This is a genomic window from Arthrobacter sp. Y3224198, from assembly GCF_059090025.1.
Map to the genome: position 1 here is coordinate 170,001 of NZ_JBNHFG010000001.1, position 81,036 is coordinate 251,036.

An 81,036-nucleotide genomic window follows, 5' to 3' on the forward strand; every position below is an offset into this window, starting at 1 on the left:
CTCCAACACCCTGCCCGGTTCCCTGGGCGAGGGGCGCTTTGCCGCCGTCGACTTCCAGCGCGAAATCCAGGTCCTGGCCGACCAGTTCGACGTGGTCCGCATCGACGGCGAGGATTACCGCCACCGCGGCCTGCCCGAGTCCCCGGCACCGCTGGACGACGCCGAGCTCGAGCAGCGGATGGAAGCCGAATTCAGCGGCAAGACAGTGGCGGCCGACGACTTCTCCGAACTGATCTCCCACCTGTCCAATGTCCACCCGAGCCGGTACCGGCAGCTGATCGACGGCGTGGACGCCGTCGTCTGGCACAACGTAAAGACCATCACCGAACAGTCGGTGGCGCTGCGGTTTGTGGTGCTGGCAGACCGGCTCTATGACAAGGACGTCCCGATCCTGGCCAGCGGCGTGCCGTTCGACCAGCTGTTCACCAAGGAAATGATGGGTGGCGGTTACATGAAGAAGTACTTCCGTGCCGTCTCCCGCCTGACCGCCCTCGCCCGCGAAGGCCAGACCGGCGAGGAATCCTAGGACCGGACTTCAAACGGAGCAGGCCTTAAACGGCGGAAGCGCCGGCGCCGCCTCTCGGCGGGACCGGCGCTTCTTGCCGTGCTCCTAAGACCTAGTGGGTCGGAGGGGTTTGCCCGGGACCGTTGCCGGTTCCCGGTTCCTTGCCGCGGTTGGTCTTATCCACCGCTTCGGAAACCTTGTTCTGGAGGCCGTCAATCTTGCTGGAGTACTTGTGGCCCGTCTTCTGGTCCACAAAGTTTCCGGCCTGATCGATGCCGCCCTTGATCTTGTCGGCGTTCTCGCCCACAAATCCGGCGGCTTTGTCCTTCAGCTCTCCGGCCCTGCCCTTGAGCTCGTCAAATACAGACACGGATCACCTCCTTTCACAGGGGAAACCCGCTCGTTTCCCGTTCCCGTCCATCGTAGATCCCGCAAGGGGGCAGAGGAAAGGTTTTTTCTCTGCCGGCATATCTTCCGTATGGACCTCTCCGTTAGTCGTCAGGTCCCTCGTCGCTGAGGCCGTGCCCCGAATGCCCGCCGTGGCGGTATCCGCCGCAGTGGTCGTCGAGCTCGATCCGGACAATGCTGCTGGCCGTCGCCGGATCCGGTTCGGCCGGCGGTTCCGCAGCCGGCGGTGCTTCCGTGCCGGGCTCGGGCGGTGTGCCGCCGGCCAGGACGTCAATGGAGGCGTACAGTGACGAACCGCGCAATTCCAGGTCGGCCGGCTGGTTGACCTCCAGGAACAGCTCGGGGGTGTCCGAGCCGGACGGCACCACGGAGATCCGGTTCCCGAACAATTCGGCCACCAAGATATCCCCGTTGTCGTTGACCGCCAACCCGGTGGCACCCGCGAAGCCCGTGGCCGCGAGCTCCACTGTTCCGTTGGCACGGTCCACCCGGTAAACGGATCCGGGAGCTCCGCCTTCGAACCCCCCGGGCAGCGAGGTCACGTAGAGGGCACCGTCGGGGCCGCGTTCGACGTCGGTGGGCACTGGCTCCACGTTGTAGGTGAGTCCAACGGTGCAGGCGGGCAGGCCGAAGGCCGTGGCGACCTCCGCGGTGATCTCGAATGGAACCGGAGGCAGCACCGCCACAGTGGAGACGGTGCCGTCGTATCCGGCCAGTACTAGGGCGTTCATCCCGGCGTCAGCCACAACAATGCCGTCCCTGCCCGGCAGCGACGCAACCGGGTTGGAGTCGGGCAGGCCCGTATAGGGGGCCGGCTGAATGCCTTCCGGCAGCTGCGCCGCGCATTCAGCCGGCAGTGCTTGCTCGAAACCGTAGGTATTGATGCCGTCGGGGTTCGCGGCGTATTCATAGCCGGCTATGTCGGCGACGGTTTCAACGTTGCCGTATCGGTCTACCGACTGGAGCAGCCCGATGTTGGTCGCCGGATCCCGCGTGTCCTGCCCGGTACTCACCGAGTAGTAGGTGGTTCCGCGCACCCGGGACACGGATGCGGTGCCGTAGCCTTGCGGAGCCGCCGCGAGGACCTCGGCGTCGCCGTCGTTGGTGACACGCGTCAGGAGTCCGATAAAGGATTGGGCGACGTCGAGTGTGCCGCCCCGGCCCGCGGCGAAGCTCAGGGGGCCAACCAGGCCGTCCGCGACCGTAGTCACCTCCCCGGCAACGGGAACGGGTGACGGGGGCGGTGGATGATGCCGGCCGCCGGCGGTCGCAGGGGAGGCAGCCAGTCCAAGCGCAGCGGTTGCGGCCAGGACGGCGAGGGCGGGTGATGATTTGTTCACGGTGATTCTCCTCAGCATTGGTGCGGATCAATGCGAGACTCGCCTCTCGGCCTCCCGTGGTTCCCGGCCACGCCCCCGGCCAAGGCAGTCAAAGAGTATGGGGCGGAGCGCTAGGCGACCACGTAGTTTTTGCACATGCACCGGTGCAGCATCCAGAAAAACCACGTAGTCGGTTCCGGGGCGATGCGAGTATCTTTTGAGGCCAACGTTCGGGGACGGCCGATAGGTGACAGGACTTACCAGCCATGAGCACGCTGATCGTGACCGCACATCCGGATCCCGGGTCGCTGACGTATGCGGCTGCAGCCAACCTCCACAATCTGCTGGGGGCGGATACCGCCCGCGTTGTCCACCTGGAGCAGGAGGGTTTCGACCCCCGGTTTACGCCCAATGACCGCGCGGTCTATGCCGGCGGCGGGACCTCGGATCCCGACGTCGTCGCCGAACAGCAGCGACTGGAGGGGGTTGCCCACCTTGTCCTGGTGTTTCCGGTGTATTGGTGGTCCCTCCCGGCGCTCCTCAAGGGGTGGATCGACCGCGTGTTCGTGGCCGGCTGGGCCTTTGACTACGACGACGGCGGGCATGTGGTTCCCTTGCTCGGCCGGCTGACCATGCACCTGTTGCCGTTGTCCGGCACTAGCTCGGAGTCTTTTGCCCGGCACGGATATACGCAGTCCTTCAGCACGTCCGTGGAGCACGGCATCATCGACTTCTGCGGAATGCGCCGCGGTAGAACCGCCTTTATCCATGAGTCCGAGAATGCGGACAAGGCAGCCGTCACTGCTCGGATGGAAGCTGCCACCGCGGCGGTCGCCGCAGCAATCACCGCCGCTGGTGCGGGTACATAGATCGGCCGGACCACCGGGGCGGAGTTCGCCCGGACCGGTGCGCACCTGCCCTTTACTGAGCAGATAACGGGGTTATCGCGACCGGAAAGCCCCGTTATCTGCTCAATAGACCGGCCAAACCCCGTTATCTGCTCATTAGAGCGGCGGCCGCACGTTCGGAGTGCAGTAAATGCTGCCTGATGGTTGGTGAGGGGACATCTACTGCACTCTGAATGAGGCCGTGCGGGCTGCCAGCCCAAGTTAACCGACCCAGGAGCGGAGATCAGTGGCTCCGTCGGCCGGGAGGTTGTCCGAAAGCCTGGTTAAACAAAAGAAGGAACAGGCTGAAAACCTGTTCCTTCTTATTCGGCCGCATGGACCGGGGGAGAGCGGACGACGGGATTCGAACCCGCGACATCCACCTTGGCAAGGTGGTGCTCTAGCCAGCTGAGCTACGTCCGCAAATGAAAACAGTCGAAACTGTCCGTGCGCGATACTGGGATCGAACCAGTGACCTCTTCCGTGTCAGGGAAGCGCGCTACCGCTGCGCCAATCGCGCCCTATACTGCTCGGCCCGTTCAGGATCACTCCTGGAAAACCATAAGCAGCAGGGAGAGCGGACGACGGGATTCGAACCCGCGACATCCACCTTGGCAAGGTGGTGCTCTAGCCAGCTGAGCTACGTCCGCAAGAAAGCACTGAAAACAGTACTGTCGTGCGCGATACTGGGATCGAACCAGTGACCTCTTCCGTGTCAGGGAAGCGCGCTACCGCTGCGCCAATCGCGCCCATAAATGGGTCAAGTCTTACAATCCACTGTGGAGGTGGGGACGGGATTCGAACCCGCGTATACGGCTTTGCAGGCCGCTGCCTCGCCTCTCGGCCACCCCACCGTAACCGCCGCATAAAGCTTTGGCTGACCGACTCATGGTAAAACCAGGAGCGGCTTGTACAGTGACTTGCGAGCGGACGACGGGATTCGAACCCGCGACATCCACCTTGGCAAGGTGGTGCTCTAGCCAGCTGAGCTACGTCCGCATGTTGGAAGAAGTTAGGGGCTATCTGCCTCGGACCGCTTGCGCTTTCCGCGGCGAACCCCCGCTTTCCAACGAAGAAAAACTCTATAGGACGTTTGCGGGTTCGTCCAATCGGCGCAGGTGGGTCCCCGGTTCCGGTGCCGATTCACCGCTGGTTCAGGATCCTGCACGGGTCGGCCGGGCGGTGGGCCGGGTCGGTCCGGAGCCCGGTCCGGAGCCAGGTTTGGAGTCCGGTTTGGAGTCCCGCCGGATCTGGGCTAGCATCTTTACTCGTTGGAGTGCTTACGGGCACACCAACAAGCTGGGGCGATTGGCGCAGTGGTAGCGCGCTTCGTTCACACCGAAGAGGTCACTGGTTCGAACCCAGTATCGCCCACCAGCAAAGGCCGTCACCGCAAGGTGGCGGCCTTTTTTGTGTTCATCCATGGTTTCCTACCGGCGTTTCCTGCTGGTGCGGGCTCTTTCAGAGGCGTAAGCAGGTCCTGCATGCCGGATTCCCGCCCCGTTGATTGGATCGGGCCATGACCACCAGCCCGTTGGAGATGCCAGTAGAAGGACTGCTCGCCACTGGCTCCGTCCGCCTGCCCTACCAGCACAACGTCCTGCTCCGGTCCTTTGTGCTGCAGGGAGGGCAGGGCAACACCATCATCTACAACTCGCTCGGTATCGGCAGCTCAGCCGCGGCCATCCGGGAGTTGGGAGGAGCGGAGCGGCTGCTGATCAACCACGCCCACGAGGCCATGTACGGTACCCCCGGAATCGACGTCCCCGTCTATGTCCACCAGGATGACCGGACGGAGGTATCCGCATCCCTCGACGTGGCCGGTGTGTTCGACCAACGCCAAATGCTGGCCCAGGACCTGGAAATCATTCCGACGCCGGGCCACACCGCCGGCACCACCAGCTTCCTGTGGGACAGCGGTTCCGGCCGGTTCCTGTTTACGGGGGACTTCATCTGGATTGAGCATGGTGAATGGAAAGCGGTTGTCCTGGACCCGCAGCTCCGGCAGGCCTATCTCGAAAGCCTGGAACTGGTCCGGGACCTCGATTTCGATGTGCTCGTCCCGTGGGGGACCACCGACGACGGGCCGGCTTACGGGCTGGCCGGTTCCCGAAACGGCATCCGCAACGGGTGGATGCCATCATTGACCGGGTACGGACCGGCGGCAGCCGCTAGACTCCGGCACCCCGCAGCCCTGCGCCCCGACTGTCAGTGCCGGGTGGCAGACTGGAAGCATGACTGAACCAGCATTGGCACACGCTACCGAATACGGTCGGATGTACTCGCGGTCGCTCTCCGAGCCGCCCACGGTCCCGTCCATCACTACGGTTATCGCCCAGGGATCCACCTCCCTGGACGGCTGGCACAGCTACATGGCCGCCTCCGCCGTCGTCAAGGATCCCAAGCTCACCGCGGCCCTGGGCAACCCGTCCCAGCTGCGCAGCGTGATCAAGGAAGCGTCCTCCGCCTCGGAGCGCTACCGCGACGCCGCCGCTGAGCGGGGCACGCGCGTCCACTTCTACTGTGAGCAGGTGGCACTGCGGGCCCTGGACCGCCCGCATGAGCTCGAACGGGCGCGCGAGGACCTGGCGTCCCGGGGCGAGCACCAGTTCGCAGACCGGTTCGATGAATGGTGGAAGCTCTACGACGTCCAGCCCCTCGCACCCGAAATCACCGTCTGGAACGCCGAGGTGGGCTACGCCGGCACCCTGGACCTGGTGGCGCGCATCGGCGGCCGGCTGTGCCTGATCGACTACAAAACCAAAAAGACGGACCGGGACGGCCAGGTCAAACCGCTCGACGACAAGGTGGTCATGCAGCTGGTGGCCGGGATGAAGGCCCAGGAATCCCTGGTCGACGCCGGTGCCGGCACCTGGGAGCCGTGGGCTTACGGGCAGGACCCGCTGCTTCTCGGTGTGGCCGTGGGACAGACGGAGGTGCGGCCCATGCGCGCCAATCCGGCCGTGCTGCCGCAGCACTGGTTCAAGTTCTGCGCCCTGCGCCGGGTGTGGCAGACCAGCATGGATGCCATCGGTGCAGGCCGAGCCCTGCTTCCCGTGCCACCGCCCCCGGTGGGCGCGCATGCCGCTCCGGCCCCCGAGGTGGACGCCCAGGCGCCCATCCAGCCGCCGGCCGTCCCGGTGAGCGGCGGAGCCAACTAGACTGGATTCGATCCCAAGCAGCAACAGTAAGGAACGAACACCCGATGGCCATCCTCACTATCCGCACCCTCGGTGACCCGGTCCTGCGGACCCGGGCCGAAGACGTCACCGACTTCGGGCCTGAACTGGCGAAGCTGGTAGCGGACATGGAGGAGACCATGGAGGACGTGGAAGGGGCCGGACTGGCCGCGCCGCAGGTGGGCGTCAGCCTGCGCGTCTTCACCTACAGCGTGGACGGCCAGTCGGGCCATGTGGTCAATCCGGTGTTGGAACTCAGCGAAGACCTCCAGCCGGACCACTTGGAAGGCTGCCTCTCCATCCCAGGCCTTGGCTACCAGACCCCGCGCTTCCGTTGGGCGCGCGTCACCGGACAGGACCTGCACGGCAACCCGATCAGCATCGAGGGTGAGGGCATGCTGGCCCGCTGCTTCCAGCACGAGACGGACCACCTGAACGGTTCGCTTTATATCGACCGGCTGGAGGGGGAGGACCGCAAGGCCGCCCTCCGTGCCATTCGCCAGCGCGAATACGACGCCATGGCCGCTCGCACCGTCAGCGAACGCGCGCAGAGCGTCGGCTCGTCCTTCGGTGGCAGCTCCTTCGGCGGCAGCTCCTTCGGTACCAAGGCAGGGGCCTAGTCCGCGTGGCGCTTCGAGTATTGTTTGCCGGCACCCCTGCGGTGGCCGTTCCGTCCCTGGATGCACTGATCGACGCCGGGTTCGACGTCGTTGGCGTCCTCACCCGTCCCGACGCCTCTCTGGGCCGGAAGAAGGTGCTGACCCCGTCACCGGTGGCCGCCCGCGCCCAGGAACTGGGCCTGCCGGTCATCCGCGCAGCCAAGGTGGATGACGAGGCCATTGCCGCCATCGCCGCCCTGGAGCCCGACGTCGCCGCGATTGTTGCCTACGGCGCGCTGGTTCCGGCCCGTGCCCTGACTGTTCCCAAGCACGGCTGGATCAACCTGCACTTCTCGCTGCTGCCGGCCTGGCGAGGCGCAGCCCCGGTGCAGCACGCCGTGATTGCCGGCGACGACGTCACCGGTGCGTCCACGTTCCTGCTCGAAACCGGGCTGGACACCGGCCCGGTCTACGGCACGCTCACCGAGACCGTAAAGCCCGACGACACCAGCGGGGACCTGCTGGAACGGCTTTCGCACTCCGGTGCCGTGCTGCTCGCCCAGACGCTCAGCGCCGTTGACTCCGGTGCGGCCGTCGCCGTGCCGCAGCAGGGGGACATCACCCTGGCGCCGAAGCTGAGCATTAACGATGCCCGCGTGGACTGGCAGCAGCCGGCGCTGGCCATCCGTCGGCGCATCAACGGCGTGACGCCCGAGCCCGGCGCCTGGACCCTGTGGGATGGTGCCCGGTTCAAGATCGGTGCCGCAGCCCTGCGTCCGGACGTCACCGACCTGAGTCCCGGCCAGGTCCGCTTCAGCGGAGGTGGCACCGCTGCTGCACTGGTAGGCACCGGCTCGCACGCCCTGGAACTGCTGCGTGTGCAGCCCGCCGGCAAGAAAATGATGCCGGGGGCCGACTGGGCCCGCGGCCTCGCCAACCGTGAGGACGTGGTCTTCGAATGACCTCCCAGCCCGAAAAGAAACGCAACGACAAGGGACACGAACGCCGCCGCGCCGCGGTGAAGACCCGCACCGCCGCCGCTCCCGGCCAGCGCACCCGCGCCGCCGACCCGGCCCGGCTCGTCGCCTTTGAAGTGCTCCGCGCCGTCTCCGGCGAGGATGCCTACGCCAACCTGGTGCTCCCCAAGAGCATCCGAAAGCACCGGCTGGACAAGCGTGACGCCGGCTTTGCCACCGAGCTGGCCTACGGCGCGCTGCGCGGCCAGGGCACCTATGACGCCATCCTGGCCAAATGCGTGGACCGGCCGCTGGAACGGCTGGATCCCGCGGTGCTCGATGCCCTGCGCATCGGCGCGCACCAGCTGCTCGCGATGCGGGTCCCCGCCCACGCTGCCCTGGACCAGACCGTGGGCCTGGCCCGTGCCGTCATCGGCGCCGGCCCGTCCGCCCTGATCAACGCCGTGCTGCGCAAGGTCTCGGCCCGCAGCCTGGATGACTGGGTGCAGCTTCTCACCGAAGGTGAGCCGGACGCCGTGAAGCGTTCCGCCATTGAGTACAGCCACCCGGAATGGATTGTCCGCGCCCTGCGCCAGTCCCTGGTGGCCCACGGCCGCAGCGTAGAGGAAATCACGGACCTGCTGCGTGCCGACAACGACGCCCCCGTAGTCAACCTGGTGGCCCTGCCCGGGCTCGGCAACCTCGACGAAGCCCGCAAAGCCGGGGCCGTGGACGGGGAACTGGTGAAGGACTCGGCCCTGTTTGCTGCCGGCGACGTCGGCCGGCTGGATTCGGTCCGCGCCGGCACCACCCGCGTGCAGGACGCCGGCTCACAGCTGGTGGCCCGGGCACTGGCTGAGCTGAAGCTCGACGGCACCTCCCTTGACGAGGACGGCGTGGAGAAGTGGCTGGACATGTGCGCCGGTCCCGGCGGCAAGGCCACACTGCTCGCCGCCCTGGCCCATGAGCAGGGCGCCGTGCTGCTGGCCAACGAACCGGCACCGCACCGCGCGCAGCTGGTCCGGCAGGCCCTGGATGCCGTCCCGGGGGAGACCTGGAACGTACGGACCGGGGACGGCCGTACCATTGCCGAGGACTACCCCGAAACCTTCGACCGGATCCTCGTGGACGCACCCTGCACCGGCCTGGGCGCGCTGCGCCGCCGGCCGGAGTCGCGCTGGCGCCGCCAGCCCGGCGACGTCGGCGAACTGGGCATCCTGCAGCGCGAACTGCTGACCACCGCCGTCGACGCCGTGAAGCCCGGCGGAGTAGTGGCCTACGTAACCTGCTCCCCGCACCCGGCCGAGACCACCGCCGTCGTCTCCGACGTGATGCGCAAGCGCAATGACCTGGAGCTGCTCGACGCCGGCGCCGCCCTGGACGCGGTCAGCCTGCCGGGCTCGCTGGAGGCCGGACACGAATCCACCGCCCAGCTGTGGCCGCACATCCACTCCACCGACGCCATGTTCCTGGCGCTCATCCGCCGCAAGATCTAACCCATCAGGGAGAACCACGTGAGCAAGTGCTGCATCAATCCGAGCATCCTCTCGGCCGATTTCGTCAACCTTGAAGCCGAGCTGGAGCGGATCAGCGCTGCCGACGCCGTGCACGTGGACGTGATGGACAACCACTTCGTGCCGAACCTGACCATCGGCCTGCCCGTGGTGGAGCGGATCCAGCAGGTGTCCAAGCTGCCGCTGGATGCGCACCTGATGATTTCCGATGCCGACCGCTGGGCCCCGCTGTACGCCGAGGCGGGTCTGGCCTCGGTTACTTTCCATGTGGAAGCGGCGACGGCGCCCATCAAGCTGGCCCGGGACCTGCGGGACCGCGGCGCGAAGGCCGGGATGGCCCTGCGCCCGGCCACACCGGTGGAACCGTACCTGGACATGCTGTCCGAGCTGGACATGCTGCTGATCATGACCGTGGAACCGGGCTTCGGCGGACAGAAATTCCTGGACGTCACGCTGCCCAAGATCCGCCGTGCCGCTGAAGCGGTGCGCGGATCCGGGCTGCCCTTGGCCATCCAGGTGGACGGCGGGATTTCCGCGGACACCATCGAACGGGCTGCCGAAGCGGGCGCCAACGTCTTTGTGGCCGGCTCCGCCGTCTACGGAACGGGTGATCCCAATGACGCTATCCGTAAACTGCGCGCTTCCGCCCAGGCGGCTGTGCAAGAATAGTTAGCAACAAACGTGCTCCGGGGTCGGTGTAATTCCGAACCGGCGGTTATAGTCCGCGACCCGCACTGCTGATCCGAGAACCTCGGGGAAGCGGTTCGGTTGAATCGGTGAAATTCCGATACCGACAGTTAAAGTCTGGATGGGAGAAGCACGTGCAGTTTGTTGTTCCGCCGGTTATGCCAACCTTGCAACCGGTCCCTTAACCGGGGCTGGGTGCGGGCTTTCCGGGCTCTGTAGGAGTCCGGTACTTTGCCGGCGATGCACCCACTGCCGTACGCCTGTCGTACCCCCGGAGCACCAGCTTAGGGATAAAGGACGACATGGATTTTCTGCGGTGGCTTTTCGACGCACAGATACCGGTGGGCTCAAGCTCGCTGCTGGTGCGGGAACTTCTCGGCAACATCTTCGGGCTGCTCAGCGCCCTGGGCGGCATGCGCCGCAAGGTGTGGGCCTGGCCGGTGGGCATCCTGGGCAACCTGCTCCTGCTGACCGTCTTCCTCGGCTCGATCTTCGGTGCGGCCGACACCGCTACCCTGTTGGGCCAGGCCGGCCGGCAGATCATGTTCATTGCGGTCTCCGTGTACGGCTGGCGGCGTTGGCAGCAAAGCAAGACCAACGGCGACGCCGCCGTGACCCCGCAGTGGGCCTCCGGCCGGGAACGCATCGGGCTGGTGACCGTGATGCTGCTGGGCACCGTGGCCCTGACTCCGGTCTTCGCCCGGCTGGGCTCCTACGAACCGGTCTGGGCCGACGCCTGGACGTTTGTCGGCTCGCTGCTGGCCACGTACGGCATGGCCAAGGGCTGGGTCGAGTTCTGGCTGATCTGGGTTGCCGTGGACATTGTGGGTGTGCCGCTGCTGTTCAGCGCCGGCTACTACGCCACCGCCTTTATGTACCTCTTCTACGGCGGCTTCACCCTGGCCGGATTCTTTGTCTGGTGGAAGGCCAAAAAGAACGAAAAGCCGCAGGTTGAAGTCCTGATGCCCGATCCCCGGACCTGCTGACCATGCCGGGCGATCAGTTCACCGCAGGTGAAATCGCCGCCATGGACGTGGCCCTGGACCTGGCCGCGAAGGGCGTGCGGGGCGCCAACCCGCTGGTGGGCGCCGTGATCCTGGACGCCGACGGCGAGATGCTTGCCAGCGGCTACCACCGGGGCGCGGGCACGCCGCATGCCGAAGCCGATGCCCTGGCCAACGCCCGTGCCGGCGGTGCGGATGTCACCGGCGCCACCATGGTGGTGACCCTGGAACCGTGCAACCACACCGGACGCACCGGCCCCTGCACCCGCGCCGTCATTGACGCCGGCCTGGCGCGCGTGGTCTTCGCCGTTCCGGACACCGCCGGTGCGGCTGCCGGGGGAGCAGCCACACTGCGGGCGGCCGGAATCGAGGTGGCGCCCGGGCTGGCAGCCGGTCCTTCCGCGGCGCTTAACGCCCGCTGGGCGGCGGCCATGGCGGGGGAACGGCCGTTCACTACGGTCAAGATTGCGCAGAGCCTGGACGGCCGGATTGCCGCGGCAGACGGCACCAGCCAGTGGATCACCGGCCCCGAAGCCCGGCGGGACGGGCATGCACTGCGCGCCCGGGCGGATGCCGTCGTGGCGGGTACCGGTACGGTCCTGGCCGATGATCCCCGGCTGACCGCCCGTGGCGCTGACGGGGCCGAAGCGGAGCGGCAGCCGCTGCGCGTCGTGGTCGGCCACCGTGCCGTTCCCGCCGACGCCGCGGTGCGCGGCACTGACGGGCGCTTCCTGCAACTGGACACGCACGACCCGGGGGAGGTCGCGGCACAGCTGTACGTGCGCGGCGTGCGGCATGTGCTGGTGGAGGGTGGAGCCACTCTGGCAAGTGCTTTTCTGCGCGCGGGTTTGGTAGATGAACTCGTGGTCTACATCGCTCCGCTGCTGCTGGGCGCGGGCACCGGCGCGCTCTCCGCCATCGGTGTGCAGACACTCTCCGAAGCTCCCCGCTGGCGCTGGGACCACGCCGCCGGCGGTGCCGTAACCGCCCTCGGCCGTGACCTCCGGCTGCGGCTTGAACCGGAACCACCCAACCTCGATCCAAAGGATGCGTAGATGTTTACCGGCATAGTTGCTGAGCAGGGCAGCGTCGTCTCCCTGGCACCCAACCCTGACGGAGACGGTGCCGTCCTGGTAATCACCGCGCCCGCCACGGGCGCCGGCCTGGAACCCGGCGGCTCCATCGCCGTCAACGGTGTGTGCCTCACCGCCACGGACGTCCGCGACGGCGCCGTCAGCGTGGACGTGATGGGCGAAACCCTCACCCGCACCACCACCGGGGAACTCGTGCCCGGTGCGAGAGTGAACCTGGAACGCTGCGTACCCGCCGGCGGACGGCTGGACGGGCACGTGGTCCAAGGGCATGTGGACGGTGTGGGCCGGCTGACCGAACGCGAACACTTGGGCAGCTGGGACCGGCTGCGCTTTGCCGTACCCGGGCCCCTGGCCAAGTACATTGCGGAAAAGGGGTCCATCGCCGTGGACGGGGTCTCGCTGACCGTCACCGCCGTCAGCCCTGCCGAGGCCGGGGAACAGTGGTTTGACGTGGGCCTGATCCCCACCACATTGGCCGAAACGGGTCTGGGCGCACTCCAGGCCGGGGATCGGGCGAACCTGGAAGTGGATGTGCTGGCCAAGTATGCCGAACGGCTGCTTGCCTTTACCCGTCCCGGCACGCCCGCGCACTCTGCCGCCCGGAAGGAGGCCTGAGTGGCCACCGCTGCACACATCATCCTGAACCCCGTGACGGAGGCGGTCGAGGCGATCGCGGCTGGCCGCGCCGTCGTGGTGGTGGACGACGCCGACCGCGAGAACGAGGGCGACATCATCTTCGCCGCGCAGCATGCCACCCCTGAGCTGATGGGCTGGACCATCCGCTACAGTTCCGGCGTCGTCTGCGTTCCTCTCCCCGCCGGCTACGCCGACCGGTTGGAGCTGCCACCCATGACGGCGGTGAACCAGGACGCCAAGGGCACCGCCTACACCGTTTCCTGCGATGCGGCCGAGGGAACCAGCACCGGCATCAGCGCCTCGGACCGGGCTCTGACCGCCCGGGTGCTGGGCGATCCCGGATCCGGTCCGGACCGGCTGCACCGTCCCGGACATGTGTTTCCGCTGCGCGCGGCCGACGGCGGGGTGCGGGAGCGCCGCGGCCACACCGAGGCCGCCGTGGAACTGGCGCAGCTGGCCGGCTGCGCTCCCGTGGGTGTGATTGCCGAACTGGTGCACGACGACGGCGAGATGATGCGCCTGCCCGCGCTGCGGACCTTTGCCGATTCCCACGGGATTCCGCTGGTCTCCATCGAAGACCTGGTCCGCTACCTGGATGCACGCGAAGGAGACGGCGCATGAGTGAAGCAGCAGCCGACCTGCCTGTCCTGCCCGGCCCCGAGGTGCACCTGCCGACGGCGTTCGGAGACTTCACCGCAACCGCCTGGACGGATACCCGCACCGGTGTCGAACACCTGACCCTTTCCGCACCCGGCACCGCGGAAGCCGGGACGCAGGGCGAGGGCGCACCGCTGGTGCGCTTGCACTCGGAATGCCTCACCGGCGACGTCTTCGGGTCCTTCCGCTGCGACTGCGGGGAACAACTGGAGCAGGCCATGGAATTGGTTGCCCTGCACGGCGGGACCATCGTCTATCTGCGCGGGCAGGAAGGCCGGGGGATAGGGCTGGCCAACAAGCTGCGCGCCTATGCGCTGCAGGAAGCCGGTGCGGACACGGTGGAAGCCAACGAGCAGCTCGGCCTGCCCGTTGATGCCCGGGATTACCAGGCTGCCGCGGACATCCTGCACCAGTTGGGCCTGCACCGGATCCGCCTGCTGACCAATAATCCTGCGAAGCGGGACCGGATGCGCCATTACGGTGTGGACGTGGAGGCGATGGTGCCGTCCGAGGTGCCTATCCGCGCCGAAAACGAGCGGTACCTGCAGACCAAGCGGGACCGGATGGACCACCACCTGACCCTGCTGCGCACCAAACCGGTCCAGCAAAGCTGACCCTTTCCCGGGTTTCCCCAACTTAAGGAGCAAAATCCCATGAGTGGACACGGCGCACCCGCCACCGACCTCAGCGGCATCCGCCTCGCCGGCGTTCCCGTGAAGCTGGCCATTGTGGCCGCCAGCTGGCACACGCAGATCATGGACGGACTGATTGCCGGAGCCCTGCGCGCTGCGGAGGATGCCGGTCTGGGGCCGAAGCTGATCCGGGTTCCCGGCAGCTTCGAACTTCCCGTTGCCGCCGCCCGGCTGGCTCCGCACTTTGACGCGGTGGTGGCCCTCGGCGTCGTAATCCGCGGCGGAACCCCGCACTTCGATTACGTCTGTTCGGCGGCGACCAGCGGGCTCACCGATGTGAGCGTTTCCACCGGCACGCCGGTGGGCTTCGGCGTGCTGACCTGCGATACCGAGCAGCAGGGCCTGGATCGTGCCGGGCTTCCCGGCTCGTCCGAGGACAAGGGATACGAAGCCACTGCCGCTGCCGTGCTGACCGTCGCGGAGCTGCGCGGCGCCGGGGTCTAGGGTCCGTCGAACCCTGGAATGCGGTACCGCCGCAACGGGCGTTAACCAACTATGGCGTGCCATCCGGTAAGGATGGCACGCCATAGTTGGTGCAGCTCCTGGCAGGAGCCGAAACGTTGGTTAGACGTGGTCGTGGTTGCGGCGGTTGCCGGACTTGGCCAGGCCGCGGGCCACCATGAAGCCAACGGTGAGCCAGGTGATGTACTGCATCGCCTGGCTGGCGTTGAATGCGTCGACGCCGTTTTCGCTGGCGTTGTCGCCCACAACTGCTGCGGTGATGATCGTGGCGATGACGGCCAGGACGTAGAGGACGAATTCGAGGGTCCGGACCGAAACCTTGATGTCGTTCTCGTTGGTGTGGTGGACCGTGTTCGTGTTGTTACGGGTTTCCGTAGCCATGTGTGTCTCCTGAAGTATTGGTGAGAGCGGCCGTGGTGGCCATGTGAACTGTGATTCCTCTTCCGGAACCATGTCGACAACTTCTCTACGCTGTAGACACTAGCTGTAGACTTACGAATAAGCAAGCTTGCTGATTATCAGTAGCCTGACCATGAGGAGGGCGGATGCTGTATGGCGACTCCACCGAAGCCGCACACCGGCTCGCATAAAGCGCGCCTGAATCGTGAGCTGGTGCTGAAGACGGCGTTGGAATTGGTCGATGCCGAGGGCCTCGAGGCCCTCACAATGCGCAGTCTCGCCCAAAAACTCGGCTGTGATCCAATGAGCATTTACCGATACGCAGAGAACCGCGCGGCGTTGTTGGACGGGGTCGCCGAAACAGTTATGAACGAGCTGGACGTCGTCCCTGATGATCCCGACTGGCAGGCACAGCTGCGCCGCAACGCGCATAATGTACGGTGTTTGGCCCTGAAACATCCCCATACCGTGCCGCTGCTGGTCACCCGGCCACTGTCCATTCCTTTGGGGCTGCGTCCGCTGGGGACGCTTCGCCCATTGGAAGACATTCTGGCGCTGCTGACCAGGGCCGGCTTCACGCATGCGGACGCGCTGCACGTCTACCGGGCGTACTACGGATTCGTTTACGGACACATCCTGAATGAGCTGCAGGAGCTCGTAGTGGACCCGGAGGAAAAAGAAGCAGTCCTGCGCCTCGGCTTGTACCGGCTGCCTGCCAAGGACTTTCCGAACCTTAGAACGCTGGCACCGGTTCTGGCCGATTACGACGGGGAGGCGGAGCTGGACCAGGGGCTGGACATCCTGCTTACCGGGCTCACCGCACAATTGCTGGGTGACGCCCGGGATTAGGACTGAGGGTCGGGACAGGGGGAAGGACCAGTGAGTTCGCCATCCGGCGGCTTCTGCAGGCCCGTCCGGACCGGGCGCTGGCATCATCCGGGCATCCGGATACTCATCTGCGCCGGCTGGCCAGTGAAGGAGCCCGCCCGTATCTGCCCTAGGCGGTCCGGGGGTCCGGGTGCCTCAGCTGATTAAGGAGCCGTTGCGTGGTTATTCCGATCCGGCCACGGTGCTTCGCCGCTCCAGAAACAGCGTGTCCCGCCACTGTCCGGCCTGTGGGCCATGGGTCATTTTGGCGATGCGCTCCCGCCTGCCCACTACGCGGAATCCCACCGCCCGGTGCAATGCGAGGCTGACCGTGTTCTCGGGAAAAATGCTGCTTTGGATAGTCCAGATCCCTGCGGTTTCGGCTGCCGCCACCAGCCCGCGGAGGAGCAGTCTTCCGATCCCCTGGCCTCGGGCCGCCGCGGCGATGTACACCGAATGCTCAACCACGCCGGCATAGACCTCCCGTCCGGAGACAGGGGAAGCGGCGGCCCACCCCTGGATTCCGGGTCCGCCTTCTGCAACAATGCGAAGCTCTTCCGGGTGTGAGGCATCGAAGGCATCCCAGCGGGGAACCCGGCTCTCGAAGGTCGCCTGGCCTGTGGCGATTCCCTCCGCATAGATGCGGCTGACTGCGGGCCAGTCCGCTTGCAGCATGGGACGCAGGAGGAGGGGCTGCGTTGAACCCGGCGTGGTGTTCATTCTGCAACCGCCTGGTCATTGACCGCGGCCGTGGCCTCGATCTCGACCAGCTGATGGTCATAACCCAGCACAGTAACTCCCAGCAGGGTGCTGGGGACATCGTGGCTGCCAAGGGCATCCCGGACTACTTCCCAAGCCGTCACCAGATCCGACTGTGACTGCGTGGCCACCAGGACCCGGGTGGCGATCAGATCCTGCAGGGACGCGCCGGCGGCGTCCAAGGCTGCGTGCAGATTCTCGATGCATTTGCGGGCCTGCCCGGCGTAGTCACCAACAGCCGCCGTCGATCCGTCCCTCTCCAACGGGCAGGATCCGGCGAGGAAGATCAGGCGTGTGCCGGCCGGTGCGGTGGCTGCGTAGGCATACTCTGCGGTAGCGGAGAGCCGGTCGCTGCGGATCAGGTTCACTGCCGTGTTGGGGGTGGTGCCAGGCATACGCATTCTCCTAGGGTCGGGCCACACAATACCCGGAGCGGCATACTGTCCGCGCACACCCCGCCCTGAATATCGGCACCGGCCGCAACAGGGAAGGCGGATAGGGCATTACGCACAGACACCGAGGACCTTGAGTTCATGGACCGCACCAGCTTGCCGAAGCCTTCCTGAGGACCCTCGCCGGTCCGGCACGCTTATTCGGCGCAGACAAACCGCATGCCGGGGAGTAGCGTGCAGCCATGACTTCTCCGTCCGCGCCGATTCCCCGGCTGTGTGTTCTTATATTCCGGCCGGGATCACCAAGGGGTGTTGTCTGCTCCGGGATACACAGCCGTCTACTGCCGCCTGCTGTCTCTATATGGAAACCCCGATGAGGAAGGGAGCTCTGCCAGCTCACCTGTTGGTAACCGGTTCGCCTGGTGGAACGTGGGGGAGTCCATGGTTGAGCTGTACGCCCATGTGGAGCTTGCCCCGGTGCTGCAGCTCGGTTTGAGCCACCGGGAACTCACCGGGCTGCACGATGAGCTCTATCGGTGCGCGGGCGGGACCACAGGGGGCTGAAGGCCATCCTTCGCGACTGGCGTGCCGCGCCTTAGGGTGACGGTCGTTCCGGAACCACCAGCAGCGGCAGCGTGCGGTTGACCATGGGGCCGATCAGCAGGGCAAAGGCCACCGTGCCGAGGCCGACCGTGCCGCCGAGGATCCAGCCCACCGCCAGGACGGATACTTCGATACCGCTGCGCACCACCCAGACCGGCCACCCGAGGCGGTGGTGCAGCCCGGTCATCAAGCCGTCACGGGGCCCGGGCCCCATCCGGGCTCCAATGTAGAGACCGGTGGCAAGGGCCAGCAATACCAGCCCGCCGGCGAACAACAGGATCTGGCCGGGCAGGGCGGTCTGCGGGGATATGAGCAGCAGGCCAACCTCGGCGCTGGGACCCACAGCCAATGCGTTCACCACGGTCCCGATGCCGGGTCGCTGGCGCAACGGGATCCACAACAGCAGCACGCCTATGCCGATGAGGTTGCTCGCCAAGCCGAAGGAGAGCCCGGACTGCAACGAGGTGCCCTGGCCCAGGACATCCCACGGGGAAACCCCCAGGCCTGCGCGGATCATCATGCTGATCGAAAAGCCGTAGCAGAACACACCTACCAGCAGCTGCAGCACGCGGCGCAGAAAGTTCCAGGACATATAGGACAGCGAACCCGAAAAACCTTTCCGGACCAAACCGGGCGCAACGGTGGGCCGCAGGGATCTACACTTCGACCACTGCGCGCGGCCCGCCGGGAATCGACCGGGAACGGAGCAGGATCAGGCCCACCGCAGCACCCCAGAGCGTGAGCGTGTCAAAGGAAATCCGTTCGGCAAGCCCCAGGCCGACCGCCGCAGACGGCCCGCCGCCAACGGCGTCAACGAACATTACGAAACCGGCGACGGAGATGACTACGCAGGCGATGGTCAGTCCGGCCGTCCAGCGCGCACCGCTGCCCCGAAGGGCGAACACGAGAACGATCATCCCGGCCCACTGCAGCGGCGCCTGGAGAAGCGCGGTAATACCGTGCGCTTCGGGCTGAACATCCCAGGGAAGCAAACCGACCGCCACCAGCAACACACCGCTGACGGCGAGCAGCGCCATGGCAACCTGCCCAGCCCGCCGGCGGGGCCACGCGGACCACAGCAGGAGGGCTCCGGCCGTCAGCAGGACGCCGTTGGCTACGGTCCCGGCATTGGCCAGCAGGTACGCGGGCGAGCAGACATAACGTTCCACCCGTGTGCCGGGGTCCAAGGTTCCGCAGCTGGTGACGCCCAGGTCGCTGATGGTGTTGGCGGCCCACAGGTACGGCTCGGGCCAGCGGGCGGCCGCTATGAATTGGGCGGGATAGGTGATGAGGCACAGGACCCACAGCAGTGCACCCCATCGATAACGTGTCATGGCAGCAAAGCCTACAAGTTCCCGGCGCTGCCCACGGCACCTGCAGGCTGTGGGTTCCGGATTCCCAGGACAGCGATCACTGCGGCCGCAAAAAACAGCCCGGCGGTTGCCAGCGCGGTCTGCCGGAAACCGGCATAGCCCAGGGCGCCTCCGGAAATAGTCCCTACCAGCGCGACGGCGACAAGCCCGGCCACGCGGGAGACGGCATTGTTCACAGCAGAGCCGATCCCGGCTTCCGCCGCGCGCAGCGCTCCGAGCACGGCAGCAGTCAGGGGTGCCACCATAACGCTCAGCCCAATCCCGAACAGCAGGAGCCCGGGCAGCAGCTCCGTCAGCAGGTCCACCGGCGGCTGCACGGTCAGCAGCAGCAGGAACCCGGCCCCGCAGATCGACGGGCCGGCCGCCATAAACAACCGCGGACCGTATCTGCCGGACAGCTTCCCGAAATAGGTGGAAAGCAGCAACATTGCCACCGGCAGGGGCAGTGAGATGAACCCCGCCTCGATGGCACTGTAGCCGGCGGCCTCCTGGACAAACACGGTCACGGCAAAGGACCCGAGCGAAATCGCTCCGTAGGCTGCGGCAGTTACCAGGTTGCCGTAGCGGAAGTTCCGGGCGCGGAACAGGGACAGCGGCATCATGGGGGCGGCAGTGCGCGCCTCGCGCAGGAAAAAGAGCACCAGCGCTGCAATACCCAGGACCAGGGGCACGACGACGGCGGGATCGGCCCAGCCGAGCCGCTCCTGTTCGATCAATGCGTAGACAGGACCGGCGAGACCGGCCACGGCCAGCAGCGCACCCGGCAGGTCAAGGGAGTTGCGGCGCCGCCCGGCGTCGTCGTGCAGGCCGGAAGTCAGCAGGAGAGTCACCGTCACGGGCAGGACGTTGACCGCGAAAACCCAGCGCCAGCTGGCCCAGTCCACCAGGACCCCGCCCAGCAGCGGACCGATGATGGCGGCCGTCCCGGTCCAGGCTGTCCACTGCCCGATGGCGCGGGCACGAGCCTCGTCCCGGTACGCCGTCGTAATCAGCGCCAGGGAGCTGGGCACGAGCAACGCAGCGGCGATTCCCTGGATGGCCCGGGCGAGGACCAGGACCTCCGGTGTCCAGGCGAGGGCGCAGGCCAGCGATGCAGCGCCGAAGCCGGTGATGCCGATCCGCAGGATGCGCAGCCGGCCAAAGGAATCTGAAAGTGCGCCGGCCAGCAGGATCAGTGCGCCCAGAGTCAGGAGGTAGGCATTGATGGTCCATTGCTGGGTGGCTAGTCCGCCTCCGAGGTCCGCACCGATGGCGGGCAGGGCCACGGTAACGATGGAACCGTCGAGGAAGGCCACGAAGGAAGCCAGGACCGCGACGGCGAGGATCCGGGTGCGCCCGGTGCTGTTCGGACCGGCCATTCGGCCTCCGTTCGACGTGGTTCCGCCGGCTGGCATCCCGCTGCCAGCCTAGTCCCGGACACGATTGAATGGCCACGGATAAGGGCGACGGGATGCTGTTATGGTTATGTGCGCTCCCGGGGATCAACCGGGCGAAATGGGGGAAAGGTTAATAAATCATGTCTGAAAGCGGAAAGATTGTTGCTGCGGAGCCCCGCGAAAACCTGATTCCGAAAGTGATGAATCCCAATTGGCTGGTCGCTCTCCTGCTCGCTCCGATCGCGGGCCTGTTGGGCTCCGGCGTTGCCATGGATAACTCTTCCGGCGATGCCGCTACCGGGTGGGCGCTGCTGATGATGGCCCTGACGCTCGCTTTTGTGGTGGGGCTGATCGTCTTCATTGTGAAGGTGGCCGGCCTCAGGGGAAAGATCTCCGCCGCCAGTTTCCGGATCGGGGAAGCGCTGAACCGGGAGTACGGCTTGACCGTCACCGATCCCAAGATCCTCATCCTGCACGACAAGGCGAAACCCCGGTTGAACCCGTACGAAATACCTGCGACGGACCCCTACGGGCGCCCCATCACCATCACCATCAGCACCGACTCCACGGGGACCAGGGTTGTTCCGGCCGTGGTGTCCCTGAACGGAAAGCCGGTCTAGGCCGGTTCCCGCCTGGGAACCGGGTAGCCGGTCAGCCCTGCGGTGCGCGTGCTGGTGCACGCAGCCACCGTTGCGATCGCCGGGGAAGTCCCGTTGGACCCGCTCTGGCATGCCGTGCCCGCGTACCCCACAATAAGCGAAATCCGGCTCCGATTGCTGGAGGCAGGCGACGCTAGGCACCCTTGCCCATCCGTTGTCCCGATCTCACGAAAAGAGAGAGAACAACCATGTCCACCAAAATCACGTTCGTCATCTACAACCCCGCCGACCCCGAAGCCTTTGAGGCGGCCTACAAAGGCATCGCGGACAGCGCCAAGCAGCTCGCCAAGCTGCAGCGGTACGAGGGAGGAAAGGTCTGGCCGAAGGAGGACGGTTCACCCACCCCGGCCCACCGGACACTCGACCTGTACTTCGACAGCTATGAGGACGCCTCCGCTGCCGTGGCAACACCTGCCGCTGCGGAGCTCTTCGGTCAGCTGAAAGCTACCGGTGCTGCCTTCATCGCCTTGTTCTCGGAGGTGGAAGACAGCTAGACGGGCGCACTTCGACCGCGTTGACCCTCATCCGGCCAGGCACCGATGTCCGTGGTGTGGAACGCGGACATCGGTTTTCCACCCCCCGTGGCTACCCCTCCAGGTCGTACACCAGCTTCGGTTCGCGTTCGAGGATCCGGTCGCGCATTTCTTGTTTGAGGACTTCCAAGTGCTCCAGCTCGGACGTGGTCTTCTGCGGCTTAGCCGTCAGCTCGATGAACTCATCGGTGACAATGCCGTCGTCGCGGATGACCGCGGTCACCCGCACGTCTCCAACGCTGATCTCGAAGACATAGCGGGCCAGGGTGTTGCCACGCTCGGGCCGGGCGAGTTCCGGCAGTACCGCATAACGGTCGCCGGTGACGGCACGTGTCACCAGTTCGAAGGCATCCCTGGCGCCGGGACCGCCGAAGGGGGTGCGTACCCGGATGTCCCTGCGCTGGACACGGCCGCCGGGGATGCGGGCAGCCAGTTCCGGAAGCGCCCGCCCGAGCGCTGCGAAGGCGTGCGCGACACCGCCGGGGAAACCCGGGCCGTGGTACTTCATGCAGTCGGCGAAGGTAAAGTCCAGACGCACGCCGTCCTCCCACACCGTAAGCGTGCGGTCCGGGTTCGGGATTGGACTCGGTTCGGGACGGTTGGCTGCCGCCGGCGTATTGGTGCTCATGATGGGGTCCTCCAGCTCGTTGCCGGGGATATCCGGCAGCCGTCAATTCTACCCGGGCGCTGAGGCGGGCGGTCTGATTTGCCGGCCAGTGACCCGTCGGCCCGCGGGCCCTGCCCTCCGGCAACACCGCCATTGTGGCGGTGTCACTTCGGGGACGGAACAGGGGAGGGAATTTCGACATGGGCCGGAAATCCACTGCTTCCGTTACGCGGCGGTGTCCTTGATGACGGTGTAGGACGCGACGGTGTTGGGTGCCTGCATGCCCGGCGCCTGCTCATCTGAATGCGAAGCCTTGAACGAATCCGACTTCAGCCAGGCGAAGAAACTTTCCTTGGAATCGAACTCCATGGTGGACAGGTAGGTGTTGCTCTTGCCTTCGGGACGCATCAACGTGCTTCGGCCCAATCCCGGGACACCTTCCAGGTGCAACATGCTGTCGATGAAGGCCTTTTCGAAAGCCTCGGCCGTGTCCGGACCGACCTCCAGGGTGTTGACCACTACGTACATTTGCGTCCTTTCAACGGTCTGCGCGGGCAGCTCTGCCCGGCGGCATTATTATACCGACATACTGTCGGGAACCCGTTCAACAGGCCTGCCGGGCCGCACCCATGTCCAGCGGTTTGATCATGGACGACAGTCCCATCCGTGCGGACCCGGCACAGAAATCCAGGGTGCCCTCGTATTCCACATGCAGGACGGCTTTTCCGGCCGCGGTGAAAGGCGCATAGCGGTCGCATTCCATGTACCGGACGCATTCTTCGTTCACGGCAAAGTCGAAGCTGTGCACCAGCTCGGGAATCTGGTCGAGATCGTTTTTCAGTCCGACGGACAGCCCGCGCTGATGGGCCAGCCCGGCTACGGCCCGGTTGTACGCCAACTGGTCCTCAGCGGTGAGCGGAAACCCTGAGTCGTTGCGGTAGCCGTCCACGTTGTCCGGCTCGACGGCGTCAAACCTCTTGGCAACGCACGCATCCATCCGTGCAGCCATTATCGGCAGGAGCAGGTCCAGCCGGCGGATGTCCAGCCACCGTTCATCCGGCCAGCCGGACATCTCCTTGCCCAGAACCGCTTCGGGGAACGCATCGGCATCGCCGCGGAAGTCCTCCCAGGATCCGGCGGACAAGTAGCAGATAACGTTGCGGCCCTTCTGCTTCAGGGCGGCGATGTCGGCGGCGGCGGTGGTCTCGAAGTCGACGTCGTAGACCGGGACGTCGACGTTGAGGTCAAGGCTGCCGGTCAATTGCCACTGCCAGGCGGTGCCGGGGACAGGAACCCACAGCGGTTCGGAGCGGACGGGGTGCTGCGCCGGGACTGCCGGCACGCCGTCGGACGGAACCGGGACAGCGGGAGCACCGGACGTATCCGGAGCAGCGGGCGTCCCGTCGTCGCCGGCCGGGGTGCACCCGGCCAGGACCAGGACGAAGACAAGGAGGAAGCCCAGTGCTGCAACCATCGCTGCCCCGGCGGCCCGCCTCCTAACGCCACGCCTCACGGTGCCGGATGGTCCGCTGACAGGCCGGCGGCAGCCAGGCCCGCGGACACCGCAGCCGGGGGACCGAGCCACGGGTTGGGCATGGACCGGTCGGTGACGTAAGCGTGTCCGGCGCCGCGGTGACCGGCGGCCAGCCGGAGTCCGGTGAGCTGGGCGGGGTCGCCGCTATGCACCAAATGCCAGAGCCGCGCCGGCGGGACGTTCTGCGCCCAGGCCGGGTGTCGGAAGCCGGCATAATCCACGGCGGTTCCCTCAAAAACGCAGGTGACATCGAACAGCCGCACGTGCCCGGCCGTCGGAAAGACCCCGGGATTCGCGGCAAGGAAGCGGATGCCGGCGACCCGCGCCGCCGCCGCATACTCGCTGCACAGGCCCAGGCTGCCTTCGCCGGAGGGAAGTTCGTCCAACATGATGCCGTCCAGCCCGTACATCCGCTGCCAGGCCTGCACGTCCCGGGCCACCGCCTCGGGGGACCGCTGGCCGTAGTGGACCGGGACGTACCCGAGCAACCGGGTCTGCCCCAGACCGGCAACCGCGTCCGGGTAGTAGGGATCGTCCTCCGCGCCGGGGCCGTTGTGCACGTTGAGAACGGCGAAGGAGACGTGTTGTCCGGCCAGCCATGCCCATTCCCGCGGCCCTTCCGCGGGGTGGATGTACCAGGGCAGGGCCAGCCGGGGTGCCCTCACGCGTAGGTCCGCGGATCGGCCACCAGTGCCAGCAGCACTACGAGTCCCGCTACCAGGCACCCTGCTGCCACCAGGATGCCGGTCAGGGGACCGACCAGGAGCCACGCCGCCGCTGCCAGGCAGGCCGCCGCGGCGAACATCACGCCGCGGTGCGGCAGTCCGAAGGCGCTGAGCGCCGTGGAGATGGTGGCCAGGGCGCTGAAGGCGGCGGCAACCAGCACCGTGTCGGCCACCTTGCTGTCCTCCACCAGGAAGATGACCACCAGCGAGGAGACCGATGCGGAGATCACCACAATGGTGGAGGAGATGGAGATGGTCAGCAGCCAGGCGTTCCAGGCGGCGTGCCGGAGCAGCGGCGTGCGCTGGGAGGACCATTGCAGCCGCTGCCGCATCAGCATCAGCGCCGGGTCGGTGGCTGCGGCGGCAACCACGGTGGCGGCTACCAAGGCGGTGCCTTCCCAGGCGGGCAACCGGGTCAGGGCCAGGGTGAGGGCTGCGGCAAGGAAGACCGCCTGCGCCGCCGGAGCGACGGCTGCGCGGGCGTCTTCCCGCCGCGGCCGGCGGCTTTCCTTGATGGGGCGGAGCTGGATGGCGAAGAGCACGGTGACTGCGGCGACCACCAGCAGCGCGGTGCCGGGCACGATGACCCCCGCCGCGCTGTCCCTGAGGGCAAGGGTGAGGGTCACAATGGACACCCCGCAGGCCAGGACCGTCAACAGGAACCAGGACCGGCCGAGGATCACCAGCATGGACACCACGCAGGAGTACCAGCACCAGACCATCAGGAGGCCGGCCATGGTGGCGTCGTGCCCGGGAAGGATCAGGGACGCCCCCACGTAACAGGCCAGGGCCGCCATGACCAGCAGCGTGGCGCCGGTGCCGCGGGCTATGCCGCGTTTCAGCTGCCCGGCCCCCGCGTAGGTCCAGACAATGCCGGAGATGGACTGGCCGATGATCCAGGCGCCGATACCGGCAACGAGGACCTCCCGGGTATTGGCGGCCATGACCGTGGCGGTGAGTCCGCCCAGCACTGCGCCGAGGATCAGCACAATGCCGCGCCGGACCGATTCGAGCAGGGCACCGCGGCCAAGCCATCCCTGCAGCTCGGTGCCGGCCTGGGTTTCGCCGCGCACCTGCTCCAGGGAGGAGGCGTAGGCGAACACGTCCGTGGCGCCGTGGCGCTGGCGGACGGTGCGGTCGCTGAGCCCGGATGCCTCCAGCCGTGCGGTGATTTCAAAGGTGTCTACGGCGTCGTAGGCCACCTGGTTGCTTTTCAGTTTCGGGACGGCGGAGCCCGCAGCGGGCACCGTCACACTATCGGCGCTCATGCGGACAACCTCAGGGATTCATTGGAGTGGACATCGGGGATTTGCGGTGCGGCGTCGGTATCGCCGGAACCGGCCACGGGCCGGAGGCCGGGTGCGGGCGGGTGTTCAAACAGCCGCCCGTCCCGGGCGGCGGCATAGGCCTCCCGGTACCGGCCGAGGCAACGTTCCAGCGTGAACTCGGCGAGGGCCCGACGTCGTGCTGCCGCTCCCATCTCCGCCCGCAGGTGGTCATCGGAGAGCAGCGTGATGCAGGCTTCGGCAAATGCTTCGGGGTCCCGGGCGGGCACCAGCATGCCGGTGGTCCGCTCCTCGTCCAGGCATTCGGCGACGCCGCCGACGTCGGTGTTGACGGTGGCGCGCCCGCACATCATGGATTCGATGAGGGTGAAGGGCAGTCCTTCGGACACGCTGGACAGGGCCACCACGTGGCCGGCCTCGATGGCCGGGCGGCTGCCCTTGCTGGGGCCTTCCCAATGCACCGCGTCGGTGACGCCCAGATCCGCTGCCAGTTGCACGAGGTCCGCCTTGTAGCCGTGGTTTTCAGCCGGAGTGGGCCCGAACAGCCGCAGCTGGGCGTTGGGTATCCGCCGGCGTACCAGTGCGAAGGCGGAGATCAGGGTTTCCAGGTCTTTCAGCGGATCGATCCGCCCCACAAAGCTGATGGTGGGCAGGTCGGGTTCTGTCGTGACCGGCAGGAACCTGCCCGGATCCACGCCGTTGGAGATGGTGTGGATGCGCTCCGGCGGGGCGCCCAGCCGGCGTTCCCAGCGGGCGTTGAACTGGTTGACCGGCAGGACCATGTGGGCCTGGGCAACCACCACCTGGCAGAGCCGGCGCAGGAACGCCGTGACGGCGCGGCGGACCGGCCAGGAGAAGTTGGCTCCGTGCAGGGCGAGGTAGCGTTCGCGCAGGTACACCCCGTGCTCGGTCAGGAGGATGGGTGTGCCGTGCCTCCAGGAGTGGGCCAGCGCAATCAGGGACGAAGGGCCGTTGCTGGAGGCGTGGATGACATCCGCGCCGGCCGGCCGCTGGTCCACCAGGGCCAGGGCCCGGTCCACGATGCTGGCGGCCATGACGGCGTCGGCCACGGACATGGGCGGCTCGCCGGTGCTGACCAGGTGCCGGTTCCAGGCGTCGAGGATGGGTGCCACGGAACCGCGGGTGGCCAGTGCGTGGGCCAGGCCGATCCGGTTGCTGATGGCTACCAGGTTGCGCAGGGCCTTGGTGGTGCGGCCGACGGGGTCGGCGTCGTCGGATCCCAGTGCGGCGTCCCACAGCAGGGTGAGTTCGGACTGGGTGCGGTCCATCCACTCCTTGCGCCGGGACCCGGGCCGGAGGGGGGACGCCAGCGGACCCCAGACTGGGACGGTCCGCAGCGACCGGACGTTTTCGGGAAGCTTCCAGACCGGCCGGTCGGCACCGCTTCCGGTCAGGGCGATCACCTGGAAGTCATGGCCGGGCATTCCCGCGATCAGCTGGTCGCACCAGGTGCTGACCCCTCCCGTGACCACCGGGTAGGTGCCTTCGGTGACCAGGGCTATCTTTAGTGGCTCGTCCCGGTCACGCAATTTGGGGCCGGGGATTGCAGCGGGTGCATGGACGTGGGCAGAACGGCAGAACCGCGTGATTGAACTCAGCATTTCGAGACCTCATAAGCGATGGACGACATCCCTGTCAGTACATACGGTCCGGCCGGGCGCGGTCACGCGTAAGTTCTACCCGTACGAAAGGCGGCTACGGGGTAGCCGTTTCGGAAGAATTGCTGAGTAATTTCGCAAACGTTTGGGACGGGTGCTGATCACGGAAGCAGTCCCGACTGTTGCGACCTTGCAGTACAGAGACATGAGGGGGCCTGCATTGGTCACTTACTACAGTGTGTGACGTCGCGGTCGATCGAGGTGAGGCGTTTAAGGATGCCTGAAAAATCCAGGCTCTCAATCACATCCTGTTCGCGTTTCAACGCACCTTCCAGCGGCTGGCGGCCGGCTAGTCGCATCCGCTTGACCGCCTCCTGGCCGAAGTCGAATCGCCCACTGCTGTTTTTGCCTCGGTTAATCATTGTAAAGACCCTAGAATATATAGTCCATGACACGCCCCAGAACGGCGTGACCTCCATTCTTTGAGAATCAACAATAGAATCCCTGTACATTTCCATAGCTAAAGATTTGGGGTAGGGATCAATATAAACGACCCTCGAGAGGCCGCTCGCGATAATAAGACGCATGCACATATGGCAGGGAAAAGCGGTTGTAAATAGCGTCGCGTCCTGCGTCGATGCTGTGGATCGGGCCGCCTGGGTAATGGCTGACATTTCGGCATGAGATACTCGTCCAAACTCGATGAGAGACATCAATCTTAGCGCTTTTATTCCATCCTTATCCTTCGCCACTATCGAGGTGTAGATGTCTTCCGGCGGCAGCTGAAGGAGATCCTTGGACAGCATCGACTTCTTCGCTAAAAACTGGATTAATTCTTTGACGGCCCGCTCGCTCATCCTTTTGTTGTAATCGTAGCCCTGTTTAAAGTCGCGCTTGTCTAAAGCATCACCCGGCCAATAATTTCCCCCGCCAGCGGCTGGAACCTCATTTGTCCCTGTGACGATAAGGTCGCCATTCCGCGTGGTGATGGAAGCCCCGACTTGTCGTCCACCATCCGATGAACGCAATGCTGCTGCGTATGCGTGGAACATAGCTTGCTCGTCGCGGGTAGGCGTGATGAAAGCCTCACCGAATACTAAGCCCACAAATCGGGATACTTCTTGACCCACATTTCCGTCGAGGTTCAGGAAATAATCCGACATGGCGAACGTTTCGCGAACTCTTTGGCCCAGTTCGTTTTGTCCGTCCCATTGGTCGCGGTGGATTAGTTCGGTAACTAACGCTTCGACGTTTGCCGCACTCGGCATTTCATCGACTAAATCCATTCTCAGCTTTTCACTTCGAGTTCCTTCATTCTGTTGTGCACCTATGAGGATGAAGCGACCCCCATAAACATGGCGCAATAATTCAACTTCGGCCTCATGTTTCAATGTGCGCAGAATCCATGCATGCCTCGACCCTTGGTTGGGTTTCAGGTTTTTCTTCACTCTCTGCGAGGCGATCTCATTAACCGCAACCGCCGCGAGTGCGTCGCCACTTTTATAGTGCTCCCTTAGCTCATCGCCCCTGTTCATGAGAGTCTCAGCCGTCGAAGCAGGGCTGTCTATATGAGAATAAATTGGGGACAAATGTTCGTTGTTCAGGAGTTGGCTCAGTCGGACCATCGTGGCGCTGTACTGGTACTGGGCCAGCTCACGTTGCAATCGAGGGAATAAGCCATCTAGATCTGTGCCAATGGGTGCGACGATGCCGATGACGACCTCGAAGTCTTGTTCATCCGAGCCTGTCCGGCTTATCGGATCGATAATCATGTTTCCCCCAAAGCATGTAGAATCTCTGATGTATAAAATCAGCATAAAGCGCTAATGATACCGCTCTGGGCAACAGATAACGCTCTAAGAAACTAGTCGGCGCGTGTGAGGAACTCTAGTACTCTCCTCGACAATGTGGTCCGGTGCGAGAGGGCCAAAACCTGTGGGGCAGGCCGGCCTGTCCTAGTACGCCTGGCAGTCGCTGTCACACCCCACCCGCACGATTCCGTCACACACCGCGGCACAGCGTACCCTTGTCACTGTGAAAACCTTCGAAGACCTCTTTGCCGAGCTGAGCCAGAAAGTTCAGGACCGCCCCGCCGGGTCACGCACCGTGACCGAATTCGAGTCGGGCGTGCATGGCATCGGTAAGAAGGTTGTTGAGGAGGCCGCCGAAGTGTGGATGGCCGCCGAATACGAATCCGATGCCGAATGCGCCGAAGAAATCTCCCAGCTGCTCTACCACCTCCAGGTCCTGATGCTCGCCAAAGGCCTGACCCTGCAGGACGTCTACAAGCATCTCTAGCCGCGCGCTGAGCCTGCTCAGCCCGTGGCCCGCCGGTCGAACTACTCCCTAACTCAGCGACAAAACTTCCAGCGAAAGATGCAACCCATGCTCCGTGTAGCCGTACCCAACAAGGGTGCCCTGTCCGAATCCGCCTCTGCCATGCTCAACGAGGCGGGCTACCGCCAGCGCCGCGACTCCCGCGAACTGGTCATGGTGGACCCCGATAACGACGTCGAATTCTTCTTCCTCCGCCCCCGTGACATTGCCGTCTACGTCGGCGCCGGCACGCTCGACGTCGGAATCACCGGCCGCGACCTGTTCCTGGACGCGCAGGTGGAGGCCGAGGAACTGCTGAGCCTGGGCTTCGGCGCCTCCACCTTCCGCTTCGCCGGCCCGGTGGGGGACTTCGAGTCCATCGAGCAGCTTGAAGGCAAGCGCGTGGCCACCAGCTACGACGGACTGCTGCGCGCCTACCTGGCCGAACGCGGCATCAACGCCTCCGTGGTGCGGCTCGACGGCGCCGTGGAGTCCTCCGTGCGCCTCGGCGTCGCGGACGCCATTGCCGACGTCGTCGAAACCGGAACTACCCTGCGCGCCGCAGGCATGGAAATCTTCGGCGAGCCGATCCTGAAGTCCGAAGCCGTGCTGATCGGCCGCAAGGGTGCCGAGCACCCCGCCGGACTGGACGTGTTGATCCGGCGCCTACGCGGCGTCCTGGTCGCCCGGCAGTACGTGATGATGGACTACGACGTGCGCAAGGACCTGGTGGAGCGCGCCGCCGCGCTGACCCCGGGCCTGGAATCGCCCACCGTTTCCCCACTGCAGAACAGCGACTGGGTGGCCGTGCGCTCCATGATCAAAAAGACCGACACGAACCGGATCATGGACGAGCTGTACGACATCGGCGCCCGCGCCATCCTCGTCAGCACCATCCACGCCTGCCGGATCTAGGGGAGAACACCATGAGTGTTGCCATCCGCGTCATCCCCTGCCTGGACGTCGACGCCGGCCGCGTGGTCAAGGGCATCAACTTCGAGGGACTGCGCGACGCCGGAGACCCGGTGGAACTTGCCCACCGCTACGACAAGGCCGGCGCGGACGAACTGACCTTCCTGGACGTCACCGCGTCCTCGGGCAACCGGGAGACCACGTTCGACGTCGTCGCCCGCACCGCCGAGGAAGTCTTCATTCCGCTGACCGTCGGCGGGGGAGTGCGTTCCATCGCGGACGTGGACCGGCTGCTGCGCTACGGCGCGGACAAGGCCTCCATCAACACCGCCGCCGTCGCCCGCCCGGACGTGATTGACGAAATCACCCGGCACTTCGGCTCCCAGGTGCTGGTGCTCTCCGTCGACGCGAGGCGCACGCACGACGGCGCCACGCCATCGGGCTATGAAGTCACCACCCACGGCGGGCGTACCGGAACCGGGATCGACGCCGTCGCCTGGGCGAAGGAGGCCGCCGACCGCGGGGTGGGGGAGATCCTGCTGAACTCCATCGACGCCGACGGCACCCGCGAGGGTTTCGACATCGAAATGATCAAGGCCGTCCGCGCCGCCGTGGACGTGCCGCTGATTGCCTCCGGCGGGGCGGGCAAGCCCGAGCACTTCCCGGCCGCCGTGATCGCCGGGGCCGACGCCGTGCTGGCCGCCTCGGTGTTCCACTTCGGACCCGATGATGCGATCCACCAGGTGAAGCAGGCCATCCGTGACGCGGGGTTCCCCGTCCGGTAGCGGCTGCCCCTCACGGCCGACCCGGCCGTGAGGGCACGCTCGGGTGCGCCCGGCTTGCGCTGGAATGGGGAGTCATGTGGCATGCTCACGTCCATGACTATGCCTACACGCCTCCGGCACGCCGAAGTAAGCGATTTGCCCTTCATCCTGCGCCAAGAGCGCGAATACATGGAGACCATCGAGCCGCATGCACTCCTGGGCTGGCTGACAGTCCTCGACCAGAACCTGGAACTGTGGATCGATTGCCTCCCGCACACGCTCGTCTGCCTCGATGCAGAGGGGCAGCCGCTGGGGTATGTGATGGGGAGCGTCGACGGCGACTCGGCAACCCTGGTCTCGATCAGTGTCCTTAGCAGCCGTCGCCGCGAAGGAATTGGGCGGATCCTCTTGGAGGCTTTCGAGCAGGAGGCCGGCTCAAAGGGAGCCGGCGTGGTGGAACTCGGTGTTTACCAAAGCAACCAGGCGCATCTGCTGTACCGGGGTGCGGGCTATGAAGCTGCGGGTCGGGACGGCGAATATGTGCTGTTCAGCAAGACGCTCAGCGCCGCCGGAGCGGGGAACCGGGCCTCACTGGGGTAGGTGCGTGGCAACGCCTGGACGCCCGAAACGCGCGAAGCCCTCGGGCGTCAGAGCGGCAGCCGCGTGTTTCCAGTAAGCGGGCATTTGCTCACGATCTATGGCTCGTCACTCTCTGACTCTAGCTTTTGAAGAAATGCGTTCGTCAACGGCCCCTTGCCATAGAGCGGAGAACCACCTGAGCCCGGAGGATTGGCACTCCAGCGTGCCTGAGTCCGCCTGTCAAGTTCTGCATAAGGGATTTCGCGCATGAGTCCCAGCGATGTCAGGGTGCTGATCAATACCGATACGGTTGTTGTCAGTCCGCATTTTTCCCGTAGCTGGTTTCTTTTCCAAAAGCGCGAATGTCCTGCGTTCTCGGGGTCCATTTCAGCGAGTGCTTTGATCATGCGGATGTGTGGAGCATCTACCCGAGAAAAGATGTCGATCCAGATCGTGGATTCGTCGACCAATGAGTCGTCCAATGCGAGGTTCCCCGCGGCGCGACCCAGCGCTCTAACCTTGTCATCCAGTGCCGTCCGCCGAGCCGCATCGCATGCGGACACGAAGGGGAGGAGTCGTTCCGGATTTGATCTAATAGCATCAAGGAATTCGTCCAACTCCAGTCCAGCATGGTCCTGACCCGCGGCCACCATGAGCTGGATATTCCGGTCTTGGTGCTCTTGGAGTGTTGTGCCTACCCCCTTTAGGTATGTGGCACCCCCGACGATGTAGGGAGCCGCAGGGGGAAGGGCTCCGCTTAAAACGATTGCTAGCGCATCTATAGATGCGTCAACGGCACGTTTTGAATTTCCCTCAGTACCGATAAACGGGCCATTTCCTGGATCGTTTCCCTCATGCATAGATCAAGACTATGGCCAGCCGACTCTGTTTATCGTGTAGGGTCGCCCGGGAGCGGGCGCTGCGCCGCGCTCAACGACCCGTACGCCCACTTCTAGATCCTGCCGGACTTTTGTCCTAGGCCCGGGCCTGGACCATGTTGGCGAAGGGCAGGCGGCCGTACTGCCGCACAAACTCCGCCTGGTACCCCGCAAGGGCCCCGTTGAGTTCCTCCACCGGCAGTTCCTTCCACGCCACCAGCAGCTTGCCCGCATCGGCAAGCTGCCAGATCAGCCGGCCGTCCCAGTGGCCCGGCGGTTTCCCGTTGCCGAAGTCCACGAACTCTGCGATCTGTCGGCGCAGCCCCCGGTTGCCCTTGCTGCCGGCGCCGGCCTTGCCGAGGAAGAGGACGTCCGCATCGGGAACCCACTCGGCGGACAGCTCCGCCGGAGCCAGCGAGGGATCCTTCTTCTTGAACACGCCTGCAGTGCTTTTGGCCAGGAAGCGCGGTTCAAACCCCTCGGGACGTACGACGGCGAAAACTCCCTGCCGCTGCGGGATCCGGTTGGTCTCCAGGCCCGCGATCGGCCGGAAACCGGAGAAACCGTGATCCTTGAGTGTTTTTCTGTTCAACGGTAGGTTCCTTGCGACGGCGGGGGATCGAGCGGGCAGCCCGGTGCGGCGCAAACCGCTCCCCAATACTATCGGTGCGCCCAGGCTCACAGCCGGAACGACGGCCGAGGAAATAAACGACGCCGGCACGGACTTGTGCTTAATGTGCCCCATGGCACTGTTCCCCCACAGCTTGGAGAAATATGACTACCGCACGCGCTTACGCCGCCACCTCCGCCACGGATCCGCTGGTTCCCACCACCATTGAACGCCGCGAGGTCGGCCCGCATGACGTGCTGATCGACATCGCCTACGCCGGCATCTGCCACTCCGATATCCACACGGTCCGCGGCGAGTGGGGACCCATTGCCTACCCGCAGGTGGTCGGCCACGAAATCGTGGGCACCGTCGCCGCCGTCGGCGCCGAGGTCACCAAGCACCAGATCGGAGACCGGGTGGGCGTGGGCTGCATGGTCAACTCCTGCCGCGAGTGTGAAAACTGCAAGGCCGGGATGGAGAACTACTGCCTGAACGGCAACGTCGGCACCTACGCCAGCAAGGACGTGGACGGCACCATCACGCAGGGCGGCTACGCCACCTCCGTCGTGGTCAATGACGACTTCGTGCTGCGCGTCCCGGAGAGCATTTCCTATGAAGCAGCCGCGCCGCTGCTCTGCGCCGGCATCACCACCTACTCGCCCCTCGCACACTGGAACGCCGGCCCCGGCAAGCGCGTCGCCGTCGTCGGCATGGGCGGCCTGGGCCACATGGCCGTGAAGATCGCCGTCGCCATGGGCGCGGACGTGACCGTGCTGTCCCAGACGCTGAGCAAGCAGGAGGACGGGCTGCGCTTCGGCGCGAAGGACTACTACGCCACCAGCGACGAGAGCACCTTCGAGAAGCTGCAGAACACGTTCGACCTGATCATCAACACGGTCAGTGCCCCGCTGGACCTCAACCAGTACCTGGCCCTGCTGCGCCTGGACGGCACCATGGTCAGCGTGGGCGCTCCGCCCGAGCCCATGCCGATTTCCGTATTCACCCTGATGGGCAAGCGCCGCTCTTACGCCGCATCCAACATCGGCGGCATCGCCGAAACCCAGGAAATGCTGGACTTCTGCGCCGAGCACGGCATCGCCCCCGAGGTGGAACTGATCGACGCCAAGGACATCAACACCGCCTACGAGCGTGTGCTCAAGTCCGACGTGCGGTACCGGTTCGTCATCGACGCGGCAACTATCTAACCTGTTAGTTACCTGCAGAGGCGCCCCGCCGTATGGCGGGGCGTTTCTGCGTTAAGGTGTAGCCAGGTTTGGTGCGGGCAACGGGGGAGAAGCATGTCGTTGGGTCGGGAACTGGACGCTGCGTGGGGTGCCCTGCTCAAAGGGCACGGGTTCCGTAAGTCCAGAGGCATCCACACACTGGATCTGGGCGAAGACTGGCTGGGATGGCTGGGGCTGAACCGTGCCTCGTACTACGGTGCGGGTCCAGTGAATGTGACTCCGGTGGTGGGGATCTGCTGGAAGCCCCTCTCACGTATTTTTCACGAGTTGAATCCCCATCTCCCGAAAAGCACCTCTGCGACCCTGACCCGCCCGCTGTATACCCTGCTCCCGGAGTCCTACAGCTGTGCGCAATTCATTCTGGCGCAGTGGCGTGTGAGGCAGGAGAAAGGGGAGCCCTTCCGTTTGGAAGAGGTGCTGGATGCCGTGGTCCTGTGGGGCATTCCGTTTATGCAATCCCTGTGCGAACCCGAGGGCGTTGTGGACAAGCTGCGCCCGCCCTCCCACTTCCAGGTCAACCAGGCTGTCCCGTGGCAGACCTATCCGATTGCCCTTGTCCTGACCGGACGGCGGGCGGAGGCCGTCGAGTTTGTCCGCGGCCACGCCCGGGAGGTTGCTGACAAGCCGGATATGGCGTCTAAGGCATATCTGGAGTTCTCTGCCCGGTTCCTCGAAAAATATGCCTAGGGCGCACGTCTTCTTCGTACGAATGTCCTCCCTGCCGGCTACTTGCGGCGGAACGTGACATGCGTAGTCCCGCTCGGTGCCGTTTCCGTGCTGACCTCGCAGTCCCTTTCCAGGCCCCGCAGGTCGTCCCAGAGCCGCGTACCGCGCCCCAGGATGATGGGCGCAATGCCAACGTGCAGGTCATCAACGAGGCCTGCCCGGAAGAATTCGCGTACAGTCTCCGCACCGCCCCCGATGTGGACATCGCCGCTGCCGGCAGCGCCGGCTGCGGTCTCCAGGGCTTCCCGTGGTGACGCACTAAGGAAGTGGAACGTTGTACCGCCGGCCATGTCCAGCGACGGGCGGGGCGTGTGCGTCAGCACGAAGACCGGCACGTGGAACGGCGGATCCTCGCCCCACCAGCCCCGCCAGTCGGCGTCGTCCGGGTTCGCGTGCAGGCCGAACATCCCGGCACCCACGATCTCCGCGCCGACGTTCTCGAAGTAGCGCTGGGCATAACGGTCGTCGACGCCGGTGTTTCCCTGTCCGCTGTCGTCGTGCAGCACCCGCTCCCGGAACGTCCGCGTGGCCGCATAGGCGGCGGTGAGCCGTGCCCAGTCCTCACCAAACGGATTCTCGGGCGTCTGGTCGGTAGTGGTGGCGAAACCGTCCAGCGAGATGTTGAGGTCAACACGGGTCATGATCGGCTCCCGGGTGGGGTGGGGTGGGCGGTGTCGTTGCGATCGGACTGCCCTCACCCTAAGTAGGGCATAATGCAGATTCAATCCCCCCCGGTCTCCGCGAACATTGTCGGCGGAGCGAAAGGAATTCCGCCATGACCACCCCTGTCACAGCGCGAGAAATCAGCCGCGTGCTGTCCCACGCGCTGCGCCATGCCCCGGCACAGTACGGATTAAGCCTCGACGCCGAAGGATGGGCGCCAGTCACCGACGTGCTGTCCGCCCTGCACCGGATGGGACCGCAGTGGCAATCCGTTGACGAAACCACGCTGCACGAGGTGCTGGAAGCAGCCACGAAAAAGCGGCACCAGATACGGGACGGCCGGATCCGGGCTGTCCACGGGCATTCCGTCCCCGTGCAGCAGGTTTCTGAACCGGTCCAGCCCCCGGCCGAACTTTTCCACGGCACCTCCCGGGACACCGTGCCCGCCATCCTGAACGCCGGGTTGCTTCCCATGAGCCGGCAGTACGTCCACCTGGCCGACACGGTGGAACAGGCTAGGGAAGTGGGGCGCCGCAAGGACACGGACCCGGTGATCCTCACCATCGATACCGGCATTGCCGCCGCAGAAGGGATTAGCTTCTACCGGTCCGATTCGGGAGTATGGCTCGCAGACGCGATCCCCGCGTCGGCGGTGCAGGAACGCTAGTGGAAAACGCCATGCCGGTCCATGTGAGGGCCAGATGGATACCGCGGAAACGCCGGTCACTGCTCTTCGGAGCGGCATACCTGTCCTACGATGTACGTTTTGCCAACGGAGAAGTGGAGCTGGACGTCAATATTGATGACGTGCTGCAAGGTGCACGATATCCGGCGGACTACCACGCCACGATCAGCGGGGCGAAGGCTGTGGCGGGCAGAGGTGGGCCGGGCGAATGGGTGGACTACCCGTACGGGCGTCCGCTCCCCGGCGGCAACCTCGGCTCCTTGCCGGACGATATGTCGCGTTTTGCTTTTATTCTGGGCGTCATGGGCCTCCAGGAGCTCGGCGGGAAGTATGCGGCCCTGGCCGGGAAGCTGCGAACCGATACTTCCTCCCGCGCACTTGCAGAAGCAAGGGAATGGGTTAGGGGCAGTTTCGGGAAAGGCAGTGGCAGCCTCGGCGACCGATATGTGTACCGTGACGGAGCCTTCGACGAAGGGTTGAACACCGAATACGAAACCCTCCTGCAAAGGCTCACGGATTTCGCACATGACACCGGGGTAGGTGCTGACGGGCAGGGCTGGCGCGAGACGCCACCGGCGTAAAGCCGGGGCGCATCTACTCCGGGAAGAATCTCCCGGAAAAGATGCCAGAATTTATCTCTGGTGTTTGTAAATCCGTTTTAGAAGGGGAGCCTCACAGTGGAAGATGAAGAGCGCCCGGTGCTTTTGAATGGACGCCCTCGCGAGGAGCTGACCGAGCTCGATCTTCTGATGGGAAAGAAGACCACCAGGATTATGGGAATCCTATGTGTCGCCGCCACGGCGGTCTGCGCAGCCTTGGCGGTGTTTGTTTTACTGAGTGTTCCCCTAAGCACGAAGTTGCCCTACGACGGCCAGTTTGGCAGGAACGGGGTACCCATGCCGCTAGCGATACTGCCCGTTTTTGTGCCCCTCGTGGGACTGTGGAGGGCAACACGGAAGCCTGATGCCCATCACATGGGAAAGGGAGCCCGTGTGAGGGTGCCAATCTTTGGAACGGCATTGATCTTGGTCTTCGTCTGGGCCCAATGGGCCATAGTGCATGCAATCCTGGTGGAGGGCGGAGCGCTCCCGGCGTAGTGTGTCCGCCGTCCCAGCCCCACCTATAATTGGGTCCATGCCAATTCTGCGCCTGGAGGGCGCCCACCGTGAGCACCTGCCCGTACCGTACCAGCACGGAGCTGAACTGTGAGCGGCGGGCTCGTTGCCCTGCTGGATGACGTCGCTGCCCTGGCACGCATAGCCGCCGCTTCGGTGGATGACATCGCCGCCGGTGCCGCTAAAGCAGGAGCCAAGGCCGCGGGCGTTGTGATTGACGACGCCGCGGTGACCCCGCAGTACGTCTCCGGTGCGGACCCTTCACGCGAACTGCCGATGATCAAAAAGATCTTCTGGGGATCGCTGCGGAACAAGCTGCTGTTCATCCTGCCGGCGCTGCTGCTGGTCAGTGCCTTTATCCCCGGCGTGATCCCGTTCATCCTGATGCTGGGCGGCACGTATCTCTGCTACGAGGGTGCGGAGAAGGTCTGGCACAAGTTCTTCGGCCACCATGAAGACAAGGGCGCGCCTGCAGTGGAGCGCGGCCCGGACGCTGAGTCCAAGGTGGTTAAGGGCGCCATCACCACGGACTTCATCCTGTCCTGCGAAATCATGGTCATCGCCCTGAACGAAGTGGGCGACGCGTCCATCTGGGTCAAGGCCATCAGCCTGGTGGTCGTGGCCATTGCGATCACTATCCTCGTCTACGGGGCCGTCGGCCTGATCGTCAAGATGGACGACATCGGCCTGCATCTCGCCAAGAAGGAGTCTGCCGGCGCCCAGCGTTTCGGCGGGATGCTGGTGCGGGGGATGCCCGCCGTCCTGGCGGCCATCACCTTTGTCGGAACCATCGCCATGCTCTGGGTGGGCGGCCACATCATGCTCGTGGGCGTGTCCGACCTCGGCTGGCACGCGCCCTATGACCTGGTCCATACCCTGGAACACCCCGTGGCCGGGATTGCCGTTGTGGGCGGTTTCCTCGGCTGGCTCGTGAACACCCTGTGCTCGGCCGTCGTCGGGCTGGCCTGGGGCCTGGTGGTCATGGCGGTCCTGCACCCGTTGATGAAGGTCCTGCCGTTCGGTAAGAAGGGCGGCAAGAAGGACGGACACGAAGACGGCGACGCCCGGGCGGCAGCCGCCGGGCACAGTCCGGAGAAACCCGAAGCCGACTCCGCCAGCTAACCCGGACCCGGTTTCAGGGGCGGCCCCTTGCCCAGGGGCCGCCCCTTTGGCGTAATACGGGCAGATTCGGGGGTCGCGGAAACCCTGGCTCGCGGTGCTGCTGACTGCTGCTGCCATGCAGTGAAGCGGGCGGAAATCCCACGGGGGACCGGGAAAGTCCCCGCGACACGCATGGGCGATACGGAGGGCCGGAGAAGCGGAAGAGCTAGATCCCGATCTCCGCACTCTCCAGCAGCGCGACGGCGTCCGGCTGGCCTTCGAACATCACCAGTGCGTGCCGGGTGCGGCCGTGGGCATGCATCAGCAGCTCACCCGGCTCACCCACAATGGCCACTGAAACCGGTGCACGTTTGGCCACGTGCCGGGGCCCGTCCGGCCGGACCAGGACAATGCCCAGGTCCACGCCGCGGTAGAGGATGGCGGCACGCTTGATCAGCTCCGCCCACAGGGCATCGGAATAATCGCTGTCCAGGGCGCGCGGCGCCCAGCGGTCCGAAGCGGCACGGCGGACGTCCTCCGTGTGGACGAAGTACTCGCTGAGGTTCGCACTGTTGTCCACGGATTTCAGGTGCATGGGGGAGTAGGCAGGAGGGCCGGCACGGAAGGAGCGGACCAGTTTGGCGTAGCTCTCGGTGGTGGACGCCTTCTGCGCCACTTCGGCCAAAGCCTTGTCCGCACGGCCGGCCAGGGGCTTCACGAAGAGACCCACGGCGGAGCTGATTTTGTGCTCGCGCAGGTAGAGGTGCGCGGCCAGCTCCTTGGTGGTCCACCCCTGGCAGAGCGTGGGCGCGTGGGGACCCGCCGCAAGCAAGGTCTCGGCGAGGACTTCACGGGACGGTTCTACGTAATGCATCACTGCTGAAACTAGCATGGAACGCCGGATTTCGGCGCTGTGGCGGCACGTTACCGGCCGTTCGCAGGCAAGATACCCCGTGGCACTAGAATTAGGACGATGTCATCCTCACCTTCGCCCCAGAATCCGCACCTGCCTGCCGAACTGCGCGCCGCCCTCAAGCGCGACGACGCCGGGCTGGTGGCCGCCGTCGTCCAGCAGTACGACACGAACGAGGTGCTGATGCTCGGCTGGATGGATGAGGAAGCCCTGCACCGCACGCTGACCACCGGGCGGGTGACCTTCTGGTCCCGGTCCCGGCAGGAATACTGGCGCAAGGGGGATACCTCCGGGCACGTGCAGTGGGTGAAATCGGTGGCCCTGGACTGCGACGGCGACGCGCTGCTGGTCCGCGTGGACCAGGTGGGCGCCGCCTGCCACACCGGAACCCGCACCTGCTTCGACGGCCGTGAGCTGGCCGCCGTCGTCGGCGCCCCCGCGGCCGGCTAGCCCCGGCGCAGCAGAGACGCCGCACCAGCCCCGCCCCACCATGTCCGCCCCGAACACCGCAGGGAAGAAGCAGGAGAACATGCAGGATCTTGGAACCATCCGTCCCGGCCTGGACGAATTCCGGTCCCTGGCCGCCCAGCACCGGGTCATTCCCGTGCGCCTGACCGTGCTGGCGGATGCCCACACGCCCATCGGCATCTACCGGAAGCTGACGGGCGGCGAAGCCGGCACCTTCCTGATGGAGTCCGCCGCGTCCGGTGGCGTCTGGTCCCGCTACTCCTTCATTGGCGCCCGCTCGCGTGCCACCCTGACCACCCTGGACGGCAAGGCACATTGGCTGGGCAAGCCGCCCGCCGGAGTCCCGGTGGACGGCAGCCCGGTGGAAGCCCTGGCCCGCACCGTGGACCTGCTGGCCACCGAACGCTTCGAGGGGCTGCCGCCCTTCACTTCCGGCATGGTCGGTTTTGTGGGCTGGGAATCCGTGCGGCACTGGGAAAAACTGCCCAATCCGCCCGCCGATGACCTGGACCTGCCCGAGATCGCCATGAACCTGGTCTCCGACATGGCCATCCATGACAACAGCGACGGCACCGTGACCCTGGTGGCCAACGCCATCAACTTCGACGGCTCCGACGAGCGGGTGGACGAGGCCTGGCACGACGCCGTGGCCCGGGTCCGCTCCATGCTCGCCCGCCTGGCCGCCCCCACGCCGCAGGCCGCGTCCGTCATGGCGCCGGACACCGTGATTGACGTGGCCGCAAACGTGAAGGAAAGCTGGCCGAAGCCGGACTACACCCGGGCCGTGCAGCGCGGCAAGCAGGCCATTGTGGACGGCGAGGTGTTCCAGGTGGTCATCTCCCGCCGGTTCGAAGCCGACTGCCGCGCCGACGCCCTGGACGTGTACCGGGTGCTGCGTGCCACCAACCCCAGCCCGTACATGTACCTGTTCAACTTCGAAGACGCCCACGGCAACCCCTTCAATGTGGTGGGTTCCTCTCCGGAGGCCCTGGTCACCGTGACCGGACGCGACGTGATTACGCACCCGATTGCCGGCTCGCGTCCCCGCGGGAAAAATCAGGAGCTGGACCGGGCGCTGGCCGAGGAGCTGCTCGCCGATGAGAAGGAACGGGCAGAGCACCTCATGCTGGTGGACCTGGCCCGCAACGACCTCTCGAAGGTGTGCCGGCCGGGAAGCATCGATGTCACCCAGTTCATGGAGGTGGAGCGGTTCAGCCACATCATGCACCTGGTCTCCACCGTCGTCGGCCGGCTCGCGGAGGAGTCCAGCGCCTATGACGTGCTGGCCGCCACATTCCCTGCCGGCACCCTGTCCGGCGCCCCGAAACCGCGGGCCCTGCGCCTGCTCGATGAGGTGGAACCGCACCGCCGCGGCATCTACGGCGGCGTGGTGGGATACCTCGACTTCGCCGGAGACATGGACATGGCCATCGCCATCCGCTCGGCCCTGCTGCGCGACGGCAAGGCCTACGTGCAGGCCGGCGGCGGCATCGTGAACGACTCGGATCTCGAGGCGGAAGCCCAGGAAACCGTCAACAAGGCCGCCGCACCCCTGCGGGCGGCCCTGATCGCCCGGTCGCTGGAAACCGTCGCGGAAACCAATCCCCAGGAAGCAGACAAGTGAGCACCACCGATCCCGCAGCACCCCGCACCGCTCCGCGCTGGCAGCGCAAGGCCACCGTTATCATGGGCGCAGTGCTGCTGGCAGCCCTGGCCTTTGGCACCACCACCCGCACCTGGCTGAACGTTGCCCTGCCAACCACCACCGTAGCCACGCCCGACGTGGCCGTGTCCGGGTCCGACGCCGCCACCGCCGTCACCGCCTTCGCCGTGGTGGGTGTGGCCGCTGCGCTGGCAGCCGCCATCGCCGGCCGGGTGGGACGCTGGATCACCGCCGTCATCCTGGTGGTTGCCGGGGTGGGCGTGGCCGCGGCCAGCTACCGGATCATCAGCGACCCGCTGCAGGGCGCCGCCGGGGCCATTGGCAAGGCCATCGGCGTCACCTCCGCCGAAGGCACCGTGGTGGAACTGACCGCCGTACCCTACGTGGCCCTGGTGGCCGGCATCCTCATGGCCCTCTCCGGCGTGTGGCTGGCCCTGGCGGGACGGCACTGGACCACCTCCCGCCGCTACGCCGCCGCACCGTCCCCTGCCGCGACGGCGGGAGCTGACGACGCCGGCAGTACTGTCCCGGGTACCCGGGACACCGGCGCGGACGCGGCCTGGGACACCGGAGCGGATACGGACGGCCCTGCGGAGGACACCGCAGAGCCGATGGACGAAATCGACGGCTGGGACCGCCTCACCCGCGGCGAAGACCCCACGGACAAGTAGCTTTCCGGACCGGCAGAGGCGGGGGCATCAGCCCTCCGCCGGACCGCAGACCACCGAATTGCACCGGACACCGGCGCAATATGTGAAAGGGTTTCCGCCCAGTAATGGCAGAATGGAACCCAGATTCGTTAAGAGGAGATTCACCATGAGCACAAACGCCACCGACCAGCACCTTGACGCCGGCCAGGAAAACGAAGGCGAGAGCCACGCCAGCATCCACGATGAAACCATCGGCCACGGCAACACCCCCGCCGCCTGGACCTGCGTCCTGATCATGATTGTGGGTGCCGCCGTTTCGTCGGTCGCCTACGTCCTGGCCAGCTACGTCGGCTTCTTCGCCGGCATCGCCGTGATGCTGATCGGCCTGCTCGTGGGCTTCATCATGCGCAAGGCAGGCTACGGCGTCAACGGCTCGAAGCTGAAGAACAGCAGCCACTAAATGAGCGTTCTCGACGACATCATTGCCGGCGTCCGGGAGGATCTTTCCGAACGCCGGCAGGTTGTCCCGCTCGAGGAGCTCCGCGCGCAGGCCCTGCGCGCCCCGGCACCGCTGGACGCCTACGCCGCACTGGGCGGTACGGCAGAACCCCGCACCGAACTGCGGGTCATTGCCGAGGTCAAGCGCAGCAGCCCCTCCAAGGGCGCCCTCGCGGACATAGCGGACCCGGCAGCCCTCGCCTCAGCCTATGAGCGCGGGGGAGCGGCCGTGATCAGCGTCCTCACCGAACAGCGCCGCTTCAAGGGCACGCTCGCCGACCTCGACGCCGTACGCGCCGCCGTCGGCATCCCGGTGCTGCGCAAGGACTTCACCGTTGACGAATACCAGATCTGGGAAGCACGCGCCCACGGCGCCGACCTGGTCCTGCTGATTGTCGCGGCACTGGATGATGAGCAGCTGCGCACCTTCCTGGACCTGGCCCATGAGCTGGGCATGAACGCCCTCGTGGAGACCCACACCCCTGAGGAAGTCGAACGTGCCGTGACGCTGGGCGCCCGGCTGATCGGCATCAATGTGCGCAACCTCAAGACACTGGACGTAGACCGTTCAGTCTTCGCGGCACTTGCCGGCAGCATCCCCGCCGGCCCCGTGGTGATCGCCGAGTCCGGTGTCCGCGACGCAGCCGACGTCGGGCATTACGCCGCCAACGGAGCCAACGCCGTGCTGGTAGGCGAGGCCCTCGTCCGGCACGCTTCCCCGGCCGAAACCATCAGCGAATTCACTGCCACCGGCGCCAAGGCCATTGCCGGCCGCGGTTGGCGACCCGACGGTGAAAGCTGACCCATAGCACCACACCCCTCTGCCCGGGCTGCACGCACCCGGGCACAAGCAGGACAGGACATGCACCATGAAGTCGGAACAGGCCCAGGCAGCCGGTGCTGCCGCAGAATCCGGACACCTCACTGAGGCTTTCCTGCGCGGAGGGGTCTCCTCCCTGCGCCATGCCTCCGGTCCGTATTTCGGCGAATACGGCGGCCGATGGATGCCTGAATCCCTGATTGCCGCGCTGGACGAGCTGGAAGACACGTTCGAAAAGGCCAAGGCCGATCCGGAGTTTCGCGCCCAGGTGGCGGACCTGAACAAGAACTACTCCGGCCGTCCGTCCCTGCTCACCGAGGCCAAGCGGTTCTCCGAGCACGCCGGCGGGGTGCGGATCTTCCTCAAGCGCGAGGACCTCAACCACACCGGCTCGCACAAGATCAACAACGTGCTGGGCCAGGCCCTGCTGGCCAAGCGCATGGGTAAGACCCGCGTGATCGCCGAAACCGGTGCCGGCCAGCACGGGGTGGCCAGTGCCACGGCCGCGGCCCTGCTGGGCCTGGAATGCGTGGTCTACATGGGCGCGGAAGACTGCCGCCGACAGGCACTGAACGTAGCCCGCATGGAACTGCTCGGCGCGAAGGTCATCCCGGTGACCAACGGTTCCCGGACGCTGAAGGACGCCATCAATGAGGCCCTGCGGGACTGGGTCGCCAATGTGGATAACACCCACTACCTGCTGGGCACCGCCGCCGGCGCGCACCCCTTCCCGGCCATGGTCCGGTACTTCCACGAAGTGATCGGCGATGAGGCCCGCGCCCAGATGCTCGAGCAGGCGGGCCGCCTGCCGGACGCCGTCTGCGCCTGCATCGGCGGCGGCTCCAACGCCATCGGCATTTTCCACGGCTTCCTCGATGACCCCGACGTACGGATTTTCGGTTTCGAAGCCGGCGGCGACGGCGTCGAGACCGGCCGGCACGCCGCGACCATCACGCTGGGCCGCCCCGGCGTCCTGCACGGCGCCCGTTCCTACCTGATGCAGGACGACGACGGCCAGACCATCGAATCGCATTCCATCTCCGCGGGACTGGATTACCCCGGTGTGGGACCGGAGCACGCGTACCTTTCCGACATCGGCCGGGTCAGTTACGAACCGATCACCGACGCCGAGGCCATGGAGGCCTTCCGGCTGCTCTGCCGCACCGAGGGCATCATCCCCGCCATCGAATCCGCGCACGCCCTGGCCGGTGCCATGAAGGTGGGCCGCCGCCTCGCCGAGGAGGAGGGCGACGTCGGCGAAAAGATCGTGCTGGTGAACCTCTCCGGCCGCGGCGACAAGGACGTGGCCACGGCCGCGGAATGGTTCAACCTGTTGGATGACCAGTCAGCCGAAGCCGAAATCGGCAAAGAAGGGGAACAGCTGTGAGCACCGAGGTAAAGCAGAGCAAGGCAGCGGCCGCCATTGACCGGGCGGCCGCCGACGGCCGCGCCGCGCTCATCGGCTACCTTCCCGCCGGCTACCCCAGCGTGCAGGCAACCATCGATGCCGGCATTGCCCTCGCCGAAAACGGCGCCGACCTGATTGAAATCGGCATCCCGTATTCGGATCCCGTGATGGACGGCCAGGTCATCCAGGCCGCCACCACCCAGGCCCTGGCCGAGGGTTTCCGCGTGGCCGAGGTCTTCGACGTGGTTGCCGGCATCACCGCCGCCACCGACGCCGCCGTGCTGGTGATGACGTACTGGAACCCCGTGGTGCGCATGGGCGTGGAGGAATTCTCCCGCCGCCTGGCCGAGGCCGGGGGAGCCGGGCTGATCACCCCGGACCTGGTACCGGATGAAGCAAGCGAATGGTTCGACGCCTCGGATAAGTACGGGCTGGACCGGGTCTTCCTGGTGGCGCCGTCCTCCACCCCGGCCCGGATGAAGAGCACCGTGGCGGCCAGCCGCGGCTTTGTCTACGCCGTGTCCATCATGGGCGTTACCGGTGCCCGCGACAGCGTCAGCGACGCTGCCCAGGACGTGGTGACCGCCGCCCGTGCCGCCGGCGCCGAACGCGTCTGCGTGGGCCTGGGCGTCTCCCGGGCCGAACACGTGCGGGAGATCGGTGCCTACGCCGACGGCGTTATCGTCGGCACCGCCCTGGTGGCCGCCCTGCGCGACGGCGGTACCGCCGCTGTGGCCGAACTGACCCGCGAACTGAGCACCGGAACCCCGAAGGGCAGCGCATGAACCCGATCCTGGTGCCGGCGAGCATCCCCAGCCCCGGTGCCGAGTTCGCCAGCTTCTCCCTGGGGCCGCTGACCATCCACACTTACGCCCTGTGCATCCTGGCCGGCATCATGGCGGCCCTGTGGCTCACCGCGCGGCGCTGGAAGGACCGCGGACTGCCCGCGGATGCCGTGTGGGATATTTCCATCTGGGCCATCCCGTTCGGCATCATCGGCGGCCGGCTCTACCACGTCATTTCCTCCCCGGACGCCTACTTCGGCGCGGACGGGGACCTGGCGCTGATCCCGCAGATCTGGCGTGGCGGCCTGGGTATCTGGGGCGCCGTGGCGCTGGGCGCCGTGGGCGCCTGGATCGGCTGCCGCCGGGCCGGCGTCAAGCTCTCCACCTTCGCCGACGTCGGCGTGCCGGGGCTGCTGCTCGCCCAGGCCATCGGCCGCTGGGGCAACTGGTTCAACCAGGAACTCTTCGGTGCGGAAACCGATCTGCCCTGGGGCCTGGAAATCGATCCGGACAACGCCAACTTCCCGGCTGATGCTGCCCCGGGCACGCTGTTCCACCCGACTTTCCTCTACGAGTCGCTCTGGAACCTGGCCGGCGTGGCGCTGCTGCTGCTCCTGGACCGCAGGTTCAAACTCCGTGGCGGTCGCCTGTTCTGGCTGTACGTGGCCTTCTACACGGTGGGCAGGCTCTGGATTGAACTGCTGCGCATCGACGACGCCGAAATGATTACGCTTTTTGGCGTCACACAGCGCCTCAACGTGTGGACCAGTGTGCTGTTGCTGGCGGCGTCCCTGGCAATGTTCGTTTACCTGACTTCCAAGGCGCGTAAGGGTGCCGAAGGCTCCCTTTACCTTCCCGGGCACGAACCGTCGGCGGAAGCCGAAAGCACGGCCGTCGATAACAAGAACGAAACAGAAGGCCCGAATGCGGAATCGGCGCGTTCCGGAGGCCGGCCGCGTGCTAATCTCGCAGAGACAAAAACCGAGGACCCCAATCCTCGCCGGTCCAAGGACAACGGACCTTCCGCCTGAACACCCCGGGTCACCCTTCCGGTACTGCAGGCGGCAAGCCACAGGGACGTGGCGCCATTCGGCTGCAGTACCGGGAGACCCATCCGGAAAAGCGCCGGTAAACGGCACCCCAAACTCCCAGTAAAACCGGAGAAAGTTCCGGGTTTACGGGGCTGAAGTGAGCCGTAAAATCAATCAACGCCGCGGAGCGTCCCTCAGTGGATTCCCGCCGTGGGGCCAGCGCTGTCCCCTCCCGACGCTCTTATAAGGGGGAAGGACTCACTTCTTATGACTGATTCCCTGTCTGCTTTTTCCGGCTCCGGCTCTTCTGAAACCGTAGTCTCACCCTTCACCCGCTTTGCCGCGCTCCCGGAGGATTCCGGCCTTTACCGGGCCGAAAACGAAAAGGACGCCTGCGGCCTGGCCGTGATTGCCACCCTGCGCGGCGAGCCCACCCACGAAATTGTCGACGCCGCCCTCACCGCCCTGCGCAACCTCGAACACCGCGGCGCAGTGGGCGCTGACGAAGGTACCGGCGACGGCGCCGGCCTGCTCACCCAGGTTCCCGATGAGTTCTTCCGCGCCGTAGTCGACTTCGAGCTGCCGGCAGCCGGAGGCTACGCCGTCGGTACGGCGTTCCTGCCCACCGAAGACCGCGAGCAGCACACCGCGCGTGCCGGTGTGGAGGCCATTGCCGAATCCGAGGGACTGAGCGTGCTGGGCTGGCGCGAGGTGCCCATTGTGGCGGACCTCGTGGGCGCCATGTCCCGCGCCTGCATGCCCTACTTTGTCCAGGTGTTCCTGGCCCCGGCCGACGGTGCCGCCGCCGGTGACCTGGACGCCCGTGCCTTTAGGGTGCGGAAGCGCTCACAGAACAAGTTCGGCGTGTACTTCCCCTCACTGTCCTCCAAGACCATGGTTTACAAGGGCATGGTCACCACCGCGCAGCTGGAACCGTTCTTCCCGGACCTCTCCGACCCCCGGTTCAAGACCCGGCTGGGGATTGTGCACTCGCGCTTCTCCACCAATACGTTCCCGTCCTGGCCGCTGGCCCAGCCCTTCCGCACCATTGCCCACAACGGTGAAATCAATACGGTCAAGGGGAACCGGAACTGGATGCGGGCCCGCCAGTCCCAGATGAAGAACCCCCTGCTGGGGGAAACGCCCGAAGAGCTGTTCCCCATCTGCACCCCGGGTGCCTCGGACTCGGCGTCCTTTGATGAGGTGGCGGAGCTGCTGATGCTCTCAGGCCGCCCGATTACGCACGCGATCATGATGATGATCCCGGAGGCGTGGGAAAACCATGCCACCATGGATCCCGCCCGCCGGGCCTTCTACCAGTACCACTCCATGCTGATGGAGCCGTGGGACGGACCCGCCGCGGTGTCCTTCACCGACGGTACCCAGGTGGGTGCGGTGCTGGACCGCAACGGCCTGCGCCCGGCCCGCTACTGGGTCACCGACGACGGCCTCGTGGTCCTCGCGTCCGAGGTGGGCGTAGTGGACATCGACCCGGCCACGGTGGTCCGCAAGGGCCGCGTCTCGCCCGGCAAGATGTTCCTGGTGGACACCGCCGAAGGCCGGTTGATCGAAGACGACGAAATCAAGGCCGAAATCGCCGCAGCCAACCCGTGGGCGGAATGGGTGAAGGAAAACCAGGTCCGCCTGGAGGAACTGCCCGAACGAGAGCACGTGCTGCACACCAAGGCCTCCATCAACCGCCGCCAGCGCACCTTCGGCTACACGCAGGAAGAACTGAGGATCCTGCTGGGCCCGATGGCACGCACCGGCGCCGAACCGCTGGGCGCCATGGGTTCCGACACCCCCATTGCGGTGCTGTCCAAGCGGCCGCGACTGCTTTTTGACTACTTCGTGCAGTCCTTCGCCCAGGTGACCAACCCGCCGCTGGACGCCATCCGCGAGGAACTGGTCACCTCCATGCAGGCCTCGATCGGGCCCAACGGCAACCTGCTGTCCCTGAAGCAGGTTCGGACCAGCCAGATCGCCCTCAAGTTTCCGGTGATCAACAATGACGAGCTGGCCAAGATCGCCAACCTCACGGACAGCGAGGGGGACCGGATTGCCCTGAAGGTCCGCGGCCTGTACCGGCCCGAGGGAGGGGAAGCGGAACTGCGTGCCCGGCTGAGCGAAATCTGCGAGAAGGTTTCCGGAGCAGTGAACCGCGGCGTGCAGTACATTGTGCTCTCCGACCGCGACTCCAACGCACAGTGGGCACCCATCCCGTCCCTGCTGCTGCTCTCCGCCGTGCACCACCACCTGCTCAAGAGCGCCAACCGCACCAAGATTTCCCTGCTCGTGGAAGCCGGAGACGTGCGCGAAGTGCACCACGTGGCCGCGCTCATCGGGTACGGCGCCTCCGCCGTGAACCCGTACCTGGCCATGGAAAGCTGCGAGGAACTGGTCCGCAACGGCGACATCACCGGCGTCACCGCCGAGGAAGCCGTGAGCAACCTCATCAAGGGCCTGGGCAAGGGCGTCCTGAAGATCATGTCCAAGATGGGCATCTCCACCGTGGCCTCCTACTGCGGTGCCCAGACCTTCGAAGCACTGGGGCTGGGCCAGGAACTGGTGGACGAGTTCTTCCACGGCACCCAGACCCAGCTCGGCGGCGTCGGCCTGGACGTTATCGCCGCCGAAGCCGCAGCCCGGCACGCCGAGGCGTACCCCGGCGACGGCGTGGAGGAACCGCACCGCCCGCTGGACAACGGCGGGGAGTACCAGTGGCGGCGCGAAGGACCGCCGCACCTGTTCAACCCAGAAACCGTGTTCCGCCTCCAGCACGCCACCCGTGAGCGCCGCTACGACATCTTCAAGGCCTACACCAAGGGCGTGGACGACCAGTCGAAGAACCTGATGACCCTGCGCGGCCTGCTCGACTTCCGACTGGGGGAGCGCACGCCCGTTCCGCTGGAGGAAGTGGAACCGGTGTCCAGCATCGTGAAGCGGTTCTCCACCGGCGCCATGAGCTACGGTTCCATCTCCAAGGAAGCGCACGAGACGCTGGCCATCGCCATGAACCGGCTGGGCGCGAAGTCCAACACCGGCGAGGGCGGCGAAGACGTGGAGCGCCTGCTCGATCCCGAGCGCCGCTCGGCCATCAAGCAGATCGCCTCCGGCCGGTTCGGTGTCACCAGCCTGTACCTGACCAACGCACAGGACCTGCAGATCAAGATGGCCCAGGGCGCCAAGCCCGGCGAGGGCGGCCAGCTGATGGCGCAGAAGGTGTACCCGTGGGTGGCCCGCACGCGGCACTCCACGCCCGGCGTTGGACTGATTTCCCCGCCGCCGCACCATGACATCTACTCCATCGAGGACCTGGCGCAGCTGATCTACGATCTGAAGCGCTCCAACCCGGCTGCCCGGGTCCACGTCAAGCTGGTCTCCGAGGCCGGGATCGGCACCGTGGCGGCGGGCGTGACCAAGGCCAAGGCCGACGTCGTCCTCGTTTCCGGGCACGACGGCGGTACCGGCGCGTCCCCGCTGAACTCGCTCAAGCATGCCGGCGCCCCGTGGGAACTGGGCCTGGCCGAAACCCAGCAGACCCTGATGCTCAACGGGTTGCGGGACCGTGTGGTGGTGCAGGTCGACGGGCAGCTGAAGACGGGCCGCGACGTGGTCATGGCCGCCCTGCTGGGCGGCGAGGAATTCGGTTTCGCCACCGCCCCGCTGGTGGTCTCCGGCTGCGTCATGATGCGCGTCTGCCACCTGGACACCTGCCCGGTGGGCGTGGCGACGCAGAACCCCGAACTGCGCAGCCGCTTCACCGGCAAGCCGGAATTCGTGGTGAACTTCTTCGAGTTCATCGCCGAGGAAATCCGCGAAATCCTGGCCGAACTCGGTTTCCGCACGCTGGAAGAGGCCATCGGCCACACCGAACTGCTGGACACCGCCGCGGCAATCGACCACTGGAAGGCCGACGGACTGGACCTGGAGCCGATCCTGCGCGGACCGGAAGTGGATCCCGGGGCGCCGCTGCGCAACATGGTGCCGCAGAACCACGAGCTGGAAGCCCATTTCGACAACAAGCTGATCGAGATGAGCGCCGACGCGCTGCAGAACCGTGCGCCGGTACGGATTGCCCTGGACGTGGTGAACACTGACCGGTCGGTGGGAACCATGTTGGGCCACACCGTCACCAAGACATTCGGTACCGACATCCTCGCCCCGGACACCATCGACATCAGCCTGACCGGCCAGGCCGGGCAGTCGCTGGGGGCGTTCCTGCCGGCCGGCATCACGCTGCGGCTGCTGGGGGATTCCAACGACTACGTGGGCAAGGGACTCTCGGGCGGGCGCATCATTGTCCGGCCGGACCGCGGCAATTCCTTTGCCGCCGACCAGAACGTCATTGCCGGCAACGTGATCGGCTACGGCGCCACCAGCGGCGAAATGTTCCTCAGCGGCCAGGTGGGTGAACGCTTCCTGGTCCGCAACTCCGGAGCAACCGCCGTCGTGGAAGGCATCGGCGACCACGGCTGTGAATACATGACCGGGGGACAGACACTCATCCTCGGACCCACCGGACGCAACTTCGGCGCCGGCATGTCCGGCGGCACCGCGTTTGTGGTGGACCTGGACCCGGCCAACGTCAACAAGGACAGCCTGGAGCGCGGCGAGCTGCGGCTGGAAGCTCCGGACGCCGAGGACATCGACATTGTCCGCGCGCTGCTGATCCGCCACCTGGAGGAGACGGAGTCCGATCTGGCGCAGAAGCTGCTGGAGAACTTCGAGGACACCGTATCCCGCATAACCAAGGTGCTGCCGCGTGACTACGCAGCAGTACTCGGCGCCCGCGCCTCCGCCGCCGCTGCGGGACTTGATCCCGACGGCGCCGAGGCCTGGACTCAGATTTTGGAGGTTACCGGTGGCTGATCCACGCGGATTCCTGAAAGTACGCGAACGCGAGACCCAGCCGAGGCGCCCCGTGCCCGTGCGCATCATGGACTGGAAGGAAGTCTATGAAGCGCAGGAAAAGGGGGTGCTCAAGGCCCAGGCCGGACGCTGCATGGACTGCGGCATCCCGTTCTGCCACCAGGGCTGCCCGCTGGGCAACCTCATTCCCGAGTGGAATGACCTGACCTGGCGGGACAAGGGCGCCGAGGCCATTGAACGGCTGCACGCCACCAACAACTTCCCGGAGTTCACCGGCCGGCTGTGCCCGGCACCCTGCGAGGCATCCTGCGTGCTGGGCATCAACCAGCCGCCGGTCACCATCAAGCAGGTGGAAGTCTCAATCATCGACGAAGCCTGGGGTGAAGGCTGGGTGACCCCGCACCCGCCGGAGCGGCTCACCGACCGCACCATCGCCGTCGTCGGCTCCGGCCCCGCAGGCCTGGCCGCCGCCCAGCAGCTGACCCGTGCCGGACACACCGTGGCCGTGTACGAGCGGGACGACCGGATCGGCGGGCTGCTTCGTTACGGCATCCCCGATTTCAAAATGGAAAAGATCCAGGTGGACCGCCGGCTGGAGCAGATGCGCGCCGAAGGCACCCGTTTCCGCACCGGCGTGGAGGTGGGCAAGGACATCAGCTGGGAGCAGCTGCGCCGCCGCTACGACGCCGTGGTGATCGCCACCGGCGCCACCGTACCGCGCGACCTGCCCATCCCGGGCCGGGAACTGTCCGGCGTGCACTTCGCCATGGACTACCTGGTGCAGTCCAACAAGGCCGTGGCCGGGGACCGGGTGAAGAACCAGATCAACGCCGAAGGCAAGCACGTGGTGATCCTGGGCGGCGGCGATACCGGCGCGGACTGCCTGGGCACCGCGCACCGGCAGCAGGCCGCGTCCGTGACCACCCTGGCCATCGGGCAGCAGCCGCCCACCGAGCGGGCAGCGCACCAGCCGTGGCCGATGTTCCCGACGCTGTTCGAAATGGCCAGCGCCCATGAGGAAGGCGGGGAACGCACATACTTGGCCTCCACCGTCGAGTTTGTGGGGGAGAACGGCAAGCTGACCGGCGTGAAGGTGGCCGAGACGGAATTCGTGGACGGCAAGCGCCTGCCCAAGGCCGGCACGGAGCGGATCATCCCGGCGGACCTGGTGTTCCTGTCCCTGGGCTTCACCGGCCCGGAACCGGCCGGACTGCCCGAGCAGGTCTCCGCCGAATTCGATGACCGCGGCAACGTGGCCCGCGACGGCTATTACATGACCGGGACGCCCGGCGTGTTTGCCGCCGGTGACGCCGGCCGCGGCCAGTCCCTGATTGTCTGGGCCATTGCCGAGGGCCGCGCCGCAGCCGCCGCCGTGGACCAGTGGCTGATGGGCAGCACCCGTCTGCCGGCCCCGGTGGCGCCGACGGACCGGGCGATTACCCCGCTCTAGCGGTCCCGGATCCACCGCATTACCGTGAAGCAGGCATCGGACACAGTTCCGGTGCCTGCTTTGTTTTCCCCGGGAAGCACCCCCGCTCGGGTAGGGTGTGGGTGCACTGTCCTCAGTGCACTTACAAACATTCGTTGGGTTGATATGGGGGGCAAAACAAATGGGGGGTTTCCTGACGTTCATCGTCATTCTTGTGGTGATCATGGTGGGAATGCTGACGCTGGTTTTCCGGATGATGGCCGCCGCCGAGGCGAAGGAACTGCGGAAGGACCCGCTGCGTCCGCCGGTGGAGGTCCGGTTCCGGCCCAAGGCATTCCTTGTCCTGGTGGCGGGGATCGTCGCGGGCGGCCTGTTCATTGTGCTCGCCGTGGTGCTGGGACGGGACCGCGACGTGCCCAGTTATGTCTTCGTTGTGGGCCTGGCGGTACTGGTAGGCGTCTTCAGGCCGGTCCTGGCCGGCAAGGTCGGCAAGCCCTTCGGCGTCGCCACTGTGGGAGCGGAAGCCGACGTCCTGCCGGTGGCTGCCGGTCCGGCACCGCTGTACCCGGGTCAGCACACGGCCCCGCTGCTGACCGCCGATGGACGGCCGTTCCTGCCGCCGAATGCGGGCGGGGCGCCCCGGCCGGACCAGTACCAGTCAGGCCAGTACCCGTCCGACCCGTACCAGTCAGGTCAGTACCCGTCCGGTCCGCATGCGCCGGACCAGTTCCAGCCGGGCCAGTTCCAGCCGGAGCAGCCCGGCCAATATGCGCCGGGCCAGTATCCGTCCGGCTACTACACGCCCGAGGGCCATACGCCCGACGTCGACGGCGGTGCGTACCGGAACGGCTAGGCACCCTTACCTGCCCAATTGGTGGGCAGGCAGCCGCGAGCCCGGAGACCAGTAAGGCTTGGTCTCCGGGCTTTGCTGTGCCGGGCGGCATAAATTTCCCGGTCCAAACCTCTTGCGTGACCGGTACTTAGTGTTACTGTCTACTAGTACTAGGTATCACTAAGTAGCGCAGACGGGGCGGCGATGGGCAAGCAGATGACGGAGATGCTCAAGGGCACTTTGGAGGGCATCGTTCTGGCGCTCCTCGCGACGGAGCCGGCGTACGGGTACGACATCACCGCACGGCTGCGCCAGGAGGGTTTTACGGACATTGCCGAGGGCACCGTATATGCGCTGCTGCTTCGCATCGAGAAGCGCGGGCTCGTCGACGTCGAAAAAGTCCCTTCCGAAAAGGGGCCGCCCCGCAAGGTCTACACGCTCAATGCCGAGGGGGAGGACTACCTCCGGGAGTTCTGGGGATCCTGGTCCTTCCTCGCCGCACGCATCGAACAGCTTCAGCGCCACGTCGAAAAGCAGGGAGAAAAACCATGAGCGCCACGGTGTTGCCGTTCTCGCGGGGTTCCGGAGCGGAGCCTCCGTCACGGCCTGGCTCGCCGTCGTCGGCATTCTGGTCCTGTTTACGCTCGCACTGACGTGGCTGGCCGTCATTGCCGGCCTGGTGGCGAAAACCGTGGACGGTGCCAGCGCCTTCAGTTATCCGCTGATCTTCCTGCCGTTCATCAGTTCCGCCTTTGTGCCCGTTGATACCATGCCCGGTCCGGTCGCCTGGTTCGCCGAACACCAGCCGGTCACGGCAATCGTCGACAGCATACGGAATCTCCTTGCCGGCCAGTCGGCGGGCAGCGAAATATGGGTGGCGATGGGATGGCTGACCGCCTTCCTTGTGTCAGCATTCCTCGCTGCCCGGGTCCTGTATCGGCGGGGCTGAGCACCTGCGCCGCTGCACAGATTCCCACCTTTGGAGCCCGCGGAGCCCGGCATGGGGCGGCGGTTTTGCCCTTTTCTGGGAATCTGTGCAGGCCGGACCCCTTTCGCCGGGGGACGCAGGCCGTATGGGCACCCCGCCCGGGGCCCTTCCGGCACGCCCCGCTGGCCTTATCCCATGCGGAAACTGCCAAGGGAGACTAGGCTGGAAACATGAGACGCGCAAAGATTGTTGCCACTTTTGGACCAGCGATCGCCAGCTACGAAAACACGGTAGCGGTTCTTCGCGCGGGCGTGAACGTCGCCCGTATGAACATGAGCCACGGCGACCACTCCGTACACAACGCCACGTATGAGAACGTGCGCAAGGCCTCCGCTGAGCTCGGAATGCCCGTTGGCATCTTCGCAGACCTCCAGGGCCCCAAGATCCGGCTCGGCCGGTTCACCGAGGAACCCCACTTCCTGAACGTGGGCGATACGTTCACCATCACCATCGACGACGTTCCCGGCACCAAGGAAATCTGCTCCACCACGTACAAGGGCCTGCCCGGTGACGTGAAGGTGGGCGACTTCCTGCTGATCGATGACGGCAAGGTCAAGCTCCGCGCCGTAGACGTCACCGCCACCAGCGTGGTTACCCAGGTCGTCGTACCGGGCAACGTTTCCAACAACAAGGGCATCAACCTGCCCGGTGTTGCCGTGAACGTTCCCGCCCTGTCCGAGAAGGACGAGGACGACCTCCGCTGGGCCCTGCAGCGCGGCGTCGACATGGTTGCCCTGTCCTTCGTGCGCGACGCCGGCGACATTGCCCGCGTGCACGAGATCATGGACGAGGAAGGCCGCCGTGTGCCGGTCATCGCCAAGATCGAGAAGCCGCAGGCCGTGGCCAACCTCGAGGAAATCATCGACGCGTTCGACTCCATCATGGTTGCCCGTGGCGACCTGGGCGTGGAGCTGCCGCTCGAAGAGGTTCCCCTGGTGCAGAAGAACGCCATTGAGCTGGCCCGCCGCTGGGCCAAGCCCGTCATCGTGGCCACCCAGGTGCTCGAATCCATGATCGACAACCCCCGCCCCACCCGCGCCGAGGCCTCCGACTGCGCCAACGCGGTGCTGGACGGTGCCGACGCCGTAATGCTTTCCGGCGAGACGTCCGTGGGCAAGTACCCCATCGACACGGTGGAGACCATGGCCCGGATCATCGAGTCCACCGAGGAGCACGGCCTGAATCGCGTTCCGCCGCTGGGCTCCAAGCCGCGCACCCGCGGCGGCGCCATCACCCGTGCCGCCGTCGAAATCTCCGACCAGCTGGATGCCAAGTACATCTGTACCTTCACCCAGTCCGGCGATTCGGCCCGGCGCCTGTCCCGCCTGCGCCCGTCGAAGCCGGTCTTCGCCTTCACCCCCGTGGAGGAAACCTACCGGTACATGACCCTGTTCTGGGGTGTGGCACCCATGCTGGTGGAGTTCGCCGAGCACACCGACCAGATGACTGCCCAGGTGGACCGCACCCTGCTCGAAGAGGGCCTGGTGGAAAACAATGACCTGGTGGTCATCGCTGCTGGCTCGCCTCCCGGACAGGCAGGCTCCACCAACAACCTCAAGGTGCACCGCGTAGGCGACATTGCCGACGCCGGCCAGCGCGCCGAGGGCCAGGAGCGGATCAAGGAGAAGGTCGGCCCGTGGCCGGTCAAGGACAGCAAGAAGGGCAAGGCCAAGGCCATCTAGCTTCCCGCTATGCTTCCTTCCATACAAAAGGTCCCGTCCAATCGGACGGGACCTTTTGTATGCGGTGCCCGGTGTCGGCAGGGAACCGCTGCAGTTCAGGTGCGGATCAGTTGACCTGGTTGATGATGGTCTCGGCCACTTCGCGCATGCTCAGGCGGCGGTCCATGGACGTCTTCTGGATCCAGCGGAAGGCCTCGGGTTCGGTCAGCCCCATCTTGGTGGTCAGCAGCGACTTGGCGCGCTCCACCAGCTTGCGGGTGGCGAACTGTTCCTTGAGGTCGGTGACCTCGGCTTCGAGGGCCTTGATCTCCTCGTGCCGGGAGAGGGCAATCTCGATGGCCGGGATCAGGTCCGCCGGGGTGAAGGGCTTGACCACGTACGCCATGGCGCCGGCCTCGCGGGCACGCTCCACCAGTTCCTTCTGGCTGAAGGCGGTCAGCAGGACCACGGGGGCAATGCGGGCCTTGACGATCTGCTCTGCGGCGGTGATGCCGTCCATCAACGGCATCTTGACGTCCATCAGCACCAGGTCCGGCTTAAGCTCGTTGGCCAGCTGTACGGCCTTTTCCCCGTTGTCTGCTTCGCCGACGACGTCGTAACCCTCGCCGGTGAGGATTTCGACAATGTCGAGGCGGATAAGGGTCTCGTCTTCAGCGACGAGAACGCGGCGGGCCGGGGCGTTGGTGTTCGACGGCGCGGACTCGGTGGACTCTGACACAGGTGGCTCCTCAGATACGGTCTCTCCTGCCGGCGGACCGGCAGTTCACGTAATCAGCCTATCCGCATGTAGAGTTGTTTTGCGCCCAACACGGCAACTACCCGTTGTTCGTGACAGAGGGCACGCCCGAATGGCGGAATTGGCAGACGCGCTGCACTCAAAATGCAGTATCGAAAGGTGTGTGGGTTCGAGTCCCACTTCGGGCACCAGCAGTAAACAAAGCACCCCGGTCCCAGGACCGGGGTGCTTTGTTTTTTGTTACGCCCGGTCAAGGGCTGGTTGGAATAGGCTGAAGCCCCGTCCGTCGGCCAAAGGAGAGCGATCCGCCGTGTTCCACCGGTTCCAAGTAGTGCCTGCCAGCTATGTGATCCTCCGCCGGGACGACCACGTCCTCCTGCAGCTGCGGCAGGGGACCGGGTATATGGATGGACACTGGGCGACGGCGGCTGCCGGGCATGTGGAGGCAGGGGAGCCGGCCGTGGGGGCCGCGGTCCGGGAGGCATACGAGGAGCTGGGGATCCGGATAGGCGCCGGTGACCTGGTGCCCGTGACGGCCATGCACCGCACCAACGGCGACGGGACGGCGGTCAGCGAACGGGTGGACTTCTTCTTCACCTGCACCCGCTGGCAGGGAGAGCCCCGGATCATGGAACCCGGCAAAGCCGCCGCGCTGGAGTGGTTTTCCCTGGATGAGCTGCCCGCGGCCGTCGTCCCGCATGAACGCTACGTCCTGGACCGTCTCCGCTCCGCAGTTCCGGCAGTGGTCGCGTTCGGCTTCGAGGACGCATGATCCACAGCGCCGGGATCCTGCTGTACCGCCGGGGTCCGTCCGGGCCGGAGGTCTGGATCGGCCATATGGGCGGTCCGTTCTGGGCCCGGAAGGACGCACACGCGTGGTCCGTGCCGAAGGGGGAGTACCTGCCGGGGGAGGAGGAGCCGCTGGCTGCCGCGTTGCGGGAATTCGCCGAGGAGATGGGTACTGCCGCTCCGGCGGCCGACTACGTGCTGCTCGGCAGCTTCCGCCAGTCCTCGAAAAAGACCATTACCGTCTTCACCGCCGAGGCGGACTTCGCCCCGGAGCGGATTGCCAGCAACACCTTTGCCATGGAATGGCCGAAGGGATCCGGGACTCTCCGCGAATACCCAGAAATCGACGATGCGGGGTGGTTCGCCGAGGCCGATGCCCGCAGCAAGCTGGTCAAGGGGCAGGCCCCGGTCCTTGACGCGTTGCTGAACCGGCTACGGACCTAAGCAGGTTAACCGGCAAGGTGCTGGGCATAGTGAACCAGCGCATCGCGGACGAACTGCGCACCGGAAGCAAACTCGCGGGTGTAGTTCGCCGCGAACCGCTCGTCGGCTGCATACATCTCCGCCAGCCCTGCCAGCATCTGCGCCTCCGGCTGCCGGTTCCCGGAGCCGGCGGCGATCCATGCGGCATGCCTGCCGGCAACCTCCTGCGCCTGGGGTGCAACAGGGGAGAGCCCCTGCCGCTGCAGTGCGTCCCACTCGTCCTGGATTGCCCGGTGTTCCGTTTGGAAGCCGTGTTTTTGCCCGTCATCGAGTGAGCGCCACCAGCGGTCCGAGGTGGTGTAGGCCTCACGACCCCAGCGCTGTTCCACCTCTTCGCGGTACTGCGTGTGGTCAAAACCGTGGAACATTTCCTCCGCCATGATGTCCTTCCCTTCCTTGAGGGCCTCCAGGGTTGTGGAGACCGCTGTGATCTGTGCCTGCAGCCGGTCCTGTTCGGCCTGCAGGAAAACAAGGTGTCCGGCCAGCGCAGCGGCGTCATCCTGCTCTCCCGCCAGGATCCGCCTGATCCCCGGCAGGCCAAGGCCCAGGCTGCGCAGCAGCAGGATCCGCTGCAGCCGCACCAAGGCACTGCGGTCATACCGCCGGTAGCCGTTGCTGCCCACTCTGCTGGGCGGCAGCAGCCCGATGCTGTCGTAGTGGCGCAGCGTGCGGGACGTTGTCCCGGCCAGTCTGGCCACATCCTTGATGGATAGGTCCATGCGCCTCTCCTTCCGTCGCCTCCAGCCTAGAAGTTGACGCAACGTCAACGTCAAGGCCGGAGGAATATGGTCCTCCCGTGCGCAGGGAGGCAGACGGGCATATCGGCGGCCGACGGCGGACGGTAACCTCAAACGGTAGGAGGAGAACATCCCTGCAGTTCTTTGGGAGGTATGCCCATGCCCGCACATTCAGCGCAACCGGCGGAACCCCAAACCGGGCCTCCATCACGGCAGACCCACGCAGCGCCGTCGAAGGCGGCCGCGTACCTTTCCCCGCGCCTCTGGCTGCTGCCCGTGTTGGTGCTGCTGCTGCTTGGCGGGGCGGGAACTGCGCTGTACATCGGCGGGCTCGGCAGTCCCGGCAACCACCTGGACCGCTTTCCTATTGCCGTGGTGAATGAGGACAGAGGAGCGGACTCACCCACCGGCGGCAGCGAGAACCTCGGCCGGAACATTACCGACCAGATGGAACAGGCGTTCAGCCGCTCGGATGAGATTGACCTGCGGGTGCTGTCCTGGGATGAGGCCCGGGATCAGATGGGCAAGGGCCAGATCCACGGGGCCGTGGTGATCCCCGAAACCTTTTCCGCGGACGCCAACGCCTTGGTGAGCGGTGCCCTCACGGACACGGAGGTCAGCCGGCCGTCGCTGACCGTTTACACCAATCCGCTGGCCGGACCGCTGGCCAGCAGCCTGGCCACCAATGCCATCACCCCGGCGGTTGACCAGGCGGACAAGGGGCTCGGCGAGCAGCTGACCGCCGCCGCACAAACCGCCCAGACGGCGGCGCAGGCGGATCTGCAACGCCAACTGGAACGGCTGGGCACCGAGCTGCCGGCGCAGCTTCAGCAGCAGGTGGCACCGCGGGTGGACGGTACTGCCGCCGACCTGCTGGCGGATCCCATTGCCGTGCGGACATCGGTCTACAACCCGCCGCAGGAAGGCACTGCGCTGGGCATGGGTGCTTTCTTCTACTCGGTGTTGCTGATGGTGGTGGGGCTCAGCGGGTCCGTTGCCCTGCATTTCCTGGTTGACTCCCGCCTGGGTGTGACACCGGTGGAGCTGGGGCCCCGTTTTGTCCTGGGGCCCCGGATGCGCCAGGGCCGCTGGAGCACGTACCTGCTGAAGTGGGGCATTGTGGTGCTGGGAGCGCTGCCCACTGCCGGACTGATGATGTGGGTGGCCGCCGCCGTGGGGATGCCGATACCGCACGGCGGCTGGTTCTTCCTCACCACCTGGCTGTCCATTGTCACCGTATCCGCCGTGACCCTGGCCCTGATTGCCCTGTTGGGCAGCGCAGGCATGATTGTCTCGCTCATCTACGTGGTGTTTATGGGCCTGCCGGCCGCCAGCGGTGTGGTGCCGCTGGAGGCCTTGCCCGGCTTCTTCCGCTTCATAGCCCGGGGCGAGCCGCTCTACCAGATGACCATGGCCAACCGGGCGGTGCTGTACTTCGACGCCCAAGCCGACGCCGGGCTGCAGAGCGGAATCATCGGCATGCTGGTCCTGATCCTGATAGCCGTGGCCGCCGCGTTGATCTGCTCCGTGATTTACGACCGCGCCCTTGGCCCCCGCGGCACCGGCTTGGGGCCGGCCGGTGCGCCGCGGAACGCCGTCGCGTAGGCATCAAAAAGGCACGATTTACCGTTCTCGGGATCGAGAAGGCACAAATTACCGATATCCAGCGGAAAACGGTAATTTGTGCCTCCTCGTTCGGGCGGTCGGGTTTTTGCCAACCGAAGCAGGCGTCACTTAGCTCCCGCGCGCGAAGCCGGGCGGGCACGCAGATGTGCCCGCTCGCCCTGGGGGCCGAACAGGGCCAGGAACTCCACGGCTTCCGCGCCGGCATTGCCCATCCAGTGCGGCGTGCGGGTGTTGAACTCCGCCGCTTCCCCCGGCTGCAGCACCAGTTCCTGCTCGCCCAGGAGCAGGCGGAGACTGCCGCTGAGCACGTACAGCCACTCGTAGCCCTCATGGGTCTGCGGCGTCGGCTCTGCGCCCGCACGCGCCGCCGGGAGGATGTACTTGTAGGCGCGGAGCCCGCCGGCCCGTTCCGTCAACGGAATGACCGTGGCGCCGTGCCGGCGCACGGGCCGCATGTGCACGCGGGGATCGCCCGTGGCCGGGGCGCCGACGAGTTCATCCAACGTGACCCCGTAGATGCGGGCCAGCGGCATCAGCAGTTCAAGGGTGGGTTTGCGCTGTCCGGACTCCAGCCGGGAGAGGGTGCTGACGGAGATCCCGGTATCGGACGAGACCCGGGCGAGGGTTACCCGCCGTGCGGTCCGGAGGGAGCGGAGCCGCTCGCCGACATCACCAAGAGGGAAGGAAGCATCCATAGGAGCAGTTTGCCATACCGGCAATTTTCGTTGCCCACTGCGCCGGCCGCTGCGGAGACTTGAGTGAAACCGCCGCACCGTGGGCGGGCCGAACGAGAGGACAGCAACATGAATGCGGTTACACCAATGGAAGAAGCAGGATCCGGCGGGGAGGCTGCGTATGACGTAGCCGTCATCGGCGGCGGCGCAGCCGGACTGAACGGGGCACTTGCCCTGGCACGGGCCCGCCGCTCCGTGGTGGTGGTGGACGCCGGGGATCCCCGCAACGCTCCGGCCGCCCATGTGCACAACTACCTGGGCAGGGAAGGCTCGACCCCGGCTGAGCTGTACGCGAGCGGGCGTGCGGAAGTGACCGGGTACGGCGGAACCGTACTGCCGGGCGATACCGCCACCATCCGCAGGGACGCTGACGGGCTGTTCCGGGTGGTCCTGACCGACGGACGGGAACTGCGCGCCCGGCGCATCCTTGCCGCCTCCGGGGTGCGGGACCGGCTTCCGGAGCTGCCCGGGCTTGCGGAGCGGTGGGGGAGCACCGTGCTGCACTGCCCGTACTGCCACGGGTGGGAGGTACGCGACAGAGCCATCGGCATCCTTGCCGTGGATATGGATGCCGCCATGCACCAGGCGCTGCTCTGGCGGCAGATCACTGCCGACGTCGTGGTGTTCCTCCACACCGCCGGCGAACCGGAGCCCGCACAGGCCGAACAGCTGGCAGCACGAGGCATCCGCACGGTAGCCGGCCCGGTGGAAGGCGTGGAGGGGCAGGCCGACGTGTGGCTGTCCGGCGGCCGCCTGGTGGAGCGGGACGCGCTGGTGGTCCTTAGCTATCTGGAAGCCCGCGCCGGCTACCTGGCCGGGCTGGGACTCGAACCGGCGGAACAGTTCATGGGCAAGCTGGCCATCGGGACCTCCATCCCGGCTGATCCCACGGGCGCGACGTCGGTTCCGGGCGTATATGCGGCGGGCAACCTGGCGGTTCCCATGGCACAGGTCATAGCCTCGGCCTCCTCCGGGCTGATGGCGGGAGCAGCGATCAACGCGGACCTGGTAGCCGAAGAGACCGGGCTGGCTGTTGCCGCGCTCGCAGGCGCGACGCCTGCGGAGGCCTAAAGCAGGTACACCTGCGAGGGGTCGGCCAGGAAATCACCGGGGTGGGTTACCGGTGCAGCCAGCATCCCCGCACAGGCATCGATGAGGAAGTAACCGACCCCGGTCCAATTGGCTGATTCAATCCCGTCCTGGATCCGGGCCTCGTAGTCGGCGCACACGCCCAGCACCATGCTGGCGAGAATCGAGGAACGGCCGTACAGGACGGAAGGGGCGACGTCGCCGACCGCCGCGTGGGTGCGCCGGACCAGCTCGTCCATTACCGGACTGGTTCCGGCTGCACGTGCAGCCACGTCGTGGCCTGACGGAGAGGAACGAAGCTGCGCTACAAAGCGCGCCCGCCAGCTGGGCATGGGCAGCGACGCCAGGTATTCGACCCACGGCAGGATCATGGCGGCCAGCAGGTCCGGCAGGGCGGCATCGGCGGGCAGGTCCGCCAGCAGGGCGGCCCGACGGCGGTTGGTGGCCTCCAGGTGCCGGGTGGTCAGCGCGAGCAACAGCTGGTCACGGCCGCCGAAGTGGTACGCCACAGCGGAGTGGTTGGCCGTTCCCGCATGCTCGGCGATCCGCCGGTTGGAAATGGCGTCGATGCCGAAACGTGCAAAAAGCTCCTCCGCCGCATCCAGCAATGCCCCGCGGGCCTTCTCGCCGTGCTGTCCCATGCTGCTGCTCCCTCTTTCCCTGCGTCGTTTCCCGACCGATTACCAATTTTACGCCATGTGGCGTAATTTTGGGGAGTCCCACCGACCGCCGGTCTGTTTCCGGCGCACTTCGCACCACCACCTACGTTGAATCATCACAGGAGCACGTTCTTGACCAATCCCCATCCGACCTCCACCGACTCGCCGCCGGCCGCTGACCCGGCGGAGTTTGACCCGGCGGAGGCTGACCTCCAGGAGACCCAGGAGCTTGATCCTGCCGCTGCGAAGCGGGCCAAAGCAGAGAAAATCGGCCGCTACGTTGCCATGTTCCTGATGCCGCTGCTGATGGTTTCCATGCTGGTGGGCGGATATCTGGCTGCCATGCACTCACCGGAACCGCACAACATGCCCATTGCCGTTGCCGGCCAGCAGGCCGATGCCTTCGCCGACGCATTGGAGTCCGCGGACCCCGATGCCGTGGACGTCCGGGTAGCCGGTTCGGCCGAGGAGGCCCGCCGGCTGGTCCTTGACCGCGAAGTTTCCGGTGCCGTGATGGTGGCCGAGGGTTCCGCCACTGTCTACACCGCCGGTGCTGCGGGAGCATCCCAGTCAAGTACCGTCACGGCGCTGCTGGCACCGCAGGTGCTCGGCCAGGGGCTCGCCCTGCAGGCCGAAGACCTGGCACCGCTGCCGGACAATGACATGGCCGGACTCGGCGCGATGTTCATGACCACCGCCCTGATGCTGGCCGGCTACATGCCGCTGAGCCTGGTGCTGTCCAACTCGCCGGAGCTGCTGCGCTTCCGCCGCTTCGTTCCGCTGCTGGCCGGCTGGTCGGCGTTGATCGCTGGACTGGTGTGGGCCGTCGTCGGCCCGATCATGGGCGTGGTGGAGGGACATACCGCCGCCGTGCTGGGCATCTGCTGGCTCTCGGTTTTCGCCGTGGGCAGCGTCCAGCTGTTCCTTACCCGCATCCTGGGCCCCATGGCGGTCCTGGCCGGCATGCTGTTCCTGATGGTGCTGGGCGTGCCTGCCTCCAACATGAGCATGTCCGTCCACACCATGCCCGCCCTCTACCCGTTCCTGCACGGCTTCCTGCCGGCCGCAGCCACGGGCGAGTCCCTGCGGTCGGTGCTCTACTTCGACGGCGACGGCGCAGGCGGGCACCTGATGGTGCTGGCAATCGGCACCGTGGCGTCGCTGCTGCTGACGCTTGTCCTTGACGCCCTGAAGCGGCGCCGCAAGCCCGACGCCAAGCCGCTGCCGGTCAACGTGGCCTCGCTGCACGGAGGACCGCGCCCGAAGAACCGCGTCTGGCGCTACGTCACCCTGGCGTTCTTCCCGCTGGTGATGGTCTCGATGATGCTGACCATGATGCTCGGTGCCATGTACAAGCCCGCACCGCAGGAGATGCCCGTCGCCGTCGTCGGCGCAACCGCCGAACAGGCGGACCAGGCCGTGGCCGGGCTGGAGGAAAACATGTCCGGACTCTTCGACCTAAGGGCGCTTGATTCCGTGAACGAGGCACGGGAGCAGGTGCAGGACCGCGAAATCACCGCCGCCTACGTGCTGCCGTCGGCGCAGAACCCCATGGCAACCCTCTTCACCAACCAGGCCGCGGGCATGAGCGCGCAGCAGGTGGTCACCCAGGTCTTCACGCAGGTCTCCGCCGGCCAGCAGATGAAGCTGACGGTGGAGGACGTTGCGCCGCTGCCGGGTGAGGATTCCATGGGCATGGCAACCATGTACCTGGCCATGGGCTGGATCATGGCAGGGTTCATGATCATCGTGGTGGGCGCCACCGCCGCGCCCGCCAGCCGGCCGCTGCGGCAGCTGCTACCCGTCGTCGCAGGCTGGGCAGTAGGTTTCTCCGCCTTCCTCTGGCTGATCGTGGATGTATTTGTGGGCGCCATCGACGGACACTTCCTGGCACTCTGGGGAACCGGTGCCATCGCAATTTTCTGCGTGGCGATGTTCACCGCCGTCTTCGAACGCCTCATCGGCATGCTGGCCATCCTGCCGGCGATCGGCATCCTGATGTTCCTGGGCATCCCGGCCTCAGGTGCGGCAATGTCCGTCTACATGGAGCCGGAGATCTTCCGCATCCTGCACGGGATCCTGCCGATGCCGGCCGCGGTGGAGTCCATCCGCTCCATCCTGTACTTCGGCTCCGACACAGTGGGCTCGCACCTGCTGACCCTGGGCATCTGGGGTGCTGCCTCCCTGCTGGTCGTGATGGTCATTGACCGGATCAAGCCGCCGCGGGCGGAGGCATGGCCCGTGGACGGGGAACCGGCAGCTCCGGTTGAAGCGAAGGTTCCCGCCAACGCATAGCTCCGGATCCGTCCCGGTGCCGCAACGGCTCCAGGCAAGGCCCGCCATGCTGATGGCGGGCCTTGCCGTTTAACCTGCGGACCGTCCTCAAAGGGATAAAAATATCCCTTGACCGCAGGAATGTTAGCGGTCACAATTCTGGCAGGGCACGAAGCCCGCGCAGCGCTGACGGTGCATCTGCTCCTGGCTGCGGTCCGATTTCCAGGAGGCAGAAGTGTTTCGAAAATCCCTTATGTCAGTTGTATTCGTCTCGGCCCTCGCGCTGACGGCGTGCGGCGGTTCCGACGACGCCGGCGGCGGCTCGGAGGACGGCATCACCATGGGTTTCGCCCAGGTGGGTGCCGAAAGCGGTTGGCGCACGGCCAACACCAAGGATGTCCAGGAATCCGCCAAGGAAGCCGGCATTGACCTGAAGTTCACGGATGCGCAGCAGAAGCAGGAAAACCAGATCAAAGCCATCCGCTCCTACATCCAGCAGAAAGTGGATGTCATCGCGTTCTCCCCGGTGGTTGAATCCGGCTGGGACACGGTCCTGAAAGAAGCCAAAGACGCCAACATCCCGGTGATCCTCACCGACCGGGCCATCGATTCGGCTGACACTTCCCTGTACACCACCTTCCTGGGCTCCGACTTTGTCGAAGAAGGGAAAAAGGCCGGCGAGTGGCTGGTCGAGGACTCCGCTGCGGTGGAGGGTCCCGTGAATATCGTGGAACTGCAGGGCACCACCGGCGCCGCTCCGGCCATCGACCGGAAAGAAGGCTTCGAGGAAGCCATTGCCGCGGACCCGGACTTGAAGATCGTGCAGTCCCAGACCGGTGATTTCACCCGGAGCGGCGGCAAGCAGGTCATGGAGGCCTTCCTGAAGAACACCCCCGACATCGATGTGGTCTACGCCCACAACGATGACATGGGCCTGGGCGCCATCGAGGCTATCGAAGCGGCAGGGAAGGTTCCCGGCAAAGACATCAAGATCATCACGGTGGACGCGGTGAAGGACGGCATGACCGCCCTTGCCGACGGCAAAATCAACTACATCGTGGAATGCAACCCGCTGCTGGGCGACCAGCTGATGGATCTGGCCGCGAAGGTCGTCAACGGCGAGGAAGTCCCCGCCCGCGTGGTGGTGGAGGAAACCGCCTTCACCTCGGAACAGGCCAAGGAAGTCCTGGCCAGCCGCGCGTACTGATCCCGGCCCCTTCCGCACGGGTGCGGTGCATGCCAGCCGCGTGCACCGCACCCCGCACCTTCCAGCACAGAAAAGACAAAGCATGGACACGATGGCTCCAGCAGTGCAGATGACCGGCATCACCGTGGAATTCCCGGGCGTGAAGGCCCTGGACGGCGTGGACTTCCGGCTTTTTCCCGGCGAGGTGCACGCCCTGATGGGGGAGAACGGCGCCGGGAAGTCCACTCTGATCAAGGCCTTGACCGGCGTGTATCCGGTAAACGGCGGAAGCATAAGCGTTGGGGGAGCTGTGCGCAGTTTCGCCGCCCCGGCCGATGCACAGGAGGCGGGAATCAGCACGGTCTACCAGGAGGTGAACCTGTGCCCGAACCTGTCCGTGGAGGAAAATATCCTCCTGGGCCGTGAGCCCCGGCGGTACGGGCGCATCCATTGGAAGGAAATGCGCCGGAAAGCCCGTGACGTGCTGGGCCAGCTCCAGCTGGGCCACCTCGACCCGGCGTCGGTCCTTTCCACCCACTCCATCGCCGTGCAGCAGCTGGTGGCCATAGCCCGCTCCGTCCAGGTTGATGCCAAGGTGCTGGTGCTGGACGAACCCACCTCCAGCCTCGACGCCGACGAGGTCCGGCAGCTGTTCGGCGTGGTCCGGACCCTGCGGGACCGCGGCGTGGCGGTCCTGTTTGTCACGCACTTCCTGGAACAGGTCTACGAGATTTCGGACCGCATCACCGTGCTGCGGAACGGCAAACTGGTGGGCGAGTACCAAACCGCCGAGCTGCCCCGCATGGGCCTCATCTCGCGGATGATCGGGCGGGAAATGGAAGCCCTGGCCAAGCTGGACCGGGATGACACCCGGCGGGCAGCCGCAGGGGCCGGGGACGCCCCGCTTCTGCAGGCCACCGGGCTGGGCCGGAAAGGAGCCGTGGAGAACATCACCCTCACGCTGGCCGAGGGCCAGATCCTGGGACTTGCCGGACTGCTGGGCTCCGGGCGGACCGAGGCCGCGCGCCTGCTGTTCGGCGCCGACCACGCCGACCAGGGGGACCTGAAGATCCGCGGATCCGAGCGCACGTTGCGCAGCCCCCGTGCCGCCGTGGACCTGGGCATAGGATTCTGTTCCGAAAACCGGAAGGAGGAAGGGCTGGTGGGGGACCTGTCCGTCAAGGACAACATGGTCCTGGCCATGCAGGCCACCAGGGGCTGGATGCGGAGGATTCCGGGCCACCAGCAGGAGGAACTTGCGGACAAGTTCATCGAACGCCTCGATATCCGCCCGGCCAACAAGGATGCCCTGATCCGGAACCTCAGCGGCGGCAACCAGCAGAAAGTGCTGCTGGCCCGCTGGCTGATCACCAACCCTGCCCTGCTCATCCTCGATGAGCCCACCCGCGGCATCGACATCGGCGCGAAGACCCAGATCCAGATGCTCATCAGCAACCTGGCCGACGAAGGAATGTCCATTGTGTTCATCTCCGCCGAACTCGAGGAGGTCCTGAGGCTGAGCGACCGGATAGCAGTCCTGAAGGACCGTGAAATGGTGGCGGACCTCGTCAACGAGGACGTCAGCATGGAGGACGTCATGACGATCATTGCCGGGACTGCGGCATGAACGCCGTCCTGAAGCACCGGCTCACCTGGCCGGTGCTGGCGCTGATTGCCCTGTTGCTGCTCAACCAGGGCTTCCGCTCGGACTTCCTGGTGGTGCGCATGCAGGACGGGCACCTGTACGGCAGCCTGATCGACATCCTGCGCAACGGTGCCCCGACCCTCCTGATCGCCCTGGGTATGACCCTGGTGATCGCCTCCCGGGGCATCGACCTGTCCGTGGGGGCGGTGGCGGCGATAGCGGGGGCGGTGTCCTGCACCTACATCTACAACTCCACCGATCCAGGCTCCCTGCAGACCGCGGCCGTCGCGGTGGCGATCGCCGTCGGAACCGGACTCGCTCTGGGCGCCTGGAACGGATTCCTGGTCTCGGTGATCGGCATCCAGCCCATCATTGCCACGCTCGTGCTGATGACCGCCGGACGCGGACTCGCCCAGCTGGTGACCGACGGCCAGATCATTTCCATCTCGAATGAGCCGTACCATGCGCTGGGCGCCGGATTCTTCCTGACGCTTCCCATTTCGATCCTGATTGCGGCCGTGGCGTTTGCCGCCACCGCCCTGCTGACCCGCAGGACAGCGCTCGGAACGCTGATCGAAGCCGTGGGCATCAATCCGGTGGCGAGCCGGCTGGCGGGGCTGAATGCCCGCCGCATCACCTGGATTGTGTATGTCTTCAGCGGCTTTTGCGCCGCGGTTGCCGGCCTGATGATCAGCTCGAACGTCACCGCAGCGGACGCGAACAACGCCGGCCTGTACATAGAAATGGACGCCATCCTCGCCGTCGTCATTGGCGGTACGTCCCTGGCCGGCGGCCGGTACAGCCTGGTCGGAACCCTGGTCGGGGCGCTGATCATCCAGACCCTGACCACCACCGTCTACACGCTGGGCATCCCGCCGGAGGTGACCTTGGTCTTCAAGGCGCTGGTGGTGATCCTGGTCTGCCTGCTGCAGTCACCCAAAGCCCGGACCATGCTGAGGCGGCGGCGCCCAACCGTCCGGCTCCCCGAACCCAAGGCGGCCGTCTCATGACCCTGCTGACCAGATCCTCCACCGCCCCCGGACGCAACCGGCTGTCCCGGCTGCAGGGCAAAACCAAATACGCGCCCACCCTGGCGACCGTGGGCCTGTTCGTGGCCATGTTCGCTGCCGGGGCAGTGATGTATCCGGGGTTCCTCTCCGGCCAGGTCTTCCTGAACCTGCTGATCGACAACACCTTCCTGATAGTCCTGGCCGTCGGGATGACCTTCGTGATCCTTACCGGCGGCATCGACCTGTCAGTGGGCTCCGTGGTTGCGCTGTCCATGATGATTGCCGCAGCACTGCTGCAGGCAGGGTGGAACCCGTTCGCCGCGATTGCCGTGGTGCTGCTGACTGGCGCGGTATTCGGCCTGGTGATGGGCCTGATCATCCAGGTCTTCGAAATCCAGCCGTTCATTGTCACGCTCGCCGGGCTATTCCTCGCCCGGGGGCTGTGCTACGTCATCAGCGTCAACTCGATCACCGTCACGGATCCGTTCTTCACCGCCATGGCCCAAGCCCGCATCCGGCTGCCCGGTGGCCTCTTTGTCTCGCCCGGCGTCCTCATTGCCCTGCTGTTTGTTGCGGCCGGATTCTACGTGCTGCACCAGACCCGTTTCGGGCGGACCGTCTACGCCATCGGCGGCGGCGAAGCCTCCGCCCGTTTGATGGGCCTGGCCGTGCCCCGCACCAAGGTGCTGGTCTACACCATCAGCGGGCTGTGCTCGGCGACCGCGGGCATCCTGTTCTCCTTCTACAGCCTCTCCGGGTACAGCTTGGCCGGAATGGGCATGGAGCTGGACGCCATCGCTGCGGTGGTGGTGGGCGGGACGCTGCTGACCGGCGGGTACGGATACGTCCTGGGCTCGCTGGCCGGCGTGCTGGTGCTGGGCATTGTGCAGACCTTCATCTCCTACCAGGGGACGCTGAGTTCCTGGTGGACCCGGATTGTCATCGGCGCCCTGCTGCTGGTGTTTATCCTGCTGCAGAAGCTGTTCTCGCGGAAAACCCGGATCGCCTGAGGCTGCGTGCCTCCCGGCGGTCCGCCGGAAGCGGCTGTCACAAACCGCTGCCGGCCGGTGTCTTATGGACACAGCCGGCGCGGGCGGACCGCGGCCGGGCCGGACGCAAGGCAAGGAGCAGGCGATGGGCACCACCGTAGTCATCTTGGGCGGGGGATATGCAGGGGTCATGGCAGCCAACCGGTTGGCAGCCAGCGGCAGGCCGGGACTGGAGGTGGTCCTCGTGACGCCGGCGCCGAGGTTTGTCGAGCGCATCCGGCTGCACCAATACGCGGCTGGAACCCGGGACGATGCGACGGTGGACTTCCACTCCGTTCTGCACCCGGCGGTGCGCCGGGTGGAGGACTCGGCGGTGCGGATCCAGGCGGACGGACGCCGGGTCCAGCTTCTGACCGGGGATTGGCTGGGCTATGACTACCTGGTCTACGCAGTCGGCTCGTCGGTTGCGGCGGCGCCACTGGGCGCCCTGCGGATAGAGCAGCTGGACGGGGCCGCTGCCGCCCGCCGGGACCTGGCCGCACTGCCGGCAGGCGGAACAGTGGCGGTGGTGGGTGGCGGGCTGACCGCAGTGGAAACGGCTGCCGAAGCCGACCGGGCCTTCCCGGGCCTGCGCGTGGCACTCCACAGCGCGGGACCGTTGGCACCGCTGCTGGGTATCCCGGCGCAACGGACGGTGGAACAACGCCTGCGCAAAGCGGGGGTGCAGCTGCACATCGGCTGGGCGGTTTCCGCCGACGGGGACGTACGGCGCAGCCTGGCCGCCGACGTCGTCCTGTGGTGCGCGGGGTTCGCGGTACCGCCGGTGGCGGCAGCGAGCGGACTGCCGGTGAACGCGGAGGGCCGGCTGCGCCTGGACCCGACCCTGCAGGTGCCGGGACAGGAGCGGATTTACGGTGCCGGTGACGCTGCCGTCATTGACGGGTACTCCTATCTGCGGATGAGCTGCGCCGCCGCGCTGCCCATGGGGGCGGACGCGGCCGGGAACATCCTCCGTGCCCTCGACGGAACCGCCGGTGTTCGGCATAACAGCGGATTCCGCGGAGTCTGCATTAGTCTGGGCCGCAAGGACGCGGTGGTCCAGTTCCTGGCCGCCGACGATACGCCTGCCCGCCTGCACCTGTACGGCAGGAGCGCTGCCCTCCAAAAGGAACTGATCTGCCGCATGACCCTTCGGTGGATCCGCGGCGAAGCCAAACGAAGCGGAGCATACACATGGCCAACGGGACCGCAGGTAACGGACCCGTCCGTCCGGGCGGCGGGTTGAGCGGCGCCTCCCCGGATCGGGACGCGGAGTTCCTGGCCCACCGCGGGCTGGTATTCACCATTGCCTACGACGTCCTCGGGTCTGTGGCAGATGCCGAGGACGTGGTGCAGGAAACGTATCTGCGCTGGCGGACAGCCCCGGCCCCGGTCACTGATCCGCGTGCCTACCTGGCCCGTATAGCGTCCCGCCAGGCCCTGAACGCGCTGCGTGCTGCCAGCCGGCGGAGGGAGGACTACCCGGGGGAATGGCTGCCCGAACCCCTGCCCACCGGCCCGGACGCACCGGCAACGAATCCTGAAGCCGCTGTGCTCACGGCCGGGGAGGTGTCCACCGCCATGCTCGTGCTGCTGCAGGCCCTGACCGGCCCGGAACGGGCCGCCTTCCTTCTGCACGAGGTCTTCGACTTCGGCTACCCCGAAATCGCCGCCACGCTGGAGGCCGGCGAACCGGCGGTGCGGCAGATGGTCCACCGGGCGCGTGCCCGGGTGCGGTCCGGAGCGCTGCGGACGGCACCCGATACCGGGGAACACCGCGCCGCCGTTGAACGGTTCCTGGCCGCCGCCATGACCGGACAGGTCCAGCCGCTGTTGGATCTGCTGGCTCCGGAGGTAGTGCTGGTGTCCGACGGCGGTGGCAAGGCCAACGCTGCGCTGCGGCCCGTGCTGGGCCCGGAGAAGGTGGCCCGCCTGATGCTGGGGCTGGCCGCAAAGTACGGTTCCGGTGCCTTCCCGGAGTTCCTTGAACTGAACGGCCTGCCCGCCGTGGCTTTCCGGGAAGTCGGAGCCGTGACCACGGTCTTCCAGCTGGAGCTCTCCGGTGACGGCCGGGTGCAGGCGGTGTACGCGGTCCGCAACCCGGACAAGCTCGTCCGGCTCCAGGGCGCGGACAGCTGACCTGCCGGCCGCTGCCTAAGACCGATGAGCTGATCCGTCGCGCAGCGGGCATCCGTGCGGCTAGTGTGTGAGGCGGTGCTGCCGTCTCCGGCAGCGTAGAGAAAGCAGGCACCCGTGGCCCCCAAAACCATCGTGATCACCGGCGCCAGCGACGGCATCGGCGCAGCGGCCGCAAAGCAGCTGGCCGGGAACGGGCACCATGTAGTGGTGGTGGGACGCTCGGCGGATAAAACCAAGGCCGTTGCCGAGCAGACCGGCGGACAGTACTTCCTGGCCGATTTCGCGGACCTCGACAGTGTCCGGAACCTCGCCTCCGACCTGCTCCAGCGCTACGACCAAATTGACGTGCTGGCGAACAATGCCGGCGCCATTTTCGGCAAGGAACGGCAGGTCACCGGCAACGGACACGAGATGACCTTCCAGGTGAACTACCTGGCACCGTTCCTGCTGACCCGGCTGCTCACCGACAGGCTGATCCACTCACGCGGCACGGTGATCAACACCTCCAGCGCCGCCAACCGCCTCTTCGGGCATGTGGACCCCGAGGACCTGGAATCCGAGAAGAAGTACCAGCCGCGCAAGGCCTACGGCGACGCCAAGCTGGAACAGATCCTCTTCGCCGAGGAGTTCGACCGCCGTTACCGCTCGCACGGGGCAACCTCCACGGCATTCCATCCCGGCGTGGTTGCCTCCAGCTTCTCCAATGCCCAGGGCACGGCCATGCGTGCCGCCTATGCCACACCGCTGCGCTTTTTCCTGACCAGTCCCGAAAAGGGCGCACGGACGCTGGTGTTCCTGGCCGAAGGCACGCCGGGAGAGGACTACCCCACGGGCAGGTACTTCGAACGCTGCAAGGTGGCCCGGCCCAACAAACAGGCCGGTGACGCCCTCCTGGCACTGGACCTGTGGAACCGGTCCGTGGCCATGCTGGAGTCCTGAACGCAGCTACCCGCGGGCAACACCGCGCACCACGGTGGCCTCGATTTCGGGGTCCCGCAGGACACTGGCGGACAGCCCGGCGGCAGCGAAAATGTCCGCCAGCGCAGCCGCCTGTGTTTCGGCACATTCGGCCAGCAGCACCCCGCCGGGCCGGAGCCACGCCGGAGCCTGTACGGCAATCCGCGCCAGGACTGCCAACCCGTCCGCCCCGCCGTCGTGCGTAGCCTCCGGTTCGTAAAGCCGCGCTTCGGACGGAAGACTGTCCAGCTGCGCGGTGGGGACGTACGGCGCGTTGGCGGCCAGCACGTCCACCCGGCCGCGCAGCCGGGCGGGCAGCGGGTCGAAAAGATCGCCGTGCAGCACTGCCGCCAGCGGGCCGAGGTTGCGCCGGGCACACGCCACGGCCGCGGCATCACAGTCCACCGCAAAGATCTCCACGGTTTCCGTCCGGCGGGTGATCACGGCGCTGAGGGCACCGGCGCCGCAGCACAGGTCGACGGCGACGGCGTGCAGGCCGGGTTCGGCTGCCGCCAGTCCGGCCAGGAATTCCGTGCGCCGCCGCGGGATGAAAACGCCGTCGCTGACCAACAGGTGCAGGCCGCAGAACTCCGCCCAACCCAGCACGTATTCCAACGGCCGCCCGGCTGTCCGTTCCGCGAGCATCCGTTCCAGCCCGGCGTCGTCGGGCGCGCCGGCCAGCAGGAGTGCCGCCTCCTCCTCGGCGTACACGCACCCGGCAGCGCGCAGCCGGGAGGCCAGGCGGCCGGCAGCGACCGGAGTTGATGCTTTTCCCACGGCAGGACCTTCCCATGAACCCCGCTATGAGTTTGCCGCATCCGGCCCGGCGCGGGTAGGGGAAGGAATCAGGCGGTGCCGGCGAGCCGGCGGGCGGAATTCTCGTCCAGGATCAGGTCCGTCACCAGGCCGGCGCGCAGGGCGCCCAGCAGGCTGGTGGTCTTGGTTTCCCCGGCCACCACGCAGATCCGCCGCGGCACCTGCTGCAGGGAGGCCAGATCCGGTCCGGTGCTGCGGTCATTGAGCCTGATGCCGTCCCAGGTACCGTCCGCCCGATAGAACATGGTGGCGACGTCGCCCACCACCCCCTCGGCCAGCAGCTCGTTGAGGTCCTCTTCGTCCAGGTAGGCACCGTTGTAGACGTGGCTGGGCACCCCGGCCTCCATGGACCCGACGCCGAAAATGGCCGTGTTCATGCGGGCCTGCAGGTCCAGGACCCGCTTCACCGGCCGCTCGCGCCACATGGCTGCCTTGGTTTCGGCGTGGTCAAAGAACGCCGGAACAGGGAACTGGACCACCCGGGCACCGTAGGCATGGCCGAAGCGCTGCAGGATCTCACTCGCGTAGGTAATGCCGGAAGTGCGGAAGTTTCCCGCCCCGTTCATCTGCACAATGGTGCTGTCGTGGGTGTTCTTGATCGGCAGGTGCTGGCTCACCGCGGTCAGCGTGGAGCCCCAGGCCACCCCCACAATGGCATCGGAGTCGATGAGCGGGCCGATCAGGTGCGCGGCCTGGACCGCCACCCGCTGCAGGGCCTGCGCGGGGGACACGGTTTCAGCCACGGGCACCACGTTGGCCTGGATCCCGAACCGGGAACTGATCTGCCGTTCAAGCGCAGGCGCCCGGTCGGAGGGGCTGCGGATCTCGATCCGCACCAGCCCTGTGCTGCGCGCATGGGAGAGCAGGCGCGACACCGTGGACCGCGATATCCGCAGTTCACGGGCGATGGCCTCCATGGTCAGGTTCTGCAGGTAGTACATCTGCGCGGCCCGCAACGCATCCCTGTCGCGGCCCTCCTTCTCCGGCACGGCAATGCCCGGTTCGGGCCGTTCGGGGGACCGGGCAGTGAGACCAATGTTCACGTGTTGTCCGTTCGCACCGCTTCGTTCACCATGAATCCATTATCGCAGGGTGCACGTTTGTGCATTGACTCGATCCGGGGTGCGGACGGCTTCGAACATTGTGAGATATGGCAATGCCGCCACAGAAGCGTTTGGAGATATCGTGGACAATTCCGTGAACCCCAGTAAAGACAAGACCCCCGCCGCCCGGACCCGTCCGGTGGTACAGCAGCTGAAGGACCGTCCCCGGGCCTCGGTGCTGATCGTCGGCGGCGGCATCAACGGCGTAGGCACCTTCCGTGACCTGTCGCTGCAGGGGGTGGACGTGGCGCTGGTCGAGCGCGGCGACTACTGCCAGGGTGCCTCCGGCGCCTCCTCGCACATGATCCACGGCGGCATCCGCTACCTGGAGAACGGCGAGTTCCGCCTCGTGCACGAGTCCGTCGTCGAGCGCAACGCCCTGCTGCGCCTGGCTCCGCACTACGTCAAGCCGCTGCAGACCACCATCCCCATCACCACCACGTTCTCGGGCATTACGGCCGCTCCGCTGCGCTTCCTGACGCACAAGCAGGGCAAGCACACCGAGCGCGGTGCCCTGCTGATCAAGGCCGGCCTGATGATGTACGACTTCTTCTCCCGCGGTGGCCGCGTGGCCCCCAAGCACAATTTCGTGGGCAAAAAGAAGTCCCTGCAGGAACTGCCCAAGCTGCGCCCGGACGTCAAGTACACCGCCACGTACTTCGATGCCTCCGTGCACAACCCGGAGCGCCTGACCCTGGATGTCCTGCGTGACGGCCTTGAAGCCAACCCGCAGTCCCGGGCCAGCAACTACATCAGCGCTGTGGGCACCACCGACGCCGGCACGCTGCTGCGCGACGAACTGACCGGTGAAGAGTTCACCTTCGAGGCCGACGTCGTCATCAACGCCACCGGCGCCTGGGTTGACGAAACCAACGACTCCTTCGGCAAGCGCACGTCCTTCATGGGCGGCACCAAGGGCTCGCACATCGTTATGGACCACCCGGAACTGCTGGAAGCCTGCAACGGCCGGGAAATGTTCTTCGAGCACACGGACGGCCGCATTGTCCTGATCTACCCGATGGGTGACCGCGTCCTGGTGGGCACCACGGACATCGACGCCGATATCCGCGAGGATTCGGTCTGCACCGACGAGGAGATCGAGTACTTCTTCGAACTCATCGCCCACGTGTTCCCGACCATCGACGTGCGCCGCGACCACATTGTCTACACGTTCTCCGGCGTCCGTCCGCTGCCCAAGCACGACGACACCCAGCCCGGCTTCGTGTCCCGCGACTACCGCATCGAGAAGCGCGTGGACAACCGCGCCGGCAAAAACGTCACCACGCTGTCCCTGGTGGGCGGTAAGTGGACCACGTTCCGCGCCCTGTCCGAGACCCTGGCCACCGACGCCATGACCGCCCTGGGCATGCCGCGCAAGACCACCACTGCCGAACTGCAGATCGGCGGCGGCAAGGACTTCCCGCGCACCGAAGCCGAAGAGCGGCTGTGGATCAACCGCACGGCCAACGAGGTTGCCGACCGTGACCGCGTCCGCGTGCTGCTGACCCGCTACGGTACCCGTGCTACGGACGTTATGGCGTTCCTGGCCCAGGGCGGCGACCAGCTGCTGGCCTCCACCAACGAGCTGAGCACCCGCGAGCTCGAGTACATGGTGGAGCACGAGCAGATCACCCGCCTGGCCGACGTCCTGATCCGCCGCACCTCGCTGGCCTTCCGCGGCCTGGTGTCGGAGGAAATGCTCAACGAGATGGCGGGCCTGCTGGCCCCGCAGCTCGGCTGGGACGGCGCCGAAACGAAGCGCCAGGTCGAGTCCGCACGCGACCTGCTGGTCAACATGCACGGCATGAAGATCCCCGCACTGGCTTCCTAGCAGCCAGGCGCGCAGCGCATACAGAGCAGAGGGCGGGCACCGGAAACGGTGCCCGCCCTCTTGCTTTGCCGTTTGACGGCTACAGCTCCGTAACGGCCGTGGCGTAGTCCAGCCGGGGGAGGCGGGGGTACCGGGGCTCCGACGCCGCCGGAACACCGATGTTCACCACCAGGATGGACTGGCGGTCCATGCCGGCATGCAGGTCGGCGTCCACGCCGGCGGCATCGAATCCGCCCATCGGCCCGGCGGCGAGGCCGGCAGCACGGACCGCCAGCAGGAAGTAGCCCGCCTGCAGATGGGCGTTGTTGTTGCCCATGACGGCACTGAGCTCCGCGTTGGCGGCAAAAGCCGCACCCTGCTGCGGTGCCGGCGGGAAGACCGTTGCGAAGTGCCCGTGCCAGTTTCGGTCAAAGCTGAGGATGGCGGTAAGGGGTGCTGCCAGGGTCTTGGCGCGGTTTCCCTCGGCCATGTGCTGCACCAGTCGCTCGCGGGACTCTGCCGAACGGACCCACGTAATGCGCAGCGGCTGGATGTTCATGGCCGTGGGACCCATTTTGGTCAGCTCGTAGATGGCCTGGAGCTGTTCGTCGGTGACCGGCTCATCGCTGAACTCGGAAACTGTCCGTGCAGTGCGGAAAATGGTGTCCAGTGCGGTTGCGTCCAGTGCAGGGGTGGACTCGAGAATGCCGTCGCTCATGCGCAGCAGGCCTCCTTCAGAGGAATGGTTGAAGGTTTAACCATAGTCCTCCGGCGGGGGATGTCAAAAACCGCCGGCAGCAGCGCGGCGGCTCAGGCCACTGCCCCCGACGGCGGCCAAACGGAGTCCAGCCGCACTCCGGCGTCGTCCTCCGAAATGGACAGTGCCAGGGAAATTTCCGTCAGCAACGGCTTGCGGGCATGGCGGAGCATTTCCCGTTCCGCCTGTGAAAGGCCGCGGGCGGCATCACGGAGCATCAGGTTACGCACGACGGCGGCAATCACCATCGGATCGCCGGTCGCCAGTTTTTCGGTGTTTTCCTTATAGCGGCGCGACCACTGCGGATCCTCTGCGTCGGCCGGCGCCCGGAGGACGGCGAACAGGCGGTCCAGTCCGGTGCGGTCCAGTACCGGGCGCAGGCCCACATGGTCCACCCGGTCTACCGGCACCCACACCAGGAGGCGGGAGGATTGGACTTCCAGGACTATGCAGTCCTTCTGCATGCGCGGATGGGTTTGATAAGAGACAACGACGGCGGGGCCGTGATGGGGATGGACCAGGACCTGGCCCTCTGAGAACGGCAATCTACTACCTCCGGATGGAAGCGGAAGGCCCTGCTCAATGTCCCGGGACCGGGTGCTGCCCCGGCGGGGGACAATCGTTTCGGTGCCGGAGGGGACGCACCCGGCACCGGAAAGCACAGGCAGCCCCGCACCATGCGGATGGAGCGGGCGGACCTGCGAGCGTGGCCACTGTTCCATTTTACTCCGTACCGGGACGTAGGGCCCGGGTGGCAGCCGCTGCCGGGCCCGCAAAGCGCGAAACCGCGGGTCCGGCCCTTTCACCGTGAAGTGGCACCATGCGGCGGCGGGACGGACCGCCCCCGACGGAAGGCAGAATGGAAGCGTGACACCGCGCCAGCCATCCCTCAACTCCGCGTCCCCAACCCCTGCCTCCTCCCCAGCCCCCACGTCCCCCGCCGCACCGTCCGGGGACAGCGTGCTGCGGCCGGACGCCCGGGAGCCCTTTGACCTGCCGGCCATCGGTTCCGGGTTGGTCTTTGCGCAGTCGCTGCCGGCCCTGACGGCCTCACTGGCGGCAGGAACCGGCGCTGCGGTGGTGCAGGCGCCTCCGGGTACCGGCAAAACCACCCTGGTGCCGCCACTGGTGGCCAATGCGGTGTCTGGCCGCCCGGGCAGGGTGCTGGTCACGCAGCCCCGCCGGGTTGCTGCCCGGTCAGCGGCCCGCCGGCTGGCCGCCCTGGACGGGTCCCCGCTCGGTGAACGGATTGGCTACACCGTCCGCGGGGAAAGCCGGGCAAGCACCGGGACACTGGTCGAATTCGTGACCCCGGGCATCCTGCTGCGCCGCCTCCTTGCCGACCCCGGCCTGGCGGACGCCGCTGCCGTCATCCTCGATGAAGTGCACGAACGCGGACTCGAAACGGATCTGCTGCTGGGCATGCTGGCCGAGGTCGGCCAGCTTCGGGAAGATCTGGTCCTGGTGGCCATGTCCGCCACCCTGGACGCGGACCGGTTTGCCGCACTTCTGGGAACCGGTGACGGCGGTCCGGCGCCGGTGGTCGGTTGTCCCTCCGCCCTGCATCCGCTGGATGTCTCCTGGCAGCCGGCCCCCGGACCACGGTTGGACGAACGGGGAATTACCCGCGCCTTCCTGGACCATGTGGCCGATACTGCCGCCGCCGCGCATGCCCGGGCCACGGCGTCGGACCCCTCCACCGATGCCCTGGTGTTTGTTCCCGGGGCACGCGAAGTGTCCCATGTGGCCGCCCGGCTGCGTTCCCTTGTCCGCGGCACCGAAGTGCTGGAGCTGCACGGCCAGGTAGCTCCGGCCGGTCAGGACCGAGCGGTGTCCGGCCGCGGCCCTGGTGATCCGGCGCGGATTATCGTTTCAACATCGCTTGCTGAATCCTCGCTGACCGTTCCCGGCGTGCGCCTGGTGGTGGACTCCGGGCTGGCACGCGAACCCCGGCGCGACGCCGCCCGCGGCATGTCCGGGCTGGTCACGGTGTCCTGCTCCCGCGCGTCGGCGGACCAGCGGGCGGGCCGCGCGGCCAGGCAGGGGCCGGGACGCGTGGTGCGTTGTTATGACGACAAGGCCTACGGTGCCGCGCCTGCCCACCAAACCCCGGAAATCGCCGTCGCGGACCTTACCTCCGCGGCACTGGTGCTCGCCTGTTGGGGTGCTCCCGGCGGTGCCGGGCTTCCCCTGCCCGACGCGCCGCCGGCGGCAGCCATGCAGGAGGCCGTGTCCGCGCTGCGCTCCCTCGGCGCAGTGGACAGTAACGGCTCGGCCACCGGACTGGGCAAAATCCTGGCCCGGGTGCCGGCCGATCCGCGGCTTGCGCGGGCACTGCTCGACGGCGCCGCCGCCGTGGGTGCGCGGACGGCGGCCGAAACCGTGGCAGCGGTCTCGGGTGACCTGCGGGCTCCCGGTGCGGACCTGACCGGCCTTCTGGCAGCCCTGCGCGCGGGCGGCGTCCCGGGGGAGCGCCGCTGGTCCGACGACGTCCG

General features: G+C 66.3%; 82 protein-coding genes, 8 tRNA genes, 1 pseudogene and 1 riboswitch (1 of these 92 cut by a window edge). Of the genes and pseudogenes, 58 read left to right on the plus strand and 33 right to left on the minus strand.

Annotated features, from left to right (window positions below; translation table 11 throughout):
* Nucleotides 1-526, plus strand: partial view of a cell division protein ZapE gene (gene zapE, locus AC5RUF_RS00790; RefSeq protein ID WP_493996368.1) — the 3' portion only. 512 nt of this gene lie to the left of the window's left edge; 526 of the gene's 1,038 nt are visible here — the last part of the coding sequence; its start codon lies beyond the left edge, outside the window; the stop codon is at nt 524-526.
* 91 nt (nt 527-617) lie between these two features.
* On the opposite strand, the gene AC5RUF_RS00795 is transcribed toward zapE, so the two are convergent.
* Nucleotides 618-875 (minus strand): antitoxin, encoded by a 258-nt coding sequence (locus AC5RUF_RS00795; RefSeq protein ID WP_493996369.1) that lies wholly within the window; start codon nt 873-875, stop codon nt 618-620.
* Between the two features lie 121 nt (nt 876-996).
* A complete protein-coding gene (locus AC5RUF_RS00800) occupies nt 997-2,253 on the minus strand; it encodes a ScyD/ScyE family protein (RefSeq protein ID WP_494129386.1) in 1,257 nt (418 codons plus the stop codon).
* Between the two features lie 245 nt (nt 2,254-2,498).
* Between AC5RUF_RS00800 and AC5RUF_RS00805 the strand changes: the two genes are divergently transcribed.
* Nucleotides 2,499-3,101, plus strand: a complete 603-nt coding sequence (locus tag AC5RUF_RS00805; RefSeq protein ID WP_494129387.1) for an NAD(P)H-dependent oxidoreductase — start codon at nt 2,499-2,501, stop codon at nt 3,099-3,101.
* A gap of 367 nt (nt 3,102-3,468) precedes the next feature.
* Here AC5RUF_RS00805 and AC5RUF_RS00810 read toward each other — a convergent pair.
* The 6 genes from AC5RUF_RS00810 to AC5RUF_RS00835 all read right to left on the minus strand — a co-directional run bounded on the left by AC5RUF_RS00810 (nt 3,469) and on the right by AC5RUF_RS00835 (nt 4,118).
* Nucleotides 3,469-3,542, minus strand: a tRNA-Gly gene (locus AC5RUF_RS00810).
* Between the two features lie 25 nt (nt 3,543-3,567).
* Nucleotides 3,568-3,639 (minus strand) — tRNA-Val (locus tag AC5RUF_RS00815).
* Between the two features lie 56 nt (nt 3,640-3,695).
* Nucleotides 3,696-3,769, minus strand: a tRNA-Gly gene (locus AC5RUF_RS00820).
* Nucleotides 3,770-3,796: 27 nt separating this feature from the next.
* A tRNA-Val gene (locus AC5RUF_RS00825) sits at nt 3,797-3,868 on the minus strand.
* A 31-nt stretch (nt 3,869-3,899) separates the two neighbouring features.
* Nucleotides 3,900-3,973, minus strand: a tRNA-Cys gene (locus AC5RUF_RS00830).
* Nucleotides 3,974-4,044: 71 nt separating this feature from the next.
* Nucleotides 4,045-4,118, minus strand: a tRNA-Gly gene (locus tag AC5RUF_RS00835).
* A 303-nt stretch (nt 4,119-4,421) separates the two neighbouring features.
* On the opposite strand from AC5RUF_RS00835, the gene AC5RUF_RS00840 reads away from it, so the two are divergent.
* The 13 genes from AC5RUF_RS00840 to ribH all read left to right on the plus strand — a co-directional run bounded on the left by AC5RUF_RS00840 (nt 4,422) and on the right by ribH (nt 14,581).
* Nucleotides 4,422-4,496: transfer RNA gene (locus tag AC5RUF_RS00840), tRNA-Val, on the plus strand.
* Nucleotides 4,497-4,638: 142 nt separating this feature from the next.
* Nucleotides 4,639-5,361 (plus strand): MBL fold metallo-hydrolase, encoded by a 723-nt coding sequence (locus AC5RUF_RS00845; RefSeq protein ID WP_494129388.1) that lies wholly within the window; start codon nt 4,639-4,641, stop codon nt 5,359-5,361.
* Nucleotides 5,354-6,280, plus strand: a complete 927-nt coding sequence (locus tag AC5RUF_RS00850) for a cytochrome (protein ID WP_494129389.1) — start codon at nt 5,354-5,356, stop codon at nt 6,278-6,280. Before AC5RUF_RS00845 ends, AC5RUF_RS00850 begins: the two co-directional genes overlap by 8 nt.
* Before the next feature lie 44 nt (nt 6,281-6,324).
* Nucleotides 6,325-6,918: a peptide deformylase gene (def, locus tag AC5RUF_RS00855; RefSeq protein ID WP_493998714.1), complete on the plus strand. Its 594-nt coding sequence runs from the start codon at nt 6,325-6,327 to the stop codon at nt 6,916-6,918.
* A 5-nt stretch (nt 6,919-6,923) separates the two neighbouring features.
* A complete protein-coding gene (gene fmt / locus AC5RUF_RS00860) occupies nt 6,924-7,859 on the plus strand; it encodes a methionyl-tRNA formyltransferase (protein WP_494129390.1) in 936 nt (311 codons plus the stop codon).
* Nucleotides 7,856-9,349, plus strand: a complete 1,494-nt coding sequence (locus AC5RUF_RS00865) for an RsmB/NOP family class I SAM-dependent RNA methyltransferase (protein ID WP_494129391.1) — start codon at nt 7,856-7,858, stop codon at nt 9,347-9,349. The genes fmt and AC5RUF_RS00865 overlap by 4 nt, the downstream gene beginning before the upstream one ends.
* An 18-nt stretch (nt 9,350-9,367) precedes the next feature.
* The gene (gene rpe, locus AC5RUF_RS00870; protein ID WP_494129392.1) at nt 9,368-10,036 is read left to right on the plus strand and encodes a ribulose-phosphate 3-epimerase; all 669 of its coding nucleotides are present in this window, start codon (nt 9,368-9,370) and stop codon (nt 10,034-10,036) included.
* Nucleotides 10,037-10,045: 9 nt separating this feature from the next.
* A riboswitch (FMN riboswitch) is annotated at nt 10,046-10,191 on the plus strand.
* A gap of 165 nt (nt 10,192-10,356) precedes the next feature.
* Nucleotides 10,357-11,040 (plus strand): nicotinamide riboside transporter PnuC, encoded by a 684-nt coding sequence (gene pnuC, locus AC5RUF_RS00875; RefSeq protein WP_494129393.1) that lies wholly within the window; start codon nt 10,357-10,359, stop codon nt 11,038-11,040.
* Between the two features lie 2 nt (nt 11,041-11,042).
* Nucleotides 11,043-12,113 (plus strand): bifunctional diaminohydroxyphosphoribosylaminopyrimidine deaminase/5-amino-6-(5-phosphoribosylamino)uracil reductase RibD, encoded by a 1,071-nt coding sequence (ribD, locus tag AC5RUF_RS00880; protein ID WP_494129394.1) that lies wholly within the window; start codon nt 11,043-11,045, stop codon nt 12,111-12,113.
* Nucleotides 12,114-12,767 carry a riboflavin synthase gene (locus AC5RUF_RS00885; protein WP_494129395.1) on the plus strand — a complete coding sequence of 218 codons (654 nt, stop codon included), beginning with the start codon at nt 12,114-12,116 and terminating at the stop codon, nt 12,765-12,767.
* A complete protein-coding gene (gene ribB / locus AC5RUF_RS00890) occupies nt 12,768-13,409 on the plus strand; it encodes a 3,4-dihydroxy-2-butanone-4-phosphate synthase (protein WP_494129396.1) in 642 nt (213 codons plus the stop codon).
* Nucleotides 13,406-14,059, plus strand: coding sequence for a GTP cyclohydrolase II (gene ribA, locus AC5RUF_RS00895; RefSeq protein ID WP_494129397.1), 654 nt, complete (start codon nt 13,406-13,408; stop codon nt 14,057-14,059). The genes ribB and ribA overlap by 4 nt, the downstream gene beginning before the upstream one ends.
* 39 nt (nt 14,060-14,098) lie before the next feature.
* Nucleotides 14,099-14,581: a 6,7-dimethyl-8-ribityllumazine synthase gene (ribH, locus tag AC5RUF_RS00900; protein ID WP_493996494.1), complete on the plus strand. Its 483-nt coding sequence runs from the start codon at nt 14,099-14,101 to the stop codon at nt 14,579-14,581.
* A 120-nt stretch (nt 14,582-14,701) separates the two neighbouring features.
* On the opposite strand, the gene AC5RUF_RS00905 is transcribed toward ribH, so the two are convergent.
* The gene (locus AC5RUF_RS00905) at nt 14,702-14,980 is read right to left on the minus strand and encodes a hypothetical protein (protein WP_493996495.1); all 279 of its coding nucleotides are present in this window, start codon (nt 14,978-14,980) and stop codon (nt 14,702-14,704) included.
* Between the two features lie 171 nt (nt 14,981-15,151).
* On the opposite strand from AC5RUF_RS00905, the gene AC5RUF_RS00910 reads away from it, so the two are divergent.
* Entirely contained in the window at nt 15,152-15,847 is a 696-nt protein-coding gene (locus tag AC5RUF_RS00910; RefSeq protein ID WP_493996496.1) for a TetR/AcrR family transcriptional regulator C-terminal domain-containing protein, read from the plus strand.
* A 201-nt stretch (nt 15,848-16,048) separates the two neighbouring features.
* Here AC5RUF_RS00910 and AC5RUF_RS00915 read toward each other — a convergent pair whose 3' ends face one another.
* Nucleotides 16,049-16,585 (minus strand): GNAT family N-acetyltransferase, encoded by a 537-nt coding sequence (locus AC5RUF_RS00915; protein WP_494129398.1) that lies wholly within the window; start codon nt 16,583-16,585, stop codon nt 16,049-16,051.
* Nucleotides 16,582-17,019 carry a RidA family protein gene (locus AC5RUF_RS00920; protein ID WP_493996498.1) on the minus strand — a complete coding sequence of 146 codons (438 nt, stop codon included), beginning with the start codon at nt 17,017-17,019 and terminating at the stop codon, nt 16,582-16,584. The genes AC5RUF_RS00915 and AC5RUF_RS00920 overlap by 4 nt, the downstream gene beginning before the upstream one ends.
* A 438-nt stretch (nt 17,020-17,457) precedes the next feature.
* On the opposite strand from AC5RUF_RS00920, the gene AC5RUF_RS00925 reads away from it, so the two are divergent.
* Entirely contained in the window at nt 17,458-17,580 is a 123-nt protein-coding gene (locus AC5RUF_RS00925) for a hypothetical protein (protein WP_494129399.1), read from the plus strand.
* Between the two features lie 31 nt (nt 17,581-17,611).
* On the opposite strand, the gene yczE is transcribed toward AC5RUF_RS00925, so the two are convergent.
* The 3 genes from yczE to AC5RUF_RS00940 all read right to left on the minus strand — a co-directional run bounded on the left by yczE (nt 17,612) and on the right by AC5RUF_RS00940 (nt 20,350).
* Nucleotides 17,612-18,211, minus strand: coding sequence for a membrane protein YczE (yczE, locus tag AC5RUF_RS00930; protein ID WP_493996500.1), 600 nt, complete (start codon nt 18,209-18,211; stop codon nt 17,612-17,614).
* 64 nt (nt 18,212-18,275) lie between these two features.
* Nucleotides 18,276-18,953, minus strand: a complete 678-nt coding sequence (locus tag AC5RUF_RS00935) for a DUF998 domain-containing protein (RefSeq protein ID WP_493996501.1) — start codon at nt 18,951-18,953, stop codon at nt 18,276-18,278.
* Between the two features lie 11 nt (nt 18,954-18,964).
* Nucleotides 18,965-20,350 (minus strand): MFS transporter, encoded by a 1,386-nt coding sequence (locus tag AC5RUF_RS00940; protein WP_494129400.1) that lies wholly within the window; start codon nt 20,348-20,350, stop codon nt 18,965-18,967.
* A gap of 158 nt (nt 20,351-20,508) precedes the next feature.
* On the opposite strand from AC5RUF_RS00940, the gene AC5RUF_RS00945 reads away from it, so the two are divergent.
* Both AC5RUF_RS00945 and AC5RUF_RS00950 read left to right on the plus strand, forming a co-directional pair.
* On the plus strand, nt 20,509-20,988 hold the full coding sequence (locus AC5RUF_RS00945) for a hypothetical protein (protein WP_493996503.1): 480 nt from the start codon (nt 20,509-20,511) through the stop codon (nt 20,986-20,988).
* Nucleotides 20,989-21,215: 227 nt separating this feature from the next.
* Nucleotides 21,216-21,521 (plus strand): EthD domain-containing protein, encoded by a 306-nt coding sequence (locus AC5RUF_RS00950; RefSeq protein ID WP_493996504.1) that lies wholly within the window; start codon nt 21,216-21,218, stop codon nt 21,519-21,521.
* A 91-nt stretch (nt 21,522-21,612) separates the two neighbouring features.
* Here the strand turns inward: AC5RUF_RS00950 and AC5RUF_RS00955 are convergent, their stop codons facing one another.
* The 7 genes from AC5RUF_RS00955 to AC5RUF_RS00985 all read right to left on the minus strand — a co-directional run bounded on the left by AC5RUF_RS00955 (nt 21,613) and on the right by AC5RUF_RS00985 (nt 29,103).
* Entirely contained in the window at nt 21,613-22,188 is a 576-nt protein-coding gene (locus AC5RUF_RS00955) for a hypothetical protein (protein WP_493996505.1), read from the minus strand.
* Between the two features lie 204 nt (nt 22,189-22,392).
* Nucleotides 22,393-22,695, minus strand: a complete 303-nt coding sequence (locus tag AC5RUF_RS00960) for an antibiotic biosynthesis monooxygenase family protein (RefSeq protein WP_494129401.1) — start codon at nt 22,693-22,695, stop codon at nt 22,393-22,395.
* A 76-nt stretch (nt 22,696-22,771) separates the two neighbouring features.
* Nucleotides 22,772-23,641, minus strand: a complete 870-nt coding sequence (locus AC5RUF_RS00965; RefSeq protein WP_494129402.1) for an endo alpha-1,4 polygalactosaminidase — start codon at nt 23,639-23,641, stop codon at nt 22,772-22,774.
* Nucleotides 23,642-23,676: 35 nt separating this feature from the next.
* Nucleotides 23,677-24,366, minus strand: a complete 690-nt coding sequence (locus AC5RUF_RS00970; protein ID WP_494129403.1) for a spherulation-specific family 4 protein — start codon at nt 24,364-24,366, stop codon at nt 23,677-23,679.
* Nucleotides 24,363-25,694 carry a hypothetical protein gene (locus AC5RUF_RS00975; RefSeq protein WP_494129404.1) on the minus strand — a complete coding sequence of 444 codons (1,332 nt, stop codon included), beginning with the start codon at nt 25,692-25,694 and terminating at the stop codon, nt 24,363-24,365. The genes AC5RUF_RS00970 and AC5RUF_RS00975 overlap by 4 nt, the downstream gene beginning before the upstream one ends.
* Nucleotides 25,691-27,262: a GT4 family glycosyltransferase PelF gene (gene pelF / locus AC5RUF_RS00980; protein WP_494129405.1), complete on the minus strand. Its 1,572-nt coding sequence runs from the start codon at nt 27,260-27,262 to the stop codon at nt 25,691-25,693. Before pelF ends, AC5RUF_RS00975 begins: the two co-directional genes overlap by 4 nt.
* A 293-nt stretch (nt 27,263-27,555) precedes the next feature.
* Nucleotides 27,556-29,103 (minus strand): anti-phage dCTP deaminase, encoded by a 1,548-nt coding sequence (locus tag AC5RUF_RS00985; protein ID WP_494129406.1) that lies wholly within the window; start codon nt 29,101-29,103, stop codon nt 27,556-27,558.
* 262 nt (nt 29,104-29,365) lie between these two features.
* On the opposite strand from AC5RUF_RS00985, the gene AC5RUF_RS00990 reads away from it, so the two are divergent.
* The 4 genes from AC5RUF_RS00990 (at nt 29,366) to AC5RUF_RS01005 (ending at nt 31,923) form a co-directional block, all read left to right on the plus strand.
* Nucleotides 29,366-29,629, plus strand: coding sequence for a phosphoribosyl-ATP diphosphatase (locus AC5RUF_RS00990; protein ID WP_227902106.1), 264 nt, complete (start codon nt 29,366-29,368; stop codon nt 29,627-29,629).
* A gap of 87 nt (nt 29,630-29,716) precedes the next feature.
* A complete protein-coding gene (gene hisG, locus AC5RUF_RS00995) occupies nt 29,717-30,562 on the plus strand; it encodes an ATP phosphoribosyltransferase (protein ID WP_494129407.1) in 846 nt (281 codons plus the stop codon).
* Between the two features lie 11 nt (nt 30,563-30,573).
* Nucleotides 30,574-31,344 (plus strand): imidazole glycerol phosphate synthase subunit HisF, encoded by a 771-nt coding sequence (gene hisF / locus AC5RUF_RS01000; protein ID WP_494129408.1) that lies wholly within the window; start codon nt 30,574-30,576, stop codon nt 31,342-31,344.
* Nucleotides 31,345-31,437: 93 nt separating this feature from the next.
* A complete protein-coding gene (locus AC5RUF_RS01005; protein ID WP_494129409.1) occupies nt 31,438-31,923 on the plus strand; it encodes a GNAT family N-acetyltransferase in 486 nt (161 codons plus the stop codon).
* Nucleotides 31,924-32,018: 95 nt separating this feature from the next.
* Here AC5RUF_RS01005 and AC5RUF_RS01010 read toward each other — a convergent pair whose 3' ends face one another.
* The gene (locus AC5RUF_RS01010; protein ID WP_494129410.1) at nt 32,019-32,762 is read right to left on the minus strand and encodes a hypothetical protein; all 744 of its coding nucleotides are present in this window, start codon (nt 32,760-32,762) and stop codon (nt 32,019-32,021) included.
* Between the two features lie 115 nt (nt 32,763-32,877).
* The gene (locus AC5RUF_RS01015) at nt 32,878-33,372 is read right to left on the minus strand and encodes a hypothetical protein (protein ID WP_493996129.1); all 495 of its coding nucleotides are present in this window, start codon (nt 33,370-33,372) and stop codon (nt 32,878-32,880) included.
* Nucleotides 33,373-33,554: 182 nt separating this feature from the next.
* On the opposite strand from AC5RUF_RS01015, the gene AC5RUF_RS01020 reads away from it, so the two are divergent.
* Together AC5RUF_RS01020 and AC5RUF_RS01025 are read left to right on the plus strand one after the other, a co-directional pair.
* Nucleotides 33,555-34,595, plus strand: a complete 1,041-nt coding sequence (locus AC5RUF_RS01020) for an NAD(P)-dependent alcohol dehydrogenase (protein WP_494129411.1) — start codon at nt 33,555-33,557, stop codon at nt 34,593-34,595.
* 93 nt (nt 34,596-34,688) lie between these two features.
* Nucleotides 34,689-35,321, plus strand: a complete 633-nt coding sequence (locus AC5RUF_RS01025) for a hypothetical protein (RefSeq protein WP_493996131.1) — start codon at nt 34,689-34,691, stop codon at nt 35,319-35,321.
* Nucleotides 35,322-35,359: 38 nt separating this feature from the next.
* Here the strand turns inward: AC5RUF_RS01025 and AC5RUF_RS01030 are convergent, their stop codons facing one another.
* Nucleotides 35,360-36,001, minus strand: coding sequence for a dihydrofolate reductase family protein (locus tag AC5RUF_RS01030; protein ID WP_494129412.1), 642 nt, complete (start codon nt 35,999-36,001; stop codon nt 35,360-35,362).
* A gap of 134 nt (nt 36,002-36,135) precedes the next feature.
* Between AC5RUF_RS01030 and AC5RUF_RS01035 the strand changes: the two genes are divergently transcribed.
* The 4 genes from AC5RUF_RS01035 (at nt 36,136) to AC5RUF_RS01050 (ending at nt 38,945) form a co-directional block, all read left to right on the plus strand.
* Nucleotides 36,136-36,690 carry an RNA 2'-phosphotransferase gene (locus tag AC5RUF_RS01035; protein WP_494129413.1) on the plus strand — a complete coding sequence of 185 codons (555 nt, stop codon included), beginning with the start codon at nt 36,136-36,138 and terminating at the stop codon, nt 36,688-36,690.
* The gene (locus AC5RUF_RS01040; RefSeq protein WP_494129414.1) at nt 36,690-37,289 is read left to right on the plus strand and encodes a hypothetical protein; all 600 of its coding nucleotides are present in this window, start codon (nt 36,690-36,692) and stop codon (nt 37,287-37,289) included. Before AC5RUF_RS01035 ends, AC5RUF_RS01040 begins: the two co-directional genes overlap by 1 nt.
* 96 nt (nt 37,290-37,385) lie before the next feature.
* Nucleotides 37,386-37,805: a hypothetical protein gene (locus AC5RUF_RS01045; protein ID WP_494129415.1), complete on the plus strand. Its 420-nt coding sequence runs from the start codon at nt 37,386-37,388 to the stop codon at nt 37,803-37,805.
* A 108-nt stretch (nt 37,806-37,913) separates the two neighbouring features.
* Nucleotides 37,914-38,945 carry a DUF808 domain-containing protein gene (locus tag AC5RUF_RS01050; RefSeq protein ID WP_494129416.1) on the plus strand — a complete coding sequence of 344 codons (1,032 nt, stop codon included), beginning with the start codon at nt 37,914-37,916 and terminating at the stop codon, nt 38,943-38,945.
* Nucleotides 38,946-39,150: 205 nt separating this feature from the next.
* On the opposite strand, the gene AC5RUF_RS01055 is transcribed toward AC5RUF_RS01050, so the two are convergent.
* Nucleotides 39,151-39,798, minus strand: coding sequence for a TIGR03085 family metal-binding protein (locus AC5RUF_RS01055; RefSeq protein WP_493996137.1), 648 nt, complete (start codon nt 39,796-39,798; stop codon nt 39,151-39,153).
* A gap of 99 nt (nt 39,799-39,897) precedes the next feature.
* Between AC5RUF_RS01055 and hisI the strand changes: the two genes are divergently transcribed.
* From hisI to pyk, 14 genes and pseudogenes are all read left to right on the plus strand, one after another.
* Nucleotides 39,898-40,287, plus strand: a complete 390-nt coding sequence (hisI, locus tag AC5RUF_RS01060; protein ID WP_493996138.1) for a phosphoribosyl-AMP cyclohydrolase — start codon at nt 39,898-39,900, stop codon at nt 40,285-40,287.
* A gap of 79 nt (nt 40,288-40,366) precedes the next feature.
* Nucleotides 40,367-41,929 carry an anthranilate synthase component I gene (locus tag AC5RUF_RS01065; protein ID WP_494129417.1) on the plus strand — a complete coding sequence of 521 codons (1,563 nt, stop codon included), beginning with the start codon at nt 40,367-40,369 and terminating at the stop codon, nt 41,927-41,929.
* A complete protein-coding gene (locus AC5RUF_RS01070) occupies nt 41,926-42,639 on the plus strand; it encodes a Trp biosynthesis-associated membrane protein (protein WP_494129418.1) in 714 nt (237 codons plus the stop codon). The genes AC5RUF_RS01065 and AC5RUF_RS01070 overlap by 4 nt, the downstream gene beginning before the upstream one ends.
* A 145-nt stretch (nt 42,640-42,784) precedes the next feature.
* Complete coding sequence (locus tag AC5RUF_RS01075) at nt 42,785-43,078, plus strand: HGxxPAAW family protein (RefSeq protein WP_493997962.1); 294 nt, start codon at nt 42,785-42,787, stop codon at nt 43,076-43,078.
* On the plus strand, nt 43,079-43,918 hold the full coding sequence (gene trpC, locus AC5RUF_RS01080; protein WP_493997961.1) for an indole-3-glycerol phosphate synthase TrpC: 840 nt from the start codon (nt 43,079-43,081) through the stop codon (nt 43,916-43,918).
* A gap of 67 nt (nt 43,919-43,985) precedes the next feature.
* Nucleotides 43,986-45,323, plus strand: a complete 1,338-nt coding sequence (gene trpB, locus AC5RUF_RS01085; protein WP_493997960.1) for a tryptophan synthase subunit beta — start codon at nt 43,986-43,988, stop codon at nt 45,321-45,323.
* The gene (gene trpA / locus AC5RUF_RS01090) at nt 45,320-46,129 is read left to right on the plus strand and encodes a tryptophan synthase subunit alpha (RefSeq protein ID WP_494129419.1); all 810 of its coding nucleotides are present in this window, start codon (nt 45,320-45,322) and stop codon (nt 46,127-46,129) included. Before trpB ends, trpA begins: the two co-directional genes overlap by 4 nt.
* Complete coding sequence (gene lgt, locus AC5RUF_RS01095; RefSeq protein ID WP_494129420.1) at nt 46,126-47,160, plus strand: prolipoprotein diacylglyceryl transferase; 1,035 nt, start codon at nt 46,126-46,128, stop codon at nt 47,158-47,160. The genes trpA and lgt overlap by 4 nt, the downstream gene beginning before the upstream one ends.
* Before the next feature lie 267 nt (nt 47,161-47,427).
* A complete protein-coding gene (gltB, locus tag AC5RUF_RS01100; protein ID WP_494129421.1) occupies nt 47,428-52,032 on the plus strand; it encodes a glutamate synthase large subunit in 4,605 nt (1,534 codons plus the stop codon).
* Entirely contained in the window at nt 52,025-53,482 is a 1,458-nt protein-coding gene (locus AC5RUF_RS01105; protein WP_494129422.1) for a glutamate synthase subunit beta, read from the plus strand. The genes gltB and AC5RUF_RS01105 overlap by 8 nt, the downstream gene beginning before the upstream one ends.
* Before the next feature lie 160 nt (nt 53,483-53,642).
* Complete coding sequence (locus AC5RUF_RS01110; RefSeq protein WP_494129423.1) at nt 53,643-54,314, plus strand: hypothetical protein; 672 nt, start codon at nt 53,643-53,645, stop codon at nt 54,312-54,314.
* A gap of 183 nt (nt 54,315-54,497) precedes the next feature.
* Entirely contained in the window at nt 54,498-54,845 is a 348-nt protein-coding gene (locus AC5RUF_RS01115; protein ID WP_493996456.1) for a PadR family transcriptional regulator, read from the plus strand.
* Nucleotides 54,846-54,852: 7 nt separating this feature from the next.
* Nucleotides 54,853-55,242 (plus strand): annotated as a pseudogene (locus AC5RUF_RS01120) (ABC transporter permease); the annotation flags it as partial.
* A 209-nt stretch (nt 55,243-55,451) separates the two neighbouring features.
* On the plus strand, nt 55,452-56,963 hold the full coding sequence (gene pyk / locus AC5RUF_RS01125) for a pyruvate kinase (RefSeq protein ID WP_493996452.1): 1,512 nt from the start codon (nt 55,452-55,454) through the stop codon (nt 56,961-56,963).
* 106 nt (nt 56,964-57,069) lie between these two features.
* Here the strand turns inward: pyk and AC5RUF_RS01130 are convergent, their stop codons facing one another.
* The gene (locus tag AC5RUF_RS01130; protein WP_493996451.1) at nt 57,070-57,681 is read right to left on the minus strand and encodes an ANTAR domain-containing response regulator; all 612 of its coding nucleotides are present in this window, start codon (nt 57,679-57,681) and stop codon (nt 57,070-57,072) included.
* Between the two features lie 124 nt (nt 57,682-57,805).
* Between AC5RUF_RS01130 and AC5RUF_RS01135 the strand changes: the two genes are divergently transcribed.
* The 3 genes from AC5RUF_RS01135 to AC5RUF_RS01145 all read left to right on the plus strand — a co-directional run bounded on the left by AC5RUF_RS01135 (nt 57,806) and on the right by AC5RUF_RS01145 (nt 58,932).
* A tRNA-Leu gene (locus tag AC5RUF_RS01135) sits at nt 57,806-57,890 on the plus strand.
* A 140-nt stretch (nt 57,891-58,030) separates the two neighbouring features.
* On the plus strand, nt 58,031-58,471 hold the full coding sequence (locus AC5RUF_RS01140) for an NUDIX hydrolase (RefSeq protein WP_493996450.1): 441 nt from the start codon (nt 58,031-58,033) through the stop codon (nt 58,469-58,471).
* Nucleotides 58,468-58,932: an NUDIX hydrolase gene (locus tag AC5RUF_RS01145; RefSeq protein WP_494129424.1), complete on the plus strand. Its 465-nt coding sequence runs from the start codon at nt 58,468-58,470 to the stop codon at nt 58,930-58,932. Before AC5RUF_RS01140 ends, AC5RUF_RS01145 begins: the two co-directional genes overlap by 4 nt.
* Before the next feature lie 5 nt (nt 58,933-58,937).
* Here AC5RUF_RS01145 and AC5RUF_RS01150 read toward each other — a convergent pair whose 3' ends face one another.
* A complete protein-coding gene (locus AC5RUF_RS01150) occupies nt 58,938-59,690 on the minus strand; it encodes a MerR family transcriptional regulator (protein ID WP_494129425.1) in 753 nt (250 codons plus the stop codon).
* 177 nt (nt 59,691-59,867) lie between these two features.
* Between AC5RUF_RS01150 and AC5RUF_RS01155 the strand changes: the two genes are divergently transcribed.
* Nucleotides 59,868-61,313, plus strand: coding sequence for an ABC transporter permease (locus AC5RUF_RS01155; protein ID WP_494129426.1), 1,446 nt, complete (start codon nt 59,868-59,870; stop codon nt 61,311-61,313).
* 125 nt (nt 61,314-61,438) lie between these two features.
* Here the strand turns inward: AC5RUF_RS01155 and AC5RUF_RS01160 are convergent, their stop codons facing one another.
* Nucleotides 61,439-62,029: a helix-turn-helix domain-containing protein gene (locus AC5RUF_RS01160; protein WP_494129427.1), complete on the minus strand. Its 591-nt coding sequence runs from the start codon at nt 62,027-62,029 to the stop codon at nt 61,439-61,441.
* A gap of 108 nt (nt 62,030-62,137) precedes the next feature.
* Here AC5RUF_RS01160 and AC5RUF_RS01165 point away from each other — a divergent pair, with 108 nt between their 5' ends.
* A complete protein-coding gene (locus AC5RUF_RS01165) occupies nt 62,138-63,139 on the plus strand; it encodes an NAD(P)/FAD-dependent oxidoreductase (protein ID WP_494129428.1) in 1,002 nt (333 codons plus the stop codon).
* Here the strand turns inward: AC5RUF_RS01165 and AC5RUF_RS01170 are convergent.
* On the minus strand, nt 63,136-63,798 hold the full coding sequence (locus tag AC5RUF_RS01170) for a TetR/AcrR family transcriptional regulator (protein ID WP_494129429.1): 663 nt from the start codon (nt 63,796-63,798) through the stop codon (nt 63,136-63,138). The genes AC5RUF_RS01165 and AC5RUF_RS01170 overlap by 4 nt on opposite strands.
* Nucleotides 63,799-63,948: 150 nt before the next feature.
* On the opposite strand from AC5RUF_RS01170, the gene AC5RUF_RS01175 reads away from it, so the two are divergent.
* The 8 genes from AC5RUF_RS01175 (at nt 63,949) to AC5RUF_RS01210 (ending at nt 74,037) form a co-directional block, all read left to right on the plus strand.
* On the plus strand, nt 63,949-66,111 hold the full coding sequence (locus tag AC5RUF_RS01175) for an ABC transporter permease (RefSeq protein ID WP_494129430.1): 2,163 nt from the start codon (nt 63,949-63,951) through the stop codon (nt 66,109-66,111).
* 232 nt (nt 66,112-66,343) lie between these two features.
* Complete coding sequence (locus AC5RUF_RS01180; protein ID WP_493996905.1) at nt 66,344-67,297, plus strand: ABC transporter substrate-binding protein; 954 nt, start codon at nt 66,344-66,346, stop codon at nt 67,295-67,297.
* Between the two features lie 82 nt (nt 67,298-67,379).
* On the plus strand, nt 67,380-68,903 hold the full coding sequence (locus tag AC5RUF_RS01185) for a sugar ABC transporter ATP-binding protein (protein WP_494129431.1): 1,524 nt from the start codon (nt 67,380-67,382) through the stop codon (nt 68,901-68,903).
* Nucleotides 68,900-69,931 (plus strand): ABC transporter permease, encoded by a 1,032-nt coding sequence (locus AC5RUF_RS01190; protein ID WP_494129432.1) that lies wholly within the window; start codon nt 68,900-68,902, stop codon nt 69,929-69,931. Before AC5RUF_RS01185 ends, AC5RUF_RS01190 begins: the two co-directional genes overlap by 4 nt.
* Complete coding sequence (yjfF, locus tag AC5RUF_RS01195) at nt 69,928-70,941, plus strand: galactofuranose ABC transporter, permease protein YjfF (RefSeq protein WP_493996908.1); 1,014 nt, start codon at nt 69,928-69,930, stop codon at nt 70,939-70,941. Before AC5RUF_RS01190 ends, yjfF begins: the two co-directional genes overlap by 4 nt.
* Before the next feature lie 124 nt (nt 70,942-71,065).
* Nucleotides 71,066-72,205: an NAD(P)/FAD-dependent oxidoreductase gene (locus AC5RUF_RS01200; protein WP_494129433.1), complete on the plus strand. Its 1,140-nt coding sequence runs from the start codon at nt 71,066-71,068 to the stop codon at nt 72,203-72,205.
* Nucleotides 72,154-73,098 (plus strand): RNA polymerase sigma factor SigJ, encoded by a 945-nt coding sequence (gene sigJ / locus AC5RUF_RS01205; RefSeq protein ID WP_494129434.1) that lies wholly within the window; start codon nt 72,154-72,156, stop codon nt 73,096-73,098. The genes AC5RUF_RS01200 and sigJ overlap by 52 nt, the downstream gene beginning before the upstream one ends.
* 114 nt (nt 73,099-73,212) lie before the next feature.
* Nucleotides 73,213-74,037, plus strand: coding sequence for an SDR family NAD(P)-dependent oxidoreductase (locus AC5RUF_RS01210; protein WP_493998350.1), 825 nt, complete (start codon nt 73,213-73,215; stop codon nt 74,035-74,037).
* A gap of 6 nt (nt 74,038-74,043) precedes the next feature.
* On the opposite strand, the gene AC5RUF_RS01215 is transcribed toward AC5RUF_RS01210, so the two are convergent.
* Nucleotides 74,044-74,832, minus strand: coding sequence for a putative protein N(5)-glutamine methyltransferase (locus tag AC5RUF_RS01215; protein WP_494129435.1), 789 nt, complete (start codon nt 74,830-74,832; stop codon nt 74,044-74,046).
* Between the two features lie 68 nt (nt 74,833-74,900).
* The gene (locus AC5RUF_RS01220; protein WP_494129441.1) at nt 74,901-75,860 is read right to left on the minus strand and encodes a sugar-binding transcriptional regulator; all 960 of its coding nucleotides are present in this window, start codon (nt 75,858-75,860) and stop codon (nt 74,901-74,903) included.
* 208 nt (nt 75,861-76,068) lie between these two features.
* On the opposite strand from AC5RUF_RS01220, the gene AC5RUF_RS01225 reads away from it, so the two are divergent.
* Nucleotides 76,069-77,805 carry a glycerol-3-phosphate dehydrogenase/oxidase gene (locus AC5RUF_RS01225; protein WP_493997531.1) on the plus strand — a complete coding sequence of 579 codons (1,737 nt, stop codon included), beginning with the start codon at nt 76,069-76,071 and terminating at the stop codon, nt 77,803-77,805.
* Nucleotides 77,806-77,884: 79 nt separating this feature from the next.
* Here the strand turns inward: AC5RUF_RS01225 and AC5RUF_RS01230 are convergent, their stop codons facing one another.
* Together AC5RUF_RS01230 and AC5RUF_RS01235 are read right to left on the minus strand one after the other, a co-directional pair.
* On the minus strand, nt 77,885-78,502 hold the full coding sequence (locus AC5RUF_RS01230) for a malonic semialdehyde reductase (RefSeq protein WP_493997532.1): 618 nt from the start codon (nt 78,500-78,502) through the stop codon (nt 77,885-77,887).
* A 92-nt stretch (nt 78,503-78,594) separates the two neighbouring features.
* Nucleotides 78,595-79,086 (minus strand): CarD family transcriptional regulator, encoded by a 492-nt coding sequence (locus AC5RUF_RS01235; protein ID WP_493997533.1) that lies wholly within the window; start codon nt 79,084-79,086, stop codon nt 78,595-78,597.
* Between the two features lie 415 nt (nt 79,087-79,501).
* On the opposite strand from AC5RUF_RS01235, the gene AC5RUF_RS01240 reads away from it, so the two are divergent.
* Nucleotides 79,502-81,036, plus strand: a 1,535-nt coding sequence (locus tag AC5RUF_RS01240) for a helicase-related protein (RefSeq protein ID WP_494129442.1), incomplete at its 3' end; no start/stop codon positions are given.

What these genes read in the sequence shown, in the direction of transcription:
- AC5RUF_RS00805 (WP_494129387.1), top strand. Translation starts at nt 2,499, where the DNA reads ATGAGCACGCTGATCGTGACCGCACATCCGGATCCCGGGTCGCTGACG.
- AC5RUF_RS00845 (WP_494129388.1), top strand. Translation starts at nt 4,639, where the DNA reads ATGACCACCAGCCCGTTGGAGATGCCAGTAGAAGGACTGCTCGCCACT.
- AC5RUF_RS00850 (WP_494129389.1), top strand. Translation starts at nt 5,354, where the DNA reads ATGACTGAACCAGCATTGGCACACGCTACCGAATACGGTCGGATGTAC.
- def (WP_493998714.1), top strand. Translation starts at nt 6,325, where the DNA reads ATGGCCATCCTCACTATCCGCACCCTCGGTGACCCGGTCCTGCGGACC.
- AC5RUF_RS00865 (WP_494129391.1), top strand. Translation starts at nt 7,856, where the DNA reads ATGACCTCCCAGCCCGAAAAGAAACGCAACGACAAGGGACACGAACGC.
- pnuC (WP_494129393.1), top strand. Translation starts at nt 10,357, where the DNA reads ATGGATTTTCTGCGGTGGCTTTTCGACGCACAGATACCGGTGGGCTCA.
- ribD (WP_494129394.1), top strand. Translation starts at nt 11,043, where the DNA reads ATGCCGGGCGATCAGTTCACCGCAGGTGAAATCGCCGCCATGGACGTG.
- AC5RUF_RS00885 (WP_494129395.1), top strand. Translation starts at nt 12,114, where the DNA reads ATGTTTACCGGCATAGTTGCTGAGCAGGGCAGCGTCGTCTCCCTGGCA.
- ribA (WP_494129397.1), top strand. Translation starts at nt 13,406, where the DNA reads ATGAGTGAAGCAGCAGCCGACCTGCCTGTCCTGCCCGGCCCCGAGGTG.
- ribH (WP_493996494.1), top strand. Translation starts at nt 14,099, where the DNA reads ATGAGTGGACACGGCGCACCCGCCACCGACCTCAGCGGCATCCGCCTC.
- AC5RUF_RS00905 (WP_493996495.1), bottom strand. Translation starts at nt 14,980, where the DNA reads ATGGCTACGGAAACCCGTAACAACACGAACACGGTCCACCACACCAAC.
- AC5RUF_RS00910 (WP_493996496.1), top strand. Translation starts at nt 15,152, where the DNA reads ATGGCGACTCCACCGAAGCCGCACACCGGCTCGCATAAAGCGCGCCTG.
- AC5RUF_RS00915 (WP_494129398.1), bottom strand. Translation starts at nt 16,585, where the DNA reads ATGAACACCACGCCGGGTTCAACGCAGCCCCTCCTCCTGCGTCCCATG.
- AC5RUF_RS00920 (WP_493996498.1), bottom strand. Translation starts at nt 17,019, where the DNA reads ATGCCTGGCACCACCCCCAACACGGCAGTGAACCTGATCCGCAGCGAC.
- AC5RUF_RS00925 (WP_494129399.1), top strand. Translation starts at nt 17,458, where the DNA reads ATGGTTGAGCTGTACGCCCATGTGGAGCTTGCCCCGGTGCTGCAGCTC.
- yczE (WP_493996500.1), bottom strand. Translation starts at nt 18,211, where the DNA reads ATGTCCTGGAACTTTCTGCGCCGCGTGCTGCAGCTGCTGGTAGGTGTG.
- AC5RUF_RS00935 (WP_493996501.1), bottom strand. Translation starts at nt 18,953, where the DNA reads ATGACACGTTATCGATGGGGTGCACTGCTGTGGGTCCTGTGCCTCATC.
- AC5RUF_RS00940 (WP_494129400.1), bottom strand. Translation starts at nt 20,350, where the DNA reads ATGGCCGGTCCGAACAGCACCGGGCGCACCCGGATCCTCGCCGTCGCG.
- AC5RUF_RS00945 (WP_493996503.1), top strand. Translation starts at nt 20,509, where the DNA reads ATGTCTGAAAGCGGAAAGATTGTTGCTGCGGAGCCCCGCGAAAACCTG.
- AC5RUF_RS00950 (WP_493996504.1), top strand. Translation starts at nt 21,216, where the DNA reads ATGTCCACCAAAATCACGTTCGTCATCTACAACCCCGCCGACCCCGAA.
- AC5RUF_RS00955 (WP_493996505.1), bottom strand. Translation starts at nt 22,188, where the DNA reads ATGAGCACCAATACGCCGGCGGCAGCCAACCGTCCCGAACCGAGTCCA.
- AC5RUF_RS00960 (WP_494129401.1), bottom strand. Translation starts at nt 22,695, where the DNA reads ATGTACGTAGTGGTCAACACCCTGGAGGTCGGTCCGGACACGGCCGAG.
- AC5RUF_RS00965 (WP_494129402.1), bottom strand. Translation starts at nt 23,641, where the DNA reads ATGGTTGCAGCACTGGGCTTCCTCCTTGTCTTCGTCCTGGTCCTGGCC.
- AC5RUF_RS00975 (WP_494129404.1), bottom strand. Translation starts at nt 25,694, where the DNA reads ATGAGCGCCGATAGTGTGACGGTGCCCGCTGCGGGCTCCGCCGTCCCG.
- AC5RUF_RS00985 (WP_494129406.1), bottom strand. Translation starts at nt 29,103, where the DNA reads ATGATTATCGATCCGATAAGCCGGACAGGCTCGGATGAACAAGACTTC.
- hisG (WP_494129407.1), top strand. Translation starts at nt 29,717, where the DNA reads ATGCTCCGTGTAGCCGTACCCAACAAGGGTGCCCTGTCCGAATCCGCC.
- hisF (WP_494129408.1), top strand. Translation starts at nt 30,574, where the DNA reads ATGAGTGTTGCCATCCGCGTCATCCCCTGCCTGGACGTCGACGCCGGC.
- AC5RUF_RS01005 (WP_494129409.1), top strand. Translation starts at nt 31,438, where the DNA reads ATGACTATGCCTACACGCCTCCGGCACGCCGAAGTAAGCGATTTGCCC.
- AC5RUF_RS01010 (WP_494129410.1), bottom strand. Translation starts at nt 32,762, where the DNA reads ATGCATGAGGGAAACGATCCAGGAAATGGCCCGTTTATCGGTACTGAG.
- AC5RUF_RS01020 (WP_494129411.1), top strand. Translation starts at nt 33,555, where the DNA reads ATGACTACCGCACGCGCTTACGCCGCCACCTCCGCCACGGATCCGCTG.
- AC5RUF_RS01025 (WP_493996131.1), top strand. Translation starts at nt 34,689, where the DNA reads ATGTCGTTGGGTCGGGAACTGGACGCTGCGTGGGGTGCCCTGCTCAAA.
- AC5RUF_RS01030 (WP_494129412.1), bottom strand. Translation starts at nt 36,001, where the DNA reads ATGACCCGTGTTGACCTCAACATCTCGCTGGACGGTTTCGCCACCACT.
- AC5RUF_RS01035 (WP_494129413.1), top strand. Translation starts at nt 36,136, where the DNA reads ATGACCACCCCTGTCACAGCGCGAGAAATCAGCCGCGTGCTGTCCCAC.
- AC5RUF_RS01055 (WP_493996137.1), bottom strand. Translation starts at nt 39,798, where the DNA reads ATGCATTACGTAGAACCGTCCCGTGAAGTCCTCGCCGAGACCTTGCTT.
- hisI (WP_493996138.1), top strand. Translation starts at nt 39,898, where the DNA reads ATGTCATCCTCACCTTCGCCCCAGAATCCGCACCTGCCTGCCGAACTG.
- AC5RUF_RS01065 (WP_494129417.1), top strand. Translation starts at nt 40,367, where the DNA reads ATGCAGGATCTTGGAACCATCCGTCCCGGCCTGGACGAATTCCGGTCC.
- AC5RUF_RS01075 (WP_493997962.1), top strand. Translation starts at nt 42,785, where the DNA reads ATGAGCACAAACGCCACCGACCAGCACCTTGACGCCGGCCAGGAAAAC.
- trpC (WP_493997961.1), top strand. Translation starts at nt 43,079, where the DNA reads ATGAGCGTTCTCGACGACATCATTGCCGGCGTCCGGGAGGATCTTTCC.
- trpB (WP_493997960.1), top strand. Translation starts at nt 43,986, where the DNA reads ATGAAGTCGGAACAGGCCCAGGCAGCCGGTGCTGCCGCAGAATCCGGA.
- lgt (WP_494129420.1), top strand. Translation starts at nt 46,126, where the DNA reads ATGAACCCGATCCTGGTGCCGGCGAGCATCCCCAGCCCCGGTGCCGAG.
- gltB (WP_494129421.1), top strand. Translation starts at nt 47,428, where the DNA reads ATGACTGATTCCCTGTCTGCTTTTTCCGGCTCCGGCTCTTCTGAAACC.
- AC5RUF_RS01110 (WP_494129423.1), top strand. Translation starts at nt 53,643, where the DNA reads ATGGGGGGTTTCCTGACGTTCATCGTCATTCTTGTGGTGATCATGGTG.
- AC5RUF_RS01115 (WP_493996456.1), top strand. Translation starts at nt 54,498, where the DNA reads ATGGGCAAGCAGATGACGGAGATGCTCAAGGGCACTTTGGAGGGCATC.
- pyk (WP_493996452.1), top strand. Translation starts at nt 55,452, where the DNA reads ATGAGACGCGCAAAGATTGTTGCCACTTTTGGACCAGCGATCGCCAGC.
- AC5RUF_RS01145 (WP_494129424.1), top strand. Translation starts at nt 58,468, where the DNA reads ATGATCCACAGCGCCGGGATCCTGCTGTACCGCCGGGGTCCGTCCGGG.
- AC5RUF_RS01150 (WP_494129425.1), bottom strand. Translation starts at nt 59,690, where the DNA reads ATGGACCTATCCATCAAGGATGTGGCCAGACTGGCCGGGACAACGTCC.
- AC5RUF_RS01155 (WP_494129426.1), top strand. Translation starts at nt 59,868, where the DNA reads ATGCCCGCACATTCAGCGCAACCGGCGGAACCCCAAACCGGGCCTCCA.
- AC5RUF_RS01160 (WP_494129427.1), bottom strand. Translation starts at nt 62,029, where the DNA reads ATGGATGCTTCCTTCCCTCTTGGTGATGTCGGCGAGCGGCTCCGCTCC.
- AC5RUF_RS01165 (WP_494129428.1), top strand. Translation starts at nt 62,138, where the DNA reads ATGAATGCGGTTACACCAATGGAAGAAGCAGGATCCGGCGGGGAGGCT.
- AC5RUF_RS01170 (WP_494129429.1), bottom strand. Translation starts at nt 63,798, where the DNA reads ATGGGACAGCACGGCGAGAAGGCCCGCGGGGCATTGCTGGATGCGGCG.
- AC5RUF_RS01180 (WP_493996905.1), top strand. Translation starts at nt 66,344, where the DNA reads ATGTCAGTTGTATTCGTCTCGGCCCTCGCGCTGACGGCGTGCGGCGGT.
- AC5RUF_RS01185 (WP_494129431.1), top strand. Translation starts at nt 67,380, where the DNA reads ATGGACACGATGGCTCCAGCAGTGCAGATGACCGGCATCACCGTGGAA.
- AC5RUF_RS01190 (WP_494129432.1), top strand. Translation starts at nt 68,900, where the DNA reads ATGAACGCCGTCCTGAAGCACCGGCTCACCTGGCCGGTGCTGGCGCTG.
- yjfF (WP_493996908.1), top strand. Translation starts at nt 69,928, where the DNA reads ATGACCCTGCTGACCAGATCCTCCACCGCCCCCGGACGCAACCGGCTG.
- AC5RUF_RS01200 (WP_494129433.1), top strand. Translation starts at nt 71,066, where the DNA reads ATGGGCACCACCGTAGTCATCTTGGGCGGGGGATATGCAGGGGTCATG.
- sigJ (WP_494129434.1), top strand. Translation starts at nt 72,154, where the DNA reads ATGGCCAACGGGACCGCAGGTAACGGACCCGTCCGTCCGGGCGGCGGG.
- AC5RUF_RS01230 (WP_493997532.1), bottom strand. Translation starts at nt 78,502, where the DNA reads ATGAGCGACGGCATTCTCGAGTCCACCCCTGCACTGGACGCAACCGCA.